Genomic DNA, 109,991 nt, shown 5'->3' with positions numbered 1-109,991 from the left:
GATTCGTCCTCGAGTGGCTGGAATTTGTTGAACAGCGGTGCGATGAAGGTGGGGTAGACCACCATCAGCAGCAGGTTGAACCCCATCCAGAAGCACCAGGCCCACAGCCACCACAGCGGGCCGGCAGCGCCCATGATCCACAGGATCAGCGCGGCGATCGGAAGGCCGATGGCCGCACCGACCAGCAAGCCCTTGGCGGCATCCGCAAGCCACAGGCGCCAGGTCAACTTGTTGAAACCGAAGCGCTCCTCCACCACGAAGGTCTGGTACAGCGACAGGGGCAGGTCGATCAGCCCGCTGATCGCCGCAAACGCCGTCAGCAGCACCAACTGCTGCCACATGCCGCCTCCGAGTGCGTCCAGCAGGAGCTGATTCAGGGCATCCAGGCCGCCCAGCAGCGTCCACCCCAGCAGCACGGCGGCGCCCAGCGCCATCTCCAGCAGGCCCAGGCGCCCCTTGGCGATGGTGTAGTCGGCGGCCTTCTGGTGGGCTGCCAGCGCAATGCGCTCGGCAAACGGCGCCGGCACCGCGCCACGGTGGCTGGCCACGTGCCGCATCTGGCGCGTGACCAGCCAGAGCTTGAGGGCCAAGCCCAGCAGGAGTGCCGCCGCGAAGGCGAACGTCAGCACCGAGGAAGGAGAGAGGGCGTCGGAGGAGGTGGGCATGGTGGTGGGGGGAGTTTAATGGGGAAGCCCCTGGGACTGTGGTTCAAGGGCTGCGGGCCATCGGCGACAATGCGCGCCATGCCAGAAGCCCACCATCCCACCCCCCAGGCGCTTGCCAAGTCCGACCAGAACCTCGTCTGGCTCGACTGCGAAATGACCGGCCTGGAGCCCGATACCGACCGTCTGCTCGAAATCGCCGTCATCGTGACCGGCCCCAGCCTGGAGCCACGCATCGAAGGCCCGGTGTTTGCGATCCACCAGCCTGACGAACTCCTCAACAAGATGGATGCCTGGAACAAGGGCACCCATGGCCGCAGCGGCCTGATCGACAAGGTCAAGGCCTCCACCGTGACCGAAGCGGAGGCCGAGCAGCAGATCATTGCCTTCCTGAGCCAGTATGTTCCCAAGGGCACGGCACCCATGTGCGGCAACAGCATCGGGCAGGACCGGCGCTTTCTGGTGCGCTACATGCCCAAGCTGGAGCGGTTCTTTCACTACCGCAATGTGGACGTGAGCACCCTCAAGGAGCTGGCCAAGCGCTGGAAACCCGAGGCCTACACGAGCTTCAAGAAGGCCCAGAAGCACACGGCCCTGGCCGACGTGCATGAGTCCATCGACGAGCTGGCGCACTACCGCAGGCATCTGCTGTCGGTGTGATCCGTTGCGCGCGGCCGGGCCGGGCTGCACCTGTGCGAGACCGGCTTGCGATCCCTTCGAGACCGTGGTCGCGCTGAGGCATGAAGCGTGCTGCAAGGTGAAGGGGCTTGCGGGGAAACCCCTATTCATGTCATAATCAGCGGCTGCGCAGGAAACGGTTCCTCGCAGATTGTGCATCTCCCCTCACACACCGGGCTTGCCAGCCGACTGCTTCGTGCAGTGCAGGACTAGCGAACAACGCCCACCAGCATCCGCCCAGAGCAATGCAGGTTTCGTTTGATGGTTGATGTTTTTTAACCATTGACGAAGCCACTCGCAGGCTGCGCCTGCGATCGTCTTCGTGAGAGAAAAATCATGACCGACACCTCTTTGGTGCAGGGCGAATTCGCGCCTGCAGAAACTTCCTTTGCTGCCGACCTTTCCGTGCAGCCTTCCCCTCTGGACGCCGTGGTGGCCGCCGCTGAAGGCGATGCCGCCGTCACCGCCGAACCCAATGGCTTCGTCGAACTGGGCCTGGCGCCCGAACTGGTGCAAGCCGTGGCTGACCTGGGCTACACCCAGCCCACCAGCGTGCAGCTCAAGGCCATTCCCCTGGCCATGGGCGGTGGCAACGACTCCACCAAGTTCATCGACCTGATGGTCTCGAGCCAGACCGGCTCCGGCAAGACCGCCGCCTTCCTGCTGCCCGTGCTGCACACGCTGATCAACCAGCAAGCCGCCGCCGAAGCCGAGGAACGCGCCGCTTTCGAGCGCGCCGTGGCCGAAGCCGCTGCGCGTGGCGAACCCGCTCCCAAGCGTGCCAAGCGCAAGGACCCCACCAGCTCGCGCAACTTCAAGGCCGCCACCCCGGGCGCCCTGATCCTGTGCCCCACGCGTGAACTGGCCCAGCAGGTGGCGCACGACGCCATCGACCTGGTCAAGCACTGCCGTGGCCTGCGCGTGGCCAACGTGGTGGGCGGCATGCCCTACCAGTTGCAGATCGCCAAGCTGCAGAACGCCGACCTCGTGGTCGCCACCCCCGGCCGCCTGCTGGACCTGCAGCGCTCGATGCAGATCAAGCTCGACAAGGTGCAGTTCCTGGTCGTCGACGAAGCCGACCGCATGCTGGACCTGGGCTTCTCGGACGACCTGGCCGAACTGAACCAGCTGACCGCCCAGCGCAAGCAGACCATGATGTTCAGCGCCACGTTCGCGCCGCGCATCCAGCAACTGGCGATGCGCGTGATGCACGACGGCGGTTCGTCGGTGCAGAAGGTGACCATCGATTCTCCGCAAGAGAAGCACGCCAACATCAAGCAGATGCTGTACTGGGCCGACAACGCCCAGCACAAGCGCAAGCTGCTGGACCACTGGCTGCGCGACACCACGATCAATCAGGCCATCGTTTTCGCCAGCACCCAGGTGGAGTGCGATGGTTTGGCCAACGACCTGCAGCAGGAAGGCTTCTCGGCCGTGGCGCTGCACGGCGCGCTGAGCCAGGGCCTGCGCAACCGCCGCTTGATGGCGTTGCGTGCCGGCCAGGTGCAGATCCTGGTGGCCACCGATGTGGCTGCGCGCGGCATCGACGTGCCCACGATCACCCACGTGTTCAACTTCGGCCTGCCCATGAAGGCCGAGGACTACACCCACCGCATCGGCCGCACCGGCCGTGCGGGCCGCGATGGCCTGGCCATCACGTTTGCCGAGTTCCGCGACCGCCGCAAGATCTACGACATTGAGTCGTACAGCCGCCAGCAGTTCAAGGCCGATGTGATTCCCGGCATGGAGCCTTCGCAACGTGCTCCCCAGGCACCGCGCGGTGGTGACTTTGGTGGCCGTGGCCGCCCCGGTGGCGGTTACGACCGCGACAGCCGTGACCGCAAGTTCGGCGGCCCCGCACGTGGCAACAACGACCGCGGCGGATTTGGTGGTGGCTTTGGCGGCGGATTCGCCGGCCGCGACAGCCAGCGTGCAGCCCCTGCCCGTGGCGGCGAGGGTGGTGGTTTTGGTGCCCGTGATGACCGGGGCTTCGCTCCCCGCCGCGACGGTGACGGCTATGGCCGCAAGCCCGGTTTCGGTGATGCAGGCCGGGGTGGTTTTGCCCCCCGAGGCGACGCTGGCGCGCCCCGTGGCGACTTCGCACCCCGCAAGCCCGGCTTCGCCAAGCCCGCAGGCGGTGGCGGCGGCAAGCCCTTCGTGGCCCATGATGCGCGCAAGCGCCCTGCGCGCCCCGCGCGCTGATTCGGCCGCCCCCGTCGTTTCGACGCGAGCCGTGAAAGGCTGGCACCGCAAGGTGCCAGCCTTTTTTTGTTGCCGCCACCTGCCGGGCGCGAGAATATCGAGAGCGGCTCGACAATAATCCTTCCGGGAGGAATCTGCAGTGTCGTCTTCGTTATCGTCGGGTGCGGACTTTGAGCACATGTTCGAGCTGGCCCCTGTGTCCCTCTGGCTGGAGGACTACAGCGCACTCAAGCAGATTCTGGACGGCTGGCGCGCCACCGGAGTCACGGATATCCGTGCCCACCTCGCGCGAGACCCGGCACGGGTGCGGCAATGCAGTGCCGCGCTCCAGGTTCTGAAGGTGAACCGCCGCACGCTGGAGCTGTTCGCTGCCCCGAGCCAGCAGGTGCTCGAGGCGAATCTGGACAAGGTCTTCAGGGATGACATGCACGATGCGGTCTCCCATGAGCTGGCGGCGCTTTGGTCGGGGCAGCTGGAGTTTTCGAACCAGACCGTGAACTACGCGCTCGACGGCCGGCGGCTCGATGTGCAGATCCGCGCGCGCATCCTGCCAGGGTATGAGGACGACTGGAGCCGCGTCCTGCTCTCGCTGGAAGACATCACGGCCCAGATGCGGGGCGCGCGCCAGCTGCGGCGCAGCGAACAATATGCCCGGGATCTGTTCGAGCATTCGCCCGTCTCGCTGTGGGTGGAGGATTTCAGCGCCGTGAAGAACCTGCTCGATGGCGTGCGCGCGCAAGGCATCGACGACTTCAAGACCTTCATCACGGTGCATCCCGAGTTCGTCACGCGCTGCATGCAGGAGATCCGGGTGGTGGATGTCAACCAGCAGACCTTGCGCATGTTCGGAGCATCCAGCAAGGAGATGCTGCTCAACAACATCGGCCGGGTGTTCCGGGGGGAAATGCACGAGTCTTTCGCCGACCAGTTGCTGGATCTGTGGGAGGGCAAGACCTTTCAGCAGCGCGAAGTCGTCAACTACGCCCTGTCGGGCGACGCGGTGCACATCCACATGCAGTTCTCGGTGCTGGCGGACCATTTGGCGGACTGGGGGCTGGTGCTGCTCTCGCTGGTGGACATCACCGCGCGCAAGAAGGCCGAGGCTTACCTGGAGTACCTGGGCAAACATGACGTGCTGACCCAGCTTCGCAACCGGGCCTTCTATGCCGAGGAGCTCAACCGGGTGACGCGCAAGGGGCCCTGGCCCTTGTCCATCATTGCGATCGATCTGAACGGGCTCAAGGCCGTGAACGATGAGCAAGGCCATGCCGCGGGCGATTCGATGCTGCGAAGGGTGGGTGAAGTGCTGGCCAAGGCGGTGGATCCGCCGGCATGCGCCGCGCGCATTGGCGGCGACGAGTTCACCGTGTTGCTGCCGGGCATGGATGAGCGCAGTGCCTTTGCGTTGCAGGACCGCATCCTCTCGATGCTGGACCTGAACAACCAGTTCTATCCGGGGCAGCCGATCAGCCTGGCCATGGGGGTCGCGTCGTGTCGATCCGGCGATCAGGTGGAGGCGACGATCAACCGCGCCGACCAGGCCATGTATGCCGAAAAGAACCGCTACTACCAGGACAATGGCCTGGACAGGCGGCACGCCAGCTAGCCGCACCGCGCAAACGCCCGCCCCTGGCTGGATTCAGCCCGTGTGCACCGCGTAGCCGTACAGCCGCTCGGGAGGCACTCTGGCCAGCAGGCTGCGATCCGTGGCCGGGCCCGTGATGGCGTAGGCGGCCTGTGACGTGTCGCGCTGCAGGGTGCTGGTCACGCTCTTGCCTTGTGAGTCCGTCACGGCGGCCACAAGCGGGGTGCGTGCTTCGGCCCCCCGCCGCATCACGACCCCCATTTCTCCGGATGCGAGTTTCACGAAGTCGCCAGGTGGATAGATGCCCAGCACCTTGATGGTCGCCGTGGAGAAGGGTCCCCCCTTGTCATCCCTGAACATCAGCCGGGCGGCATCCTGGATGGAGAGCGGCTGGCGCAGCTGCCGGGGGCTGATGCGTGCCATGAACAGGTCCGCCATGCGCAATACCTGCGCAGCGTCGCTCACCGATGAGATGCCGTGTGGATAGCCGCTGCCATCCGGCTGCTCGTGGTGTTGCATCACCGCGGCGATCCATTCGGCGTCGGTAACGCCGGCTTTCTCCAGCAGCGCGGCACTCAGGGCAGGGTGTGCGCGGATCTGGGTGCGTTGCCGGTCCAGGGCCGGATAGTCCTGCGCGGCCATCTGGCCCTGCAGCTCGGCGATGCTGGCGTTCATCGTCAGCGCCGCCAGTGCGATCTGCCGGATGCGCACGGCGGCCCAGCCGAGCTGCCGCGCCATCAATATGCCCAGCAGCGCTGTGTAGACCGCATGGCTGTATCCGTAGCGCAGATGCTTTGCATGGTCCTGCCGCACGGCCATGAACAGGCCGATGTCGGGGTCCGCGTCGGCAAGCTCCAGTATCTCGTCCGCCAGCGCTTGGATCGCATCCAGGCTGTCGGAGGTTTCACCCAGGTGCGGCAGCGCCGATTCCAGTGCGTCAATGGCCAGCGCCCAGCGGGTATAGATGCTTTCCGGTGGTTTTGCCGCAGGGGCCGCCAGCGCCTGCACCGCCTTGAATTCTTCGATATCGACAAACATGCCGCGCTCGAGCAGTGCTTCCAGCTGGCTGTCGTTGCGGATCACGTGCCCACGGGCGAGCAGCAGGGTGCAATCCTGGTTGCGCACATTCCAAGACAGCGGCACGCCCACCCGTACCTTGGATTCAACCAGTTTCAGCAGCTGCATGGTCGTCCTCCAGTGCCTGAGCCTCCTCGTCCGCTGCGCGAGCACACGGGTTCTGTCGAGAATGAAATTTCGCCCCATTGTTGCAGCATGCGTGGGGTTCCACAAACGGGCGGGTCAGCCTGGCGTGGCAGTCCGTCCAATATCGGGCCAGCGATGGTGCAGATAGATCCATGCGGCCATGCCCACGCACATCATCAACAGCGAGGCCAGTGCCAGCAAGACGGTGGAGTGCATCACCAGCGGCACCACGACCCCTGCCACCAGGCCATTGGCGGTGGAGCCTACAAACGCCTGCATGGACGAGGCCATGCCGCGGCGCTCGGGGTGAAGGTCCAGCACCAGCAAGGTGACCACGGGCACCATCAGGGCCCAGCCAAACGCGAAGACCGCGATCGGCGCGAGTGCCCACGCCGCATGCACCGGGAACAGCAGATTGGCCCCCAGGTTGAGGATGGCCACGGTGAACATGATCACGAAGCCATGGCGTATCTGCCGCTTCGGCGCGATCTTGCCGGCCAGGCGGCCGCTGAGCCAGGCGCCGCCCATGATGCCGGAGATGGTGAGGACGAAGAACCAGAAGAACTGCGTGGGCGCCAGCGCCAGGTGCTCGCCCAGGAAGGCCGGCGCCGCCAGCACATACAGGAACATGCCGTTGAAGGGCACGCCGCTGGCCAGCGCCAGCAGCACGAAGCGTGGGCTGGACCCCAGCTGCCAGTAGCCGCGCATCAGGTGGGGCACGTTGAAGGGCTGGCGCAGCTCGGGCTGCAGGGTTTCGGGCAGCAGGCGGAAGTTGGCGATCCACAGGACCACGCCGACCAGCGTCAGGAACCAGAAGATGCTGTGCCAGCCCGTGTGCACGAACAGCCAGCCGCCCACGATGGGGGCGATGGCCGGGGCCACGCCAAAGTAGATCGTCACCTGGCTCATCACCTGCTGCGCGCGTGCCGGGGGGAACATGTCGCGGATGACCGCGCGCGACACCACGATGCCGGCGCCCGTCGATAGCCCTTGCAGCGCCCTGAATGCAATGAGCTGGCCGATGCTTTGCGACAGCGCGCAGCCCGCGGAGGCCAGCGTGAACATCGCGATGCCGCACAGCACCACGGGGCGCCGGCCAAAGCTGTCCGCCAGTGCGCCATGGAAGAGGTTCATGAACGCAAAACCGAAGAGATAGGCCGACAGGGTCTGCTGCATCTCCACGGGGGTGGCGCCCAGCGCCTGCGCAATGCCGGTGAACGCGGGGATGTAGGTGTCGATGGAGAAAGGCCCCAGCATGCCCAGCACGGCGAGGAGGACGGCCAGGGCCCATTGGGGAGCGCGCCAGAGCGTGTGGGCGTTAGGGTTCATGGATGAATTTCGAAGGGCGGTGGAAGGGGCGTCGTGGGATGGCGGGCGGTGGAGCTGCCGCGGGATCGTCAGGGCCTGGGCCGCCTGGGCAGGAGCTGGCCCCCGGGCGAAAACCGGTACCAGCCCTCCATCCACCCCAGCCCGAAGAGTGAGAGGGTCTGCTCATAGTAGGCCGTGGTGCGCACGGGGCTTGCTGCCAGGCGGTTGCGTTGCGCTTGCAGCGCGGCGCTGTCTCCTTGCGCCTGCAGGAAGGGCAGCATCGCGGCAGAGAAGCCCGACGGGCCTGCCCCGGAGGCTTGTCCACTCCGTACATCGATGGATTCGGGGGGGTGCCCCTGTTCCCGCACGTAGCGGGCCATGGGGGCCAGTGCCGACAGCAGCGCCTTGCGGCCGCTGGCGGCCGGGTGCAGCATGCCGGCCCACAGGTAAACGCGGATCGCGTTGTAGGTGCCCTGGCCTTTTTCCTTGCCCTTTTCGTCGATGAGAAAGCCCTGCCGCGCGTCGTAAATGGCCCAGTCCGGGGCATAGCCTTGAGGGGATGCGCCCACGATGACCTTCTCGGAGCTTTGTACCAACTGCTTCCAGGCGGTCTGCGGGTACAGCGCGCCGAGCCGTTGCATTGCCTGCAAAGGCAGGTAGCTGGGGTTGAGCTTCCATCGGTCGCCGGCTTCCACAAAGCCCCGTGGCGCAGGCAGCAGGCACAGGCCCAGGCCTGGCAGGTCGGCGGTTTCTTCGGCAATGATGCGTGCGGCCAGCCGGGCTCCCAGTGCGTGGTAGCGCGGCACTTGCCACAAGCGGGCCGCCTCACCCAAGGCATAGGCAATCCAGAGGTCCGCGTCCGATGCGGCGTTGCTGTCGAGGATGCCCCAGGTACCGTCAGCCCGGCGGCCCCATAGCCACGCGGGCAAGCGGGCGCCGAGGTCGCCGCCGCTCAGGTTGTTTTCAGTCCAGCGCAGGAGGACATCGAACCCCTTGCGGTCATTGGCCACCAGGGCAAAGAAAAGCCCGTATGCCTGGCCTTCGGAGTAGGTCCGTCCGCCTTCGCCATCGTCGGAGATCACACGGCCTTCGTCGCTGACGAATTGCGCCTTGAAGCGGTCCCATGCGGGCCACTGGCCGCCGCTGGCCAGGCCCGCAGAGGGACGTGCCTGTCCGTTGGCGCCCAGGAACGCCGTGGGTGCGAGGAAACCCAGCCCCGTGAGCAGGGCCGTCCGCCGTAAGAGCAATGCAGCAGTCATGTCGGGAGAGTTTTCGTTTCGCATACTGTGGTGGAGCGCCTTCTTCTTTCCGCCGTCCTGTCAATGCAGCGCATTGGAGGCACCCGGGGAAAGCACGGGCTGCCACGGGCCTGGACAGCGTGGCGGGCGCAAGGGTTGCCTATACTAGCCAAGGAAATCCCGGGCGGGTTCTGGCGGCATTGTTTGCATGCAGGTGCCGTGCCCTTTGGGTGCAAGGCCTGAAGTGCTACAAAATGCAGAGTGCCCTGACCCCAGAAATATAGCCACAAGGCCTTTTCGTGGCCAATTCGCTCAAAGTCGTGGATCAAAATGGAACAACATCTATTGGGCCGGGTTGAAGACATCCTGGGAGTCCAGGTCAGGCGACTGCATCCCAGAAAAGACGAGCGCGGAACGCTGACGGAAGTCTTCCGCAACGAGTGGCACCCGGGCAGCCTGCCGTTGCAATGGAACCATGTCAAATCCCGGCCCAACGTCTTGCGGGGGGTTCATGTGCACGTGCGGCACACCGACCATTTGCTGGTGCTGACGGGCACCATGCTGCTGGGCCTGATCGACCTGCGCGAGGGCACCGACCATTTCCGGCAGAGCACGGTGATCGAGTTGACCGGTGCCGAACCCACCATGGTCAGCATTCCTACGGGGGTCGCGCACGGCTTTTACTTTCCGGAAGCTGCGGACATGCTGTACAGCGTCACCCACTACTGGGATCCCGTGACGGATGAGCTTGGCTGCCGCTGGGATGACCCTGGCCTGGGGCTGGACTGGCCGGTCAGTGCCCCGGTACTGTCCCCAAGGGATCAGGCCGCAACGTCCCTCGACGGATTACTGGAGGAGCTGCGCGGCAGCAAGGACAAATCATGGTGAGGATAGGACTTCTGGGGTGTGGCCGCTGGGGGCGATTGATTCTGCGTGATCTCAAGCAACTGGGGGCCTACGTGGCGGTGCTGGCGGTGGGAGAGGCCAGCCGGGCCCGTGCATGCGAAGGCAATGCCGACGTGGTGGCATCCTCCCTGGAAGATCTCCCTGAGGTCGACGGGTATGTGGTGGCCGTGCCCACCGCCCAGCACGCCGCCTTCCTTCGCCAACTGGTGCCCTCCGGCAAGCCGGTGTTCTGCGAAAAACCGTTCACGTCCAGCGCTGCGGAGGCAAAGGCCATCGCCCAGCTGGCGGGTGACCGGATCTTCATCATGGACAAGTGGCGCTATCACGGGGGCGTACTCGCACTGGCCGCGCTGGCGCGGTCCGGAGAACTGGGCCCGGTGCTGGGACTGAAGACCACCCGCCTCGGATGGGGCAATCCCCATGCAGATGTGAGCGCGGACTGGATTCTGCTTCCACATGATCTCAGTATCGCCATCGAAATCCTGGGCGACTTGCCCGAACCCGCCGCGGCCTGGGCGGAAACCAGCGCAGAGGGCCTGGTCGCGCTCTCGGGCGTGCTGGGTCTGAAGGATCGCAGTCAACCGTGGATGCAGTTTGAAATCGGCGTGCGCTCTCCTTCCCACCGGCGGACCATCGAACTGCGCTGTCGTGACGGCATTGCATCGCTCAGCGACGCCTACGACGCCCATGTCGCCGTGCAGCGCACTTCGAGTTGCCTCTCCGACGGACCCGTGCCCGGCACCGAGCTGCGTTCCGTGGACACCGCCATGCCCCTTTTGCGGGAACTGACGGCGTTCCTGGACTATCTTTGCCATCGTGGTCCCCCCCCCAAGAGCAGCGCGGCGGAGGGCTTGATGGTGGTGGAGCGCATCGCGTCGCTGCGGGCGCTGGCAGGACTGCCCGAATGAGCGACCCGCTTTTCACGGTCGTGATTCCAACCCACGACCACGCGGACACGCTGTGGCATTCGGTTGCCAGTGTGCAGTGGCAGACCTGCCAGAGCTTTGAAGTGTTCATTGTGGGCGACGGTGCGCCTGAGCGCACCCGCTCGATTGCCCAGTCCTTGGCGGAGCGCGATCCCCGGATTCGCTACTTTGACAACCCCAAGGGGGCGCGGCACGGCGAAGCGCACAGGCACCGGGCCTTGCAGGAGGCGCGAGGCCGTTTTGTCGCCTACCAATCCGATGACGACCTGTGGCTTCCAGACCATCTTGACATCCTGGCGGCGGCACTTGAAGACCATGACCTGGTCCACACCATGCAGATCGACGTATCGCCGGCAGGCGAGACCGCGACATGGCCTTTTGATGCTTTCGAGGATGATCTCCAAATCGACCGCATGCGGAAATCGGCTGGTGGCTTTGGCTTGGCGTCGGGCGCGCACACGCTTCGGGCCTACCGCGCTCTGCCGTTGGGGTGGAGCCCGGCACCCCTTGGCATCCACACAGATATTCACTTTTGGTTGCAGGTGCTTGAACAAGTGGGGGGGCGATACTCGTCGGTGAAGTGGCCGACCGTCCTTCATTTCTCATCGGTCACGCGCAAAACGCTGTCCAATGCTGAAAGAGTGGCCGAATTGGAAGAATGGTGGAAACGCATGCAAACTGCCGAGCAACGGTTGATGTTGCTGAAAAAGGTGTTGTTTCCGGTAAATTTCTATTGCTACGCACAACCCAAGCTACGAGCAGAAATCGAATCACTCAGGGCCAGCCTGTCCTGGCGGATCACGGCACCTTTGCGCGCGCTTGCGCGGCGAATGAAGTAGTACCGACGGAAAGTTGTTGGTTTTCTAACATGGCATGGTCAGCCAGGAAGCTATTTAAATTCGACATTCCACCGTATCTCTCGCCCCACGCGCCGGCTCGACTGGATGCAGTTTCCGGTCAATCGACAAAGAGCTTGCAGCACTGCCGGGTAATAAATGCGATGGTGGATAGGCTACTGCAAGCCTCGGTCGCCGTGCTCATGGAATCTGTGGAACTTCAAGGGGCTTCGTATCAATGCCTTGCACGGTGTCGGATTGCAGCCCAAGTCCCAATCTGAGATGAGCGCTAGAGCGGTGCTGTTCGAGATGGTCCGGTGATTCGAGCGCGACAATGACGGCTTCTTGAGGCAAGCCTCGATCTCCGGTGAGAGGTCAGTAGCCCATGGCGGGCCCTCGCCCCCATCCAAAGTACGACCCCGGCGCACTCGAATTCAAGAGGGGGCGCTGCATGTGCCGGACTATCGTTCCCCGGTGCCCAAAGTCGAGCCCCAAAGGCCATTATTTGCGAGCCCAAATCTTGGCGAGCCCGTGGAGATGCGAGAAACCCATCCACGGATGGCTCTTCGTTGGGCGCCACGGTTCCGTTCCGTTCGCCAGAGCCATCTCAGCCAAGAGCAAGCCGCGCGTAGCCGATGGACTGCACTCAGCCTTTTAAACCGTTGATAGGCATCAGGGTTTTGATTGATATATGCTGGGCGCCCCGGACATGTATGCAAGCAGGTCTGGGATTTGGCCGACAGTTGAGTGTATCGATATTCTTTTTCAATATAGGAGTTTTCAATGTGGTCTAAGAAAGCATTGGTCACGGCATTTGCTCTGTCCGGGGCTGTTGTGGGAGCATCCGCTGCTTCTGACAACGGGATCCTTTCCGCAACCGGGGGGACGGCGGGGTTCGATTTTTTCTATCCAAGTGGATTCACAAAGCCAATTCCAACTCCTGGAGCGGCACCTATAAAACTTCAAAGTCGCTTCACATGGGGATCGCCCACTAGCCCAATGAGCGATCATGCAATTGTGGCTTATGTGCAAGGCGCGAATCCCGCGTATATGAACTCTGCACCTATCGGTTTTAAGAGCCCCTTATGGACCTATGGAGCAGGAGCATTTGTCGCCGCGAACGGACTTAATCTGGAGTTATGGTTTAATCCAACGACTGCCACGAACGGCAGCGCGTATGTGTGGAATGCTGCTAATTTGTGTGGGCAGGCGGTGAATACGGCGCCAATAAGTGTATGTGTTGGAAGTACTTATTCGGCTGGCGGCGCGTATGTTGAGCCACTCCCCGCTGATTGGAGTTTCGTGCCTGGTGATCATTACTGGGTGAAAATATCTCTTGCGCCAACCACCGGAGACTGGTTGAATCTTTATGCGGAGTTGATCCACGAAAGTTCAACCTCGGTTAAGGTCGTGCAGCGAGCCCAAATTGGGCTTCAAAAATCTGCTTTCCTGCCTCTGAGCTCTTCCGCCTCCGGGACTTTTGCGCGGGCGCCCGGATCAGGCGCCAACATCACATGGTTTGGTTATGACTATTTCTAGGTGGCCTTTATTCGTACGGCTATCTGATCCTATTCGCTCCTGAAATCCTTGGAAAGGCTCGCACTGCTCGGGCCTCTTTGTTCAGGTTGTTGGTGCAGCTGGTCGTCTTCTGTTGGTGGATGGCGTGTTGCGGCGGTCCATGCGAGACGTATGAGCGACCAGAGTTTTGCAACAGGCGTCAACATCGAATGCTGCATCCTGGGTAATGTGCTCAATCGCGCCATGCAGGGAGGCGAGAGGTGGCGCTGTGTGCGGGTCAGGACATGTTGCGTCAGTTGAATTGCGACGGTGAGATTGACCTGGTCGTTGTGGATGGATGGGGTGGTTAGAAAAATGCCTTGGCTCTCATCGTGGATGGAGTGCTATTGGAAGTAAAAAGAAAGAGATTGTAAAAAATCCAGGATAGTGCATTTTTTTCACTACGATCACACTCGGTCTATAGGGATTGCTATTTTATTATCGAGAGGATTGAATATGAAGAGAATGTCTGGTGCATTTTTTGCGGTTAACTTTGCTATTGCTGCACTTTTGAGCTCAGGTAGTGCTTTTTCTTATGAACGCCAACAAGTTGGCAGTCCTGCTCAGTGCTCTATTGAGTTCAATGGGGATAGCATCTTGCATGGATTTGGGTATGATTCTGGAGGGACTCTATATACAACGCCTGCGACCTGGCTTAGAAATTATGGTTATACGGTGAATCCAAATAATGCTATAAATGGGCAGAGTACATTTCAGTTGGCTCGAAACGGCGGATTTTATGGTGTCCCGCATAGCTTAATCGTTGTAATTCAAACGGGCATAAATGATCTCAGAAAAGAGTATGAGGCTGGCCCTTTCGGTACGCCTACGGTGCAAGGGGTGAAACAGGATTATCGTCAAATGATTGACTATGTCAGGTCGATCAATAGAATTCCGGTCATTTCTGGAATTACTGACTTGCAATATCCGCAAGTTCTTCAGTATTTCACTCAAAGTCAATATGACACGGTAGTGGCGATTCAGCAGGCGGTTCGTGAGGTTGCTGTTGAAAAGAATGTTCACTATGCAAGCTTTGACACGAATCCTCTTGGGTGGACAGACACAGTTCACCTTGATCAGGCAAGTAGTAATGGCATTGCTGAAAATCTTCGGTATGTGGCGGCCTATATTTGCATGTTGCCTTACTAAGAATGCCGTACATAGTGCAGACGGCGAAGGGGGCCGAGCACGGAGTGCGATAGCACTCTGGCCAGTGCGTTTGGCTAAAACGGTACTCGCGGCACGATGACATCGGGGGTGGGCTTATCTCGTTGGGAAGATCGGAGGTTGGATTTAACGCGGTGGTGCCTGTTGCCGTACTCGCTGCCACAGCGGCGCTGCATCCTTGAAGTACAGTGCGCGGAGCCGCGATGGCTGGGGTGGGCTCGAGTTGGCCTTGTATTGGGAAGTCGCCAAATACCCAATCGACTCAGGATGTCCAACCGGATGAGCCTCCATAGGCACGCCCGACTTACCTTTGCCCGCCGAATCGAGATGCTCAAGCAGATGGCGCAGGGAGGCTGGGGTGCCGTGTGAGCGGCCACCATGTATGGCCTGACTGCACCAACAGCCAGGAAGTGGCTCGGTCACTACCGGGCCGGTGGCGAAGTCGCCTTGGCCGATGGGCGCAAAGCTCCTGGTGACTTGCTGCATTTCGACACCAAGGAGCTCGGGTGCATGGTGCGGCCCAGCCACCGCGTCACCGGCAATCGAAAAGACGCTATTGACGGTGCAGGCTGAGAGGCGCTGTTCGTGGCCATTGATGGTCACGCGAAGCTGGTGTTCACCGCCATTCACCCGCACGAAAAGCAGGTACATGCGGTACCGTTTCTGCGCAATGCGGTGACCTGCTACGTCCGATTGGGCATCACCGTGAAGCGCCTGCTGACGGACACAGGGTTGGCGTTCTGCTCGCGTGACTTCCGAGCGGCATGCGTCGACCTGGGTATCAAGCACGGCTTCACGCGGCCTTGCCGGCCACAGACCAATGGCAAAGCCATGGCTCCGGGTCGACCGCCTCAAGCCACAAAGTGGATGATGGAATCCGTTGATCTACCCGGCTCCCGTGTTGGGAATGAATGAAAAAAGCCGCTACAACTTGATAGCTGTAGCGGCTTTTTTAGTTTGGTGGGTCCTGAGTGACTCGAACACTCGACCTACGGATTAAGAGGCCCCCGGGTATTCAGGCCGCTATGCCGCGCCGTTCCTAGCTTTCTGGCTCAAGAGTGTCACATACTTTTCAATCTTGAGGCGGTGATTTATCTTTGGCAATCTGCCGGTAGAGTACTGTATATGTGAGGTTGCAGCTCTGGCCGCCGACCGTTCTCGGTCAAGAGCGGCCAGGGGGGCGGGTGAAAGCGGACGCTCAACGCAAACGTAATCGGCGACTTGCGAAAGGAGGGCGCGAAGCGGCCGGACGCCGCAAGGCGTCCGTGTTGATCGAAATGTTAGGGCGCATAGTCGTGCTCCTCCAGTAATGCCAGCTTCCCCACTCTGTCGAAGAGGTCCGCCATTCGCGTGGCATGGGTAGCCCCGCAGATGAAAAGGGTTGGCCAGACGTTCTCCGCAAGGATTCTCACCACCCAAGCGCATTCTCTTAGCTCGCCAACGAGCCTTTCGAGCGCCGCAAACTGCGGCTCCGTCAGCTTCGCATCTGTACGGATCTTGTGCAAGGACAGATGATCGGTATTCAAGCTTTGGCGCTGTTCCGCAGTGAGGTCGATGTAAGCGTGCCCGAGACCCTTGCGGCTCGCCACGCGCTTTGCAATGGTTTCGGTCACTCCGTAGTAGCCGAGCATCCCATCCGCCATTTCCTCAGCGATGAACTTGACGCGGTGCTTCTTAGCAGTTGCTTCCACCAGCCGCTGGAATGCCAGTTGCGCATCGGCTGAGTGTTCCTTGTGCCCAGCCTGGAGGCGATGACCAGTACCGATGATGATGACCTGTGGCCTCAAGGTGCGCCCTAACGTTTGACATGAGAAGCGGCCGACAGCTGGCGAAGCCAGATCTTGAACGTCCCCTCGACACGACGGTTGAGCCTAGGCTTGAGGAAGTACACCGGCGGCCTCAAGGTCTTTGCGAATGTCGATGATCTTCTCAGAGACGTTGCTCACAAAGCGCTTCTGGATGATGCCGCCGAAGTCAGAGAACATTGAGGTTCCTTCCTTGAGCAGCAGCATTACGTTGCCACGGCCCAATCTGCCGCAAAACCATCCCAGTTCGTAGATCACGTTAGGGCGCGCCTGAAGGTATGTTTCGGCTCCGGCAGTGACTTCGTCGTCGGGCGTGAAGACTGCAATGGCGTAGGCGCAAGTCTCGGCGTAGTGCTCGAACTTCTCGATGACAGTTTTGGCCCCCGCGTCCGGTTGTTGCATAAGGACAATTGGATTGAGGCGGAATTCCGATTGAACAATGTCCTTGAGTTCTCTCCACTTCGCTTCGTCGCGGCCATGAATGAGGAATACGTTCTCCTTCTTCCGAAGTGATTCTTGCGTCTTGGTTCGGGTGAGCAGGTTCGGATTTCTGCGCAACCGAGTTAAAGACGCGCGCACCACACCCAGAACGTTTTCGACCCCCTTCAACGATGGCATGCCAAGATAGCCGAGGCCGTCCTGATATTCGTGTGCGATCTGGGCAGTGTAGGAGTTCCTTCCAAGTGCGTCGTTGTAGAGATCAATGAGCTCTCGGGCGTACTGCCGATATAGTGGGTCGTCGCCCTCGCCAATGTATATGCCCTCTCGGGTGTGCTTGAACGATGCGTGAATGCGAGCCAACTCGGCCTCGTAGCGTTCCAACTCGCCGATGACTTGTTCGGGTGTCACAGTGGTACTCCTAGGCCTAACGTGATGTACCCCGCAAAACCTGCGGAATAAATTGGACAGTGCCGGATATTCTGAACACTGATTCCCCTTGGAATCGGCTTGCAGCTCGGGCTTGCCGTCAGTGCGGTGTTCAAAAGCACAGGTATAAATTTTCCGCTAACCTGGGGCAGGTGCAAGCCTGAACTGCGTGCATGATCTCGCCCCCTATGCAGCGATAGAAGGCAACCCGATTCGACCAAGGTAAGCAGCGAAGCGCTGAGAAAGGTCCTCTCGGAACAGGTCTGTTAACCGGCAGACGAAGTGCTTCTTCCTAATGCTTTCCAGATATGTGGTTTGAACCGAAAAGTAGTGCTTGAAATCGGCGATGGACGCTACAGCTGGTATATCGACGGGGAAGTCCATGTAGTGGTATCTTGGACGCTCGTTTTGCATCAAGGTTTTGCCTTCCGTTTTCTTACGGTTGATATTTGTTCCCTTGATATCGAGTTCACTCAAGTGCTCGCCTGTGAATACGTGCTCAGCGTTGTAAAGCGGTACAACAAGAACGGAAAGCAGCCTGTTGCCCTGTTTGTCGCCTCCTCTCCCATTGAAGTCCTGTTCAAGGTCACAGTCCTGAGTGAGCACCACGACGAGCGGGAAAATAATCTTGCTGACCTCGACAATGCCACGTTTTTCCACTGCGTACTCGATGCACTCCACATCGCGGAATATGTCGCCTTGAGAAATTCTCGGCAGTCTGCGCTTTTGAACCACGACGTTAGTCACGAGTCACCTTTCCTTTGATGACTACGCGTCTTGGTTTCCCGTTCACCATTGGAATCGGCGTCAGCTGGAATCCGGTCGTTATATCCAAGCTAACGGCTTGCACAGCGGCTGCCGTTGATGTATCGACAGTCTCGGCTGCCGGCAATGCGACGGCAGCCTGTGTCAATGGTGCCTCAGCATAGTCACTGCTGAACGGGTTGCTGGACATCCATTTTCTCCCGCAATTTCTTTTTTATGCTTCGTTCGAAAAGCGCTTGGATTCGTGCGTGAGCCTCATCCATGAAGGCTGTGGTCTGGTTCAGTTCGTGCGCCTCAGCGACGCTAGCGTCGATATCGATCACAAACAGAGGGCGCTTGATGGGCGCCGGGTGGTCTGGGTTAGGCATGCCGTACTGAAAGCGGATGCCAACTTGACCATACTTCAGCTCGCTAATGGACACGTGGCGTATCAACTGTTCGTCTCTCTCGAAGAAGGACCGAGCCGCTACAAGATCATCGTTGATCAAATCATTCCATCGAGTTGCATCACCAATTGGCTCATCGATTTGGTTGATGTAGCGCAGTCCAAATCGGGCAACTATTGTGCCCGGAAATACCGCCCGTAAAGCGTCAACCAACCCGCCAAAGTGGTCCTTCATTTCCTCGTAAGTTGTGTACTTGGTGTACTGAATAAATGCGGCCGTTGACGACAGCGTGAGCCGCCTTCCCCGATCCTTGCTGAAGTAGTTCCAATGGCGCTCGGTAACGTGTCTGTGATCGATACCATCTTTGTGGACAGCAACTTCTTGCGTGACGACCTCTTTCGGTTCAATGATCGGAAAATTTAAAGCGATAGGCGTGACGAGCCGAGTCGGCGGCCCCTTGTCCAACTTATCAAGCGGAGCAGCGAAGTCGATTCTGACCACTACCTGCTTAAGAAAGGACTTTCCATAGCAAACTTCTTCATACATTTCTGCTCCTCGGCCGACTCGTTGATGATCAGCAGCTCGCTAAGCTGCGTTTAGGCGATATCTTAATGGCACCGTCATAAGGCGGTGGTGGCGAGCCGTGGGCCGCTGGGAGGGGAAAAAGGATTGGTGTCTACAGGCACGGCATCATGGTCTGCATTGGACATACCGACATGCAGGCAGATGCTTGGCGTTTATGGATTAAATGGGGACATCATTAGGCAGCGCGGTTTCGCTCCACCGCGCCTTGATGTACTTTTCTGTGGTGGACTTGTCAGCATGGCCGCAAAGCAGCTGGATCCGCTCAATAGGAACACCAGTGAGCCACATGTCGGTTGCTCCCTTACCCTTGAGATCCCGAAAGCCGAACGGAGGCATCTTAGACAGACCCTTGGCCTCCCGCACCTTATTCACCTTCGCGATTGCGCGAGTCATCATCGACATGATGCCGCTGTACGTGTACTCGTCTCCTGTGCGGGTATGAACGAGCGGCTGGGTAGGTACAGGCTTCGACCCCATGGCCCGAAGCACCAGTAATTCCAGGCGCTCCGACATGGCGATCTTTACCCGCGTGCCCGTCTTACTCTGCACGAACTCAAGCACGCGCTGCTGACTGTGTGGGTCGCGACTCAGGATGGCCGGTGTCCAGCTAAGAATGTCGCTCTCGGGCCGTTGCAGCGTGCGGTAGGTCAACTCCATCAGCATCTGAACCTGCACGCCGGCTGCTGCATACACCTCACGGTATTCCTCGTGGGTCACATAGCGCTCGCGCTTCGATTCCGAGTTCTTCTTTGTGCCGCTGGCTTGCATGCACGGGTTGACCTGCAGGGCCGTCTGGCCCGTCCGCATCAACCAACTGAGACAGGAACTCAGGCAAGCCACCTCTCGATTGGCGCGGACCGCACGGCCCGCTTCGGCCCCCAGGTCGATGTAGCCTTGCACGTGCTGGGCTTGGATGTGCTCCGGCAGCATGGATGCGAAGTAGGCTTTCAGCGGTGGCAGGTTCTTTGTGTAGTCGCTCAGGGTGCGCGGCTTTAAGGTTTTCGCTTTCACGCGCTCTGCGCAGTGCACGATGAACCGATCAAGCCAATATCCCACGGTTCCAAAAACCCCGGCCGGCTCGTTGTACAGCGCCGCGCGCTCCTTTGCGGCCTTCACATCGGTGCCCACGCGTTCCCATCGTCCGCTACGGTGCCGGTAGTAGAACGCGCCGTGGCGGAAGGCGATCCGCGTTCCGGCCAAGCCCAGGGGGTCGCCATCTTTACGCTTTCGGCCCATGGTTCCTCCGTGTTTTCAAGTGGGCGCGCAGAGCGTCAGCGTTTGGGGCTGCGTGTGTAGATGCGGCCGATTGGCCGAAGCGGCCAGCGCCAAGCACGCGATCCAGTTCAGAGCGCAGCAGCAATGGACGGCCATTCGGTTTCGTCACCACCTTGAGCCCAAGGCCCACCAGATAGCGACACAGGGCCGCCGGTTGTTTGAGCGGCTCGCACATCGACAGCACCTCGCTGTCGGTAAGGTAGGGCGGCTGGATCATGCTGCAGCTTTCAGGGCGGTCAGAACATCGCAGGCCACCGGCGGGCACACCGCGTTGCCCAGCATGTGCAGCGCATCCTTGTGACGCGCGGGCAGCAGGTAGTCGGACGGGAAGCCCATGGCGGCGCGCGCTTCCTGACTGCTCAACATGCGCATGCGGGCCCCGCGCACAACGGCCCAGCGGTCCAGTGTGGTGATGGTGCCGATGGGACGGGCCAAGCTGCGGCCCGTGAGGCCGGACCCGCTGCCGTAGTAAGGCACAAGGAAGCGCCCGCATTGCAAATCACGGCGCCCCTGAATGATCCTGCGCAGGGTGGCTGGGCTGCGCCCAGGCTTGCGGATAGGGGACCACTTCCCGGCGTCGAATTCGATGAACTGCGAAGCGCTCACGTGTTCGCGCCGTGGCAGGGTCAGCACCAGGGGCGAGCGGCTGCGCGTGGCGATCAGGATCATCCGCACGCGGTGCTGGGGCACACCGTGGTCGGCAGCATCCAGAATGTGGGGCTGCAGCGCATAGCCCAGCGCCTGCAGGGCCTGCGCCCAGGCGGGGTACAGGGACCACTGCAGGAACTCTTTCACGTTCTCGATCACCGCCGCCTGCGGGCGGTGGAACTCCAACGCACTGACCACGGCCCAAGCCGTGGCGCGGCTTGCATCGTGCTGCGGGTTGCCGTTCCCCTTTCCTCGGGCCGGGCTGTGACCCTGGCAGCAGGGCGAGGCGAGCAGCACGTCATGGCGCGGCACCTGCGCCCAGTCGGCCTGCTGCAAGTCCTGGCAGGCGTGGATGGTGTCTGGGTGGTTGCGGGCGTGCACCTCGACGGCGGCCGGCCAGTGGTTCGCCGCCCACACCACGCGCACGCCGGCTTGGCGCGCGCCGGTCGAGAAGCCGCCGGCACCGGCGAAAAGATCCGCGGCCCTCACGCAGCCACCTCTAACACTTCGAGCAATTCCACACACTCGATAGCCGCATCGGCCAGCGCCTGCAACGACCCATCATTGAGGATGTCCGCATGCGCCGCGATGCGGTGGTGCTGCTCGCTGACATGCATTGCCGTGTCTGCGGTCAGTGCCGCCAGCTGGGGCCGGTGCACGCGCACCACACGCGCACCCAGGCGGGCGAGCATTGCCCATTCCACCGGGTTGCGCAGATCCGTCACCACGATGCGTTTCCAGCCGCAGCCCATCTGCCGGCCTATCCAGCGCTCAACGATGCGTGCGTAGTAGTCAGGGATGAAGCGGCGCTTGAAAGAGGCCCAGCGCTGCAGCACCCAGCGTGGGCTGCGCGGGTCGGTCAGGGTGTCGCCGCCATCGGCGATCCAGCGCATAAACGCCGGGTCGCTGCACATGCCCACGGCCAGCGCGGGGATGGGCCATTCCTTCGTCTGGCGGTCGGTCAGCATGCGCAGGTCGATGCGCCAGGCCTCGCACACCTCGCGGCGCAGCGCGTCAGCAAAGGCGATACGCGCGAAGCCCTGCTGGGGGGCCAACACATCGGCGATGGTGTCTTTTCCGACACCGGGGCGGCCTGTCAGGGCAATGATGAGAGGGTTTTTCATGGGTTTCCTTGGGTTCGGGTGAATCAGTCGTCGGTGTCGCCAGCTGCTGCCCGCTTGTGGTCAAAGCGAGGCGGGGGCGTGGCCATCGGTGGGGCAGGGGGAGGCGAACGGGCCGCCGCCTTCTCTGCGGCAACGCGCGTCAGGAACGTGGCCTGCAGCCGCACCAGGCGCATGCGCCACGGGTCGGCCATCACGGCGTCGTAGTCGGTGGGCCACTCGCGGCACGCAGGCAGGTGGACCAGAGAGCGCAGGGCCGCGCGCAGGGCTTCGGCGGTGGGCGCTGTCATGCCGTGGCGCTCCATGCGTCCATGTGCATGTGGGCGGCGCCGGGGCCGCACGCCTCCCCACAGCTGCGGGCGGTGGCCACTGGCTGCACGCCGAATACCTGGCGCACGGCCGGGGCGTAGCAGTGGCGCACCCCTTCACGGTCCATGCCGTGGGCGCACAGCGCGCAGCCGCGCAGCGGTGGCACCAGCTGGGCCAGGGCCTGCATGTTCATGCAGCGCCTCGCAAGCGCTTAGGCATGGCCACCACCACGGCGCAGGCCTCGGGCTCCAGCTCCAGCGCTTGCTGTGCGCTTTCCGTGTCGCGCTTTGCCTTGTTCATCGCACGGCGGGCGCGCTTGAACGTCTCGGTGATGTCCGTGCTGCTGGAATTGCGGTAGCGGAAGCGCGGATTGGTGAGGCCCAGCGTGGGCATAGTCAGTTTTGCGGGCACGGTCATACCTCCTGCAGTGGTTCAGGGTTGAAAAAACTCGGGGGAAGGGTGGGCAGCGGGCCGGCCTGGCTGCTGCTGCGGTTCGGGCTGTGGGGTCCAGTCCTCTTTTTCGTGACGGCCCCGGCCTAAAAATGCCCGGCGTAGTTCGCCGGTCAGGCGCGCTCTACAGTTATTGAAACAAGTCCAAGGCGCCGACTTCGCGGCGCGGGCCTCGGGGTCCTGGCGGCCATCGGCTACCCGGCTCCACGCCTGCCGGCGCGAGATCAGCCACCGGCCCGACTGCAGCGCCAGGCCCACGGCCACCTTCTTATCGACGGTCTCGCCGTAGCGGTTCGTGGTCTCGGTTTCGCGGTGCGCCACCGACATGGCCCACTCGCCGCGCTTGCGGCAGGGTCCGCCCATCAGCTCCATGAACCGGCGCCAGTCGGCCTTGATGGACCCCACCCGGTGCACGGCGCCATAGATGCGCCATGCGATGGTGTCACCCTCGATGCGGGCCTGCTCCACCTGATCGTGCGTTACCCGGCGCATCTCGCGCCAGGCCACCACACTGGGCTGGCCGATGGGCTGGAACTGGCGAATGCCCCATGTCGCGGCCCAGGCGTCCACGCGCACATAGCCGGGCACATCGCCCGTGTCCACGTCGAACAGCTGGCCCTGCGCGTGGCCCTCGCCCTGGCCGTCCAGATGGTTTATCTGATACGACCCGCCCACGTTCTTTGCCACATATTTGGCGATGTAGGCAGCGGCGCCGCCGGCATCAAGCCACTTCACGTTCACCCGGTTCTTACGGGCACCCGGCTGGCGCGTCTGCAGGTGCGCGCGGGTCTTCTTGCACTTCACCTCGGGGAACTCATCGTCCTCGGGCTTCAGCCAATGCTGGCGGATGATGACCGACGCGAGGCGCGCTTCTTCCTTGGACTGGAACCAGAACAGCGAATGCCAGTGCGGGCACCCATCGTGGTGCGGCTCGGCCACGCGGAAGCCATAGAACCGGATACCGGCCTTGTCCAGCGCCGTGCGTGCCTCGGCCCAGCGCTTGCATAGCCATGCCTGCCCCTCGCGCGGGCTGGAGCCGTCATATTTCGGGTTTTTGCGCGATGCCAGGCGCGTGCCCTTGGGCGGCGCCAGCATGGCGTGGAACCGGCTGGGGAGCGTCTGCGTGAAGAACAAGCCCACATGGCCCGCCGCGTCGGCGTATTCCTCGCAGCCGCGAATGCGCACCATCAGCTCGCCCCGGCGCACATCGCGGTCGGACACCCCCAGCTTTGCCAGCTCGCCCAGGCGGTACACCTGGCCGGCCTCATTGCGCACCAGGGTGTGCTCCATCATGGCCGCCGCGCGTGCCAACTGCTGCTGGCGGTTCTCTACCGCCGCATTGCTGCAGTAGCCGCCCTTCTGGTGGCTCACCACGCCCAACTTGATGGCGCCCAGCTCGCGCACGCGCGCCACCTTCTGGCGCAGGCGCTTACGCCAGAACGCAACGTCCTGGCCCTTGCCGATAACACCCTTGGGCGTGTCGGCCTCGGGCGGGTCCACATCCAGCTGGCGGCATGACGCCTTCACCAGCGCCAGCTGCTCGGCCTCGGTCAGCGGCTTGTGCCGCAGGTCTGCAATCAATGCCGCGTGTTCGTCGTCCGTCAGCGTCCTGGGCCGGTCATCGTCCAGCGCCACCGGCGCGGGCGGTGTGGCCGGTTCGTGCCACAGATCCATGAGGCGGGTTACACCCTCGGCCACCAGCTGCGCGCGTTCGCAAATGTCGGCATCGCTCATGCTCCAGTGCAGCGCGTCGCCGTGCTCGGCCTTGAACTGCTGCAGGCGCTCCAGCCATGCACTGTTGCGCTGCCATGCCGGGGTGTCAGGCTGCGAGCGCCGTAGCTCTGCCACGCCCTCGGCCCATTGCCTGGGCAAGGTGGCCGTGAGCTTGGCGGTAAGGGCATTGGCCTGCCACCGCTCGACAACGTGCCAATCCTGATATTGATTTTTCCGGGCCATTACCAGCGCCCCGTCAGTGCATGCAGCCGCGAGAACTCGCGCCGCGCAAACCGGGCCTCAGCCTTCAGCGCCACCCGCTCGGGCTCGGGCAGCTCGCGCCAGTGGCGTTGCGCCAGGGCGCCCAGGTCGCCATCCACACCGGCCAGCAGCATCAACGCCATGCGGTGCGTTTCCGCCAGCCGCGCCCACTCGCGGGACTCGGCATCCGACCACTGCATCTTTGTGGCGGTCTTCACAAACTCATCGCGCAGCGAGCCATTGCCCACCCCGAACAGCCGCGCGTAGTGCAGCTGTGCAACGGGTGAATGCAGCGGCTCGGGGTGCATCGCCTCGGACATGCTCAACGGCCCCCAAACTCGCGCACGGCCGCGATGTACCAGGCATCGCCGTACAGCTGCTCGACCCAGGCCACGGCCCTGAGGCGGTTCACGGCCTGCACGCGCATGCGCCGGCGGCGGTGGTGCACGTCGATGTGCGTCACACGGAAACAGGCTGTGACGTTCATAGATACACCGCCCCCCGCTCGCTGTAGACGACAGGCCGAATAGGAAGCGTCACCCGCAGGTGGCCCTTCACCAGCACCAGCAGATAGCGAGAGCCCTCCAGCTGTCGGCGCTCAAGCTCTCGCGCGCCCTGTTCCTGAAACACGCGCGCCAGGATTTCGTTTCTGCTTACGCCAGCGCGTCGACCACCATTTGCGGCGTACGACTCCTCGATCAGCAGGCCCCGGCCGTGCGCCCACAGGTCGCGCTCCACCTCGCCGCCATAGATATCCGCATCGGCGGCACGTGCTGCAGGCATCAGCCTTTCAAGCATGCGAAGCTGGCCCGCAAGGTCTTTCAGCTCCCGCATTCGCAGGAAGTGCTGATACCCCAGATGCGATAGCTGGCGGTAGTGCACGCTGTCCACCGCCACCACGGGCTGCACACGACGAACGCGGGTCAAGGGGCCACCCCCGCCAGCGTGGCCACGATGGCGGCAACAGCTACCAGCGACAAGGCGATGGACAACCAAACCAGGGGCTCGGCTTCAAACCACGCGCCCGATGTGGCCACCGCGAGGGCCAGCAGAGATACACGGAAGGCGATCAAGCGCATGCTTCACCACCCCTTGCTGGCACCTCGGATTCGCCGTCAACAAAGCACAGCCCTACGACCAACTCGCCGCGCTCAAGGGTCACGAGGCAGCTGCCACCGCTTGTGCCACTGCGCGCCGTCTCGCGCAGCCCTTCAGAAACCAGCACCCCGTAAAGGCGCCGCCTTTGTTCATCGGGACCAGTTGCCAGGTGAATTCCAGTGCGCCCACCCCGTGAGAACTCAAAAATGTCAGACGGGCGCACATCCAAACCCGCCGCCCCGATTGCGGCCATGCTCGGCTGCAGCAGCGCCAGAGGTCCCTTTATGCGTTTGGCCTCAAGCACGCGCAACGCACACCGGTTCTTTGCGTCTTCTACTACCGCGTCGTACAACTCGGACTGCGGGGCGGTCTTTTTGATGGTGTTCATAGGCACTCCAAAAACTCAAGGCGAACGAATCCCCGCAGTGCCCAAAAGGGGCACCGTCAGGCGTGTGGAAAAGGGGAGGGGGCGGGCGCTACCCGGCGGCGGGCATCGCTGCGAAAAGGTCGCCCGTCACAAAGCCGCCATGGCGCGGCTGGTAGTCGGCCGCTGGCATGGCCTGCAGCTGCTGCTGCAGCAAGGCCCGCTTGATGTGGGACGACAGGGGCAACACCACCGTGGGGTCGGGCGTCGCGCTGGGGGAAATCGTGCGGTTGATTTCCGTCACGGCGCTAAAGACATGGCCGCATTCGTAATTGCGGCAAAAGAAGATCGTCTCGCGGCTGGTGTTGGTCAGCTGCCCACTGTGGCGCGTGTAGGCGTTCTGTTTGCAGTGCGGGCACATCATTCGCATGGGTTGCTGTCCTCAATAGCTGCAGTGGGCGTGAAGTAGTGCGCACAAACGCCCGCGGGCTCTGCGCTGGCCGAAATCCACGCCAGCACAATGGCGTCAAAGAGGTCGCGCGGCTCGCCGGGTTGCTGCTGACGCTGCGGGGCCTTCGCCATGGGGGCGATGCCTGCACGGGCGTTCGACAGGCCCACGCGGCGCGATTTCAGAAAGATGTGAAGGCGTTGCACAGTGCGGCGGCCTTCAGGCGTTGCCAGCCAGGGCGGCGCGGCGGCGCTTGTGCTCGGCCACGCCCAGGCGGTAGGCGTGCAAGGCAAAGCTGCTGGCACTGCGGCTTTCTTCGCCGGCCAGCTGGAAGGCCTCATCGCGCTCGGTCTGGGTGAGGCGCAGCGCGATGGGCTTGTCGTGCACCAGACGGTCGGGCGTCAGGGCGGGGCCTGGGGCGGCCTGGCGGGCGGCGGGTGGGGTGGTCAAGGATGTGTACATAGTCATTTCGATCCGAAGAAAGGGACCAGATGCAAGCACCGAAGGTAGGGCGCGTTTTCGCCACGAATGACGGCAGACAGTGGTGTGTAGGCGAGGTCTTCGGCCCCGACCTTGACGACCCCGACGCCGACCCCCGCTTTTTTGTGGTGACCCTTGTTGAGGGGACCGACCCGGAAGCGCTCGACCGGGATAGCCAAGAGTTTGGAAGCGACGACTTTGAGGCGTGGTGCGAGATGCACCAGATCAGCCCGTGAGAACTCCAACGGCTCGCCGTGCCGACGCCATGCAAAGCCCGTGGCGCCCCTGCGGTCACATGCGTACCAAAGATCCTTTGACCCAAGAACGGGCCAAGCGAGCACGTAGCGCTGCGGCTTTGGCACATCAGCGCCCGCCCTCACCGCCACCCCAGCCTGCCCTGCCAACAGCACCGCACGCAGGGCGGGGTCCAGCTTGCCGATAGAGCCAGTGAACCCCTTCCAGGGGGCACCCACCGCAGGCTGGCATTCGGTGGATTTGGTTTGCAGCGTGGTGTTGCTGTGCATGTACTATCTGGAGTGAATTGGTTACAACGTATGTGCATTGTGGTGAACAAACGTTTACCTGTCAATGTATTGGAGAAAATATTTTGACTATTGGCGCCCGCCTTTTGGAAGAGCGCACCCGGATGGGTTTGAACCAAACGGAGTTCGCGGCACGTGGCGGCGTGGGTAAGGCCACGCAGATCAACTACGAGAAAGGCGAGCGCAGCCCAGATGCGAGTTATCTGCAGGCCATTGCCGACGAGGGCGCCGATGTGCTCTACATCGTCACGGGCAGGCGAAGCAGCGATTCCGAAGGGCGTTTGAGTGACGCGGAATCCACCCTGCTGACGCGCTGGCGCAGCGGTAGCCCCGTGCTGCGCGGCTACCTGCAGGAGGTGGGGCAGGGGCCTGCCCCGGGCGGCAATACCGTCACCATCGGCGGCGACGTGGGCCAGCAGGTGAACGGCGATCAGACCGTTTCCGGGCCCATGACCTTTAAGGTCGGCGGCAAGCAGAAAGGGAAATGACGATGAGCAGTTTTGATGGGAGTCCGCACACAGTCGCCGCGGTTGTGCTCGCCGGCGCTGTAGCTGCGCTTATTGAAGAACTCGCAAAGACCAAGGCCATCGACTCTGAGCGACTCCTTTCAAACTTACAAAGGATGCTCTCGCCGAAGGCCAGCTTTGCTCGGGAATGGTCCGCGACTGACAAAGAGATGTTGACTCAGATGCTGGAAGTGATCACCGGATCACTTGTGGACGCCGAAGGGAAGAAATGAGCGAGAACAACGTTCACCGGCTGGATCAATTCGCACGACGCTTGGAGGGTGATGGACAACCGCCGGATAATGGTGTGATGGAAGCCCGTATTGCCAAGCTTGAAGATTTCGCCGTAGACACGCGAGAGCGGCTCGCGCGTGTCGAAACAAAAATCGACACCGTTGCTCACGACGTGGGGCAGTTCAAGTGGTGGATAGCAGGCTCTGCCGTAGCGATCATCCTTTCAATGATCGCTGCAGTGATTGGCACGGGCATTGGTATCCAGCAGATGACCGTGGCAACCTTTCAGGGCGCTGCCCAGGTTGCGAAAGACGCCGCACCAGCCGCGCAACCCGCGCCCCAGCCCATCATCATCAACATTCCCCCAGCAGTTGCAGCACCTGCGGCGCCTGCGTCGGGAGCAAAGTAGATACAGAAATTTCCCTTGTCACGCCGTGCACGGCACATGTAAGAATTTGTTCCTGTACATCAACAACAAGGAACAACGTGCAGGGACAAGGGAAGGTAATGATTGGCCACGATGCGGGCCAGGTGGTAGCGGGTAACGCAGTGACCCACATCAACAAATACGTTTCAAAAACAAACCACGGCCCCACCGCCGTGGCTTTTTTTTTGGCGCTGTCAGCGTAGCGTTGGCATCAGCGTGTATTGCGGCCGTGCTCGATGCCGACACACCGCGCAACCCGGCCGCGCCCGATCCGCCCATGGCCTGCCACTACCAGGGCGGCACCTACTCGGCGGGCGCAGTGGTGCGTATGGGGCGGCTGGAGAAGGTGTGCACCATTGTGGATGCCACGCCCATCTGGGTGCGGGGGTAATAGACGCGCCAGAGAAAAAGCAGCCCTTTGGCACGCGCTCGCGGCAGGCCCTCAGTGAGTTGACTTTCAACCGATGGGCCGACCTGCGCTGCAGCAAGATGGATCGCTACCAGCGCCATGTGTGTTCAGTGTGGGTGAACCCAGTTTCTACATCTTCCGGGCCTCGCACCTTGGACGCTGGCCTGGCCATGGTGACCACCGGCATGGCTTGGTGGTATCGGGTTTACGCGAGCGAGCAATCGCCGCAAGAGCGCGGCCAGTATGAGTTTGCAGAATCAGATGCAAAGGTACGGGGCGCAGGTTTTGGACCGATACGCAGCCTGTGCCCCCATGGGACTGGCGGAAGGGCGCACGCTAGGCCGCCGGCCCGTTTGGACGCTTCCACAGCTATCGCTTCGGATGCTCTTGATGAAAGCGATGTTATTTGCGTAATGCTTCCACAATTTTCACCAATTGCTCAGTTCCATCAAAAACAGACGGTATCTCCGCCTCATTGGCCATGATGCTGCTAAACATCATGTTTTCGAATTTCGCAAGGCTGTTTTGTAGCTTGTCATTTTTCTTTACGAATTCGGAGTAGCTCTCGAAAAATTGGCATATTGATATTCGCAAATCAATTTGCAGTTGTTGCGCACGAAGTGATCTATGATTTGTAAGAATAATTCTAAAAAAATAAATCAGAAGCACTTGTATCGTGATCATTGGCACGGCAAGCGCTAATAGCGTAGGCAGGCTAATATCTTTGTCAATACCCTTCTCAATCGCGTAGAGTATTTCCAGAAAAGGCACAATCAGCAGTGCTGCACCAAAAAGAACTAAAAAGCTGAATGATGTTGCGGCTTGTGATCGTTTTTCATCGCGGAGCCTTTGGAAACCGTATTTAAGCGCAACAAAGCCATATTCCGTTCGCATGCTATCCAGGTAGCGTTTATTATCTTCAATGGCTTTGGTTTGAGCTTGAAATTCCGCATTCCACTTTTCTTTTTCAGAATGTGCTGCGGAGTGGCTGGTTAAAAGCTCCCGAATGGTTTCAAAGTCAGCATGATTGAAATAGTGCTTTACCACATCTACTCCAACCATCTGACGCATGCGAAATATTAGTATCCTAGTGGCATCGTCAAGTTTTTCTAAATTTCGATCTATTTCCGATATTGCGTTTGATTGGATTTTTAGATGAAACTCTCGCTCTGAAAAAAAATAGTAGAGTATGCCTAGAAGGCGACCTGCCATGTTATCATGAATGCCTAGTATTGGATCACTGAATAGTCTGTCTAGCTGCGATTTATACGCCGCTATAGCGTTGGGAAAAATTTCATTATCTGGTTCGTCGATGCTATATATTTCATGAATCGCAATAATCAGTAAGGTGAATAAGGGTCTATTTTCTTGTGGATGAGTGTCTTTTGATATGAATTGTTCAATATCATTCAATGCACGCAGTATCGTAGGTGATCGAAAATAGCTATGCTCGTTGCTCATCAAATTCCTCCCGTATCAGTAGAGTGTTTCAAATGATTCATTTTGCTACAGGCGGGAGTGCCCGAGTTTCAAGATCTATCCGCGTGGTCAACCCACTATCCCCCAGGCTGTGTGTCAGCTTCACCACCAGCCATGGCGTGTTGTCGATCACATCCTTGAACCCCTGCAGTACCACCGGGGTTTGCGGCATCAGCTCGGGGCGGCCCAGGGCCAGCGTTAGTTCCATCGTGGCCTTGCCGCGCTCGATGCGCCCGCGCTCGGCCCGCGCGGCGGCCATGGCGTCGGCCTCGCTGCCGTAGGTGTCTTTCAGGCGTTTTTCGTTGTCCTGATCGCCTATCAGCACGCTCTTTTTTTCGGCCGCGTTCGGGTCGTGCCAGTAAGCCCGCACGCCGCTGTATGCGTTGCGGTCTGCTGAGTGGTAGCGGTGCCGGTCGCCATCGGCGCGGGTGATGGTGATGGTTTCCAAGTCGTCGCCGTTGGCGGCCTTGGTGCTGCCTATGGGCTTGAACACCAGGCGGCCTTTCTTCACCGTGGCCACCGCGTCGTGCTTCTTTGCCAGGCGGGTGAGGAAGTGCAGGTCACTCTCGTGCGTCTGGTCGATGTGCTCCACCGGGGTGTTGGCCAGGCTGTCGTCTATGCGCACCTGCAGGCCGTTGCGCCGCGCAATGTCGCCCACGATCTCGCCCAGCTTCTTGCCGTGGTAGCTGCGCTCAGCGCGGGTGCGCAGCTCGCGCCGCATTTCGGCAGACCGGGCGCGAATGCAGATGGTGTCGGGCGATCCGCTGTGCTCCACCTCGTCCACGTCGAACGTGCCCTTGTCCTGCATGCCGCTGCCTTCCCAGCCCAGGGCCAGGGCCAGCTCTGCACCCTTGGCAGGGATTCCCATGCGGCCGTCGCTGTCGTCTATCACCAGGTCGAGCTGGTCGGCTTCGCCGCCTCGGGCTTCGGTGAGGGTGAGCGACACCAGGCGCGCTTCCACCTTCTTGGAAATATCCCGCCCGTCCACCACCAGTGTGAACGTGGGTGCGCGGTGTAGCTGGCTGGTTTTGAGGTAGTCGGGCGCGGCGATCACAGCCACCACTCCCAATAGTCATCCACCGGCCACGGGTCCACGCCGCCCGCTGGCTCGGCGCGTTCATCGTCCACGCGCATCAGCTGTAGGTCAAACTCGATGCGCCGAGCTGCGCCGGTGTCTATCAGCACAGAGCGTGTTTCCGTAAGGTTTTCGATCACGAAGGCGCCGAACACTTCGCATGGGTTTCCGCCCGACACCAATGCCCACGCCTTGCCGCTGTCGGCCATCTTGCGCAGTGCGTCGAGCGAACGCATGGACCCCGCGAACTCTGGCGCCAGCACGCCCGACAGGTTGATTGCTTCGTCGCCCTGGCCCACGAACTGGCGTGCGGGCCTGGCGCCTACGCGCGAGCTACTGGGGTGGCGCCATGCGGCCACTCTGCGTAACTGGTCGGTGGGCAGGGTCTGCAGCCCGAAGGCGAACTGCCCCAAAGAAAACAGCATGGGTGCTCCTAGTCGATTTCGCCGTACTGCGACAGCACGCGCGAGCGCTTTGCGCTCTCGCGCCGGTCCAGCTCGGCCGACACCGCACGCGCGATGGCCTGGGGGTCCGCTCCGGGGGCCGGGTTGATGGTGATGCTGATGTGCGTGCTGCCGCCCATGGGCGCGGCCACCCCGGCGCCCTGGGCCATCAGCGACGGCCGGTTGTCGATGCGCAGCGCCGCCGCGTCGGCCGCCATCGGCATGGTGGCGGTGGCCGCCGTGGCCATGGCCAGCGCCGCGGTACGCACGGCGCCCTGGCCACCGGCTATGCCCAGGGCCGCCCCCTCGGAAATCCAGCCGCCGTACTGCATGAACACGCGCGACGGGCTGGCAATGCCCAGCGTTTCGCGAAACCATCCGCCCACCGCCTCGGCCACGCCCACCACTGCATCGCGCAAGGCCGCCGCGCGCCGGGTGATGCCGTTCACCAGGCCGTCGATGATGTGGCCGCCGAACTCCGAGAACGTTGCGGGCAGCTGGATTCCAAGCCAGCTCAGGGCACCAGCGAACGCGCGGTACAGCAGGCCCAGCGGCGAGAAGTTCAGGAAGTGCGCGCCGATGGTGGCCAGCACCGCCGGGATGCTGCCGCCCAGGGCATCCCAGTTCTTCCAGATGAAGTACGCCGCCGCACCAATCGCCAGCAGCGCCGCCGCGATGGGATTCGCCATCAGGAACAGGCCCACCGCCCGGGCAACCGTCAACAGCGCGCTGAAGGCCGTGCCGATGCCCGGCAGCAAAATCCCGAGGCGGGCCAGGCCAAAGCGAAACAGCAGCATGGGCCCCATCACCGATGCGAACGCCAGGGCGATGGCACCCAGCGCGGTGGCACCAATGGCCAGCGCACCCACTATGCGCAGCACCCATTTCACGGCGCCCTGGTTCTCGCGCGTCCAGGCGCCCATGGCGTTGGCCATTTCGCCAAGCTTGTTCAGCAGCAGCACCAGATCAGGCGCGATGGTGGCGCCCATATCTTTGAGCATGTTGGTGAAGCTGCCCTGTGCCGCCTCGGCGGCCGCGCTCAATGTCTTGAGCTGGGAGTCCACGCGCTTGCGCAGGTCGGCCTGGGCTTCCATCCTGGCCACCACCTCGCGGTAGCCGGCAATGCCCTTTTTCATCAGGGTATTGAGCACTTCATGGGTTTCAGCGTCATCGCCAAACAGCTTCTTCATGGCCGCGATGCGCTTCACGTCGCTGTCCACGCCCTTGAGCTTGTCCAGCTGGGCGAACATGTTGTCAAAGCCCGCGAACTTGCCAGCCTTGTTATAGAACTCCAGCTGTACGCCCTCGCCCTTGAGCATCTTGTTTGCCTTGGCCAGCTTTTCGGCATCCATCGACAGCTGCACCACCTTGCGGATGGCGTTGCCTGCGGCTTCCCCTTTCATGCCGGCCTGATCCATCATCACCAGCATGGGGGCAAGCATGTTGCCCGCTTCGAGGCCCTCACGCCCGATGAGCGGCATCAACGCCCCCATCTTGGTAAAGCCCTGCAGCATGTTTGTTGGATCGACCCCCGAGTAGAACGCCCGCTGGATCATGTCCATCAGGCCCATCATGTCCTTTTCGCTGGTCTGCGTGGCGTCCTGCATCTTGGCTGCGAACTCGGCGGCAGCAGTCACGGGCATCTGCAGCTGAATGCCCAGGTACGCGGCAGACTCGCCCAGGCCGCCCAGGATGGATTGCGAGGTCATCCCCTGGCGCCGAAGCATGGTCATCATGTCGATGAACTGGGCCGTGGTGCCCGGCAGCTTGTCGCCCAGGCGCGTGGCCAGGTCCAGTATCTGCTGGAACTCCGGCCCCACGTCGCCGGCCTTGCCCATCATGGACGCGCGCAGCTGCGATTCCGACACTTCTGCCGGCATGAAGGCGCCCACCACGGAACGCAGGGGCCCCGCCAGTTTGTTCCCCCCGGCCATCATGGCCGCGCCGCTGGCGCCGATCATTCCGGCGTGCAGCATGTCCTGGCCGTGGCGCTTGCGCAGTTCGCCCAGCTTGCGCTGCTGCTCGCCGTTGGCCTTGAGCTTGGCGGTCTGCTGCTCGATGGTGGTATTGGCTGCGGCAATGTCGGTGCGCAGGCGCTGCGAGTGGTTCGCCAGGTCGCGCGTGCTGATGCCGGCGGCCGACAGCCTGGTGCGCAGGTTCTGCAGCTTCGCCTGCTGGCTGTCGTGCTGGTTTCCCAGCGCTGCCGCCTCTCGCTTGGCCTTCGCCAGTTCCTGTGTCATGGCCCGCGTGGGCTCGGCCGTCTGGCCGTAGGCGCGCGCCAGCTCCCCCACGCGCCCGCGGGCCTGGGCCAGCTTTGCGGCTGTGTCCTGCAGTTCGCTCTTGAGCGTGCGGAACTCGCCCACCTGGGCCTGCTGGGCGTTGAGTGCCTTGAGGCTTTCCTTCGCGGCCTTGAGCGCGCGGGCGGCCTCGCTGCTGCCGGCGCTGACGCGCCTCAAGGGGGCGATGATGCGATCTACAAAATCCATCACCACCCGCAAACGCAGGTTGTCAGCCATGGCGGCCCCCACGGCCGCCAGCGCGGGAAATCAGGCGGGAAAGTCGTTGCCCAGGATGCGCTTCGCTTCGGCGAAGTCGGCGGCGGATGCCCGGTCGCGCGCCTGCATCCACACATACACGGGCAGGAGCGCAACGCCCAGGCCGATGACGGCCAGGGCTGCGATCAGCAGAATCGTGAGGGCGGTAAAGATCATGGTTCATTCTTGCACATCCAATGGCGCAGGGTTCAGCGGGTCATTCCTGGCGCTCGTGGCGCTCGCGCGCCCGCTCCCGCCACTCCATCAGGTCGGCCACCGTCATGGAGTCCATGTCGACGGGCCGCCAATGGAACACCAGGGCCAGGTCGGCCATGGCGTCCTCTACTCGCTCTGGAATGCCTCCCGCTGCGCTTTCGGCACCAAAAAACCCACCACCTCCGTGCCCAGGCTGACAAGGTCGGCGGGGTCCATCAGGGCGACTTCCTGTTTCAGCAGCGGCGGTTCCGTCACGCGTGGCAGCAGGGTCTGCAGGGCCGTCACGTTCATCTGCAGCACCTCCACCAGCGACAGGCCGCGCAGCGCGCCCGCGTTGGGCTTGCGCACCTGCACGTGGGTGATGGTTTGGGCGCCGCGCTGAATAGGCGCATCCAGCGCGATGCCCACGGGGATGCCGGGGGCGGCGATGGCAACAGCGGGAGCGGCGGCGGTGGTGGTTTGGGTCGGTGTGTTCATGGCAAGGGGTCAGGAAAAGAAGGAAAGAAGGCGCGGCCCGCGTGGGGCCGCGCGTATGTGTCGGGCGTCAGACGCCCAGGGCGGCGCGCACTTCGGCCAGGCGGTCCACGCCGTTGACCATTTCCACCATGTTCACGGCGTCGATCTCGATGATGGTTTCGCCGTTGATCGTCAGCTTGTAGTAGCTCAGCGCGGCCTTGAACTTGATGGCCGTGGCTTCGCCGGCCTTGGCGCTGCCGGGGTCGATTTCAGAGAACCGGCCGCGCATGACGACTTCCAGCGCGTCCACGCTCTCGCTGTCGTCGCCTTGCAGGGCGCCGGCGAAACGCAGCAGCACGCCGTCATGGCGCAGCGTGCCCCAGCTGACGAACAGTTCCTTCATGTAGCCGGCGGCCGTCAGCTCGGCCTCCATGCCTTCCATGCCGAAATCCGCCTTCACGGGGGCGTTCATGCCACCGCTGCGGTAATCGTCCATCTTGCGGGCGAGCTTGGGCAGGCCCACTTCGGGCATTTCGCCCACGTAGTTGACGCCATCCACGAAGGTGGCGAAGCTCTTGATCTTGCGGGGTAGTCCCATGGTGTTCTCCTGTGGTCAATCGGTGGTGTGGTGCGGCCCTATTCGCCGGTGCCCACGCGCAGGGCGAAGTCGGCGAAATAGCGGTCGCCGATGCGCTGCTGAAAGGTGAGGTCTTCCAGGGGCGGCACGGGCGTGTAGTCGTAGTCCAGCGTCAACTTGCCGTTCTTGAGCGTGGCCGCTTCGTTCACCTCTTCGTCGAACCAGGCGCTGGCCCCGAGCACGTAGCCCAGGCGCTTCAATTCGCGGAACTTGGCGTTGATGCCTTCGAGGATGTCTTTCACCAGGCTGGGGTGCAGAGGCTTGTCCACCGCCCAGAAATGGCCCTCGGCCATGGTGTCGGCCAGGATTTGCGCGGTGCGCGTGGCGCTCTCGAAGGTGAACAGTTCGTCGGTGGCGCAGGTGCGCGAACCCCAGAAGCGAAAGCCCTGATTGCGGATCAGCGTCGTGATGCCCGCGCCGTTGAGCAGGCCCGCGTCCGTGTCGGGGTTCTGCAAGTCCCAAAACACGTCTTTGCTGATGCCCAGAACGCCATTCATGGGCACGTTGGAAATCGTCTTGTGCCAGCCCTGCTCGGCGTCGATCTTGGCGCGCAGGCCCATGGCGTAGGCCACGGGCGAAGCGTCCACCACCACGCCCGTGCCAGGCGTGGCCACCTTCACGCGGGGCCAGATCAGCATCAGCTCGCGGGCGTCGAAGTTCTGGCGGTAGTCCATCACCTCGCTGACGTCTTCGCCGTAGCCCTCGGCATAGACGAACGCGCGCAGCTTCTGCGCCACGGCCACCAGGGCGGTGGATACCGCCTGGGTGTCCAGGCCCGGCGCGCCCAGGATGCGCGGCTGCACGCCCAGCTTGGCCTTTGCGGCCAGCAGCGCCTGCATGCCGGTGTACTGCGAGCCCACGGCGGCGCCAATGACCTTGCCATTCTGGTCCGTCAGTTTGGCGGCGGCGTCCACGCCCTCGCCGTCTGCCACGCGCACCACCACGACGATGGGGCGGGCCTGGTCGCGGATGGCGGTCAGTGCGCCGGACAGGGTGCCCAGCGTGCCGGCCTTGGCAATGGCGGCGTCCACCTTGGTCACCAGCACTGGGGTGTTGAGCGGGAACGCGGCGGCGTCCGCGTCGCTGGCCGTGCAGATCAGGCCCATCACGGCCGTGGAAATGATGCGGATATTGCGCTGGCCTTCGTTGATTTCGACAACGCGCACGCCGTGGTGGTAGTTTGCTTGGGTAGCCATGGGTTCTCCTGTGGATGGGGGGGTTAGTTGCGAAGGTCGGCCGGTTGCTGCAGGCGCCGTTTCTCGGATGCATGGGCGCGGGCGCAGTGGTCGGGGTCGAAGAAGAACAGCGCGTCGATGGCGGCGGCGGTCCACCCCCACCAGCGGTGCCCCTTCGCGCGCATGCGGTGCGCGCGGCTCGAAAGGGTTTCGTCGGGCGCGCCGGCCAACAGCACGTTGGCCAGCTGGTCCAGGGCAATGGCCAGGTTCAGCAGCCAGGCTTTCATGGGGCGGCCTCCAAGGGCTCGGCGCCCAGGATTTCATCGGCGCGGCCTGCGGCCAGGATGCCGGCCAGCTCCAGCGCCTGCACGCCGGCGGCCGTGGCCGGGTCATCGAGGTTCACGAACGAGGCCAGCGTGAAACGGCGCATCCAGGCGTCCATGGCCGCATTCGCACGGGCGGCGGCCGTCATGGCCTCCCACTCGGCCGGGGTGAACCGCCGGATGAACTGTTCATGCGTGAGCAGGCGGGGCGCGGTCACGGCCACGTCATCGGCCGCCCAGGCGAAGGCCAGCACGGCCGCCACATCGGTGAGCGCCAGCACGGCCGCTTCGGCGGCGTCACTGCTGCGGCGCACGGCCTCGCGTTCGGCCAGCACGGTGGCAACGTCCGCCAGCTGCAGCCAGCCGGCTTTCTCGCGCTCGCTGGCGCGCTGCAGCTTCCATGCGCTGGCGGCCAGGTGGGTGGCGGCCTCGGCCTTGATGGCGGCGATGCGGCGGGCCTTCATCCCCGCGAGCGACAGGCGCGCCGCGCCGGCCTGGGCGTCGTATTCCAGGGCCGACAGGTCGCCGTCGAATCCCTCGGGCGCGTCCACCAGCGTGTAGCCGTTGGGGTCGCCCGGGGTGGTGGTTCCGGCAATAGCGCCGTCGATGATGATGAGTTGGGTTTTCATGGGCGGGCCTTACTGCATGACCACGTAGCGCACGTAGGTGCCAAATGAGACGTTTTCGATTCGGTGCGTCAGCCCCGTGACCCGCACGTAGCGGTCGATGAACGCGACGCTTGCCGTGGCATAGGTGTCGGCGCTGGCCCCGGCGAAGGACGGATAGCCCGACGAGGTGGTCCTTTGCTGGATGAAAGCCACCCGCACCCCTGCGGCAACCCCGGTGGGGTAGGTGTGCGTTGACGCGCTGGTGTTGTGTTGAACAGCAGCGTTGGACAGCGCAGCGCGGGCCGCCGGCGCCGCCGCGATGGCGTTCCACGCGACGGTGGAGTCGTAGACGGCCGCGCGCGCGGTGGCGCTGGCCAGGATGGCCACCATGGCATTGGCGCTGGCGGCGATCACATTCATCGCGGTGGCGCTGGCGGCCAGCGCGCGGATGCCGTCCACGCTGGCGGCCACGGCCGCCATGGTGTCGGCGTGCTCGGCCATCAAGGACACGGCGCCGGCATTCTCGGCCACCACCGCAAGCGCAAGCCGGTTGACCGACAAGGAATTGCGCGCCGCCGCGCTCTGGATGATTGCCGTCATGGCCGCGTTGCTGGGCGCCACCGCGCCCATGGCGGTGTTGGAAAACAGCATGGCGTTCAGGCCGGCGCTGCTGCCCAGGATGTACTGCATGGCCGTGGTGCTGCCGGCCACGGCCGCCATGGCCCCGCCGCTGGCGCACACGGCCGCCGCGCCGTTGGGCGCGGTAACCAGCTGCTGGAATGCCACCAGATTGGCGGGCGTGGCCAGCCAGGCCTGCAGCTGCGCGCCCGTGGGCGCGGGCGTGGCAAGCAGGTAGTCCAGTGCCAGCGGGTTGCCGTACAGCAGTTTGAAATGCCGGTGCATCTGGGCGACTTCGGCGTATGTGGGGGCGATGAGTGCTTCGGACATTTACGCCTCCACTGCCGCAAAGCCCGCCACGCGGCCGGAACCGTCGTAGGCGTAGGTGGTGGTGCGCGTCTTGCCCGCCAGGGCCTCGGCCACGGTGGCCACGCGGCCGGTGGCGTCGTAGGTCAGGGTGCTGATGCGCTCGCCCGCGGGCAGCGCCTCGGTGATGCCCGACACGCGGCCGGCCGCGTTGTAGGTGTAGGTGGCCGCGCTGGGCTTGGCCGTGGCCAGCGCAATGGCGGCAGTGCGGGCCGCGGCTTCGGCCACCAGGGCAGCTTCGCGCGCCGTGGCCTCGGCCTGCACGGCCAGCGCGATGGCCTCGTTTCGTGCCGTGGCCTCGGCCGCGATGGCCGCGCCCAGCTGCGTTCCCGTGGCCAGGTCGCCCACGTTGCCAATGGCCGCTTCCAGTTCGTCGCGCCGGTCGCGCAGCTGCTGGAGCATGACGGCCACTTCGGCCATGGCCGGCCCCACCAGCGTGTCGATACGCGCCAGGCCAAATTGCGTCAGCTCATCGACCACGCCCTGCAGGTCCGCGCGGCGCGCTTCCAGTTCTGCGATCCGCGCGTCGATATCGCCGAAAACCCCATTGAAGAAGTCCTCGGACAACGGCGTCACGCCATCGCGCATGCGGTATGCCTCGAATCGTTTTGGCATGTCGGCTCCGCTTACAGCGCGAGGTCGTAGCGCTCGGCCACGTGCCAGGGGTGGGCGCCCGTCACGCCGGCGCCGTCGATGCGGATGCGGTACGCGCCGGTATTGGCGCCCAGGGCAAAGCGGAACTCGCGCCACAGGCTGCGGCCGTCCACAACTTCATCGCGGAACGATGTGGCCGCCACAGTGTTGGCGCCCACGATCAGGCGGCAGTCCACGGTATGGCCAGCGGCGGCGCTGAAGTCTTCCAGCAGCAGACGCACCCGGATGGTTTGCGATGGAGTGCCCAACACGCGGTCGGTGCTGACGTGCACAAAGGCCGTGCCACGACGGCGCACCGTGACCTGGGCATTGCCAGGGCGAACGGCGGGCATCAGGTCTTGCGTGCCGATGAACACCGCGCGCAGCGGCACCAGGGCCGCCCCACCGAAGGCTGGCGGGGTGTCGGGAGTGACGGGGCGCCACAGGCCACCCGTCTGGTACTCCCACACCAGGCGGCAACCGGCCGGCACGGCGCTGTCATAGAGCAAGTCCAGCTCTTGCACACCGCCCGCCAGCTGCAGCGGCTGCATCTGCACCACGGCCCGGGGCGAGGTGAAGCGCGCGAAGTTCAGGCGCAGCATCAGATCGCGCTCGGCCGCCTGGGTGAAGTAGGCGCCATCCTGCGTGTACATCAGGATGCCCTGCGTGTATTCCGTGCCCTCGGTGAAGCCCACGCGGTGGCCCGCGCCGGTCACCAGCGCCACGGCGTAGCGCTTGCCCGCTTCCACCAGCAGCGGGTCGGGCAAGGCCACCTTGAGCCAGCCGGCCGTGACGGCGCCGGGCGCCAGGGTGGCGCGGGACAAGACCTTTTCCATGTCGGGCTGGCCCAGGGCGGCCTCGGTTACCAGCACGGTGAGGCCCCCGGCCGCGTCGGCGCTGGTCACAAAGATTTCCACACTGGTGAGCCAGCCCGTCTGGGCCATGAGCACGGTTTGCGCGAGCACGGAGCCCTGCACCACGTAGTTGGTGGTCACCATGTCCCAGTAGGGTTCCTCCCAGCGGTCGATCCAGACGCGCGTGACGCGCAGAAACTGGTGGTCGATGGCGGCCCGCGCCTGGTCGGCCGGGTCCACCGTCCACACTTCATCGCCCCTGCGCAGGATGCCGGTTACCGGGTCGTACACGCCGGATTTCCAGAAGGCGCTATTGGTGCAGTAGGTGAGCGTTTCGCCGGTGCGCACGCGCTCGCGGCTCAGGGTTTTCTGAACGGCGTTCAGGGTCTGGTACTGGTATTGGTTGATGGCCAGTTCGCCCGCCCGGTTCTCCATGCGCAGGCGGGTGACTTCATCGAACGCGGGCAGCATCAGCCCGGCGGCGCTGGTGCGGGCCTCGGGGTCCATGGGGTTGAGCAGCGACAGGGCGCCGGTCTGCTGGGCCGCGATGGCCGGGCGGATGCCCTCGAAAGTGTCGGCGTTGTAGCCCGCGTGGGCGGGGTCGCTTTCGCCGGCGTCAAGGAAGTGGTCGGACCCGTAGAACACGTAGTCATCCGGGATTTCCATCCGTTCCTTGAGCTTTGCCATGTCCACGCCCAACTGGGAGACATGCTCCAGGCTGGCGCGGGTGGCCAGGTCGGACGCGAGCCCGGCGATGTCGCTCATGATGTGGGCAATGCGCGGTTCGGCCGCCAGAATCCAGCCCTCCGCGGTGCGCACGCGGGCGTCGATGCGCTGCAGGTTCGGCAGGCGGCGCGTATCGGCCAGCACCACCTCTTGCACACCCGTGGGCGACAGGCGCACATGGGCGATCAGCGTGTAGCCCGTGGGCGGCTCGGGCCGCTCGGGCGTGGGGGACTCCAGGCCCTGGGCAATGTGCACGGTCGCCACACGGCGGCGCTGCATGGCCACGGCCTCGGGTTCGACCTCGCGGGTCTGCAGGTCCAGCAAGAAATCGCGCGGCTGGATATCGGTGTCTTCTTCGGCACCGAATGCGCTGACCGCCACCCATTTTTGATCCTGCAGGGGCAGCATGGCGAACACCGATTGCACCTGCGCGGCGTCCAGCGCGTACACCTTGCCTGTGGGGCCGTCATACAGCCGGCCCGTGGCGATCTCCAGCTCGGTGGCGCTGCGTGCCGACACGGTGAGGCCCGTGAACTGGCGTTCGGCCGTGATGGCGTCCGTCACGAGATGCCGGTGGGCTTCGTCGCCCCAGGCCTGGGAGTTGTTGAGGTCGGCGGCCTGCAGCTCTTGGCGGTCGCGGAATATGACGCTTTTTTCCATGGGGGTTTAGCTCCTGTTGATGGTTTGGCCGGCGAGCACGGCGCCGGCCTTGTGGATGCGGCTGGCGCGCGCGGTGGCATGCAGCCGGGTGCGCACCAGCACCTTGTCGTGTGCGGCCCGCGCCCAGTCCATGGCGTCCAGTACCGGGGCCATGCGCTCGCGGGCGCCACCGGCCGACAGCGCGGCATTCATGGCGCTGCCCGCCATGGCGAAGGGCTGGCGCCGCTCTGGCATGCGCACATGGGCCAGGGCGATGAATGGCGGGCTGGACAGGCGCGTGAAGCCCAGGTACGCGGGGCCGTGCTTGGGCACGTTGGCCACGGCCGGGTCGTGCAGCCGGATGCGGGCGTACATGCGCCGGGCGCTGTCGCTGCGCACGGTGAAGCCCGCGAGGGGCAGGCCGGCGCACAGCACATGCGGGCGCGGCGCGCGCTCGGCCACGGGCTCGGCATCGGGCGACAGGGGCGCCAGGGATGGCGCCATTTGCTTCAAGGTGAGCAGCTGCAGGCGCTCGCGGTAGGTAACGTTCTGCACGCGCCAGTAGCGGGTGGATGCGTCTGCGCGGCTCAACACACCGGCCAGCGGCTGGCCCAGGTGCTGGCCCCGGGCACCGGCGCGGCGGGCCAGGTCCACGGTGGCGGTGTGCTCTTGGTCCATGGCGCTCCAGCCGTGGGTGGTCAGTGGTTGCACCTGGCCGGATGGGTAGCGGATCTCTGTGCGCACGGCGCTGCGTGCCATGGCGCTGGTGCGGGCTGGTGGCTCGGCCTTTGCGGCCACGAACCCGTGGCCCAGCATCAGGCCTTCGCAGGGTGCACGCTCGCGCTGGCTGTAGATGCGCATCTCGGGATGGGCGGCCAGCCACTTTGCGCGGCTTTCACCGTCCCAGTAACCCAGGAAGGTTTTGGCGGGCGGCATTTCCAGGCGCTCGATGCGGGCACCTGCCAGGCGGGCCAGTTCGCGCAGGCCCCGGGGCGTGCCGATGAGGGCATGCAAACGCGGGCTGGCCTTGATGACGGCGCGGCGCTCGGCCTCGCCCTGGGGCCACACGGGCACATCCTCGGCCAGGGCCAGGTGGGGCAGCAGGTGCGCGGGTATGCGCAACGGATCTTGCAACGTCGAAAGCGCAGAGTCGCCCACGGTCCACGGCCCCATGGCGGACGATGCCGCGCGCTCCAGGGGCGTGGCGTTGGGCAGCAGCAGGTGGTGGCGGTCAGTCATGGCGCGCCTGTGGTGTGACGGTGATGGACGTGATGACGGGGATTTCCCCCCGCCCCGCGGCAATGTCGGCGGCAGGTGTGGCCAGCACCGCGTCGCGGATGCCGTCGCCCATGAGGGCGGCCATCAGGGCGGCGCGGGTCACATCGACCCGGAATGCCGCGCGGGCGCCCAGTGCCCGCACCCGGGCGGCAGCGCCAGCGGCCAGCAGGGCGCCGTCCGGGCCCGGCGGGTGCACCAGCGTGGCCGCCACGGCGAGGGGCAGCACGCGCGCTGCCGTCACGTCCACATCGACAGTGAGGGGGCGCACGTCCTCGGCCAGCAGCGCGGCTTCGGTCTGGCCCACGATGGCATCGCCGGGCACGGCCACGCGCCAGCACATGGAATTGGCCCCGGCCTGGGGGTGTTCGCCGAACAGCGCGCGGCCCACGGCCTGCTGGTCGGGCGTCACATCGTTGGCGTTTGCGGCCACGCGGGCCAGCAGGCAGACTTTCACGCGGCCGGGGCGGTCGGCCCACACATCCACCTGGCGCACGTCCACCGACACCGACATTGCGCGAAGGCGCCAACTGGTCGGACTGCCAGCGGCAGACAGCGCGTGATAGCCCATCAGCACCCGCGAGCGCAGGCGTTCGTCATCTTCACCGGGCAGGCGTGCCAGGTCATAGCGGGCCGCCAGGTTGTCCAGGTCCGTGCCAACGGCCCACGGGAGCATGACGGCGCGGGCGGCATCGTTGATGCGGGCGCGTATCACCAGTTCGCGGTAGGCGGCAACTTCCAGTAGCTTGTTGAGCGGTTCGCTCTCCAGGGCCAGCACCTCGGCAGCTGCGGGGTACAGGCGCAGCAGGTCGGCGCGCAGGTCGGCCAGCACGGTTTCGTAGTCGAGGGTTTCGACCACGGCAGGGCGGGGCAGGGCGGAAAGGTCGAGGGTGCTCATGCTGCGCGGCCCGTTACGGAAACACTCAGGGACAGCGGCCCGACGCGCCCGCGCTGGTCGTAGGTGCCGTGAAGGCGGAACAGCACCGCGCCCTTGCGTTCAGGGTCACGCAGGGATTCGATGCGCGACAGCCGGAAACGTGGCTCCCATCGCATCAGCGCGCTCGCCACGGCGCCGAAGACGCGCACCTGGGTGGCCAGGTTGTCGGGGTGGTCGATCAGCTCGGGCACCAGCGATCCGTAGTCGCGGCGCATGACGCGCGAGCCAATGGGCGTGGTGAGGATGTCGCCCAGCGACTGGCGCAGGTGGTCCAGTCCGGTGATGGCGTGACCGGTGTTGCGGTTCATACGGGCGGGTCCGTTTCTTCGCCGCCGCGTTTCACGCCGGGGTGCAGGTGGTTTAGCAGGCTGATGTTTTGCGCCAGCACGTCCGGCGTTCCCCTCACCCCTTCGGCGCTGATGGTCAGCCTGCTGCCGCCGGCCTCCAGCTCGATGGAGCCCTCTGTGATCGTGATGGAGGACGACATGACGGCCAGCACGATGCTTCCAACGGTCTCCATCTTGAGAAGGCCGCCCTCGGCGTCGTGCGACATGTAGCCGGACCCGCCGAAGTCCATGCGGAACAGCTTGGGGTTGTCGCTGCCCTGGGGGTTCTTGTCGCTGTAGGCACCGGGCAGCGCCACGGCGTTCATGAGGTCTCCCCCGGGCGCGAACATCAGCACCTGCTCGCCGATGACAGGCGGCCACCACACCGAACCCGCTTCGCCAGCGGCGCGGCCGGCTATCCAGGGAATCCAGTTGGTGAGCAGGCCGCCGCAGCGAATCCGGCAGCGCGCGGGCTTGCCGGTGCGCACCGCTTCGATGGTTCCTGCGCGCACCATGTTCTCCAGGCGGCGCAGGATTTCAAACGGAGATTCGGGTAAATCGACGGGGCTTTCCATGCGATTGATGGTGCCCGCGCGTGCGCGATAAAGCACGCGGTTTGCCCTGTGTGCGGGCCGCACACATGCAGCAGTTCAGCGGTCGGCGATGTGTGACAGCAAACGGTCCTGCAGCCGCTTGGTGAAGTCGTCGGAAATGCCCAGCAGCGGGCGCGCCGGGTAGTCGTATTCCGGGCCGCCGGGCCTCACGCTGTCGCGCAGGCCGAAGTGATGCACGCGCGCAATGCGCTCGGTGCGCCCGGCGAAGGCCACCACGGCGTCGCCGCCCTCCACCTGCGCGCGCAGGTGCTTGGCGCCGGCCAGCTTTGCGAACAGGCGTTGGGCGTTGCGTTTGCGCAGCTGCCCGCGTTGGTCGCGCAGTGGGTTCTTGCGCGGCGCCCAGGCTTCGCCGTCTGGCCCGTGCTGCGCGCGGATGGTGGCGGCGTTCTCGCGGCGAAGCTCGCGCGCAATCTCCAGGGCGAGCTTGCGGCGCTCGCCATCGGTGAGGCGGTCCAGCAGTGGCGCCAGCCAGCCTTCCAGCTGCATGAAGTTGTCGGCCATGGCTCAGTGGTCCCCACGCTGGCGGGCACGCACCCAGCGGCGCCAACGACCACGGATGCGCTGATAGCCCTCCCACAGCAGAAAGCAGACGGTGAACAGGTATTTCATCGGGGGTCGTAGTCCCACTCTGCCAGCTTCTCGTCGCGCAGGAACACCTCCCAGTGCTCGGCCTGCAGGATCGCCAGCGGTGGCGGTGGTTCCTTGGGGTGGATCAGGTCCAACGCACCGGCCGGGCCGCTGGCACGCGGGCGGGCGATAACGCGCTCTGTCAGCTCCAGTTCGATCTGCAGGTCGATGGCCTTGGCGTTCAGATACTCGGCCTCGAAACGGATGGCGCGGGCGCGCCGCTCGGGGTTGTCGAATACCTCGGGCTGATTGCGCTTCATCCACCCCACCAACGGGGCCATGACGGCATCGGCGTGGCCAGCGTAGTCCAGCAGCAGCGCGCGCAGGGTGTAGGCGTATTCCCAGGACAGCGCCTCGGTGCCGGTGTGCATGACCCGGCCGCCCGTGATGAAGATGGCGAGTTTCTGCGGGTCTTTCTTGAGCGCTGGCAATGCCTTGGTCAGCGTGTCGCGCAGGCTATTCGGTTTTTCCATTCTGGGCGGCCTCCATCATGGCGCGGGCGCTGTCATAGTCTCGCTCGCAGGTGAGGCCACGCGGGCGGGCATTGTCAGCAATGTGCGCCAGCTCTCCCGCTCTTTCATCAGCGCGTCTGAACAGGTCGGCGAGCAGATCGGCGGCAGAGGTGTCTGGCGCGCACTGGCCGGCAGCGGCGCGAGCCTGGGCGGCGGCACGGTGCTGGGTGAGGTAGTCGGCAAGGTCGCGCTGCAGCCGGTTGCGAGCATCAACAGCGCGAGCGCGGCCAGCATCAGCAGCAGCAAGGGCGGCTTGTGCCGCGGCGTCGTTTTGGGCGATTTCGTCACGGTGGTTTTCTCCTAGCTTGCGGTAGCGTTCCGAGGTTTTGAGGGCGGCCCGCGCGGCTGTGGTGCGCTCGGCCTGCAGGGTGTTTTCGGTGTGGGCGGTTTCCAGCCGGGCTTCGGCCAGGCGCAGGGTCTGCATCAGCAGCCCGAAGCCCAGGCCCAGCCCGAGGGCAAGGGCGGTGTATTTCCAGGCGTTGGCGCGTAGGGTGGTCAGCATGTCAGCACAGCCCGTGCGGGTGGCCACCGCAGAAGGTGAAGTAGAGGGCGGCGAGGCCCACGATTACCAGCACCACCAACACGGCCGCCGTGATGGCCATGACCTTGACGGCCTTTTTCAGAGCATCGACACACATTTGGCATGCCTCCTTTGTTGACGGGTCCACACGCCCCTGCAGCCTTGCGGCCCCCAGTTCCGCGGCAGGCTGCAGTCCCGGCCGGCCTGAAACCGCCAGGTCAGCAGGGCCTCACACGCCCCCGGGTAGTCGCCCCGCAGCAGCCAGGTGCGAGGGGAACCAGGCTTGCGCCAATTGCCGATGCCGTACTGGCCCACGAAGTCTTCGTAGAGGTCGTATTCGCCCTGATGGAGCAACACCCCCGGCAGGCTGGCTTTGAACCGCTTTTCATCCTGGGTGTGCAGGTTGCGGGCGAGCTGCTGGGCGCGCTGGCGCGGGATGGGCGGGTCGGTCAGGCGCACGGGCGTGCCGTCCTCGTACCGGGTGGAACCGTGGCCGATGGTGGGCACGTCACCTTTCGTGGGGATGTAGGGCAGATGCACCACAACGCCATCGGCCTGCACGCTGGTGGGGCCGTCGCCCTCGGAGGCGGTCCAGGCGGCAAAGCCGGCCGCTGACATGGTGAGGCAGGCCACTGCCACGCGGGCCAGGCCCTGGCGCAGGGTGGTGCTCATGGCTCCACCCCGTAGGCGGCGCGCTTGGCGTTGCGTTCGGCGCGTTCATTGCGCCACTTCCACAGCAGGTAGCCCAGCTGCACAGCCACATAGACGATGGTCAGAGCCTGCAGGGTGTGGCTCATGGTCCACCCGGTCGCGGCTTGATGGGCCACCACGGCAACGGGTGGCGATGCTTTGGCGACTTCAATGCCCAAGGCTTTAAGGATGCTTTCACGGTCCATGGTGTTTCAGTCCCACAGGTTGATGGTTTGTTTTTTTGGTTGCTTGGGCGGGACCACGATCTGCACCACGGTGCCGACAGGCAGGCGCGGCCCCAGCGCAGCGAGGCCCGGGTTTGCGGCCAGCGTGGCTTCCACCACGCCGGCCGTGGCGCCCGTGGTGCGCTGGCACAGTTCGTCCAGCATTTCGTGCTCTTGGGCAACGGCGCGCATCAGATGAGTTCCACGGTGTTTCGGGGCCGGCCCAACAGGTCGGAGATGGCCCAGCGCAGCCGGCGCTGGTGCTCTGCCACCTTCGCTTCGATGCGTTCGCGGATGCGTTCTGTTTTGCTGTCGTTATGCGGCGTGGTGTCGATTTCGCGATACACCTCGGCCAGGTCTGCCTGCACGTGCGCGTGGATGGCGCGCAGGTAGCGGCCTGCCTGCCGGCCGTCACCGGCCGCGCTCAGCGATGCCACTCCCTGGGCTAGCTGCGCGGTCTTGTAATCGCGCAGCTCGCCGTTCACGGTGTCGATAGCACTTTCGATGGCGTCAGCCAGGCGCACGGCCGTGACCGTGCCATCCAGCAGGCACGACGCGCGGACCTTGGATGCCTCGATGCTGGGAAACCACGGGTCATTGTTGACCTGTGCATCCTCTTCGGAGATGGGCGGATTGGCGGAGGCAATGAAGCTCATGGCGGGTGTTCAGGTGGCGGTGGTCCTGTGTCTGCCTTTCGTGCGTTGCTTGCGCATTGCAGTGAGGCAGACACAGGAGCCGCCAGGGTGCGGGGTACGCTCGGTTAGGAGGCGGGCGCGGCGTTCTTCAAACGCCGCTCCATGCGCTCCATGTCTTTTTTCACGCCGACTTGCGCAAACAACGTGTTCGCACGGGTGAAGTGCGCCATGGCCGCGCGGGCCTTGGTTTCGTCCACCGTGGTGTAGTCGGGCGTGTGGGTAGGGGTGCGGCCCACCAGGGCATAGCCGATAGCCTTATGCAGCTTGGCGCGGGCTTGGTCTGGTGCGTCGTGGCTCTCGGTGAGCTGCGCCACATCGGCGAGCACGCGCACGGCCTCATCGCCGAACAGGGTCCCGTCCAGCGTTGCCGTGGCGGCGTTGTCGATGAGGATCACGGCCGGGGTCCGCGTGTATTCCTCGGGCATGGCCAGGCCGTTGGCGATCACATAGCCGGCCAGCTCCAGGGCGCGCCGCCAGGAGCCGGTGTCCATGTGCCACACCATCAGCGTGGCCAGCACCATGTCGTGCCCACCCTGGCCGCCCGCGATGGCTCCGGTCAGGTATTCGTCGTACATGGGCAGCAGCTCGCGCTTTGCCTCGATCTTGCGTTCAACCGACTGGATGCCACGCAGCACGCGTTTGTGCTCTGCCAGCTGGCGCCGCATCAGTTCATAGGCGCTGCCCCGGACCTCCTGTCCATGGGGCGCGGCCCTGGCCGACAGCTCGGCCAGCACGCGCAGTTTGTGGGCTTTGGCGGGGGAAGTCATGGGGCGCCCGCTCAAACCAGCTCGATGTTTTCCAGCAGCACGGCCTTGCCCACGTTCTCCACCACGTAGGCTTCGTTCACGCTTTCGTAGTTCTCGAATCGGTCGCGTTTGGCGTTCTCGGTGAACATGCGGCGGCGGGTTTCTTCCTGCCAGTAGATGGACAGGTTGTCCCAGCTGGTGATGAGGATGGAGCCGCCCGGGAAGAAGGGCGCCGCAGCGGCCGGCACGTTGCCGATAGCCTTTTGCGCCATGATGATTTGCCCCGCCAGTTCTTCGGTGGGAGCCTGCTTCACGTTGACCATGGGGAAATACTTGTCGTGCAGCAGGTCGCGGCCCACCATAACTACCAGACTCGGGTCGTTATGGAACCAGGGGTCCATGAGGTTCAAGGCGTCAAACACCAGCGCATCGAGGTTCTTGTAGTGGGAACCGGCGGCGTCTCCCACCTTGATGGCGCCAGCACCTGCCGCCCCTTCGTCCATGACGCGCTCGGGCGCGGTTTCGCGCAGCTGCTGCAGCCAGCCCTTGTTGACATCCTGAAGCATGGGGTTTGCCGCAATGTCCGTTTCGACGGCGGCGGATGTGCCGTTGAACCCGATCATGATGCGGTCGAGGGCTTGGCGGATGACCAGGGCATCGCGCAGGCGCGGCTGAAAGTTCGGGAACTTCGCCCACAGGTCGATTTTTGCGTAGTCCAGGTGAGTGTCGAAGTTCGTCTGGAAGCAGTGGTACTGCGTGGAGTCGATGGCCGACAGATCGCGGGTGGCGCGATCCTTCAGCTTGGTGTTGGTGCGACCTGCCGCAGGTCCACCCACACCCAGACCCAGTTTCTGGCCCATCTGCTCGCGCACGGGCACGATGTTGACGCGCTTGAGCACTTCGGCAGATTCTTGGATTTTGGTTTCCAGCGTCTGGGCCACGGAGGGCACAACGGTGAACTTTTCGCCGATGCTTTCAACGCCGTTGAGGGCAGCAATCTGGCGGCAATAGGCGTTGACGGCCTTGCGGGTATTGGGGTGCATGTCGGTTCCTGTTGGGATGAATGGGGCGAATGGGAGCGTTTGGGAGCGTTTGGGGTGGATTGGGATCAGCAGTCGGTTTTCACGGCGCCGTCACCACCAGTGGCCGGCGGGCGAGCGGTAAAGCCAGATTCGGGCGTGGCTTCCAGGCGCTTCACCAGGGCGTCGTGCTTGCCCATCAGGTCGGCGAATTTCTTGTCCAGGGCGTCGTGCGCGGTCTTCAGGGCTTCATGCGCCGCCTCCTGTTCCTCGGCATAGGTGCCGAAGGCTTCAAAGCCCTTGAGCACTTCGTCAAAGCGGGCGTCGTCGTCTTTCGTCTTGCCGGTGAAGCGCTTCACCAGGCCATCCAGCACGGTGGAGAACTTGGACACCTTGGGCTCGGCCTCGGGTGTTTCGTCTTCCTCGAAAACCAGTTCGGTGTGCACCGCTTCACTGAACAGCGCTTCGGCATGGCTCTTGCGCTCGGCGAACGGGCTGGTTTCAGGCTTTTGCGCCGCGAAGGTCAGCACCTCGGTGCCCAAGCTCGCCGGGCTGTCGGTGACACCCAGGCCAGTGAGGTACGCCTCGTCCGTGTCGGCGAACTTGGGGTGAATCTCGATGCTGGTGTAAATCTTCTGGCGGGCCTTGTTCATGGCCACAAGCTCGGGAAGTGGCTTGATTTGCGCGAACAGCGCCAGCTTGCCTTCTTCCACGTCGCGGGCTTCCACGGCCAGCACATCGCCGTGTGCGCGGAAAGGGCTGTCCGCATACAGGCCGCGCATGTGTTCCACCCACACCCGCGCGCCATATTTCGCGGGGTCGAAGTTCTTCGCCATCTGCGTGATTTGCTCGCGGGTGATGGCGCGGCCGTCAGTGGTGGCGCCTTCGGTGGCCACGCGAAAGAAGCGCGACTTCAAGGGCTTTGCGTCGGTCTTTTCATTGGTTTTCTGTGCCATGGTGCTGGGGTTCCTCGGTTGCGTTGAGAGCGATGGTTTGCAGTAGTCGCCATCGTCTCGCCGTCGCGCGAACCCATCAATGAATGCCGCATGTGCAGCGTTCAGGCACATGCAGTAGGGCAGGGGAGCGTGTGCTTTTTCACAGCGTGGCGGCCCAAACTTGGCCCCATGCCCGCCGAAGCCATCACCAAAGCCTTGCCCTTTTCAATCCTGCCCGGCGACGGCCTGGCGGCCGACAGGCGCCGCGCGGCGCGGCACCTTTACTGGCAGGGGTGGAAGGTCACAACCATTGCGGCCTATATCGAGGAACCGCGCTCCACCGTGCAGGGGTGGAAGGATGCCGAAGAGTGGGACAAGGCGCAACCCGTGGACCGTGTGGAAGCGGTCATTGAAACGCGGATGGCGCAGCTTGTCATGAAGGACAACAAGACCGGCGGCGACTACAAGGAAATCGACCTGCTCGGCCGCCAGATGGAGCGTTTCGCCCGCGTGCACAAGTACGAAAAAACGGGCAAGGAAGCGGACCTAAACCCCGCTATCAATCGCCGTAACGACAAGCCCAAGAAACAGTCCGACCGCAACCACTTCAACGAGAACGAGCACCAGCAGCTGCTGGACTGTTTCGCGGGCTCCCTGTTCGGGTATCAAAAGACCTGGCGCGCGGCGCACGACCAGCGCACGCGGTTCATTCTCAAGTCGCGGCAGATTGGCGCGACGTGGTATTTCGCCCGGGAGGCCCTGGCCGATGCGTTGGAGACTGGGCGCAATCAGATTTTCTTGTCGGCATCAAAGGCCCAGGCGCACATTTTCAAACAGTACATCATCGCGTTCGCCAAGGAGGCTTGCGGGGTGGAGCTGTCGGGCGATCCCATTGTTTTGAGCAATGGCGCAACGCTGTATTTCCTGGGGACCAACGCGCTGACGGCGCAGGGCTACCACGGCAATTTTTACTTTGACGAGTGCTTTTGGACGCGCAAGTTTGAGGAACTCAACAAAGTGGCGTCTGGCATGGCCATGCACAAGCACTGGCGCAAGACCTATTTCTCTACGCCCAGCAGCATCCAGCACCCAGCCTACGCGCTGTGGAGTGGGGACCGCTACAACAGGAAGCGCGCAAAGGCCGACCGCATCAATCTGGACCTGTCGCACGCGCGCCTGGGCGGCGGCTTCACGGGCGAGGACAAGATTTGGCGCCAGATTGTCACGGTTATGGATGCGCTGCACGGCGGGTGCAACCTGTTCGACATCGAGGAACTGCGCACGGAATACAGCCCGGAGGAATTCGCGAACCTGCTGATGTGCGGGTTCATGGACGACACGTTCAGCATTTTCCCGCTGACTGAGCTGCAGACATGCATGGTCGACAGCTGGGAAGTGTGGAGCGATGTTCACCAGCTGGCTATGCGGCCGTTTGGTTATCGCCCGGTGTGGGTCGGGTATGACCCATCGCGGTCTGGCGACTCGGCCGGCCTGGTGGTGCTGGCACCGCCCGCCACGCCCGGCGGCAAATTCCGTGTGCTCGAAACGATGCAGTTTCGTGGGCTGGATTACGAGGCCCAGGCCGACGCCATCAAGAAGATCACGGAGCGTTACAACGTGGCGCACATTGGCATCGACACCACGGGCATGGGCCAAGGCGTGTACGAGCTGGTGAGCAAGTTCTTCCCGGCGGCGAAGTCCATCAAGTATTCGGTCGAGGTGAAAACCATGCTGGTGCTGAAAGCCAAAAACATCATCAGCAAAGGGCGCCTTGAATTCGATAACGGGCCCACGGGCATTGATCTGGCGCAGGCGTTCATGTCGATCAAGCGCACCTTGACCGCGAGCGGTAGCCAGGCCACCTACACCGCCGGCCGCACCGAACAGACGGGGCACGCTGATCTGGCATGGGCATGCATGCACGCCCTCGATAACGAGCCGCTGGAAGGCACGACCAGCACCAACCAATCAATGATGGAGATTTTCTAATGACAGCTGGCGACAGCCCGGCCGACCTGGCCACCGACCCATCGGCGGGCACGTCCTCGCGGATTGAGGCCTTCACGTTCGGCGAGCCCGCGCCCGTGATGCAGGGAGAGATTCTTGACTATGTGGAAAGCTGGAACAACGGCAAGTGGTACGAACCGCCCTTGAGCTGGGACGGCCTGGCGAAGTCGTTCCGCGCGAGCCCGCACCATGCGAGCGCGCTCTACGTGAAGCGCAATGTGCTGGCCAGCACTTTCATTCCGCACAAGCTGCTGGACCGGGCCACCTTCAGCAAATTCGCGCTGGACTTCCTCACGTTCGGCAATGCCTATCTGGAACGCCCCCGCAATCGCCTGGGCGGGACGCTGCACCTGCGGCACTCCCTGTCCAAGTTCATGCGGCGTGGTGGCGAGTTGGATAACTATTTTTTCGTGCACGGCTACAAGGACGAGCACGAATTCAAACGGGGGTCGGTGTTCCACCTGATGGAGCCGGACGTGAATCAGGAGGTGTACGGCCTGCCCGAGTACCTGGCCGCCTTGCAATCGGCGTGGCTCAATGAGAGCGCGACATTGTTCCGGCGAAAGTATTACAACAACGGCTCCCACGCGGGGTTCATCCTGTACCTGTCGGATGCAGCGCAGCAGCAGGGCGACGTGGACGCGCTGCGCGAGGCCCTGAAGAAAAGCAAGGGTCCGGGCAACTTCAAAAACCTGTTCATGCACGCGCCCAACGGGAAGAAGGATGGCATTCAGGTGATTCCGTTGTCCGAGGTGGCCGCGAAGGACGAGTTTTTCAACATCAAGAACGTGAGCCGCGACGACCTGCTGGCGGCCCACCGCATTCCGCCCCAGCTCATGGGGGTGGTGCCCAGCAATACGGGCGGGTTCGGTGCCGTGGCCCCAGCTGCCGAGGTGTTCGCACGCAACGAGATTGAGCCGTTGCAGGCCCGCTTCGCGGAATTGAACGACTGGATAGGAGAGCCTGTCATGCGCTTTACCGAATACGCCATCAAGTCGTCGGGCAGCGATGCCGGCAGCGGCAAGCAGTAGCCACATCCACCCCACCCACAGGCCACCCATGCGGTGGCCTTTTTTACGCCCATAGAGAGCCGCGCGCTAAAACCGCGCCCGACCCCTTCCGGTCGCGCTTCAGGCCCCTTGGCGGCCTCGCCATGGCCCGCCGTGGCCCCGGGCGGCGCCTGCCCGGCCGTGCCGCCCAGACGGGGCACCCAGGGGTTCCGGCGCGCAGAGTGCCCCGCGCCTCCCCTCTCTCTAAAGTGACCATTTTTGCTGTGCCGGCCGCCAACAGGAAAACTACAGCAGGCGCGGGCCGCAGCGGCATTTGCATACTTTCCGCATGACGGGATTTGACGGGTTTTGATGTTGGGTGGCGACGGGCGCGGGAATTGGTGGCTGTATATTTATACAGTTATCAAAGGATGCCCCATGGACCTACCAGGAATCACCCCGCCCAGTAGCGCTGCGCCAGGCAGTCAAGCCGACCAAGGGAACCGCCGAAATCATGGACTGCTCGCCTGTGTCGTGCCCCTTCGCTTCGCTGGTGTGTTCCTGCCGGCTCCACTGCTGCGGCGCCGGCCAATGCCCCTTGGGCTGCTGGTCAGCACCGAAGACGAAAGGGTTTGGACTACCGCGCTGTACGACTTGGAAGGCGACCGCCAACTGCAGGTCGGGCTGTGGCAACCGCGCATTGCCAAGCGGCGCGACGCATCCACGATGGTGCTTGCAGGGTCGCAATGGGACGATGGGTTTTTGCGGCGCTGGCCCCAGTCCTGGCTGTGCGCACCCTCGGTTGAACGCGCAAATGCAGTGATAGGCCACATGTCGCCTTGGCTGCGCCAGCGGTACATCGAGGGAGGCGGGCAACTGCCTATCCCTTAGCGCATGGCCTTTCACCGGTTCCAGAAACACTGTATATGTGACACGTCACATAAAACGTCACATATCGGGGCCAATGAAAAAAGCCGCTGCTACCATTTCGATAGCTGCGGCTTTTTTAGCCTTGCGGCTTAGTTTGGTGGGTCCTGAGTGACTCGAACACTCGACCTACGGATTAAGAGTCCGCTGCTCTACCAACTGAGCTAAGAACCCAAACTTGTTAATCTGTCTGCATTGCTGCAGAGCCTCGAATTATGCACCAATTTTCTGCGAGTTGGCAAGCGCCGCAAAAAATTATTGCATCGCATTGCGGCTTGCGAGTTCCACAAAAAGGCCGCTGTGGTCCAGTTCACCCAGGCCATGCTCGACGCCTTCGGCATAGAGGGTCTCGAAGAGGGCCGTGATGGGGGCATCGAAGCCGATCTCGCCGGCGGTGGCCAGGGCGTTGCGCATGTCCTTGAGCTGCACCGCCATGCGGCCGCGCGGGGCAAAGTCGCGCTCCACCATGCGCTGGCCGTGCAGTTGCAGGATGCGGCTGTCGGCGAAGCCTCCCTGGATGGCCTCGCGCACCTTGGCCATGTCGGCCCCGCCCTTGGCGGCGAACAGCAGCGCCTCCGCCACCGCGCCAATGGTGATGCCCACGATCATCTGGTTGGCCAGCTTGGTGAGCTGGCCAGCGCCATGCGGTCCGACGTGGGTGGCGCGGCCGCAGGCGGCGAAGAGAGGCTGGGCCCGCGCAAAATCCTCGGGGCGACCGCCGACCAGGATGGCGAGCGTGCCGTTTTCCGCACCCACGGTTCCGCCGGACACCGGCGCATCCAGGTGGGACAGCCCCATTTCGCCCAGGCGAGCGGCGTGGTCCCGGGCCTCGCGGGGCTGGATGGAGGCCATGTCGATGAACAGCGCGCCCTTGCGCATGGCGTTGGCCGCGCCGGCCTCGAACAGCACCTGGCCGACCACGGGGCCGTTTTCAAGCAGGCTGACCACCACGTCGGCGTTCTGGACGGCATCGGCGGCCAGGGAATGCACGGTGATGCCGGATGCAGCCAGGGGCTCCGCCTTGGCGCGGGTGCGGTTCCATGCGTGCACCTGATGTCCAGCGTCCTTCAGGCGCCGCGCGATGGGCAGGCCCATCATTCCGATGCCGAGGACTGCAATGCGAAGCGTTGTGGTGGTCATGGCGTCATTCACCCAGGAAGGTTGTCTCTCTGTGCATCATGTGCCTTTTTGGTGCGTCACCCTGTCACGGAGCTTGCAGCATGGTCGGATTGGAATGATGATGCCGCACCGCCACAGGAGACTTCATCCATGAGCCTGCCCCTGCACGACCCCGCCTGGCTCGAGCGCATGTACAACAACCGCGCGCTGGTGCCCGACCACATGGCCTATCTGCAGCGCTGGGCCGACGATTCCGCCCGGGTGCGGGCGAGCCACCCGTGCGTGCTGGACGTGGCGTACGGTACCGGGACGGGAGAGGCGCTGGATATTTTCCCGTCCGCACGTGCCTCGGATGACGGTGTTCCCGTGCTGGTGTTCGTGCACGGCGGGTACTGGCGCTCGCTGGACAAGTCCGATCATTCGTTCATTGCCCCGTCCTTCACGCAGGCCGGTTTCTGTGTGGTGGTGGTGAACTACGCGCTGTGTCCCGGCACGCCGGAGGCGCCGGTCACCATTCCCGATATCGTGCGGCAGATGGAGAAGGCACTGGAATGGGTGTGGCGCCACATCGCCAGCCACGGCGGGGACCCCCGGCGCATCACGGTGGCCGGGCACTCGGCGGGAGGGCAGCTGGCCGCCATGCTGCTTACCAGCGTGTGGCCCCTGGTCGGCCAGGGGCTGCCCGATGGGCTGGTGCGCAATGCGCTGTCGATTTCCGGGATCCACGATCTGGAGCCCATCATGTACACCCCCATGTACCAGTCGGTGCTGAACCTGACGGAGCAGCAGGTCCTTCAGTGCAGCCCCGCGCGGCTCCTGGAGCCGCCGGCGGGCACGCTCTACTGCGTGGTGGGGGCCGATGAAAGTACGGAGTTCCTGCGGCAGAACCAGCTCATGCAGGACGCCTGGGGTAGCCATTTCGTCCCCCGCAGCCAGGCACTGCCGGGCCTGCACCATTTCAGCATCGTGGATTGCCTGGCCAGGCCGGGGCATGACCTGCACCACATGGCGCAAAACCTGCTGCGCGCCTGAAGTGGGGGCAATCCCCTGCGGCGCTGCCCGTGTTTCCCGCCCCTCGGGCTTCGCGCTGGGGTGGCGCCCGCTGGCCTGGGCTGCGCCATCTGCATGTGCCGTGGCGGCGCAAGGGGCCGGCGCTGCCGTGCCGGCCGCCCGTGCTACATCAGCAGGTGCTCGCCTGCGTTGTCACCGCCCAGGATCACGTAGTTCACCTTGCGGATGTCCATCAGCTTCTTGCCGCCCGCGTAGCTGATGGAGCTTTGCACGTCCTGCTCCATTTCGATCAGGGTGCTGGCCAGCTTTCCCTTGACGGGCTCCAGGATGCGCTTGCCTTCGACGTGCTTGTACTCGCCCTTGTTGAAGTCGCTCGCGGAACCGTAGTATTCCTTGTACAGCGCGCCGTCCACCTCGACGGTCTGGCCCGGCGATTCCTCATGCCCCGCAAACAGCGAGCCGATCATCACCATGCTGGCGCCAAAGCGGATGCTCTTGGCGATGTCTCCGTGGCTGCGGATTCCCCCGTCGGCGATGATGGGCTTGGTGGCCACGCGCGCGCACCACTTGAGCGCCGAGAGCTGCCAGCCGCCCGTGCCAAAACCCGTTTTGAGCTTGGTGATGCACACCTTGCCCGGGCCCACGCCGACCTTGGTGGCATCGGCCCCCCAGTTTTCCAGGTCGATCACCGCTTCGGGCGTGGCCACGTTGCCGGCGATCACGAAGGCCTTGGGCAGGTGCTGCTTGAGGTAGCCGATCATGTTCCGCACGCTGTCGGCATGGCCGTGCGCGATGTCGATGGTGATGTATTCGGGGGTGAGCCCCAGTGCCACCAACTGGTCCACGGTGTCGTAGTCGGGCTGCTTCACGCCCAGCGAGATCGAGGCGTAGCAGCCCTGGGCGTGCATGTCCTTGACGAACTGGACATTGTCCAGATCGAAGCGGTGCATGACATAGAAGTAGCCGTTCTGTGCCATCCAGGTGCAGATCTTTTCATCCACCACCGTCTTCATGTTGGAGGGCACCACGGGCAGCCGGAACGAGCGTCCGCCCAGTTCCACGCTGGCGTCGCATTCCGAGCGGCTGTCCACCCGGCACTTGCGCGGCAGCAAGAGAACGTTGTCGTAGTCGAAGATTTCCATGAGATTCCAAGCTCCATAAAGGGACGCAGCCAAACAATTTCAGCGGCGGTGGGCGCTTGGCTTGGGACCGGCTTTGTGGGCGGGGCCGTTCAGGCCGCTCCGAACCCCCGCGGTGCGCGGGCACAAAAAAACCGGACGCCAAGAAACTTGGGCCCGGTGATTGATTCTACCCGCCTGTCCGTTCCACCCTATAACGATGGTGGTATTACCGGTATCACCGGCAGGTGGATTGCGCCGCGGCGATGACCGTCCCCCGGGCATCCTGCACCCAGCCCACCATGCGCAGCCGCTCGGCCTGCGCCCCTTCGGGGATGCGCATGGACCGTGTTTCCATCCATTTCGATGGCCCCAATCCCGACACCGGCCGCTGGCCGGGCTTGCCCCATGCGCCGTGGAGCATGTTCCTGACGATATTCCGGGGCACGGCCGTGCCATCGGTTCCCGCTGGCACGGCCTCCACGAGCAGCAGGTAGAACTCCAGGGGGCCAGGCGCGGCGGTCCGGCCTGGGGTGAACGCGATCGCCGTGCCCAGGTAGTCGTTGAACGGCATGCCGTGGGCCACCCGCAGTCCGGCAGGCCGGGCTGCCTGTACCGCAGCGGTGTGCACGTCGGTGGCCTGGGGCGGCTTGCGGCCCAGCGCCTCCAGCCGGACCAGGGCGTCGCGGGCGGCAGCGGCGGCCAGCGGTGCATCCTCGCCCGCCGCGCCGGGCACGATCCAGTCCAGCACCGCCGTGCCGGCGCCGGCGGTCGGCGCGGGGGTTGCGCGGTCCGTCCAGCAGGCCTCGCAGTCCGCGCTGAGGAAGCGCTCGAAGAGGGCGGTGGGCCGTGGGGTGCCGTCGCTGCTGCAGCTGGCCTGGGCCCAGGTGGCCGCGGGTGCATGGGCGAGTACAAGGGCCACGAGGCTGGCCAGGGTGCGGGCAGTGTTTTTCATAAAAGAATGGGAGGGCGGCGGGGCGCTTTCTACAATGGCTGGATGTTCCCACAAGACCCGTTCCCGGGGGGGCCAGATGTGCTGGCGCCCACCTCCCTTGATGCGCCCTCGGCTGCGTCGCCCCTCCTGGCCCATCTGAACCCCGAGCAGCTCGCCGCCGTCACCCTGCCGGCGGGGCATGCGCTCATCCTGGCGGGCGCTGGCTCGGGCAAGACGCGGGTGCTCACCACGCGCATCGCCTGGCTGCTGCAAAACGGCTACGCCACGCCTGGCGGCATCCTGGCCGTCACCTTCACCAACAAGGCCGCCAAGGAAATGGTGGCGCGCCTGTCGGCCATGCTGCCGGTGAACGTGCGCGGCATGTGGATCGGCACCTTCCACGGCCTGTGCAACCGGCTGCTGCGGGCGCACCACAAGGCGGCCGGCCTGCCGCAGTCGTTCCAGATCCTGGACACGCAGGACCAGCTTTCGGCCATCAAGCGCCTGTGCAAGCAGCACAACGTGGACGACGAGCGCTTTCCGCCCAAGCAGCTGTCGTACTTCATCGCCGGCTGCAAGGAAGAGGGCATGCGCCCCGGCGACGTGCCCACGCACGACAGCGATGCCCGCAAGAAGGTCGAGATTTACCAACTGTACGAAGAACAATGCCAGCGCGAAGGCGTGGTGGACTTTGGCGAGCTGATGCTGCGCAGCTACGAGCTGCTGCGCGACAACGACCCGATCCGCGAGCACTACCAGCGCCGCTTCGCGCACATCCTGGTGGACGAATTCCAGGACACCAACAAGCTGCAGTACGCCTGGCTCAAGCAGCTGGCGGGCAACGACACTGGCGGGCGCTTCGAGGCGCGCGGCAGCGTGATCGCCGTGGGCGACGACGACCAGAGCATCTACGCCTTTCGCGGGGCGCGGGTGGGCAACATGGCCGACTTCGTGCGCGAGTTCGATGTCCAGCAGCAGATCAAGCTCGAACAGAACTACCGCAGCTACAGCAACATCCTCGACTCGGCCAATACGCTCATCAGCCACAACAGCCGGCGCCTGGGCAAGAACCTGCGCACCACGCAGGGGCCCGGCGAGCCCGTGCGCGTGTACGAGGCCAGCACCGACCTGGCCGAGGCGCAGTGGATGGTCGACGAGATCAAGCAGCTGGTGCGCAGCGACGGCTTCGAGCGCAAGGAGATCGCCGTGCTCTACCGCAGCAATGCGCAAAGCCGGGTGATCGAATCGGCGCTGTTCAACGCCAGCGTGCCCTACCGCGTGTACGGCGGCCTGCGCTTCTTCGAGCGCGCCGAAATCAAGCACGCGCTGGCCTACCTGCGCCTCTTGGAGAACCCGCACGACGACACGAGCTTCCTGCGCGTGGTCAACTTTCCGCCGCGCGGCATCGGGGCGCGCAGCATCGAGGTGCTGCAGGACGCGGCGCGCGCCGCCGGCTGCTCGCTGCACGATGGCGTGAGCGCCGTGCCCGGCAAGGCGGGCGCCAACCTCGGCGCCTTCGTCGCCATGGTGGACGTGCTGCGCGAGCAGACGCAGGGCCTGAACCTGCGCGGCATCATCGAGCAGGTGCTCGAATCCTCGGGGCTGGTGGAGCACTACCGCACCGAGAAGGAAGGCGCCGACCGCATCGAGAACCTGGAAGAACTGGTCAACGCGGCCGAGAGCTTCGTCACGCAGGAGGGGTTTGGCCGCGATGCCGTGGCCCTGCCGCTGGACGAGCATGGCACGCCGCTCACGCAGAGCGCGGTCAGCCAGGGGCTGGATCCCGATGCCCCGGTCGTCGACGAACCGCTCAAGCCCGTGCCGGGCATCGTGGACGCGGACACGGGCGAAACCCTCTCGCCCCTGGCCGCCTTCCTCACGCACGCCGCGCTGGAAGCGGGCGACAACCAGGCCCAGGCCGGGCAGGACGCGGTACAGCTGATGACCGTGCACGCCAGCAAGGGCCTGGAGTTCGACGGCGTGTTCATCGGCGGCATGGAAGAGGGCCTGTTCCCGCACGAAAACTCCGCCAGCGAGCGCGACGGACTGGAGGAAGAGCGCCGCCTGATGTACGTGGCCATCACCCGTGCGAGGAAGCGCCTGTACCTGAGCCATTCGCAGACGCGCATGCTGCACGGCCAGACGCGCTACAACATCAAGAGCCGCTTCTTTGACGAACTGCCCGAGGGCGCGCTCAAGTGGATCACGCCCAAGCAGCAGGGGTTTGGCTCATTTGCTCCTAATTCAGGAGCTTCTGGCGCTTATGGGTCAAGCGCTAGAGGCTCATTTGGCTTCAAGTCCGAGACCTTCGCCAGCCCGCCGGTGCCCGTGCAGAAGACCGCGCCCGCCCACGGCTTGCGGGTGGGCATCGCGGTGTTCCACACCAAGTTCGGCGAAGGCAAGGTGCTGGCCATCGAAGGCACGGGCGACGACGCGCGCGCGCAGGTCAATTTTCCGCGCCATGGCACCAAGTGGCTGGCGCTGTCGGTGGCCAAGCTCACGGTGGTGGACTGATTGAAATCATCGCCCGCCGCTCCCGCGCTGGTGGTGCTCTGCGGGCTGCCGGGCGTGGGCAAGAGCACGATCGCCCGCGCGCTGCTGGGGCAGTGGCCGGCGGTGTACCTGCGCATCGACACCATCGAGCAGGCGCTGCGGGATTGCGGCGCGCTGGGGGGCAGTGGCGTGGGGGCCGCGGGCTATGTGGTGGCATATGCCCTGGCGCGTACCCATCTTTCGCAAGGACTGTCCGTTCTGGCGGACTGCGTGAACCCCTGGGCCGAGACGCGCGCGTCCTGGCACCGCGTGGCCCTGGACGCGCAGGCGCCGATGCTGGCCGTGGAGGTGGTCTGCGGCGATCCCGCCGAGCACCGCCGGCGGGTCGAGCAGCGGGTGAGCGACGTACCCGGTCTCGTGCCGCCCCTCTGGGAGGCCGTGTGCCGGCACGACTACGTGCCCTGGGCGGCGGACAACAACCAGCTGGTGGTCGACACCGCCCACCGCAGCCCGGGCGAAGCGGCCAGGCACATCCTGGCCGCGCTGCGCGAACGCACGGCCGGCTAGGCGGGGAGGCAGCGCGCCGTGGTGTCCGGCAGCGCCAGCTTTTCAGCGTATAGCCCGCTGCGCTCGGGCGAGATCAGCGCCCCCAGGCCCTGCATCACCGTGACCTCGGCCCCGGCCTGCTGGTCCCGGTAGCACTTGCCCAGCAGTTCCAGGGTCGCCTCCAGCGCACCCGCCTGCTGTGCCGAGGTTTTCCGGAGGGTTTCGGCCTGCTGCCTGAGCCAGCCTTCATAGGCCTCCAGGCTGGCCTGCGGCAGCTTGGCGCGCTCGGCCTCGGGGATCATGCTGCCGTACAGCCCCAGGAGGCTTTGGGTCCCCGGCTGCCCCATCACCAGCACCGCGTCGTAGCGGGCCTCATACGAGCCCTGGCGGTAGATCACCTGGTGGATCTGATAGCGCAGCTTGCCCTTCTCGCCCCCGAGCGTGCGGATCAGGTCGCGCGCAGCGGCGCTGTGGCGGTCGCTGGCGAACTGCGTCTCCAGGGCCGCCGAAATCTGCGCATCGCTGGGATAGGTGATGGCCGCGGGCGAGCAGGCCGCCAGGGCGCCCACGGCCCCCATATACAAAAAGCCACGAAAGATAATTGATTTCATATTTGTGACAATAAAACAGGAGATTCCATTCATTTTCTTGAAAGTATGGATTTCTGAATGTTATTGCGGGTTTCATGATGATTTGAAGTGTAAAGACTTGTTTGTTTTTACGGTGGATTATGGAAGTGCGGCGGCATCGTTCAAATGTGGGAATGCACCCGCTGGCGGAGTAAGTGCTTGTCCTACATGCCAAAACCCCGTGCGGCTCAGAGCGCGGATCCTGGGAGGTACGACCTGTGGATAACTCGGAAAATGCCAGCCCGGGCCGGGCCTACATTTCTTTACGGTGTGGACGGGTGCGCGCCTCAAGAATTCGTTCGCAGGCCGCAAGCGGCTGCTTCGTCAATTAATTTCAACCCTTCGAAGGATTATTGATATGCGCAAACTTGCCATTACCACCGTCGCAGCACTCGCATTTACCTGCAGCGCAGCTTTCGCCCAGAGCGGCAACGTCGCGATTCCCGGCCTGATCTCGGGCAAGGGCTCCGCCGGCTCCGAAGTGACCAACAGCCGCATCACCGTCACCAACAACAAGGCCACCAACGTCATCGCTGGCGGCGGCAAGGCCGGCATCAAGGTGGCCGAGATCTCGATGGAAGGCGTGGCCAACGTCAATAGCGTCAACATCACCGGCTCCAAGATCCGCAACTCGGACATCACCGTGAGCGGCAACGAAGCCACCGACATCAAGGCCATCGGCGGCACGGCCAACGTGAACAGCGTCAACATCAACTGACCGGCGTGCCGCGGGTCCGTCCGGCAGCCGCCGGCCGGACCGCAAGCCGTCCGACCATCCTGTCCATCCAGAAAAGGGGCTGTGAGTGCACACAACGCGCAAGACGCAACGCCATGAAGCCGCGGCGCTCTGGCTGCTCGGTCTTTCCGTGGCCCTGGCGCCGCTGCGCGGTCAGGCGCAGGAGTCCATGCTCGCCGGGGTGGGCTGGCACAAGAACAGTGCCGGCACGCAGGTGGACGCGGGCAGCCAGATCCAGGTGCTCGGCAACCGCTCCACGGGACCGGTGATCTCCACCGGCGGCAAGGGCTCCGCCCTGGCCAATGTCGGCATGCGCGTGGACCTGGCGGGCACCGCGCAGGCCAACGGCATCGGCCTGGCAGCGATGGATGTGCGCCAGTCCCAGGTGCAGGTGCTGGGCAACCAGGTGACGGGCTTCGTGCACGCCCTGGGCGGTGCCGCCACCGCCAACATGGTGCTGGCGGCCAGCGCCACGGGTACGAAGCAGCTCACGGCGAGCCGCCTGATCGTGCAGGGCAACCGCGCGGCCGACGTCGCGGCCTTCGGCGCCAAGTCCGAGGTGCTGCTGGGTACCGGTTCGCTGCAGATGCCCGGCCGCGCCACGGCCAACAGCGTGCTGCTGGATGCGACCGACGTGCGCAATTCCGAGGTGGCGCTGGTCGGCAACGAGGCCCGTGGCGTCACCTCCATCGGCGGATCAGCGCTCGCCAATGCGCTCACCGCGGCCCGGTCCACCCTGGAGGACACCCGCATCCTGCACACCGGCAACCGCGCGCAGGACGTGCGCGCAGGCGGCGGCAGCGCCGGCGTGGGGCGCGGCACCATTGCCCAGGTGGATCTGACGGGGGTGGCGGCGGCCAACGCGGTCACCCTGGCGTCGAGCGAGCTCAAGGGCGCGCAACTGGTCCTGGCGGGCAATGAAGCGGCCCAGGTCATCGCGACGGGCGGCAGCGCCCTGGCCAACAGCATCAGCTTTTCCGACCACAAGCTCGCCGGTTCGGCTGGCTACCAGGCGGGCGTTTCGGGCAATACCGCACGCAACGTGCAGGCCTGGGGCGGTGAAGGATCCATTCTCGGCGGGGCGCTGGCCGACGTGCGAGTGTCCGCCTCGGCCCTGGCCAACACCATCTCCGTGACCCGGGGCGAACTGGCCGAGGGGCCCGTGCACCGCCTCAGCGGCAACCAGGCGCGCGATGTGGTCGCGACCGGGGGCGGGGCGGCGGCCAACAGCCTGTGGCTGGACAACGCGACCGTGCGGGCTGGCACCGTGCTGCTGGCGGGCAACGTGGCCGACCAGGTGCGCACGGCCGCAGGCTCGGGCACCATTGGCGGTGGCCTCGTCGGCGCCCTGGAGCGCAATGGCCGCGCACTGGCCAACACCGTGGTGGCGGACCACCAGTCCACGCTGGAGCGCGCCGCCGTCACGGTCAGCGGGAACCACGGCCAGTCCATCACGGGCTCGGGCGGGCTGGCCGCGGCCAACACGCTGATGGTGAGCGAGGGCCGCGTGCAGGACACCGCCCTGACCCTGGCGGGCAACCGCGCCGACGGGGTGCGGTCCACCGGCTATGCGGCGCAGGCGGGCGGGGGGCTTCTGTTTTCGGCCAGCCAGCAGTCGGCCGCGCTGGCGAACACGCTGGCGGTCACGGGGTCGCAGCTTGATGCGCAGACGCTGACGCTGGCGGGCAACACCGCATCGCGGCTGACGGCACGCGGAGGCGCGCTGCTGGCCAACAGCATTGCATTGGAAAACGGCGCGGGCGCGCCCTCGCGCCTGTCGGCGGCGGGTGTGCTGAGTGGCAACACGGCCAGCGACATGAGCACCGCAGCGGATTCGGTCTCCGGCGCGGGGGGGCTGGCCGGGCGCGAGAGCCGCGCGCGGGCCGCCGCCAATGCCCTGGTGCTGCACGACGATGCGCTGGTGGATGCATCGTCGCCCTGGCTGATCGCCGGGAACTCCGCGCGCGGCGTGCACGCGCCCGGAGGCACCGCCCTGGTCAATGTGCTGGCGGCCTACCGTGGCGCGCGGGTGCAGGGCAGCCCGGTGGTCATCGCGGGCAACACGGGCGAGGACATCCGCGCCGCCGGCAGTGGCGCGCAGGCACTGGGCGTGGGCACCAAGTCCAATGGCGTGCTGGCGGCCAACGGGCTGTACATGGATGGCTCGGGCGCCACGGCGCTGGCCCGCAGCACCCTGCAGGTGGTGGGCAATACGGCCCGGCAGCTGAACGCGGACGGTGGCCGCATCAACGCCAATGCGCTGTCGGTCAACGCCCAGGGCCGCGTGGAGGCCAGCACGCTGACGCTCGCGGGCAACACGGCGGCCGACGTGCGCAGCGAAGGGCGCGAGGGCACGGTGGGCGGCTTTGCCGCGTTTGGCAGGGGCGTGGGGCAGGCCAATGCCAACGCCATCCAGGTGCTGGGGGGCATGCGCGCGGCCAGCCTGCAGCTGATGGGCAACACGGCGGGGCGTGTGTTCGCCACCGAGGGCCTGGCGGCGGCCAACAGTTTTTCGCAGGGCTCCGGTGGCCGCGTGGACGGGGTCCAGGCGCTGGTGGCCGCCAACACGGCGGTGTCCACCCAGGCCGAGCAGGGCAGCACGGCGCTGGCCAACAGCGTGCAGGCCGACGGGACGCTGCAGGGCAGCGCGGTGCAGGTGGTGGCCAACCAGGGCAGCGCCCGCGCCGCCAGCCGGGACGGGCTGGCCAACAGCGTGCGCGCGCAGGGCCGTGGGCGCGTGGCCGGCTCGTCGGTCACCGTGACCGCCAACCAGGGCTCGGGCGAGCAGGGGGTGGCCAACAGCGTGGACATCGCGGGCACGCTGCAGGGCGGCAGCATCACCATCCTGGGCAACCAGGGCTCGGCGCGGGATGGCGGGGCGATCAACAGCGTGGTGGGCGATGGCCGCATCTCGGGCAGCCAGATCACCATCATCGGCAACGCGGGGTCGGCCAGCGGCGGGCTGGCCAACAGCGTGCGCGGCGGGGGGAGCATCACGGCGTCGAGCATCACCATCCTGGGCAACCAGGCCAGTGCGCAGGGTGTCAGCAGCAAGGTCAACAGCGTCACGGGATCGGGCTCCATCAAGGGCAGCCAGATCCTGATCGCGGGCAACACGGGCCGGGCCAGCGGCGGCGGCCTTGTCAACGGTGTGAACAACAGCGGCAGCATGGCGGGCGCGCAGGTCGTGGTGACCGGCAATCAGGGCAATGCCACGGGCGGCGGCACCGTCAACAGCGTGGACAACCGGGGCCAGCTCTCGGGCCGGGTGCTGATCGCGGGCAACCGGGGCAGCGCCACGCTGGGCGGCACGGTCAACTCGCTGGTGAACCACGGCGTGATGGCGGGCACGGTCGTGATCGCCGGCAACCAGGGCCATGCGGCCGTGGGCGGCGTGTCCAACTCGGTGGTCAACCAGGGGGTGATCACGGGCGCGGTGACCATCGTCGGAAACATGTCGGCCGCCGCGGCGGGCATGACCTCTGGCAGCGTGCGCAATGTGGGCGGGGCCATCACCGGCGTGGTCGGCGTGGCGGGCAACACCCCGTTTGCCGCCAATCCCGGCTACACGTACGCCATCCCTTCCACGGGCGTGGTGAACCAGTCCGTCACGGTGCTGCCGGCCGTGAACCTGCTCAGCATGTAGGGCGGCGCTGCCTGGCGGGTGCGCAGCGGCGCGTTTTTGGTTTTCAGTGGATGAAGGAGTCGCAATGAAAAATCTGGACGAAAACTCCCATCGGCGCACGCTGCGCGCCCTGGGCCTTTGGTGCGGGGCAGGGGCACTGGCGCTGATGGGCGCCGGCGCGCAGGCCCAGCTGGTGAACTACGGCGAACAGCTGGGCGCCTACAAGGACATGGCGCAAAGCGGTGTGCGGCTCAACGACGGGGTCTATCCGTCGGTGAGTGCCAAGGCCCGCGTGAACCGCGCCATCTCGCAGAACACGCTGGTGGACCAGAGCGCGCTGGTACAGCCCGACGGCACGCTGAAGCTGCCCGACGGGCAAAAGAACATCGTGATCCGTTCCACGTATTCCGATGTGCAGCGCGCGCCCGACGGCACCCTGCGCATCGCCAGCCCCGTGATCCAGGGCAACGTGAACGGCAACGTGACGCTGTACGTGGAAGGCAAGGGCGTGGAAAACATCACCGTCCTCAATTCCGGCCGCTGACGGCCGCGGGCCTTCTGCCTTGCAGCCCCGGGAGAGCGGGGCTTTTGATACCACCACCACAACAAAGAACCATGACGAAAAGAACATTGCGATGGGGAGCGCTGGCGCTGGCAGTGGCCACGCTCGCTGGCTGTGCATCCACGGAAAACGCCCTCAAGGACGCCAATACGCTGCTGCAGGAGCGCGAGGCCGACAAGCTGCTGCCGGTCACCAACCTGAGCCCCTACGCGCTGGCGCTCGGCCGCTTCGGGCGCATGCTCGATGTCTACAAGGAAGGCGATCCCGTCATCTACATGCAGACGCGCAGCATCCTGGATGCCACCAACCTCTCCAGCCCGCTCGTGGGGGCGGAGATTCCCGGCGACATCACCGAGATGGTGCGCACGGCCGTCAACCGCATCGGTGCGCGCGTGGTCTATGTGCCCTACCACCCGGACTACCTGGTGTCGCAGGCCCAGCTGGGCGCCAAGTTTGGCGTGACCATGCCGGACTTCCTGATCACGGGGGCGCTCACGGAGTTCGACCGTGCCATCGCGGGCGCGGGGCGCGTGAATTCGGCGGGCATCGAGTTCGGCAAGGGCAACGGCAAGACCACGCTGGGAGGCGACATCAAGCGCACGGCCATTTATTCGGCACTGGCGCTGGACCTGAACCTCGTGAGTTTCTCCACGCAGCAGATGGTGCCCCAGGTGCAGGCCTCCAACGTGGTCAAGGTGCTCAACTTCAGCTCCGAGGACAACGCCAGCCTGGGCTTTTACGGCGATGCCTTCGGCTTCAAGCTGGAAGGCAAGTACCTGCAGGGGCGCCATTCGGCCATCCGCACGCTGGTGGACCTGAGCGTGCTGGAGCTGATCGGCAAGGCCACCAACACGCCGTACTGGCGCTGCATTCCCAACGGCACGCCGGACCCCGTGGTGGTGGAGAACATGCGCGCGGCCTACAACGGGCTGACGCCCGAGCTCAAGCTGGGGCTGATCCAGGTGACGCTGCGCAAGTACGGCGAGCCGCTGCAGGTGACGCAGAAATACGACGACGAGACCCGACAGGCGCTGGAGAAGGTGTATGCGCAGCGGTACCCCTCCCTGGGCGCCGTGGACGTGATGACCTGGCAGGGTTTTGAGCCCCTGTTCTTTGGTGTGCCCATGGCCTGGGACACGGCGCAGGCACCCGCGTTGGCCGGTGCGGCGCCAGCGCCCGGCGGCACCCCGGCGGGCACGAAGGCTGGCACATGATGCGTGGCGCCCGCATGTTCTACCGCTGCGCGCCCTGGGTGGTGGGGGCTGCCCTGCATGCGCCCGCCTTCGCGCAGCTGCCGCCGGCCGCTCCGCCGCCGCCTGCACCCGCGCCGGCACAGCAGGCGGCGGCCCCCGGGGCCACGGCGGGTGCGCGTTTCCTCGAAGCGTGCAACGAGGCGCTGGAGCGCGGCGTGGCCGAGCTGGGCTGCCAGGGGCCGATCTACCGCAACGAGCTCGAGCGCCTGAAGCGCGAAGCCCTGAACACGCAGAACCCGCAGCTGCTTTCGTTCGTGGGCGATGCGTACCAGAACCCCCGGTCCGGCCTGGGCGACATGGGCCAGGCCTACCGCTGGTACCTGCTGGCCGCCGTGCGCGGCGATCCGCGCGCGATGCAGCGCCTGACGGAGATGAACCGCAAGGGCCAAGGCGTCCCCAAGGACAACGTGCGGGCCCTGGGCTATGCACGCCTGCTGGAGCGCATGAGCCAGCCCGACACCGGCACCCACCGCAATGTGGTGTCGGTGATCAACGAACTGGGCGCGGAAATGGCCGTGGAAGAAGTGGCCCTGGCCGAGCGCTTCGCATCGGAACTGGAGGCGCGCATCCAGCGCCAGGCTGCGGGGGAGGGCTCCGACAAAGGCGGTGACCCGCGGCCCGCGGCGGCGGGGGCCGTTCGGCCGGGTTCGGTCCTGCCGGGCATGTCGGCCGTGCCCCGCCCGGCCTCGGGTGCGCCGGCGCCGGCTGCGGTGCCTGGGGGCAGCTTGCCTGGAACGCCCGGAAAGGCACCGCCCTGATGCGAGGTTTTCCCACCATGAACGGCACATCATTGTTCGCGCTGCTGTTGCTGCTGGCGTGTGCCACGGTCCGGGCCGCAGGCCCGGTGGGGCCCGTGGGTCCGGTCGGCCCCGTGGGGCCCATCGGGCCCGAGCGCGCCGGGCCGCTGGACCCGCCTCGCCAGGGCCGCGCGAACCCCGTGCCACGGCCTGCCGCGCCAGTGCAGCCTGCCACCAGCGCTGCCAGCGGCGCGGGCGCGGGCAACCGCATTGAGGTCTCGGGCAATACCGCGTCCGGCACACGTTGCGCCGCGGATGGCTCGGCCTCTGTCAACAGCGTGGACGTATCGGGCGCGCGCCTGGAGGGCCGCACGGTCATCGTGCAGGGCCGCAATGCGAATGACGTGCGCACCGGCGATTGCCCGCAGCCCCCGAAGGCAGGGGGGGCGGCGGGCCAGACCAACAGCATCCGCATTCGCTGATGCGTGGCGCCCGACCCGCCGTTCCGCAGCCCCCCCTCGCAAACCGCGCCACGGCAACCACCATGGACAGTGATTGATGAACCAGGAGCACCAGACACCATGAATTCAACGACTCCCGTGTGGACGCCATCGCGCAGGGGGGCGGCCCTGGCCGTGGCCGCTGCCGCCGTCGTGCTGGCAGCGTGCAAGGAGCGCGCGCCGGAGCCGCAGGTGGCTGCGGCGACCGCGCCCGTGCCCGCCGCGGGCCCCGCACCCACTGCACCTGCAACCCAGGCAGCGCCAGCACCGGCACCGGCGGCCGCGCCAGCCGCCGCCACGCCCAAGAAGGTCCCCATGTCCATCCAGGGCGTGGCCGCCGCGGGCGTCACGGTGCGCGTCAAGGCGGTCGAGATCGGCGCGGACGCGACGGTGCTCGACGTGAGCATCTCGTTCGCCAACCGCATCACCGACACCACCATGCTGGCCCTGGCCGACACCTACCTGCAGGATGAGAGCGGTGCCCGCCTGCACATCAAGCGGCCCGACAACAACCGTGACATCACCATCCGCGAGGGCGAGACGCTGGACGGCCAGCTCGTGTTCATGGGCGCCGTGGCGCCGTCGGCGCGCAAGCTCAAGCTCGTGTTCAACGATGGCAACCAGGGCGACAACATCGTGGCGCCGGGGCTGGTCGTCGACCTGCCGCTGCAGGGCGGCTGATGCGGGATCCGGGCTTGGCGGCCGCCGGGGCGCACGCCGTCGCGCCGGCCTGCGCCCTGCTGATAGCGCTGGCGGCTTGCGGGCCGGCACATGCGCTGGAGGTCGTGCGCAGCGGCCGGGCGCTGGGCGCCGTGCCCACGCGGCTGGTGCCCGCATCGGGCGCGCCATCGACCACGCTGCGCGCGCAGGAGCCCGCGGGCGGGCTGGTGGGACGGCGCCAGGACACCACGCTGCAGCGCAGCGCAGGGCCGCAAACGATCCTGCGCGAGGCCGAGGTGCCCAGGGAGCGGCTGGAGCAGACGCGCGCCCTGCTGGCGGAGCTCAAGGCCCGGCCCACGCCCGAGCAGGCCATCTCCATCGACCTGCCGGCGGACGTGCTGTTCGATTTCGACAAATCCGACCTGCGCGCGGACGCGGCGTCCTCGCTGGACAAGGCGGCGGAACTCATCAAGAGCTATGCGGCGGCGCCGCTCACGGTGGTGGGCCACACCGATGGCAAAGGCACCGACGCCTACAACGACAGCCTGTCGCTGCGCCGCGCCGAGGCCGTGGCGCGTGCACTGCACCGCCAGACAGGCCGGCAGGCCGCTGTGCAGGGCCAGGGCAAGCGCCAGCCCGTGGCGCCCAACACCACGCCGGACGGCCGGGACGACCCGCAGGGCCGGCAGCTCAACCGGCGCGTTCAGATCCTCATCGGCGTGCCGCTCCGGGAAGGCAGGTAGACCATGGCCCTTGTGCGTTGCCCGGAATGCGGGCGTGAAGTCTCGTCGAAGGCGCCCGCCTGCCCGTCCTGCGGCTACCCCCTGCAGGCCCAGGGCGCTTCGCCCGCGGAACCCCAAAACGCGCTGCAGTCGCCGCATGTGTGGGGCCGTGTGGCCTTGGCCCTGGGCGCGTGGCTGGTCACCCCCTGGATTGCCAGGCTCATCGTGGCGCTGGCGGTGTGCGTGCTGGCGTATTTCATGTTCACCGGGCGGTGACCTTGCGCGTCCCGGAGGGTTCGCGCTTGCGAGTCCACAGAGCGCATCAATGCGCCAAGGTGCCTGCGCCATGGGCGCCCGCCAGCGCCACCGCATCCGCGCCCGCCGCATAGCGCAGCCGCGCTGACGCATCGTTCACCGCCGCCCACACGGCCTCGGCCACATCCTGCTCGGTCGTCACGGCCGCGGGCTGGCCCAGGGCGGCGAAGACGGACTGGGCGCAGGGCGCATAGGCGGGAGGGATCAGCCCCTGCATGCGCTCGGCGCCATTGGCGGTGAACTGCGTGGTGGGCGCATAGCCGGGCTCCACGAGTTTCACGCGGACGCCAAAGGCCTCCAGCTCGAAGGCCAGCGAGGCGGTGAACCCCTCGATGGCGGTCTTGCTGGCGGTGTAGGCGGCCACGAGCGGCATGGGTGCCAGGGTGGCGCTGGACGTGACGTTGACCACCAGGCCCGCGCGCCGGCCGCGCATCTGCGGCAGCACGGCCTGGGTAACCGCCATGGTGCCGAAGGTGTTGGTGTCGAAGATGTCGCGCACCGTGGCCATGGGCGTGGCCTCGAAGGCGCCGAACAGGCCCAGGCCCGCGTTGTTCACCAGCACGTCGATGGGGCCTGCGGCCTGCAGCGCCTGGGCGATGCTGTCGGACCGGGTCACGTCCAGCGGCAGGATGCGCAGGCGGTCCGATGGCGGCAGCAGGTCAGTGCGCGGGGTGCGCATGCTGGCGATCACGTTCCAGCCCTGGGCGTGGAAGTGGCGGGCGGTGGCAAGGCCGTAGCCGGACGAGCAGCCGGTGATCAGGATGGTCTTCATGGTGAAACTCCGTGGATGGGTTGCGATAGAAAGTGGTGCAACGATATCGAGCCGGAGCCGGATTAACTACAATCAAAAGTCTGATTTTCTTTTGCAGGAGTCCGACCGTGGTCGATCCCCTCGCGCAGGTCATCGCTCTGCTGCGGCCGCGCGCCGTGTTCTCCAAGCTGATCAGCGGCGCGGGGCCCTGGGCCGTGCGCTATGGCGAGTTCGGCAGCCCGAGCTTTTGCACCATGCTGGAGGGACAGTGCGTGCTCGCCCTCGCGGGGCAAGAGCCCGTGGCGCTGGAAGCGGGCGACTTCGTGCTTCTGCCCGCGACACCGGGGTTCACCTTGTCGGGCATGGAGCAACCGGCGGCGCCGGTGTTCATGGACCCCCACCGCATGCCCGCGCCAGACGGCGAGCATGGGCTGCGCCATGGCACGCCCGATAGCCCGCCGGACATGCGCATGCTGGGCGGCTACTTCGAGTTCGACTCCCCCGACGCCGCGTTGCTGGTGTCGCTGCTGCCGGACATGCTGCACGTGCGCGGCGTGGAGCGGCTGCCGACCCTGGTGCAACTGGTGCGGCAAGAGTGCCTGGCCGCGCTGCCGGGCCGTGAACTGGTGCTGGACCGCCTGGTGGAGGTGCTGCTGATCGAGGCCCTGCGATCGAGCAACCGCGATGGTGCGCCCCCCGGGCTGCTGCGTGGGCTGGCGGACGCCCGCGTGGCGGTGGGCCTGCGCCTGATGCACAGCGCCCCGGAGCGGTCATGGACGGTGGACGCGCTGGCCCGGGAGGCGGCGTTGTCACGGTCCACTTTTTTCGAGCGCTTCCTGCGCGCCGTGGGGGTGCCGCCCATGGAATACCTGCTCGCCTGGCGCATGGCGCTGGCCAAGAACCTGCTGCGCAGCGGTGGCGGCGTGGGGCTTCATGAGGTCGCGGAACGCGTGGGCTACAGCTCGGCCAGCACGTTCAGCACGGCGTTCAGCCGCCATGTCGGGCTGGCGCCCGGCCGCTACGCGCGCCAGCAGCAGTAGCAGGCCTGCGGGTTGGTTGCTATGTTTTATATAGCTGGTTGCGCTTGTCCATCAAGCGCTGGGGGCACTTTTCATTCCAATTTTCTGCGCCAGCACCCAGTGGTTGTCCAGCCGCACATCCTGCAAGCCCCGGCCATGCGGGTGGCGCAGGGGCGCGGCGGCCTGCGCGCCCTGCAGGCTGGCGCCCAGGCCGCCTGCCCACAGCGCTCCGCCTTGCACCGCCAGGGGGCAGGCCTCGGGCAGGGGCACCAGGCCCTGCCACTCGCCCTGCAATGAAAACGTGGCAATGCCGTGGGCGCGGGGGCAGCTCACGGCCCAGCCGGCGGGCGTGGCGGCCATGCTGCCGCCGTAGCCGTGGATGCCCTGGGCGATGGCCTGGGGTGCAGCCACCACGCGCAGCGCCGTGCCGTCGAACAGGGCCAGCACCGGGGCGGCGTCCTTGGCGGCTGCGTCGTCGTGCTCGGCCTGCAGCGCGATGCCCAGCGTGGTTCCATCGGGGCTCCATGCCAGGTGGCGCAGGCTCAGGCGGGGGTCCTGCAGGCGCCATTGGCCCAGCAGCCGGCCCGTGCGGGCGTCGAGCCGCACGAGCGATGAGTCCATGGTGCCCAGGTCGCGCTTGACGCGGCCTGTTTCTGGCGCGGTGGGCACGCCGCCGTTGGCGACGATCAGCGTGGGGGCGGCGCTGCCTTGGCCCTTGCTCTTGCCGCCCTGCGTGTCCCAGAGCAATTCATGCGCGTCGATGCCGTGGGTAGGCCATTCGGCGGTTTTCGCGAGCGTGTGGGCGTCGCGCGCCACGATCAAGCTCGCGCCGGTCTCGGCGTCGGTCTCGGTGGTGTACAGCCGCTGGCCATCGGCGCTGGCGAGCACGTGGCCGTTGAAGGAGCGCTCGCCGTCTTGCCACAGCCACTGGGGCTCGCTGTCTTTGTCCGGCTGCCAGCGCACCAGCCAGTCGCCGGGCCGGCGGGCGGTGGCCAGCACGGAGCCGTCAGGCAGCACGCACAGGCCGTGGGCGCGCGTGGGCACTTCCAGCGATGCGTGGACCTGCAGCGCCTGCCCGGCACCCTCCTGCGTGGACAGCACGCCGATGTGGAAGCTGCCCTGGTGTTCCCATGCGGCAGCCAGGTGCACGCGGTCACCGGTTTTGGCGAAGACAGCTCCTGGCGCAAGCACGCAGGCGCCCAGGCCCCCGAGCAGGGCCAGCGCGTGGCGGCGGTGCAGAAGATCAGTCACCGTCCGCGTCCGAAAACCCGATGCTCACCTGCAGCGCGAGCGCCACTTCGGACTCGGCCAGGAACTTCAGCGCCGCCAGGTCCCTGGCAGCCTGCTGGATGGCCGCCTTGTTCTGCAGGCCGGACTTCTGCACCTGGGCCATCGACGCATCGACCTTGCCGGTGGCCTGGCGCAGCTTGTCGGCCAGCGGGTTCAGGCCCTTGCCGCGCAGGTACATCTCGAGCGGCACCAGCGCCTCGCCGGCGGCGGGGATGTCGGCATTGGCGTGCAGGGTGGTCAGGCTGCGCAGGCCGCCCCAGGTGGCCGCCCAGGCCGCCAGCGTGGTGCCGCTGGCGGTGCGGGGGTAGTCGGGCGTGCGGGCGCCGGATCCCGATCCAGCGGCGCGCAGCGGCTTGTCCATCTGCGCCCAGCGCAGGCGCTCGATGCCGCCCACCCACTGGTTCACGAATTCGCCGATGGCCTGGGTGGACGCCTCCTGCTCGTCCTCGGCGCCCCAGTCGGTGGCCGCCGCATCGGCATAGGCCTTGGCGAGCGCGGCGGATTCCCGCGCCACATCCTGGGCCACTTCGTGCGCGTAGCCGCAGGCGGGGCTGCCGGGCTGGGCCGGGCGCGTCCACAGCAGCCATTCCAGCGCGGGCAGGCCCTTGGCGGGCGTGCCGATGCGCTCGAAGGCCTTGGCGCCCTGGGGCTGGGCAGCGATGGCTTTGTCGATCAGCGCGGGGCGCGTGGGCGTGAAGTCGATGGCGCGCTGGCTGCGGCGTGCGATGACGGGGCCCACGGACACGGCGGCGAGTTGCTCCCACGCGCGGGCCGTGGCCTGCCAGGCGGCGCGTGCGGAGTCGAGCGCGGCCTTGCCGTCTGCCGCCGGCGCCTGGCACAGCGCCGCCACGGCGGGCACCAGGGCGCGGGCATCGCGGTCAAAGTCCTGTGCGCGTGGCAGGGCCCAGTGGCCGTAGATGCCTTGCAGGGCGTGCACCGTGTCGTAGAACGGCACGGCGTTGCGCTGCCAGGCTGGGATGGGGGGGGCAGTGGGCGCCGCAGACTGTGCCTGCGCTGTGAGAGGGGGCAGGGTGGCCAGCAGCAGGGCGGCTGCAAGGAGGGATGTTTTCATTGCCGGGCCGCCCCAAGATGAAAACGCGGCACCCTCGGGGGGCAGCGACCACACGGAGTGGGGAGCGTGGGGGTAAATTCTCATAACGACTCCACGAACTTCACGAGCGCGTCACGGTCGGCTTTCTTCATCCTGAGCACTTGGTTCTTGGCCTCCTCGGCCTCGCCGCCGTGCCACAGCACGGCTTCGAGCACGCCGCGCGCACGGCCGTCGTGCAGCAGGCGGGTGTGGCCGTTCACGTCCTTGATCAGGCCCGTGCCCCACAGCGGCGGGGTCTTCCACTGCCGGCCGTTGGCGCCAAAGTCGGGCCGGCCGTCGGCCAGGCGCTCGCCCATGTCGTGCAGCAGCAGGTCGGTGTAGGGCGCTATGCGCTGGCCGTTCAGGGCCTTGCTGGTCAGCTGCGGGAAGGGGCCTTCCTTGGTGACGTAGCTCGGGCGGTGGCAGGTGGCGCACTGGGCCTGCGCAAACAGCGCCTGGCCGCGCAGCACCTGCGCGTCGTTGATGTTGCGACGCGCGGGCGGGGCCAGCGTGGCCTGGTAGAAGATCACGTCGGCGAGGGTCTTGTCGTCGATCTCGACGCCGGGCTGGCCTTGGTCGCCACCGCTCTTGCCGCTGGGTGCGTCCAGGCAGTCCTTCTGCGTGGGCGTGCAGGCCTCTTGCGCGAAGTGGCGCGAGGTGATGCCCATGTCGCCCAGGAAGGCGCCGCCCGTCTGGTGCGCGATGGTGGCCACGTTGGCCTTCCAGCCGAAGCGCCCGACCATCATGCGGCCGGCGGGGCCGTCCCACACCTTGTTGGGCACGCCCTTGATGGGGCCGGGGGCAGCAGCCTGGTCTGCGGCGTTGGCCAGGATGTCGGCCTCGGCGATGGCTTCGAGCAGGCCCACGCCGATGATCTGGGGCGCGATACGCGGGCTCGTCATCACGTCCTTGTGCAGGGGGCCGTAGCCCAGGTCGGCAAAGCCGTACGTGGGCTTTTGCAGCGTGTAGGGCGTGCCGTCGGCAAACTTGCCCTTGATGGTGTCGTAGCGCAGGGTCACGCGGCCTTCGGGCTTGACGCCCTGGATGGCCGCGTTGTTGAACTGGTCGCCGTACACCGGGTCGTGCACCGGCCCGCCGTGCACGTCGGTGCCGGGGATGGACAGGCGGATCAGCAGGGCCACCGTCGGGTCCTTCGTTTCGCCCAGGCGGTTGAAGATCGCTGGCGGTTCGCCCCGCCCGTCCTGCACATGGCAGCCGCCGCACGAGCGCGCGATGAAGTGCGGGCCGAGGCCGTCGCGCGCCTTGGTGGAGGCGGGCGCTTCCACCCAGTTGCGCCGGAAGAACGAGTTGCCGATGACAAAGCGCGTGCGCTCCTCATCGGTCAGGTTGGCGGCCGGGAACGAGAAGGCATTGCGCCCGGTGGCGAACACCGTGGTCTCGCCACCGGTTTTTTCGCCCAGCGGGTCGGGCTGGGGCGCCGCCGTCAACGACTGCAGGCCCAGGCCGCCGAAGCCGGCGAGTGCGACGATGACGGCGGTGCTGGCTGCCGCCAGGCGCAGGGTGCGCCGGCGGGCAATGGCTTGCGCAGGCTTCATGCTCAGGGCTGGACCAGGGTCAGTTTGGTGATGCCGATCGCGTTGGCCGCGGCGACGAGGTCCTTGCTTTGCTGCGTGAGGCTGTCGATGGTCTTCTGGATGCGCTGACGGCCCGGTGCGTCCTTGCCGCCGATGATCTCGCGGTCGAACGGTGCCTGGATGCCTTCGGCGGCAGCCACCGAGGCCGCGATCTGCTTCGTGGTCTTGTCGGCCAGCGCCGCGTCCTTGGCGGCCACCAGGTCGCGCAGCGATGCGCCCTTGACCACGCTGCCGTCGGCGCGCTGGTACTCGCCCAGCCACACGTTCTGGATGCCCTTGGCGTTGGTCACCGCGTCGCGGTGGGTGTTGTCCGAGAAGCACGAGTGCTCGTCTTCCTGGTCCTGGCTGTTCAGGGCCACTTCCAGGCGTTCGCCGGCCAGCTCGCCGCGCGAGAGCGAGCCCAGGCCCACCAGCATCTTGCGCACGGACTCCTGGCCGCCGCGCGCGAAGCGGGCGCGGTAGTTGTTCCTGGCGTCGGGCGCCCAGGCCTTCACCAGCGAGGTGAGGTCGTCGATGAGCAGGTCGGTCACCACGGTCAGGTACTGGCGGCGGCGGTCGGCGTTGGGGGCCTTGCCGTCCACGAAGTCCTCGAAGCTGCGGTCGCCCGGGCCGGTCTCGGACAGGTCCTGGCCCCACAGGAAGAACTCGATGGCATGCCAGCCGGTGGCGATGTTCTCCTCGCCGCCGCGCTCGTTCTGCGCGGACAGGTTCTTCTTGCTGATGGCGAACTTGCGGTTGTTCACGAGGCCCGCGTTGGGCTTGCCCTGGACGCTGTCGACGAACGATTCGTCCATGGGCCAGGCGTTGATGCGGCCCTCAGGTCCGTTGTCGTTGTCGATGGGCCCGCCGTAGAAGCGGAAGGCCTCGGTCTGGCCGTAGAACTCGCGCGCGGCCAGCCACTTCTTGCGGGCGTCTGCCAGGGTCTCGGCCGAGGGCTTGGCGGTGAAGGCCTGCACGGCCTCGCGCAATGCCTGCGCGCTGGCCAGGGTGTCGCTGTAGTTGGCATGCACCAGCTGGGCGTAGTGCGCCGCCACGGCCTGGGCCGTCACCGCCTGTTTCGCCTGGGCCTGCGGGGCCGCCGCCGGTGCCGTCTGGGCGGCAGCGCCGGTGCTGAAGGCGCAGGCGAAGCTACCCGCGAAAAACGCAGCCCCCAGCAGGGACGTCTTCAGGGAGGGGAATGTCATGCAGTGGTCTCCAGGGAATCACGCGGGCTGCCGCACGGGGCCATGGGCCGGTGGTGGCACCGCGAAGGATGGGTGTGGATGGCGGGGCCGCACTGGCTGGAAGGGGCCTGCGCGCGAGCGTGGGCACAGACGACTGGCTGGGTGGGCGGGAGTGAGAAGGGATTATACAAATGGTAGTGATTCGTATTTGCTGAATTCCCTGGGTCCTGGCCGGGAACGCCTGTCATCAAACCGACGCAAAACCTTCACGGGGATGTCACCCGCGGTTTCTACGCTCCAGGGGTTTTGTAACCAACAACCCGAGGAACCCCCATGACCCACCGCGTGGATACGCCCGAGCAGGCCATCGACTTCAACAACGAAAACGCCAACACCTCCGCCAACCCCACGTTCGACGCGGTGCTGGGCGCCCGCCTGTCGCGCCGTGGCCTGCTGCGCGGCGGCGTGGGCTCCGTCGGCACCACCGTGCTGGCCGGGTTCGGCGTGAGTGCCTGTGGCGGCAGCGACGACCCCGTGGTGACGCCTCCCCCCGCCGGCCCCAAGCTGCTGGGCTTCGGCGCCGTGTCCAAGAGCCTGGCCGACGTGGTGGCCGTGCCCGCGGGCTACACCGCCAGCGTGATCTTCGCGCTGGGGGACCCCATTGCCGCGGGCGTGTCCGCGTACAAGAACGACGGCACCGACGGCGACTTCGACAAGCGCGCCGGCGACCACCATGACGGCATGGAATGGTTCGGCCTGGGCGCCGACGGCAAGCGCAGCGACAACGCCACCGAGCGCGGCCTGCTGGCCATCAACCACGAAGCCACCACCGACGAGAAGCTGTCTTCGTACTTCCTGCACGCCAACGGCGGCACCACCACCTTGCCCCGTCCCGCAGCGGAAATCGACAAGGAAACGGCCATCCACGGCATCGCCGTGATCGAAGTGGCCAAGTCCGGCGGCAAGTGGGCCTACGCGCAGAACTCCGCGCTGAACTTCCGCCTCACGTCGCTCAGCCCCATCGAGATCTCGGGCCCGGCCCGCGGCAGCGCGCAGCTGTTCACCAAGTTCTCGCCCACCGGCACCACCACGCGCGGCACGCTGAACAATTGCGGCACGGGCAAGACGCCCTGGGGCACCTTCCTGACCGGTGAGGAAAACTGGTTCGGCTACTTCACGCGTGGCTCCGCCGACGATGCCGCGCGCGGCAACGACAAGAGCGTGACGGCCCTCAAGCGCTATGGCCGCAACCAGGGCGCCGCATCGCGCCACGGCTGGGAAAGCGGCGGCACCGACGACAAGTACCAGCGCTGGAACAACAGCAAGACCGGCACGTCGGTGGACGGCACGGACGACTACCGCAACGAGATGAACGGCATGGGCTACATCGTCGAGATCGACGCCTACGACAAGACCCGCATGGCCAAGAAGCGCACCGGCCTGGGCCGCTTCGCGCACGAGAGCGCGGCCTTCGGCAAGGTGGTGGCCGGCCAGCCGCTGTCCATCTACATGGGCGACGACTCGCGCGGCGAGTACATCTACAAGTTCGTGTCCACCGCCACGTGGAACCCGGCCGACGCCAACGCCAGCGACCGCCTGGCCATCGGCGACAAGTACCTGGACAGCGGCAAGCTGTACGCCGCCAAGTTCAACGCCGACGGCACCGGCGGCTGGGTGGAGCTGTCGCTCACCAACACCGCCATCAGCGGCTATGCCACGTACAAGTTCGCCGACGCGGCCGACATCGTCATCAACACCCGCCTGGCCGCCGACGCCGTGGGTGCCACGAAGATGGACCGCCCCGAGTGGAACGCCGTGAACCCCGCCAACGGCGAGGTGTACTTCACGCTGACCAACAACAGCGCCCGCAGCGCCAACCCTGGCAGCGGCCAGTACCTGCCCGACGCGGCCAACCCCCGCGCCTACACCGACATGAAGGGCACGACCAAGCAGGAAGGCAACCCCAACGGCCACATGGTGCGCCTGAAGGAAGGTGCGTCCGTGTCGGCCTTCACCTGGGACGTGTACCTGTTCGGCGCGGAAGCCAGTGCCGACAAGACGCTGATCAACATCTCGGCCCTGACGGACGACCAGGACTTCTCCAGCCCCGATGGCCTGGCCTTCAGCAAGGCCACGGGCATCTGCTGGATCCAGACCGATGACGGCGCCTACACCGATGCGAGCAACTGCATGATGCTGGCGGCGGTGCCCGGCCAGGTGGGCGACGGCGGCAAGAAGACGCTGACCTACACCAAGGCGGATGGCAGCAAGTTCGACATCGTCTCGCCCGTGGGCAAGGCCGCCACGGCCGACACGCTCAAGCGTTTCCTGGTCGGCCCCAAGGGCTGCGAGATCACGGGCCTGGCCGAAACGCCGGACGGCAAGACGATCTTCGTGAACATCCAGCACCCGGGCGAGTCCACCGGCATGGCCAACCTGGGCGACCCCGCCAAGTTCCAGAGCCAGTGGCCCGCCAACGCCGGCTACGGCGCGGGCAAGCGCCCTCGCTCGGCCACCATCGTGATCACGAAGAACGACGGCGGCAACGTGGGCACCTGACGGGGCGGTGTGAGAGGGAATGGGCCTCTCACCTTCCTTGATGGATTGGTTGCTTGCAGGCCGGCCCAGGGGGGCCGGCCTTTTTGTTTGGGGGCAGGGGCTCAGTAGTCCGAACCCGGCGGCGGTGGGGGCGGCGCGGGGGGCGAGGGGCGTGCCGGCGTGGCGGCGGGTGTGCCGCCCGCGCCGGGCGTCGCGGTGTAACCCATCTGCCCGCTGCCGTCCTTGGTGCCCTTGCGCCCGGCGATCTGCCAGGCCGTGCGCTGGTGGATGAGGCTGGCCAGGAACTCCAGTTCCTCGTCGGTGTGGTTGATGGCGCCGGCCGGGGTGAGCAGGCGGCCATTGCGCGGCGCGCTCTCGACCCAGAACGACTGGTGGTATGACGCCTCGCTGACCAGGCTTTCGGTGCCCGCCGCCAGGTCCACCGTGCCGTAGCAATTGCAGAAGTAGCCCCGGTTGTCCTGATCGGCGAAGACCTCGGCGTACACCCCCGTGCCCCGGATGCCGGCGGTGGCGGTGGGCAGGATCACCTGGCGCTCCGCGCCCCGGCCCCACACGCTGGCCACGGCGCCGCTGACCAGGCGCAGTACCCTGACGGCGGTGGGCGTCTCGCCCTCCAGCGCCACGCGCGAGTTCTGGCGCACCAGGAAGGCGCCGTCGCCCACCGCAAAGACCACGGTGGCGCCGGGCCCGGTTTCAAGGCGGTCTCCCGCGGCGATGCTGTGCTGCGGGGTCAGCGCCTCGCCGTTGCGCAGCACCTGGCCGCGCAGCTCCACGATGTTGCTGCGCGACTGGGCGTGCGCGGCCACCCAGCCGCCCGTGGCCATCCACAGCGCTGCGGCCTGCAGCAGGCCGCGCCGCTGGTACCAGGCCAGCTCGTCCTCAGTGCGGCCCAGGAGCTGGTGCGGGTGGGGGCGGTGCGTCGTCATGGGGTGGTGCCTCGGAGGCTGGATGGGACGGGGGCTCGAAGCAGTCGCGGAAGGTGAAAACCACCGATGTGAAGAACATGGCCGCCATCACCATCGCGGCCCCCACCATGATGCCGCCCGCGGTCGATCCGGCCAGCCCCGCCGCGGCCAGCAGCGCGGACGCCAGCGTGACCACCACACCCCCCAGCAGGAACACGCCCAGCCAGCCCAGCCCGTAGACCAGGAACGCGCCAAAGTTGCGCACGCAGGCCACGATGCTGAAGAACAGCGCCTTGACCGGCGGCACGCCGTGCCAGTGCACGAGCCCCGGGGCATGCCAGAACAGCAGCGACAGCGGCAGGTACAGCATCATGGACAGCCACATGGCGCCCTGGAAGGCGGGGTCTTCCGCCACTTCCTTGGTCAGGGCGGCGCCGCCCAGGTACACCCGCGCGAACTGGCCGCCGTCCAGCAGCGCCGACAGGCCCATCACCGCCAGGAAGCCCGCCGCATAGAGGGCGCCGAGCACCAGCATGTCGCGCAGCCGCTGCTGGCCGGTGCGAAACGCCACCAGCAGCACGGCGGGGGTGGGAAACCGCCCCTGCGTGGCTTCCGCCGAGGCCACCATCATGGCCAGGGTGGCCGAGGGCAGCAGCACCAGCGCGATGGCCGGGCCCACCAGCGGAATCAGCGTGGCCAGCGACATGGACGCCATGGTCATGAAGAACAGCGCCGCCAGCGCCATGGGTTGCCGCCAGAACGTCCGGATGCCGAGCTTGACCCAGGCCATGCCGGTGCGGGCGGGGACGATGTGGAGTTTCATGGATGCTTAGGAGGAGAAAAGAGGGTGGGGCCTGCGCCCGGGCACTGCTGGCAGCCGAGAGGCTTCCGCTGGCAGTGCAATGCATAGCTTGGAATTTACCCCAGCGGCCCATTCCGGCCGCGGTGCAAGGGATCCCCCCTGCCGCGAAGGCCCGAACGCGGATTTTCCGCCGGGCCGGTCAAGAAAGGCGCTTCGCGTCTTCGTGCCCCGGTGATCCAGGGCGCTCCGCGCCCGCCGTGGCCCCTGCGGCGGGGTCGGCCCCGGCGCGGAACATGCCGCACGGGCCGCGCCGCCGCGAGCGCGACATCCCCGTGGTGGGGGCGGGCCCCACGGGCGGCTCCAGGGGCTTCATCTCAGGCGTGCACGGGCTGCGCAATGCGGGCGCGCAGCACCCGCTCGAAGTGCGTGGGGTCGTGGGGCGTCAGCATCGAGGCTTCGCGAGGCAGGTGGAAGTCCCACAGGCGCGAGATCCAGAACCGCAGGGCGCCCGCGCGCAGCATGGCGGGGAGCAGTTCGCGCTCGGCCGCCGTGAGCGGGCGCACGGCCTGGTAGGCGTCGAGCATGCGGGTGGCGCGCCCGGCATCGTGCTGGCCCGTGGCGAGGTCGATGCACCAGTCGTTCAGGCACACGGCCAGGTCGAACAGCCAGGTGTCCACGCCCGCGAAGTAGAAGTCGAAGAAGCCGGTGAGCTCTTCGCCCTCGAACATCACGTTGTCGCGGAACAGGTCGGCGTGCACGGGGCCGCGCGGCAGGGCCGCGTAGGCGGCGCCGGCGGCCACATGGTTCTGGTAGGCCAGTTCGGAGCGCAGCAGGGCGGCCTGGGTTGCGCCGACGTGCGGCAACACCACCGGCACCGTTTCGTTCCACCAGGGCAGGCCGCGCAGGTTGGGCTGATGGCGGTCGAAGTCGCGGCCCGCCAGGTGCATGCGGGCGAGCATCGTGCCCACGGCGGCGCAATGCGCGGCCTGCGGCGCCAGCTGGCTCTTGCCGCGCAGCTTGTTCACCACGGCGGCGGGCTTGCCACACACGGTGTGCAGGATGTCGCCGTCCTGGTCGGCGCGCGGATCGGGCACGGGCACGCCACCGTGCGCCAGGTGCTTCATCAGGTACAGGTAGAACGGCAGCTGCGCGGCGGTGAGGCGCTCGAACAGCGTCAGCACGAACTCGCCCTGGTCGCTGGTGAGAAAGTAGTTGGTGTTCTCGATGCCACCCTCGATGCCGCGCAGCTCCACCAGCTCACCCAGTTGCAAACGGCGCAGCAGCTCGCGCGCCTCGGTGTTGGAGACTTCGGTAAAGACGGCCATCGCTCAGGGGGGTTACAAAGAAATGAAAAACTGACAGCAAAAGGGCAGGGCGTGCAGCGGCTTCATGGGGGGCAGCGCGGTGGCGCTGCCCGGCGCCGCAGGGGCCTCAGAACTTCAGCACGTTCCAGACGCGCGGGGCGGTGGTGGTCTCCGCGCCGCTGTTGCTGCCCGCGCGGCTGCGGGCGCCGTCGGGCGACTGCACTTCATAGCCGGGCAGGTTGCCGGTCTTGGGCTGCACGGAAATGATCTGGGTCTGGCCGCCCACGCGCAGCTCATCCACGCGGTTGCCCGCGTCTTCGACATGGATGCGCTCGGTGCGCTGGTTGGAACGGCCTGCAGGTTGCTCCTGGTTTGAGAGCGCCTCGCGCGTGTCTGCCGTGCCCTGGGGGGCATTTGGGCTTGAACTCTGGGCCAGGGCGGTGCCGGAGGCAATGCCCAGCAGCAAAAGGAGGTGAAGAGCGCGCATGGGGCGATTGTAGGGCGCGGGCTGGGCGGGGCTCGGCCGTGCACAATTGCCGCATGAGCAACAAAAAGACCCTGGTGCTGGTGGACGGTTCCAGCTACCTCTACCGCGCCTTCCACGCCATGCCCGACCTGCGGGCCGTGCCGGGCGACCCGACCAGTGCCGCCACGGGCGCCATCCGGGGCATGATCAACATGATGCAGGCCCTGCGCAAGGAGGTGACGGCCGACTATGCCGTGTGCGTGTTCGACGCCTCGGGCCCCACCTTCCGCGATGCCCTTTACACCGAATACAAGGCCACGCGCTCGCCCATGCCAGACGACCTGCGCAGCCAGATCGAGCCCATCCACGAGGTGGTGGACCTGCTGGGCTGGAAGGTGGTGGCCGTGCCCGGCGTAGAGGCCGACGACGTGATCGCCACCTTGGCCAACGCAGCAGCCGCACAGGGCATTGAGGTCATTGTGTCCAGTGGCGACAAAGATTTGAGCCAACTGGTCAACGAGCACATCACCATCATCGACACCATGAGCGGCAAGCGCCGCGACGTGGCGGGCGTGACGGCAGAGTTTGGCGTGCCACCCACGCTGATGGTGGACTACCAGGCCCTGGTGGGCGACACCGTGGACAACGTGCCCGGCGTGACCAAGGTAGGCCCCAAGACCGCCGCCAAGTGGCTGGAAGAATACGGCTCGCTCGATAACCTGATTGCCAACGCCGACGCCATCAAGGGCGCGGCGGGCAACAATCTGCGCGAGGCGATTGCCAGCGGTCAGCTGGCATTGAGCCGTCAGCTTGTCACCATGAAGACCGATTGCGCGCTGGCCGACTACATCCCCGGCCTGCCTGCGTTTGACGACATCACGCTGGACGCGCCAGACAACACCGGCTTGCTGCCGTTTTACGAAAAGTATGGCTTCAAGGGCCTGGCCAGCGCGATCAAGGGCGCAGCGGCCCCCGCCACCACAGCTCCCACCGTTGCCATGCCCGGTCAAAGTGGTGATCTGTTTGCCGACCACTCGGCCAGCACCGTGGCCGAAGAAGCCCAGCACCGCACCGTGGTGTACGACACCATCCTCAACTGGGCCGACTTTGACCAGTGGCTGGAACGCCTGCACAAGGCCCCGCTGGCGGCGATCGACACTGAAACCGATTCGCTCGACGAGATGCGTGCGCAGATCGTGGGCATTTCCTTCAGTGTGCAGCCCGGCGAGGCCGCCTACATACCGCTGCGGCATGAAGGCCCCGACGCACCCGCGCAGCTGCCGATGGACGAGGTGCTGGCCCGACTCAAGCCCTGGCTGGAGAACGCCAGGCACCACAAGCTGGGCCAGCACATCAAGTACGACCGCCATGTGTTCGCCAACCACGGCATCGAGGTGCAGGGCTACGCACACGACACCATGCTGCAAAGCTACGTGCTCGAAGTGCACAAGCCCCACAACCTGACCAGCCTGGCCGAGCGCCACACCGGCCGCAAGGGCATCACCTATGAAGACCTGTGCGGCAAGGGCGCGCACCAGATCCCGTTTGCCCAGGTGCCCGTGGACAAGGCCGCCGCCTACTCGTGCGAAGACTCGGACCAGACCCTGGACGTGCACAACGCGCTGTGGCCGCTGCTGCAGGCGGACGACAAGCTGCGCTTCATCTACGAGCTGGAGATGCAGAGCAGCGAGGCGCTGTACCGCATCGAGCGCAACGGCGTGCTGATCGATGCGCCCACCCTGGCCACGCAGAGCCACGAGCTGGGCCAGCGCATCCTGCAGCTCGAAACCGAGGCCTATGAGATCGCAGGCCAGCCCTTCAACCTGAGCAGCCCCAAGCAACTGGGCGAAATCTTCTTCGACAAGCTGGGCATGCCCGTGGTCAAGAAAACCGCCACCGGCGCGCGCAGCACCGACGAAGAGGTGCTGGAAAAACTGGCCGAGGACTACCCCCTGCCCGCCAAGCTGCTGGAGCACCGATCCTTGAGCAAGCTCAAAGGCACCTACACCGACAAGCTGGCCCAGCTGGCGCTGCCGCGAACGGGCCGCGTGCACACCCACTACGCGCAGGCCGTGGCGGTGACGGGCCGCCTGTCGAGCAACGACCCCAACCTGCAGAACATCCCCATCCGCACCCCCGAAGGCCGCCGCGTGCGCGAGGCCTTCGTCGCTCCCGCAGGCCGCGTGATCGCCAGCGCCGACTACTCGCAGATCGAGCTGCGCATCATGGCCCACCTCAGCGGCGACCACTCGCTGCTGCACGCCTTCCACGCGGGCCTGGACGTGCACCGCGCCACGGCGGCCGAGGTGTTTGGCGTCGAGGTGGAGCAGGTCAGCAGCGAACAGCGCCGCTACGCCAAGGTCATCAACTTCGGCCTGATCTACGGCATGAGCAGCTTCGGCCTGGCCAAGAACTTAGGGATAGAAACCAAGGCCGCAGCCGCCTACATCGACAAATACTTCCAGCGCTACCCCGGCGTGAAGCAGTACATGGACGACACCAAGGCCGCCGCCAAGTCCATGGGCTATGTCGAAACCGTGTTTGGCCGTCGCCTGTACCTGCCCGAGATCAACTCCCCCAACGGCCCCCGCCGCGCAGGCGCCGAGCGCGCGGCCATCAACGCGCCCATGCAGGGCACTGCGGCGGATTTGATCAAGCTGGCCATGGTGGCCGTACAGAAGGAACTGGACGCGCACAAGCCCAGCATCCAGATGATCATGCAGGTGCACGACGAACTGGTGTTCGAGCTGCCCGAGGGCGAGGTGGACTGGCTCAAGAGCCACATCCCGCGCCTGATGGCGGAGGTGGCTGCGCTGAAGGTGCCGCTGCTGGCCGAGGTGGGGGTGGGGGCGAATTGGGACAAGGCCCACTGAGGCCCAGGAGAGAACCGACGCGGGGAGGCAGAAATTTCGGTATTTTTGCCCCGGCGCTCATCCAGCAATCGCTGGCAGCTATCAAATTTTATGTCGTTGCCTTCGTCGCCGTCTCGCGGGAGAGACAAGCGGCTAGTTAGCTGCTCGCAAGACCCGTTTACGCCCTGGGTGAGAACACGAACAGCCGACCTTCGAAGTGAAGTGGTACTCCAAAGACAAGCCTCTCCAGGTTCGGAAGGTGCAGCCAGCATCAAGCCCGCATCGCTGGTGCGCCGTGTGACGGTGAATTGCCCGTGGGTAAGCCACACCAGAGTACGCATTGCGGCTGCCGGGTCTTCCTCAACCCGCGCCGTGCAACTGCTTCACCCGTGCCCTCAACGCGTCAGCCGCGGGTGACAGCACACGGTCGCGCCGCTGCAGCAGACCCAGGGTGCGCCACAAGTCGGGTGCGCTGAGGGGCACGCCGCAGACCTCGGCGTGAGCAGGCGGCAGTGCCAGCTGGGGCAGAACGGCCAGCCCCAGGCCACCTTCCACCAGGGCCAGCGCGCCCGCCACGTGATTGCATTCGTACCAAGCCACCGGTTGCTCGGGCAGGTCGGCCGTGGCCTGGTCCAGCAGCAGGCGGTTGGCGCTGTCGCGCGATACCGACACCAGCCGCATCCCGGCCAGTTCGGCCCAGGGCACTTCCTTGCGCTTGGCCCAGCGGTGGCTGCGCGGCATGGCCAGCATGTAGCGCTCTTTGGTCAGGGCTTCAAAGCGAACGGCAGACTCCTGACTTCCCGTGAAGCTGAGCCCGAAATCGGCCGCGCCGCTGAGCACGGCGTCCAGGACCTGGCTTGCGCTTTCGTCCATGACATGCACCTGCACTTCAGGTTGCGCGACTGCAAAGCCGCGCAGCACACGGGGCAGGAGATGGCTTGCCACCGACGGGATGCAAGCAATCGTGACCCGCCCCCGGCGCAGGTGTACCTGGTCGCTCACGCGCTGCACGGCCGCATCCAGCCCGGCCAGCGCGGTGCGAGCCTCGTGCAGAAACTCCTGGCCGATGGCGGTCAGTTCCACGCTGCGGGTGGTGCGCTCCAGCAGTCGCACGCCCAGGGCCAGCTCCAGCCGCTCCACGCGCCGGCTCAAGGCGGGTGCCGACAGGCACAGCGCTTCGGCGGCAAGCCGGAAGCTCGCCTTCTCCGCGGTGGCCACGAATGCCTGCAGTTCACCCATATCGAATTTGATGCGTGCCATGCAACAGTCGCTCCTTAAATTGCAATTCACAGACCATTGTGCCCTGCCTAGACTTGCGCTCCTAGCAAGGCCGACCGTGCTTCGGCCGCTTCTGGAAATCACCGACATGCAACGACGTTCACTGATCGCGGCGGCCACCCTGGCGGTCAGCCTTGCGCTGGCCCACACCACAGCCCAGGCTCAAGACTTCCCTCCCAAAAAGCCGGTCACCCTGGTCGTGGGCTTTGCCGCCGGCGGTTCGGCGGATATCGCTGCGCGGCTGATTGCCAAGAAGCTGGGCGAAAACATTGGCCAGAGCGTGGTGGTGGACAACAAGCCAGGCGCGGGCGGCAATCTGGCGCACACGCAGGTCGCCACCGGTCCATCGGATGGTTCGGTGCTGCTGTTTGGGTCGATCGGGCCGCTCACCATCGCGCCCCATTTCATGGCCGTGCGCTACGACCCGCTCAAGGATCTGTCGCCCATCACCATGGGCGTGAGCTTCCCCAATGTGCTGGTGGTGCCGGCCAGCACCGGCATCAAAACCCTGGGCGAATTCGTGGCCAAGGCCAAGCGTGAGCCTGGCAAGCTCGACTTTGCCTCGACCGGCCCTGGGTCTGCCTCCCACCTGGCGGGCGAGCTGCTTAACGATGTGGCCAAGATCGATACCGTGCATGTGCCCTACAAGGGCGGCGCCCCGGCGCTGCAGGACGTGCTGGGCGAACGGGTCACGTCGTTCTATGCAGCGCCTCCAACGGCGCTGCCCCACATCGAATCGGGCAAGCTGGTGCCGCTGGCCACCACCGGGCTGACCCGCCCCGCCTACCTGCCCAATGTGCCCACGGTGGCCGAGACGTTCCCGGGCTTCAATGCCACCAACTGGTATGCGTTCGTGGCTTCGGCCAAAACGCCCAAGCCGTTGCTCGACCGCTGGAATGTCGAGCTGGTGAAGGTGCTCAACACCCCCGAGGTACGCGAAAACCTCCTCAAGCACGGCCAGACGGCTGCGCCCGGCACGCGGGAAGAACTGGGCAAGTTCATCGCGGCAGAGCACGGCAAGTGGGGCCGCATCGTGCGCGAGCGAAAGATCACTGCGGACTGAGGCGCAGCGCCCCGCATTCCAACAAGACATCAGGAGACAAGACATGCAATCCGTCCATTCGACGACTACCCGGCCCCCGCGGGCGCCGCGCCGACGATTCCTGAACGCCATGCTGGGCACCGCGCTGGCGGTGGGCCTGGGCATGGCGGGCGCCGTGCCGGCCAGCGTCCAGGCCGCAGAGATCCGCGTGGTCACATCGGGCGGCTTCTCGGCTGCGTACGACCAGTTGATCCCGCTGTACGAGCAGGCCACCGGCCACAAGGTGGTCACGGAGCGGGGTGCATCCATGGGCAACGCGCCCGATTCGATCCCGAGCCGTTTTGCCCGCAACGAGCAGTTCGATATCGTCATCCTGGCCGATTCGGGCCTGGAGGCACTCATTGCCCAGGGCAAGGTGCAGCAGGGCAGCCGCGTGGATCTCGCGCGTTCGATGATCGGCATGAGCGTGCGCAAGGGCACGCCCAAGCCCGACATCAGCACGGTCGATGCGCTCAAGAAGACGCTGCTCGATGCCAAATCCATCGCCTACTCGGCCAGCGCGAGCGGCGTCTATCTGTCGACCGAATTGTTCCCGCGTCTGGGTGTCGCGGAGCAGATCAAGGACAAGGCCACCAAGATATTCAGCGAACGCGTGGGCGCGGTGGTGCTGCGCGGCGATGCCGAGATCGGCTTTCAGCAGGTGAGTGAGCTGTTGCCGTTCAAGGAGCTGGAGTTTGTCGGCCCGTTGCCGGACGAAGTGCAGCAGCGCGTGTTTTTCTCGGCCGGGGTGGCGGCTGGGTCGGCCAATCCGGAAGCGGCCCGCCATCTGATCCGCTTCCTTTCGGCGTCGGCTGCAGCACCCATCATCCGCAGTACCGGCATGGAGCCCGCCACCGCTCGCTGACGCGGCGACTCCCGGCACCGCCCAGGCACGCCCCCTGCGCCCGGGGCGCATGCCCCTTCCTGCGCGCACCTCAGACACGACAGGCACCGGCTTTGCACGGTGCGGCTGGCGGCTGCGCGCACATCACTACAACGACAAAAGAGTCCTATGACCCGCTTGATTCCTGTCCTCGTCGCCGCACTGAGTGTGCCGGCCTTCGCATTTGCCCAGCAGGGTGGCCCCACCGTGTATGGCATCGTCGACGCCAGCGTGCGGCACACCTCGGGCATGACCTCCGCCAACGCACCGGCCGCCGCGTCGGCCACCGGCCTGGCCAGCGGGGTCGACAACACCAGCCGCATCGGGTTCCGCAGCCGCGAGGACCTGGGCGATGGCATGTACGCGCTCTTCAACCTGGAGACGGGCCTGAACGTGGACACGGGCAGCACGGCCAACGTCACCAAGTTCTTTGATCGAGCCGCCATCGTTGGCGTCGGTGGTTCGTGGGGGCAGGTCACCCTTGGGCGTCAGACCAATCTGCTGGCCGATGCCGTCAGCCCGGTGGATGCCGTGGGTATGCGCTTTGCGGCCTTCAATCCCAACATCGTCACTGCGGCCTTGAGCAACCACGGCCTCGGGGTGGAGTACGGTGCCACCGGGTCTTCCAGCGGGTCGTACCGGCTGGACAACTCCTTCAAATACACCGGTTTCTTCGGTCCGGTCACGGCCCGGGCGATGTACAGCGTGGGTGAAAACGCCGGGTCCACCGCTGCCCAGCACTCGGCCGGTGCCGGCCTGGCGTACACGGCCGGGGGCTGGGTCATCTCGGGGGCTTTCCAGCGGTTCACCACGGCGGCAGACCTGCCGCTGCGTGCCGCCACGCTGGGCGCTGCCTACCAGTCCGGCAGCGTGCGCCTGGCGGTCAACACCGCGCGCAGCCATGCGCAGACGTCAGCAGCGGCCCGCACCGGGCAGCGCACCCATTCGGCCGGCGCCACCTGGTCGGCGACGAACACGATCGACCTCACAGCGGCGTGGTATCGCGTGGAGCGCGAGCGCACCGGGGCCAGGGAGGACGGGTACCGCCGGACCATGCTGTTTGCAGAATATAAATTCTCACGCCGCACCAAGCTCTACGCCGAGCTGGACCGTACCCGCTGGCGCGCGGGCTACCAGGGCGCGGCCGCCAAGAGCCGAGCCACCGGGATCAGCAGCGGCATCGCGCATACGTTCTGAGCCGCGCCGCAGTCCTCCGGTGCGGGCCACCGAGGCTGCCTGGTCGACCCCGCTCTGCGGTGCCCCCGGCATGCCCTGCTCCATGAAAGAGTCTGGAAGCGGACGCCGGAAAGGGCATGGGTGGTAGCCATGCAGGCGCGCAGGGTCGCCGCTAAACTCGTGAGGCAACCCGTGGCCGCGTGGCCGCCTCTCCCACATTTGCCTGGAGCCCCTGCATGCCCGATCCCACCCCCTACACCCCACCCGCCATCTGGCAATGGAACAAGGAAAACGGCGGCCAGTTCGCCAGCATCAACCGGCCCATCGCCGGTGCCACGCACGACAAGGAATTGCCCGTGGGGAGGCATCCGCTGCAGCTGTATTCGCTGGGCACGCCCAATGGCGTGAAGGTGACTGTCATGCTGGAAGAGCTGCTCGCGCTGGGTCACAGCGGCGCGGAGTACGACGCGTGGCTGATCCGCATCAACGAGGGTGAGCAGTTCGGTAGCGGGTTTGTTTCCGTGAACCCCAACTCCAAGATCCCCGCGCTGCTGGACCGCACCGACGCCGCCAACCCGGTGCGGGTGTTCGAGTCCGGCGCCATCCTGATGTACCTGGCCGAGAAGTTCGGCAGCGCCTTCTTGCCCAAGGATGGCGCGGCGCGGGCCGAGTGCCTGTCGTGGCTGTTCTGGCAGATGGGCAGTGCGCCGTTTGTGGGCGGCGGATTTGGGCATTTCTATGCCTATGCGCCGGTCAAGATCGAATATGCGATTGACCGCTATGCGATGGAGGCCAAGCGCCAGCTCGATGTGCTGAACCAGCGCCTGGCCGTGACCGAGTATGTGGCGGGGGATGAGTACACGGTGGCGGACATCGCGATCTGGCCCTGGTATGGCTTGCTGGTGAAAGGGCAGGCCTACAACGCAGGCGAGTTCTTGCAGGTGCACGAGTACACGCATGTGGTGCGCTGGGCCGAGCAAGTTGCCAAGCGCCCGGCGGTGCAGCGCGGGCGCAAGGTCAACCGCGTCAATGGCGACCCGGCCAGCCAGTTGCGCGAGCGGCATGACGCCAGCGACTTTGACACCAAGACGCAGGACAAGATCGAGGCGGCGGCAGCAGCTTCTTCACCCGCACGCTGAGTTTTCTTGCAAGGCGTCACCATGATCACTTTGTACGACTGCGCCACCGCGCCCAGCCCGCGCCGTGCGCGCATCCTGCTGGCAGAAAAGGGCGTTGCCCACGACACCGTGCAGGTGGACCTGCGCAATGGCGAGCAACTGGGCGAGGCCTACCGGCGCATCAACCCGCAGTGCACGGTGCCCGCGTTGCGCACCGAAGAGGGTTTGCTGCTGACCGACAACGCGGCGATCACCGCGTATCTCGAAGCGCGCTACCCGCAGCCTGCACTGCTGGGCGAGACGCCTGCAGAGAAGGCCGAGATCGCCAGCTGGAACTGGCGCATGGAGTTCGAGGGCCTGCAGGCCATTGCCGAGGCGCTGCGCAACAGCGCGCCCGCCATGGCCAACCGGGCGCTGCCGGGCGCGGTGGACTATCCGCAGATCCCGGCCCTGGCCGAGCGTGGGCTGGTGCGGGTGGGGCAGTTCTTTCAGCTGCTCAACGAGCGCCTGGCGGGGCGCGACTTCATGGCCACCGACCGCTTCAGCGTGGCCGACATCACGGCCGTGGTGGCGGTGGATTTTGCGCGCGTGGTCAAGCACAAGCCGGGCGAGCAGCACCCGCACCTGCTGCGCTGGCGCGCGGCCATGGCGGCGCGGCCGTCGATGTCGTTGTAGCTGTAGCTGAGAGAACCGTTACGGCCGCCAGCTAGCCGCCCGACCGGGCTGCCGCAGCCCGTTTCCGCAATGGGGAGATTCAAGGATTGCGTGCCCGGCGCGTTCCTTGCATCGTTGCCCCATGCGCCTTCGCCACATAGAAGTTTTCAACGCCGTCATGCTCACCGGCAGTGTGAGCGCGGCGGCCCGCCTCATCAACGTCACCCAGCCCGCCGTGAGCCGCATCCTCGCCCACGCGGAGCTGCAGCTCGGTTTTCCGCTGTTCAACCGCCTCAAGGGCCGGCTGGTGCCCACCACCGAGGCGCAGACCCTCTACCCCCACATCGAGCGCCTGTTCACCCAGCTCGACGACGTGCAGCGTCTGGCCAACAGCCTGAAGAGCGACCGGCGCGAAGGCGAGCTGCACATCCTGAGCGTGCTGGCGCTGAGCTACGAAGTGCTGCCGCGCGCGCTGCGGTTCTTTCGCCAGGCGCACCCGGACGTGGTGATCACCATCGATGCGCTGCATTCGCCCCAGATCGTCTCGGCCCTCGTGCTGCAGGAAGCCGACGTGGGCTTCGTGTTCAGCGCCGTGGCGCACCCCTCGCTCACGCAGGAGCACCTGGCCGATGGGCGCATGCTCTGCGTGGCGCCCAAGGGCATGCTCGATGCGGCGCTGGTGCGCTCGGGCACCGTGCACCTGGCCGATCTGGTGGAGACGCCCGTGGTGCGCCTGGACGTGCGCGACCCCATCGGCACCGTGGTCAACCATGCATGCCGCGAAGCGGGCGTGGGCCTGAAGACGGCGATCACCGTGCAGACCTACCACGCGGCGCTGGCGCTGGCGCACCACGGGCATGCGGTGGCGGTGGTGGATGCGTGCACCGCCGCATCGGCGGACCGCGGCAAGGTCGATGTGCTGGCGCTCGCGCCCCATATCGCCGTGCCCATCAAGTCGCTGCGCACCGTGAACCGGCCCAGCTCGCTGCTGGCCAGCGCCATGACGCGTTGCATGCGCCAGGCGGTGGCCGAGACCATGGAATCCGTGGGCCTGCCCGTGGCCGATTGAGCTGGCGGCGCGCTCCCGCAGCCCGCCGTGGCGGGCACGGGCAGCGCCATACGCTCAGGCCGGCGCGAGCAGCTGCGCCACCTGGGCCGCGGTGCCGAACGCGAGGGTGAAACCCAGGGCGCCGTGCCCCGTGTTCAGCAGCAGGTTGGCGGGCGCACGGACATGGCGGCCCACCACGGGCACGCCGGTGGGCGTGGCCGGGCGCATGCCCGTCCAGGGGCGCAGCTCGCCAAAGTCGCTGCAGCGTGGAAAGACCGCGCTCGTGGCCTGGCACAGGCTGCGGATGCGCGCGGGAGGAATCTGCGCATCGTGCCCCACCAGTTCCGCCATGCCCGCCACGCGCAGGCGCTGGCCGATGCGCGCGAACACCACCTTGCGCGCCGCATCGGTCACGTTGACGCGTGGCGCGGCGCCCGCGTCGCCCGTGGCATCGAGCGTGATGCTGTAGCCCTTGAGCGGGTAGACCGGGAGGCGAACGCCCAGTGTCCGCGCCACGGCATGGCTGGCACTGCCCAAGGCCAGCACGAACTGCCGCGCCTCGATGGACCCCTGGCTGGTGTGGACGGCCTGGATGTGCTGCCCCTCGCGCACGAAGGCCTCCACCCGGGCGCCGAGCACGAAGCGCACGCCGCGCGCAGCAAGCAGGTCCTGCAGGCCCTGGCAGACCTTGAGGCAATCGGCCGCGCATTCGCTGGGCGTGTGGATGGCGCCCGCGATGTGGCGCTCGTAATGGGCGAGGGCGGGTTCCAGCTCCACGCACCGCGCGGCGGACACGGCCTCCTGCGGGCGGCCCCAGGGGCGCTGCAGTTCCATCTGCCGGCGCGCGCCCGCGAGGCCCGCGGGCGTGTCGTACAGCACCAGCTTGCCGGTGGTCGAAAAGTCGCAGTCGAGCTGCTCGGCCCGCAGCATGGCCTCGAACCGGCGGCGGCTCAGCGCGGCCAGATCGAGCAGTTGCCGGGTGCTCTGCTCCGACGTGCGCCGGTTGCAGGCGCGCAGGAACGCCACGCCCCAGCGCCACTGGTGGGGGTCCCACTGCGGGCGCAGCTTGAGCGGGGACTGGGGCGACAGCAGCAGCCGGGGCAGCTGGGCCCAGATGCCCGCGTCCGCGAGCGGCTGCACGTAGCTGTAGCTCAGCTGCGCACCGTTGCCGCCGCTGGCGCCGGCGCCGGGCTGGGCCTGGTCGACCACGGTCACCTGCATGCCGCGCTGGTGGAGTTCATACGCGGTGGCCAGGCCGACGATGCCTGCGCCGAGGACACATACCTGCATCTTGTGGGCTTTTTGGTGGATGGAAGCGCAATGTAGGGCGCGGGCCGGCGCCTGAACAATGCCAATGCGCGGGGCAGCCATGCCGGGAAGTTATGTGGATGCGCGCACGGGAAGGGGGCGCGCGGGTGCGGAAGTTGCGAGGGCCTCGTGGAAAGAGGCCCGCGGATGGTGCGATGGCGTGCACCAGTCTGGCGGCATAACTTTTCGTCATGGCCTACCCGTGCAAATGAATTGTTCAAGGGCGGCGCAAATTCCTACAGTGCCCCTGCGTCCGGATTTTCCGCATTCATTCCATGATTCACGTTCGTTCGCTTGCTCCCCCTCCATCCATCTGCTTTTGCACAAAGGGATTTCCATGAAGCTCTCTGCCCTCACCACCGCCGCCATCGTGGCCACCGGACTGCTGGCCAGCACCGTGGCCAGTGCCGACACCCTCAAGAAGGTTGCCGAGTCGGGCAAGATCACCGTGGCCTACCGCGAGTCGTCGGTGCCCTTCAGCTACCTGGCCGGCCCGGGCGCGCCGGTGGGCTTCGCGGTGGACATCACCAACGCGGTGGTCGACGCGGTGAAGAAGCGCGTGAACAACCCTGCGCTCAAGGTGGAGCTGCAGGCGGTCACCTCGCAGAACCGCATCCCGCTGCTGCAGAACGGCACCATCGACCTGGAATGCGGCTCCACCACCAACAACAGCACGCGCGGCAAGGACGTGCAGTTCGCCATCAACTACTTCTACACCGGCACGCGCCTGCTGACCAAGAAGTCGTCGGGCGTGAAGAACTACGCCGACCTGGCCAAGAAGAAGGTGGCGAGCACCTCCGGCACCACCAATGCGCAGGTGCTGCGCAAGTACAGCCGGGACAACAACCTCGATCTGGACATCGTGCTGGGCAAGGACCACGACGATGCCGTGCTGCTGGTCGACAGCGGCCGCGCCGAGGCGTTCGCCATGGACGACATCCTGCTCTTCGGCCTGATGGGCAATGTGCGCAATCCGGCCGACTGGGCGGTGGTGGGCGACTCGCTGCAGGTCGAGCCCTACGCCTGCATGCTGCGCAAGGACGACCCGCAGTTCCAGGCGCTCGTCAACGGCGTGATCGGCACGATGATGAAGTCCGGCGAATTCGAGAAGCTCTACACCAAGTGGTTCAGCTCGCCCGTGCCGCCACGCAACCAGAACCTCAACCTGCCCATGAGCACCGAGCTGCGCGAGAACCTGGTGGCGCAGAGCGACAAGCCGGCCCTTTGAGGCGCGAGCCGCAGAGCACATGCCAGTGTCCGCAAGCCACGGCCCGCTGCCGCAGGTGGTGGGAATCCTCGGGGGCATGGGCCCCGCCGCGGGGGCTGATTTCGTGCGCCTGTTCGTGCAGGCCTGTACCGAGCGCATGGGCGCGCTGGGCATTCCCGTGCACGACCAGGCCTATCCCGAGCACTGGCTGGCGCAGGTGCCGATCCCGGACCGCACGGCGGCGCTGAGCGACACCCGTGCGGGCGCGCACCAGCCGGCCGAGCCCATGCTGCAGGCCACGGGGCGGCTCGCGGCGCTGGGGGCCCGCGTGGTGGCCATTGCCTGCAACACGGCCCATGCCTGGCATGGCCTGCTGCAGCAGCGGTTCCCGCAGATGGTGGTGCTGCACGGCATGCAGGAGGTGGTGGGCGGCCTGGCCGCCGCCGGGGTGCAGGGCGTGGGCCTGCTGGCCACCCGGGGCGCCTACGACGCGGGCCTGTACCAGCGCGAGCTGGCGTACAGCCGCATCGAGTGCTTCGTGCCCACGCTCGCGGAGCAGGACGCGCTGATGCAGGGCATCTACGGCGGCGTGAAGGCCGGCGACTATGCCCTGGCGCGGGACCGGTTCGAGTCCGTCTCGCGGGCGCTGCAGCGGCGCCACGGCGTGTCCACGCTCATCATGGGCTGCACCGAGATCCCGCTGGCGCTGAGCGAAAGCCCGCGCTTGGACGGGGTGGCGTTGGTGAACCCCTCGCTGGTGCTGGCCAGCGCATTGGCTCGGCATGCGTACCGCGACGCGACCCTGCCACCCGCCCGGCCTGCGGCCCACCCGGCCTGAATCCCGGGGATGGCCTGGTTCAGCACGCACACCGCGTGTACGACAAATGCTTCACCGCGCCCATTGCACCCAGGGTGGGTGAAACCGGGCATGCGGATGCCTCACCTGCTGCTGGTGGATTCGCTCACGTACCCGCCGGACTTCATGCCGCGGTGAGCGTGGAGGGCGGCGGGGAGAACACCTCGAACCGGTTGCGTCCGCCATGCTTGGCGCGGTACAGCGCGGCATCGGCCGCCTGCACCAGGGTGTCCGATCCGGTATCGGGGCGGGGCACCAGGCTGGCCACGCCGATGCTCAGGGTGAGCATGGGGGCCGTGGGCGAGCGCGGGTGGGGCAGGGCGGCCTCGCGCAGTCCGTCCATGCAGCGCTGGGCCACGGTCACGGCATCGGGCAGCAGGGTGTCGGGCAGCAGCAGCACGAACTCTTCACCGCCGTAGCGGGCGGCCACCTCGTCCGCGCGGCGGATGGTGGCCTGCAGCAGTTGCGCCACGTGGCGCAGGCAGGCGTCGCCGGCGATGTGGCCGTAGTGGTCGTTGTAGAGCTTGAAGTGGTCGATGTCGATCAGCACCACCGCCAGCGGCGCCTGGTGGCGGCCGCAGCGCAGCCATTCGGTGGCCAGCCGCTCGTCGAAGCGGCGCCGGTTGCCGATGCCCGTCACGCCATCGGTGGTGGACAGCAGGGCCAGCTTCTCGTTGGCGGCCGCCAGTTCCTGCTCCTTGCGCACGAGCAGCGTCACGTCGGTGCGCACGCCGGCGATGCCGCCCTGCGGGGTGCGCCGCTCGTCGGCCTGCAGCCACCGGCCGTGGGGCAGGCGCTGCAGAACGGCCTGGCTGGCGGAGCGGTGGTCGGCCACGCGCTGCGCGATCCAGTCTTCCTCGTTGCCCACCGCGTCGAGGTATTGGCCACGCTCGACACCGTAGCGCGCGATCTGCTCGAAGGTGCTGCCGGGCACGATCATGGGCGCGGAAATGGGGTACAGCTTGCGGTACTGGGCGTTGCACACCACGAGCCTGTCGTCGGCATCGAAGAGGGCAAAGCCCTCGGGCAGCGATTCCACGGCGTCCTGCAGCAGCTCGCGGGCCTTGTGCGCGGCCTCCTGCGCGGCCTCCAGTGCCTGGCGCTGCTCGATCAGGTCGGTGATGTCCAGGCGCACCGCCACCACGTAGTTCTCGGGCGTGCGGGTCTCGTAGATGTTGATCCAGCGCCCGTCGGCCAGCCGCTGCACCAGGGTGGAGGTGCGGCTGCCATGCTCGGACAGGCGCTCGGCGATCCAGGCCTCCTCGCGGCCGTGGGCGGACGGAATCAGTCCCCGGTCCACCGAATGCCGCAGGATGTCGGCAAAGCTCCTGCCCAGGTGCTCCGCGTAGTTCATGTGCGGGTACATGCGCGACAGCTGCTGGTTGTAGAGCACCAGCCGGTCCTGCTCGTCGAAGATCTCGATGCTCACGGGCAGCGCCTCGACGGCGCGCTCGAGCAGCTGGCGGGTGTGCTGGCTTTCCTGGCGGGCCGCCTCGGCCGCCTGCCGCTGTTCGATGAGGTCGGTGATGTCCAGGCGCACGCACACCGTCATGCCCGACGGCGTGCGGCTTTCGTGCATGTGGATCCACGCGCCGCCCCCTTCATGGCGCACCTCGGGGCCTGGGCGGTGGCCCCGCAGCGCCATCTCGTGCGCCAGCCACAGCTCTTCCTGGCCCTGCGCCGCTTCGGGGATGCCCTGGCGAAGGCCCTCGCGCAGCAGTTCCTCATACGTCTTGCCCAGGGAGGTCTCCGAGCGCAGGTGGGGCCGCAGGCGCTCCATGTGGCTGTTGCACAGCACCAGGCGGTCGGTCTCGTCGTAGATTTCGAGTCCCGCCGGCATGGCGTCGACCGCCTCGCGCAGGCTGCGCTCGGCGCGCTCGGCGTCGTGCAGGGCCCGCTTGAGCGCGCGCTCGCTGTGCACGGCCTCGGTGATGTCGGTGCGCAGCACCACCACGCCCCCGCCGTCCAGGCCACGTTCCGTGATCCGCAGCCAGCGGTCGCCCTGCATCTCCTGCACCTCGGGGCCCGCCGGAGAGCGGTGGCGCGCCATGCGCTCGCGCAGCCAGGCCTCGGTGTCGGGCAGGGCGGCGGTGATCCTGCCCGATTGCGCGGCACGGCGCAGCACGTCCTCGAAGCGGGTGCCGTACTCCAGCGGCATCACGGAGTCCGCGGCCACCTGGCGGTACTGCGCGTTGCACAGCACGAGCCGGTCTTCGGCGTCGTAGATCGCGAGCCCGTCGGGCAGGATGTCGAGGGTGGCGGACAGCTGCATGCTGGCGCGCCCGGCCGCCTGGCGCAACGCGGCGGCGTCGCGGCGCAGGCGCCGGGCCCGCAGCGCCAGCCGCCCGTGCAGCAGGGCCAGCGCCGCCAGTGCCACGCCCGCGGCGGCCAGCATGGCGCGCGCGGTGCCGTTGCCGGCATCCTGGCCCGCCAGGGCCCAGCCCAGCAGCGCCAGCCCGCCCACGCCGCAGAGCCCCGCCACCGGCAGCGCCAGCGGGTCTTCGCGGGGTGGGGGCGGGCTCATCGTGCAGGGTTTCCCAAGGTGGCGGTCACGGGTCTCTCTGGTGAAGGGATCGACCGCCCCAGGGCGCGCCGTGGTGGCGCACAACCAGGGGGCCAGCGGCTGGGTGCGGTGCCGGTCTGCGGAAAGTCTAGCAGCGGTCCCTGTTTTTCGGTACCCAGGGAAGCGGGGATGCGGCAAACCCCCTAGACTGCGGTTCCCATCCCTTGCCCATCCTTCTTTTCCTGGAGAAACCCGATGTTCAATGACGACCTCCATTCCGACGCCCGGGCCCTGCTGCCCGGCCGCAGCACCGACGCCGGCGCCACGCGGCGCACCGCGCTGCAGGCTGCCCTGGGGCTGGGTTATGCGGCCGCGGCCGCGCCCATCATGGCGCAGACGGCCATCGCCACGCCGGCGGACGGGCTCACGGCGGGCGAGGTGAGCTTTACCGTGAACGGCTTCAAGGTGCCCGCCTACCGCGCCGCGCCCGCCGGCAAGACCGGCCTGCCCGTGGTGCTGGTGATCCAGGAAATCTTTGGCGTGCACGAATACATCGCCGACACCTGCCGCCGCTTCGCCAAGGCCGGGTACCTGGCCATCGCGCCGCAACTGTATGCGCGCCAGGGCGACCCGTCCCAGTACACCGAAGTGGCCAAGCTCATGGCCGAAGTGGTGTCCAAGGTGCCCGATGCGCAGGTGATGGCCGACCTGGACGGCGCGGTGCAATGGGCCACCGCCAATGGCGGCGACGCCGCGCGCGTGGGCATCACGGGTTTTTGCTGGGGCGGCCGCATCACCTGGCTGTACGCCGCGCATGGCCCCGTGAAGGCGGGCGTGGCCTGGTATGGCCGCCTCGTGGGGCAGCCGGGCGAACTCACGCCCAAGCACCCGGTGGACATCGCGCCCATCCTCAAGGCGCCGGTGCTGGGCCTGTACGGCGAGAAGGACACGGGCATCGCCCTTGACACGATTGATAAGATGAAAGCCGCGCTGGCCAGCGGTTCGCCGCAGGCCAAGGCGTCGGAATTCGTGGTGTACCCGGACGCGCCCCATGCCTTTCATGCCGACTACCGCCCGAGCTACCGCAAGGAAGCGGCCGAGGACGGCTGGAAGCGGGCCCTGGCCTGGTTCAAGACACACGGCGTGGCCTGAGGCAGCGTGGGCCCACGCGGGCCCGGCAGGGGAAGTCCCTGGCCACCGCAGCCGCCCCCACCCGGGGCGGCTTTTTTAATCTCGCATCCGGGATGCGGTATTTGAACGAAAATAGGCTCCAGGGCATATCTATAAAGCGCAAGAAGCTATGACTTTGGTAGCAATCATCCTGGCCACACTGGCCGCGGGCATTGGCAGCGTGTGGCTGGCCGCGCTGCTGATGCGGCTGGGCCTGGGCGGGCGCCCGGACAGCGTCGGCCCCCAGCACCTGCTCAGCCTGGCCGCGGGCGCCTTGCTGGCCACGGCCTTCATGCACCTGCTGCCCGAGGCATTCGAGAGCCAGGCGGGCGCGCACGACCTGTTCGCCACGCTGCTCGTGGGCGTGGTGTTCTTCTTCCTGCTGGACAAGGCGGAACTCTGGCACCACGGGCACGAGCACAGCCATGTGGCGCAGGCGCCGGCACATCCGCTCGGCGCTGAACACGGCGGCAGGCACGACCATCATCACCATCACCATGCCCCGCGATCCGGCGGCTGGGCCGTGCTGACGGGCGACAGCGTGCATTGTTTTGGCGACGGCATCCTGATCGCCTCCGCCTTCCTGGCCGACATCCGGCTGGGCGTGATCGCCGCCGTGTCGGTGCTGGCGCACGAGGTGCCCCACCACATGGGCGACCTGGTGGTGCTGCGCCAGACCAGCCCCAACCGCCGCATGGCGCTGGTCAAGGTGTCCCTGGCGGGCGCCGTGACGGCGCTGGGCGGCGTGGTGGGCTACTTCCTGGTGGGGCAGCTGCAGGACCTGCTGCCCTACTTCTTGGCCGTGGCGTCCAGCAGCTTTGTGTATGTGGCGCTGGCCGACCTGATCCCGCAACTGCAAAAGCGCCTCACGGCACGCGAGACGGTGCTGCAGATCGCCTGGCTCGTCGCGGGCATGGTCATCGTCACGCTGGTGAGCGGGGCGGCGCATGGGCACTGATGGCGTAAAAAAGCCCGGCGCAAAGGCCGGGCACAAGTGGAGACCTCGCAAGATTCCCGAGCTCAGCCGCCGCGCCGCCGGCGCAGCGCGCCCAGGCCCGCCACCACGGCCGACAGCAGCGCCAGCGCCGCGTGCCCCAGCGTGGGCACGGCCACCGCGCTGCCGGGGCCGCCCGCGCCCGTGACTGTCAGCGTGAACACGGCGCTGGCGGTGCCGTCCTTGTCGGTGGCCGACAGCAGCAGCGGGTAGATGCCGGGCGCGGTGGGCGTGCCGGAGAGCTGGCCGGTGGCGGCATCGAATGCCACGCCCGGCGGCAGCGTGCCGAGCAGCGCGTAGGGCTGCAGCGCATCGCCGTCGGTGGCCGTCACGTATTGCGCCAGGGGGTGGCTGAAGGGCTGGCCCGCTGGCCCGCTGGCACTGCCCGGCGCCACGGTGGGCGGGGTGGCCGCGCCGGGTCCGCCGCCTGGCCCATCGCCCTGCATCTGCACCACCACGCAGCGCGAGAACTCCGAGCTGGCCGCATAGCCGTCCTGGCCGATGACGGTGGCCGTCAGCGCCACGTGGGTGTAGCCGGCGGGCAGGGCGGCAAAGGCCAGCGTGCCGGCCCAGCCGCCGCTGGGATAGGTTTGCACATCGGCGGCGCCCAGGAAGACCTGACCCTCGCCATAGCCGCTGGCGTCGCAGGCGGTGTTGGCGAAGGCTTCCACGCGGTAGGTGCTGCTGGGCCGCAGGCTGTCCATCAGCGTGGTGTTCACCTGCGTGCCGGCGGCGCTGCCGGTGGCGCTGGCGATCATGGGCATGTGCACGGCCCAGATGGGTGGGGGCTGCGCGGGGTCGGCCCCCATGGCGGGGGGGGTGGCAGGATCGATTAGCTCCAGCCCCAAGGCGCCGTTGCTGTGGATGCGGTTGCCCAGCCATCGGTTGCTTTCCGGCGCGTCCACGGCGAGCTCGTCGCGCTGCACGCGGATGCCGTTGCCGCCCCAGTGGGCGATGGTGTTGCCCTGGCCCGCGCTGGCGCCGCCCACGCGGGTGCGCAAGGGGAAGGCGCCGTTCGCGTTCTGGGTGTGGCGGATGAGTACGCCGTGGCCGCTGCCGCCGATGGGCGAGGTGCCGTCGACGCCCACGCCGATCAGATTGGAGACGATGGCGTTCCCGTGGCTTTCGTTCGCTATCTCGATGCCCGTCTCCCGCGCGCCGATCACGTTGCCCTGGATGGTGATGCCGCTGGTGCCAATCACCCTGATGGCGATGGGCGCGCCGCCGCGCGGCTGGTTGCCGCTGTGGTCGGTGCCGATGAGGTTGTCGGTGATGTGGGTGTCCACCACCTGGTCTTCGAGGTAAAAGCTCTGGCCATCGGCGCGGGCCACGACCAGGTTGCGCCCGGCGGGCGTGCCGTCGCCCACGAGCGTGGCCTGGGCATAGAGCATGACGGAGATGCCCCGCCGGTTGGCCAGCAGGCCCGTCGCGTCGTCGGCCGACCCGCTGCCGTCGGTGCCGATGAAGTTGCCCAGTACCCGCACCATGTTCAGGTTGTAGATCTGCTGGGCGTTCACCATCACGCCCGCGCCGCCGAAGCGCGTGACGGCCACGCCGCGCAGCACCGAATCGGAGGCGCCGTTCAAGAAGAGGATGCCGTTCGCCCCCGCTCCGGCGTTCGCGCCGTCGATGCGCACGGTAATGACCGCGTTGGTGCCCGTGGCCGCGCTGTTGGGCGTGCCGCCGTTGGTATAGCCGTCGATGGTGGCCGGGTAGGTGATCGGCGGCAGCGGCGTGGCGAGGCTGATGGTGGTGGGCACGCCGCCGAAGTTGAAGGCGATGGTGTCCGCGCTGATGTGGGCGTTGGCCTGCTCGATGGCCGCGCGCAGCGTGCAGGTGCCGCCGGCTGTGGCGCACAGGCCGTCGCCCGGGTTCGCGTCGGCGGCGTCGCCCGCGTCGTTGACGGTGTAGGTGGCCGCCTGCGCGGCGCTGGCGCACAGCAGGGCGGGTAGCAGTATTTTTTTGATCATTTTGGCCTCTAGCGCCCGCACATCAAGCGCGAGCAGCTCTCTTTTTAAGAGCGCCCAGGCTCGCCAGCAGGGCCGCGAGCAGCGCCAGTGCCGCGTGGCCCAGTGTCGGAATGGCGCTGGGGTTGCCCGCGGGGCCGCCCGGCACTTGCGCGCAGGCCGAAAACTCCGAGGTTTCCTGGTTGTTGCCGCCGCCGCCGCTGAAATAGCGCGTCGCGGTCATGCTCAGGTAGGTGCCTGCGGGCTGGGGCGGCAGATTGATGCTGCCGTTCACCTGGCCGCTGCCGTCGGTGCCCGTTTGCAGCGAACCGAGGAAGACGCGCCCTTGCGGCGTGCCGCAACTGGTATTGCCAAACACCTCGAAGCGCTGCGTGGTGTTTGCCACGCTGCTGAAGCTGAAATTCACCACCGTGCTGGTGGCGCCGGTGATGGCGGGTGCGGGCTGGCCGCTGTTCACCGTGGCCGGGTCGCTGCCGGCGGTGTCCACCAGCGCGATGCCCCGGCCCGCGTTGCCGTGGATGCTGTTGTTCGTGAAGCTGTGGTAGCGCAGGGCGGGAGCGGGCGCGGAGCTGTGCTCCACGCGGATGCCGTTGCCCCCCCAATGGCCGACGGTGTTGCCCTCGCCGGGGTCGGTGCCGCCGATGTGGATGAACCACGGGCTGAGGGGCAGTCCGCCGTCGGTGATGTACACGCCGTTGCCGCTGCCCGCCACGCTGGCCGTGCCGTCGGCGCCCACGCCGATGGCGTTGCCCTGCAGCGTTGCATTGCGGGCGCCGCCATGGAGGATCACCCCCGTATCGGCGGCGCCGATCACGTTGCCGCGCACCATGCTGCCGGCGCCTTGGGGGCTGGCCACGGCAATGCCCGTATGGGTGCTGACGCGTGCCGTGCCCGCGCGGTTCGTGCCGATGTAGTTGCCCTGCACCAGCGTGCCTGGAGAGGCGCCCAGCGAAACGGCCCGCCCGCTGCTGCTGGCCACGATGAGGTTGCGGTCGGCCGGGTTGGCGCCACCCACCGTGGTGTTGCTGGCGCTGTTGTCGATATAGATGCCCGAGAACAGGTTGACCAGCGCGCCGGTCTGGTCGCCGCCCGTGCCGCTGCCATTGGTGCCGATGAAGTTGCCCGCGATGGCCACGCCCACCAAGCCGTTCGCGGAGCCTTGCCCGTCCAGCACGACGCCGTGGCCCCCGAAACCGGTGATGGCGAGCCCGCGCAGCACCGAGCCGGATGCGCCCGGCACGAACCGCAGGCCGTGCGTGCCCGCGCCCGCGTTGGCACCGTCGATGCGGGTGCTGATGTAGGCGTCATTGCCCACGGGCAAGGTGTTTGGGATGCCTGCGCCGAGGGCGTAGCCGTCGATGGTGGTCACGCCGGCGATGGCGGGCAGCGGGCTTTGGGGCTCGATGGTGACGGAGCCGCTCGAGAAGTTGAAATTGATGGTGTCGGCCGATGCGGGATTGTTGTTGGCCGCCTCGATGGCGGCGCGCAGCGTGCAGGGGGTGATCCCGCCGTTGCAGGGCACGGAGACGCTCAAGGGGGCGTCGCCTGTGTCGTTCACCGTGAACGTGGCGGCCGATGCAGCAGCGGGTAGGAGCAGGGCGGCCGCCAGGGCCGGCGCGGTGTAAGCGGGTGTGAACAGCATCGCGGCGATTCTTCAAAAGAACCGCCCGGCCGTCTGCGCACGGCGCGACAAAAGCGCCATGCACCAGGCGACATGCCCCAGTCCGACAGGCTCCTAGCGCAGATCGGACGGCGCCAGCCCGAAGCGCCGGCGGAAGGCCCGGTTGAAAGTGGAGATGTCGGCGAAGCCACAGTCGAGCGCGATGTCGAGCACGCGGCGCTGGCGTTGCGCGGGGGCCTGCAGCAGCGCGCGGGCGCGGTCCAGGCGTGCCTCGCGCAGCGCGTCGGAAAAGCAGGTGCCCTCTTGCGCGAACAGGCGCTGCACCTGGCGCGGCGTGAGGTGGTGGCGCCGCGCCACCTCTTCCAGCGAAAGGCTGGCTTGCCCCAGCCGCGCCTGCATGTCGTGGCGGATCAGCGCCAGACGCGGGGTGGCCTGTGCCGCACGCCCTGGCGGCAGGTGGGCTTGAAGGGCCGGGGCGATGGCGCCCGCCAGCAGCTCGCGCAGGTGGGCCACGGCCAGATCCTGCTGCGGCGGCGCCAGCGGTGCGCTTTCGGCCAGCAGCTGGGCGTAGGCCAGGGCCAGCGCGCCGCTGGGCGCACCGGGCTGCAGCACGAGCAGCGGAGCCTCTTCCAGGCGCGGCACCAGGGGCGCGATGCTGGCGTGCGGCATCAGCACGCAGGCCGTGGGGCCGCCACAGGGCGTGATGACCTCGTACTCGCGCGCCTTTGACACCACGACCATGCTGTTCGCAGGCAAGTGCTGCTCACCGTGCGGGGTCCGCAGCACCATGGGGGCGCGGCTGGTGGCCAGAAAAATGTCGTCGCAGCCGTCCTGCATCAGCGCGCGCGAGCGCGCTTGGTGGGCGGGCGTGCACAGCGTCCTTGCATGGACCACGTCCTGGCCCAAGGTCGTCACGCTGGTGGAAAACTCGAAAGAGCCCTGGGCATTGGCATGGCTCCAGAGATCGACGCGCATCAGCTCGCGCCCATACAGTTCGCGCAACGCGGCGGCCTTGTCAGGCCCGGCGAAGTCGCTGGAGGCCAGGCGGATGGACGATGGCGGCGTGGGATGGCTGGCGGGCATGGCGGGGCGATGGACGTTTCGCGCCTTTGTACATCAGGCACGGGCAACCCGGCAATCCATCGCGTCGCATGGTAGATACAGGCAGGAGGCAAGCGCCGCTTGCGCCCGCTACCCGCTCCTTCCATTTGTGCCAAAGCGGCCGCTGCCGGCAGTTCTGGTGCGCCTTGCGTGCCTTTGCCGCAGCGCGCCCGCACCCACCACCATGGCCGACGGCCGCGCCAGCCCAGCGCGGGGGATGGCCGCAGGGCCGCGCACGGGCCCGCCACCCGACCCGGCCGCCACCACCACCACGCACAGCGAGGGTTCCGAAGTGCCGAACCCCGCCCCAAGTCCAACGAGGCTGTCATCGTCAACACCGTGCCCGCGGGCAGATGGGTTAGCGTGAGGCTGCCGCTGTACTGACCGCCGTTGCCCGGGTACGTGCGACCCACGCCCCTGCCGTCGGCGTGGCATTCGGTGTTGCCAAAGATGAGCGGGGCGGCGCACGGGCACTGAGCCCGGTGCGACTGGTTGCCAGGGCTGTCTCCGCCCAGGCGGCTTACCCCGTGCGCAGCGCCTGAGTGAGGAACTCCAGGCAATCCTGCACCAGCGGGGGCCGCGCCCCCATGGGGGCGTGCGCCATGAGCGCCACCCGGCGCGAGATCACCGGTGCGTGCAGCGGGCTCACCCGTACGGCGGCCGCGTCCAGGTTGTGGGTGTACAGCCGGGAAATCACCCCCACCGCCAGCCCGCAGCGCACCAGGCTGTAGAGAGATTCGCTGTAGAGCAACCGGTCTGCCGCTGCCAGGTCCACCCCGTGCTGGCGCAAGGTGGCCACTGCGAGGTCGTAGGTGCTGCCCCTCGCGAACAGGGCCAGGCGTTCGCCGGCCAGGTCTTGCCATGCCAGCCGCTTGCGCCGGGCCAGCCGGTGGCGGATGGGCAGTACCGCCACCAGGTCGTCGTGGGCCACGGGGAAGGTCTCGATATGGGGCGGAAGATCGAGCGCGACGCCCAAGGCCAGGTCCACCTCGCCGCGCTGCAGCGCGGCCACCAGATCGTCGTTGAGGGGGTCCTGCAGGCGCAGGTCCACGTCCGGGTGCTGCGCCAGCCATTGCCGCAGCGGCTCGGCCAGCAGGTGCATGGCCGAGGGCAGCGCGGCCACGCGCAGGGTGCGCTTGCCATCGTCTAGCGTGCGGTACAGCCCATCCACTCCCTGCTCGTAGCCATTGATGAGCCGTTCCACCTGCGGCAGCAGCAGGGCGCCCTGGGGCGTGAGGCGCACGTGGTGCGTGCTGCGCTCCAGCACGGGCGCGCCCAGCACGGCCTCCAGCTCGCGGATGGAGGCGGACAGCGCGGGCTGCGTGAGCGACAGGGCCTCAGCCGCCTGCCGAAAACTCAGGGCCCGGGCCACGGCCTGAAAGCTGCGCAACTGGCGCAGCGTGGGCGTGCGGTGCGCGGGTGGGCGCTCGGCCGCGGGCCGTGTGGCGGGGTGTTTGCTCATAAGTTGCTTTTATTGCAACATCAAATTAAATCACTTCCGCTATCACACCGCGCTGCATAGCATGCGGCCATGCCCACCTTTGCCGCACCCGCAGATCCGCTGTACGCCTTTCTCCACGCCCTGCCCAAGGTGGAGCTGCACTGTCACCTGCTCGGCACCGTTCGGCGCGATACGTTTACCAGCCTCGTTCGCCGGGCGGGCGCCCACATCGGCGATGCCGAGATCGAGGCCTTCTACACCCGGGGCGAAAAACCCGTGGGCGTGCTGCGGGTGCTGCGCGCGCTGGATGCCGAACTGATCCGCAGCCCGGATGACCTGCACCGCCTGACCTACGAATACCTGCAGGATGCCGCCGCGCACCACGTGCGCTATGCCGAGTTCTTCTGGAACCCCACGGGTACCGCACGGCAATCGGGGCTGGCCTATCCGCAGGCGCTGGAAGGCATCGTGCGCGCCATTGCAGATGCCGAGGCTGACTTCGGCATCACGGGCCGCCTGGTTGCCGCCATCGACCGCGAGGCCCCGCCCGAGGCCGCCACCGAAATGGTCGAATGGGTGCTGGCCCACCGGCGCGACGAGGTGATTGGCATCGGCATCGACTACCGCGAGGTGGATCACCCGCCTGAATGGTTCGCCCCGGCCTATGCGCTGGCGCGCCGGGGCGGGCTCAGGACCACGGCCCATGCGGGCGAGTTCGGCATGCCCTGGAACAACGTGCGCACGGCCCTCGACGTGCTGCAGGTGGACCGCATCGACCACGGCTACACGGTGCTCGACAACCCGGCCCTGGTGCGCGAATGCGCTGACCGGGGCATCGTCTTCACCGTGGTCCCCACCAATTCGTATTACCTGCGCACCCTGGCCCCCGAACGCTGGGCGCTGGACCACCCCATCCGCCACATGCCGGCGGCGGGCCTGCGCATTCACCCCAACACCGATGACCCCACGCTGCACCACGTGAACCCCACCCAGGCCTGGGCCATGATGGTGCGCGACTTCGGCTTTGGTGCCGGGGACCTGCG

The 109,991-nt window shown here is 66.4% G+C and carries 115 protein-coding genes, 1 tRNA gene and 1 pseudogene (2 of these 117 cut by a window edge); 42 read left to right on the top strand and 75 right to left on the bottom strand.

Features of this window, described 5'->3' with window-relative positions; genetic code table 11:
* Nucleotides 1–665: the 5' portion of a M48 family metallopeptidase gene (locus tag AC07PV_RS15945; RefSeq protein WP_494630752.1), read on the bottom strand. 646 nt of this gene lie to the left of the window's left edge; the window shows 665 of its 1,311 coding nt (coding positions 1–665); its start codon is at nucleotides 663–665; the stop codon falls past the left edge of the window.
* Nucleotides 666–743: 78 nt separating this feature from the next.
* On the opposite strand from AC07PV_RS15945, the gene orn reads away from it, so the two are divergent.
* From orn to AC07PV_RS15930, 3 genes are all read left to right on the top strand, one after another.
* The gene (orn, locus tag AC07PV_RS15940) at nucleotides 744–1,322 is read left to right on the top strand and encodes an oligoribonuclease (RefSeq protein ID WP_494630750.1); all 579 of its coding nucleotides are present in this window, start codon (nucleotides 744–746) and stop codon (nucleotides 1,320–1,322) included.
* Nucleotides 1,323–1,676: 354 nt separating this feature from the next.
* Entirely contained in the window at nucleotides 1,677–3,542 is a 1,866-nt protein-coding gene (locus tag AC07PV_RS15935; RefSeq protein WP_218295707.1) for a DEAD/DEAH box helicase, read from the top strand.
* 178 nt (nucleotides 3,543–3,720) lie between these two features.
* On the top strand, nucleotides 3,721–5,148 hold the full coding sequence (locus tag AC07PV_RS15930; RefSeq protein WP_494630794.1) for a sensor domain-containing diguanylate cyclase: 1,428 nt from the start codon (nucleotides 3,721–3,723) through the stop codon (nucleotides 5,146–5,148).
* A gap of 33 nt (nucleotides 5,149–5,181) precedes the next feature.
* Here the strand turns inward: AC07PV_RS15930 and AC07PV_RS15925 are convergent, their stop codons facing one another.
* The 3 genes from AC07PV_RS15925 to bcsZ all read right to left on the bottom strand — a co-directional run bounded on the left by AC07PV_RS15925 (nucleotide 5,182) and on the right by bcsZ (nucleotide 8,897).
* Nucleotides 5,182–6,312, bottom strand: a complete 1,131-nt coding sequence (locus tag AC07PV_RS15925; protein ID WP_494630749.1) for an HD-GYP domain-containing protein — start codon at nucleotides 6,310–6,312, stop codon at nucleotides 5,182–5,184.
* Between the two features lie 114 nt (nucleotides 6,313–6,426).
* The gene (locus AC07PV_RS15920) at nucleotides 6,427–7,659 is read right to left on the bottom strand and encodes a multidrug effflux MFS transporter (RefSeq protein ID WP_218295705.1); all 1,233 of its coding nucleotides are present in this window, start codon (nucleotides 7,657–7,659) and stop codon (nucleotides 6,427–6,429) included.
* A 68-nt stretch (nucleotides 7,660–7,727) separates the two neighbouring features.
* Nucleotides 7,728–8,897, bottom strand: a complete 1,170-nt coding sequence (gene bcsZ / locus AC07PV_RS15915) for a cellulose synthase complex periplasmic endoglucanase BcsZ (protein WP_494630748.1) — start codon at nucleotides 8,895–8,897, stop codon at nucleotides 7,728–7,730.
* Nucleotides 8,898–9,206: 309 nt separating this feature from the next.
* Between bcsZ and AC07PV_RS15910 the strand changes: the two genes are divergently transcribed.
* The 6 genes and pseudogenes from AC07PV_RS15910 to AC07PV_RS15885 all read left to right on the top strand — a co-directional run.
* Entirely contained in the window at nucleotides 9,207–9,764 is a 558-nt protein-coding gene (locus AC07PV_RS15910; protein WP_494630746.1) for a dTDP-4-dehydrorhamnose 3,5-epimerase family protein, read from the top strand.
* Nucleotides 9,758–10,690 carry a Gfo/Idh/MocA family protein gene (locus AC07PV_RS15905; RefSeq protein ID WP_494601555.1) on the top strand — a complete coding sequence of 311 codons (933 nt, stop codon included), beginning with the start codon at nucleotides 9,758–9,760 and terminating at the stop codon, nucleotides 10,688–10,690. The genes AC07PV_RS15910 and AC07PV_RS15905 overlap by 7 nt, the downstream gene beginning before the upstream one ends.
* The gene (locus tag AC07PV_RS15900) at nucleotides 10,687–11,547 is read left to right on the top strand and encodes a glycosyltransferase family 2 protein (protein ID WP_218295701.1); all 861 of its coding nucleotides are present in this window, start codon (nucleotides 10,687–10,689) and stop codon (nucleotides 11,545–11,547) included. The genes AC07PV_RS15905 and AC07PV_RS15900 overlap by 4 nt, the downstream gene beginning before the upstream one ends.
* A 780-nt stretch (nucleotides 11,548–12,327) precedes the next feature.
* Nucleotides 12,328–13,083 (top strand): hypothetical protein, encoded by a 756-nt coding sequence (locus tag AC07PV_RS15895; RefSeq protein WP_494595502.1) that lies wholly within the window; start codon nucleotides 12,328–12,330, stop codon nucleotides 13,081–13,083.
* Nucleotides 13,084–13,557: 474 nt separating this feature from the next.
* Nucleotides 13,558–14,250: an SGNH/GDSL hydrolase family protein gene (locus AC07PV_RS15890; protein WP_494630745.1), complete on the top strand. Its 693-nt coding sequence runs from the start codon at nucleotides 13,558–13,560 to the stop codon at nucleotides 14,248–14,250.
* Nucleotides 14,251–14,547: 297 nt separating this feature from the next.
* A pseudogene (locus tag AC07PV_RS15885) lies at nucleotides 14,548–15,099 on the top strand (DDE-type integrase/transposase/recombinase); the annotation flags it as partial.
* A 449-nt stretch (nucleotides 15,100–15,548) separates the two neighbouring features.
* On the opposite strand, the gene AC07PV_RS15880 reads toward AC07PV_RS15885, so the two are convergent.
* The 21 genes from AC07PV_RS15880 to AC07PV_RS15780 all read right to left on the bottom strand — a co-directional run bounded on the left by AC07PV_RS15880 (nucleotide 15,549) and on the right by AC07PV_RS15780 (nucleotide 27,367).
* Nucleotides 15,549–16,055 (bottom strand): hypothetical protein, encoded by a 507-nt coding sequence (locus tag AC07PV_RS15880; protein WP_494630744.1) that lies wholly within the window; start codon nucleotides 16,053–16,055, stop codon nucleotides 15,549–15,551.
* 84 nt (nucleotides 16,056–16,139) lie between these two features.
* Nucleotides 16,140–16,922 (bottom strand): TIR domain-containing protein, encoded by a 783-nt coding sequence (locus AC07PV_RS15875; protein ID WP_494630742.1) that lies wholly within the window; start codon nucleotides 16,920–16,922, stop codon nucleotides 16,140–16,142.
* A 204-nt stretch (nucleotides 16,923–17,126) separates the two neighbouring features.
* Nucleotides 17,127–17,687 (bottom strand): hypothetical protein, encoded by a 561-nt coding sequence (locus tag AC07PV_RS15870; protein ID WP_494630740.1) that lies wholly within the window; start codon nucleotides 17,685–17,687, stop codon nucleotides 17,127–17,129.
* A gap of 182 nt (nucleotides 17,688–17,869) precedes the next feature.
* Nucleotides 17,870–18,637 (bottom strand): TIGR04255 family protein, encoded by a 768-nt coding sequence (locus tag AC07PV_RS15865; protein ID WP_494630739.1) that lies wholly within the window; start codon nucleotides 18,635–18,637, stop codon nucleotides 17,870–17,872.
* 198 nt (nucleotides 18,638–18,835) lie between these two features.
* A complete protein-coding gene (locus AC07PV_RS15860) occupies nucleotides 18,836–19,912 on the bottom strand; it encodes a tyrosine-type recombinase/integrase (protein ID WP_494630738.1) in 1,077 nt (358 codons plus the stop codon).
* Nucleotides 19,896–20,168, bottom strand: a complete 273-nt coding sequence (locus AC07PV_RS15855; protein WP_494630736.1) for a hypothetical protein — start codon at nucleotides 20,166–20,168, stop codon at nucleotides 19,896–19,898. Before AC07PV_RS15855 ends, AC07PV_RS15860 begins: the two co-directional genes overlap by 17 nt.
* Nucleotides 20,165–21,088 (bottom strand): DNA cytosine methyltransferase, encoded by a 924-nt coding sequence (locus tag AC07PV_RS15850; protein ID WP_494630734.1) that lies wholly within the window; start codon nucleotides 21,086–21,088, stop codon nucleotides 20,165–20,167. Before AC07PV_RS15850 ends, AC07PV_RS15855 begins: the two co-directional genes overlap by 4 nt.
* Complete coding sequence (locus AC07PV_RS15845; RefSeq protein ID WP_494630732.1) at nucleotides 21,085–21,723, bottom strand: nucleoside/nucleotide kinase family protein; 639 nt, start codon at nucleotides 21,721–21,723, stop codon at nucleotides 21,085–21,087. The genes AC07PV_RS15850 and AC07PV_RS15845 overlap by 4 nt, the downstream gene beginning before the upstream one ends.
* A 23-nt stretch (nucleotides 21,724–21,746) precedes the next feature.
* Nucleotides 21,747–22,010, bottom strand: a complete 264-nt coding sequence (locus AC07PV_RS15840; RefSeq protein ID WP_494630731.1) for a hypothetical protein — start codon at nucleotides 22,008–22,010, stop codon at nucleotides 21,747–21,749.
* Nucleotides 22,007–22,222, bottom strand: coding sequence for a hypothetical protein (locus tag AC07PV_RS15835; RefSeq protein ID WP_494630730.1), 216 nt, complete (start codon nucleotides 22,220–22,222; stop codon nucleotides 22,007–22,009). The genes AC07PV_RS15840 and AC07PV_RS15835 overlap by 4 nt, the downstream gene beginning before the upstream one ends.
* Nucleotides 22,219–22,440, bottom strand: coding sequence for a hypothetical protein (locus tag AC07PV_RS15830; RefSeq protein ID WP_494630729.1), 222 nt, complete (start codon nucleotides 22,438–22,440; stop codon nucleotides 22,219–22,221). The genes AC07PV_RS15835 and AC07PV_RS15830 overlap by 4 nt, the downstream gene beginning before the upstream one ends.
* Nucleotides 22,441–22,461: 21 nt before the next feature.
* Complete coding sequence (locus tag AC07PV_RS15825; protein WP_494630727.1) at nucleotides 22,462–24,435, bottom strand: replication endonuclease; 1,974 nt, start codon at nucleotides 24,433–24,435, stop codon at nucleotides 22,462–22,464.
* A complete protein-coding gene (locus AC07PV_RS15820) occupies nucleotides 24,435–24,773 on the bottom strand; it encodes a hypothetical protein (RefSeq protein ID WP_494630725.1) in 339 nt (112 codons plus the stop codon). Before AC07PV_RS15820 ends, AC07PV_RS15825 begins: the two co-directional genes overlap by 1 nt.
* A gap of 2 nt (nucleotides 24,774–24,775) precedes the next feature.
* Nucleotides 24,776–24,940 (bottom strand): hypothetical protein, encoded by a 165-nt coding sequence (locus tag AC07PV_RS15815; protein WP_494630724.1) that lies wholly within the window; start codon nucleotides 24,938–24,940, stop codon nucleotides 24,776–24,778.
* Nucleotides 24,937–25,380, bottom strand: coding sequence for a hypothetical protein (locus AC07PV_RS15810; RefSeq protein ID WP_494630723.1), 444 nt, complete (start codon nucleotides 25,378–25,380; stop codon nucleotides 24,937–24,939). The genes AC07PV_RS15815 and AC07PV_RS15810 overlap by 4 nt, the downstream gene beginning before the upstream one ends.
* On the bottom strand, nucleotides 25,377–25,532 hold the full coding sequence (locus AC07PV_RS15805) for a hypothetical protein (protein ID WP_494630722.1): 156 nt from the start codon (nucleotides 25,530–25,532) through the stop codon (nucleotides 25,377–25,379). The genes AC07PV_RS15810 and AC07PV_RS15805 overlap by 4 nt, the downstream gene beginning before the upstream one ends.
* The gene (locus tag AC07PV_RS15800) at nucleotides 25,523–25,939 is read right to left on the bottom strand and encodes a hypothetical protein (protein WP_494630721.1); all 417 of its coding nucleotides are present in this window, start codon (nucleotides 25,937–25,939) and stop codon (nucleotides 25,523–25,525) included. The genes AC07PV_RS15805 and AC07PV_RS15800 overlap by 10 nt, the downstream gene beginning before the upstream one ends.
* 88 nt (nucleotides 25,940–26,027) lie before the next feature.
* The gene (locus AC07PV_RS15795) at nucleotides 26,028–26,345 is read right to left on the bottom strand and encodes an Ogr/Delta-like zinc finger protein (RefSeq protein ID WP_494630720.1); all 318 of its coding nucleotides are present in this window, start codon (nucleotides 26,343–26,345) and stop codon (nucleotides 26,028–26,030) included.
* Nucleotides 26,336–26,569 (bottom strand): hypothetical protein, encoded by a 234-nt coding sequence (locus AC07PV_RS15790; protein WP_494630718.1) that lies wholly within the window; start codon nucleotides 26,567–26,569, stop codon nucleotides 26,336–26,338. Before AC07PV_RS15790 ends, AC07PV_RS15795 begins: the two co-directional genes overlap by 10 nt.
* 13 nt (nucleotides 26,570–26,582) lie before the next feature.
* Complete coding sequence (locus tag AC07PV_RS15785) at nucleotides 26,583–26,813, bottom strand: hypothetical protein (RefSeq protein WP_494630717.1); 231 nt, start codon at nucleotides 26,811–26,813, stop codon at nucleotides 26,583–26,585.
* Nucleotides 26,814–26,827: 14 nt separating this feature from the next.
* A complete protein-coding gene (locus tag AC07PV_RS15780) occupies nucleotides 26,828–27,367 on the bottom strand; it encodes a hypothetical protein (RefSeq protein ID WP_494630716.1) in 540 nt (179 codons plus the stop codon).
* Nucleotides 27,368–27,399: 32 nt separating this feature from the next.
* On the opposite strand from AC07PV_RS15780, the gene AC07PV_RS15775 reads away from it, so the two are divergent.
* From AC07PV_RS15775 to AC07PV_RS15755, 5 genes are all read left to right on the top strand, one after another.
* Entirely contained in the window at nucleotides 27,400–27,873 is a 474-nt protein-coding gene (locus AC07PV_RS15775) for a helix-turn-helix domain-containing protein (RefSeq protein ID WP_494630792.1), read from the top strand.
* A complete protein-coding gene (locus AC07PV_RS15770; RefSeq protein WP_494630715.1) occupies nucleotides 27,870–28,124 on the top strand; it encodes a hypothetical protein in 255 nt (84 codons plus the stop codon). The genes AC07PV_RS15775 and AC07PV_RS15770 overlap by 4 nt, the downstream gene beginning before the upstream one ends.
* Nucleotides 28,121–28,534: a hypothetical protein gene (locus tag AC07PV_RS15765; protein WP_494630714.1), complete on the top strand. Its 414-nt coding sequence runs from the start codon at nucleotides 28,121–28,123 to the stop codon at nucleotides 28,532–28,534. Before AC07PV_RS15770 ends, AC07PV_RS15765 begins: the two co-directional genes overlap by 4 nt.
* Before the next feature lie 247 nt (nucleotides 28,535–28,781).
* On the top strand, nucleotides 28,782–28,943 hold the full coding sequence (locus AC07PV_RS15760; RefSeq protein ID WP_494630713.1) for a hypothetical protein: 162 nt from the start codon (nucleotides 28,782–28,784) through the stop codon (nucleotides 28,941–28,943).
* Nucleotides 28,901–29,446 carry a thermonuclease family protein gene (locus tag AC07PV_RS15755; RefSeq protein ID WP_494630711.1) on the top strand — a complete coding sequence of 182 codons (546 nt, stop codon included), beginning with the start codon at nucleotides 28,901–28,903 and terminating at the stop codon, nucleotides 29,444–29,446. Before AC07PV_RS15760 ends, AC07PV_RS15755 begins: the two co-directional genes overlap by 43 nt.
* Here AC07PV_RS15755 and AC07PV_RS15750 read toward each other — a convergent pair.
* The 29 genes from AC07PV_RS15750 to AC07PV_RS15610 all read right to left on the bottom strand — a co-directional run bounded on the left by AC07PV_RS15750 (nucleotide 29,364) and on the right by AC07PV_RS15610 (nucleotide 50,884).
* Complete coding sequence (locus AC07PV_RS15750; RefSeq protein ID WP_494630710.1) at nucleotides 29,364–30,422, bottom strand: hypothetical protein; 1,059 nt, start codon at nucleotides 30,420–30,422, stop codon at nucleotides 29,364–29,366. The two genes, AC07PV_RS15755 and AC07PV_RS15750, sit on opposite strands and share 83 nt — an antisense overlap.
* A 37-nt stretch (nucleotides 30,423–30,459) precedes the next feature.
* Nucleotides 30,460–31,500: a contractile injection system protein, VgrG/Pvc8 family gene (locus AC07PV_RS15745; protein WP_494630708.1), complete on the bottom strand. Its 1,041-nt coding sequence runs from the start codon at nucleotides 31,498–31,500 to the stop codon at nucleotides 30,460–30,462.
* Nucleotides 31,491–31,940 (bottom strand): phage tail protein, encoded by a 450-nt coding sequence (locus AC07PV_RS15740; protein WP_494630707.1) that lies wholly within the window; start codon nucleotides 31,938–31,940, stop codon nucleotides 31,491–31,493. Before AC07PV_RS15740 ends, AC07PV_RS15745 begins: the two co-directional genes overlap by 10 nt.
* 8 nt (nucleotides 31,941–31,948) lie before the next feature.
* Nucleotides 31,949–34,474: a phage tail tape measure protein gene (locus AC07PV_RS15735; RefSeq protein ID WP_494630705.1), complete on the bottom strand. Its 2,526-nt coding sequence runs from the start codon at nucleotides 34,472–34,474 to the stop codon at nucleotides 31,949–31,951.
* Between the two features lie 30 nt (nucleotides 34,475–34,504).
* The gene (locus AC07PV_RS15730; RefSeq protein WP_369642001.1) at nucleotides 34,505–34,669 is read right to left on the bottom strand and encodes a hypothetical protein; all 165 of its coding nucleotides are present in this window, start codon (nucleotides 34,667–34,669) and stop codon (nucleotides 34,505–34,507) included.
* 40 nt (nucleotides 34,670–34,709) lie between these two features.
* Nucleotides 34,710–34,826, bottom strand: coding sequence for a GpE family phage tail protein (locus tag AC07PV_RS15725; RefSeq protein ID WP_369642002.1), 117 nt, complete (start codon nucleotides 34,824–34,826; stop codon nucleotides 34,710–34,712).
* Nucleotides 34,827–34,834: 8 nt separating this feature from the next.
* Complete coding sequence (locus AC07PV_RS15720; RefSeq protein ID WP_369642003.1) at nucleotides 34,835–35,185, bottom strand: phage tail assembly protein; 351 nt, start codon at nucleotides 35,183–35,185, stop codon at nucleotides 34,835–34,837.
* A gap of 67 nt (nucleotides 35,186–35,252) precedes the next feature.
* On the bottom strand, nucleotides 35,253–35,762 hold the full coding sequence (locus tag AC07PV_RS15715) for a phage major tail tube protein (RefSeq protein ID WP_494630704.1): 510 nt from the start codon (nucleotides 35,760–35,762) through the stop codon (nucleotides 35,253–35,255).
* A 38-nt stretch (nucleotides 35,763–35,800) separates the two neighbouring features.
* A complete protein-coding gene (locus AC07PV_RS15710) occupies nucleotides 35,801–36,997 on the bottom strand; it encodes a phage tail sheath protein (RefSeq protein WP_494630703.1) in 1,197 nt (398 codons plus the stop codon).
* Between the two features lie 23 nt (nucleotides 36,998–37,020).
* Nucleotides 37,021–37,263, bottom strand: coding sequence for a hypothetical protein (locus AC07PV_RS15705; protein WP_494630702.1), 243 nt, complete (start codon nucleotides 37,261–37,263; stop codon nucleotides 37,021–37,023).
* Complete coding sequence (locus tag AC07PV_RS15700) at nucleotides 37,260–37,928, bottom strand: hypothetical protein (RefSeq protein WP_494630701.1); 669 nt, start codon at nucleotides 37,926–37,928, stop codon at nucleotides 37,260–37,262. Before AC07PV_RS15700 ends, AC07PV_RS15705 begins: the two co-directional genes overlap by 4 nt.
* A 9-nt stretch (nucleotides 37,929–37,937) precedes the next feature.
* On the bottom strand, nucleotides 37,938–38,855 hold the full coding sequence (locus AC07PV_RS15695) for a hypothetical protein (RefSeq protein ID WP_494630700.1): 918 nt from the start codon (nucleotides 38,853–38,855) through the stop codon (nucleotides 37,938–37,940).
* Nucleotides 38,856–39,506 (bottom strand): hypothetical protein, encoded by a 651-nt coding sequence (locus tag AC07PV_RS15690; RefSeq protein WP_494630699.1) that lies wholly within the window; start codon nucleotides 39,504–39,506, stop codon nucleotides 38,856–38,858.
* An 11-nt stretch (nucleotides 39,507–39,517) separates the two neighbouring features.
* Nucleotides 39,518–41,764, bottom strand: a complete 2,247-nt coding sequence (locus AC07PV_RS15685) for a hypothetical protein (protein ID WP_494630698.1) — start codon at nucleotides 41,762–41,764, stop codon at nucleotides 39,518–39,520.
* Nucleotides 41,765–41,770: 6 nt separating this feature from the next.
* Nucleotides 41,771–42,982 carry a phage tail protein gene (locus AC07PV_RS15680; RefSeq protein WP_494630697.1) on the bottom strand — a complete coding sequence of 404 codons (1,212 nt, stop codon included), beginning with the start codon at nucleotides 42,980–42,982 and terminating at the stop codon, nucleotides 41,771–41,773.
* Nucleotides 42,975–43,916: a baseplate assembly protein gene (locus AC07PV_RS15675; RefSeq protein WP_494630696.1), complete on the bottom strand. Its 942-nt coding sequence runs from the start codon at nucleotides 43,914–43,916 to the stop codon at nucleotides 42,975–42,977. The genes AC07PV_RS15680 and AC07PV_RS15675 overlap by 8 nt, the downstream gene beginning before the upstream one ends.
* Nucleotides 43,913–44,263 carry a GPW/gp25 family protein gene (locus tag AC07PV_RS15670; protein ID WP_369642013.1) on the bottom strand — a complete coding sequence of 117 codons (351 nt, stop codon included), beginning with the start codon at nucleotides 44,261–44,263 and terminating at the stop codon, nucleotides 43,913–43,915. Before AC07PV_RS15670 ends, AC07PV_RS15675 begins: the two co-directional genes overlap by 4 nt.
* Nucleotides 44,260–44,892: a phage baseplate assembly protein V gene (locus AC07PV_RS15665; protein WP_494630694.1), complete on the bottom strand. Its 633-nt coding sequence runs from the start codon at nucleotides 44,890–44,892 to the stop codon at nucleotides 44,260–44,262. Before AC07PV_RS15665 ends, AC07PV_RS15670 begins: the two co-directional genes overlap by 4 nt.
* Before the next feature lie 39 nt (nucleotides 44,893–44,931).
* Nucleotides 44,932–45,396, bottom strand: coding sequence for a phage virion morphogenesis protein (locus AC07PV_RS15660; RefSeq protein ID WP_494630693.1), 465 nt, complete (start codon nucleotides 45,394–45,396; stop codon nucleotides 44,932–44,934).
* Nucleotides 45,397–45,500: 104 nt separating this feature from the next.
* Nucleotides 45,501–45,995 carry a phage tail protein gene (locus AC07PV_RS15655; protein WP_494630692.1) on the bottom strand — a complete coding sequence of 165 codons (495 nt, stop codon included), beginning with the start codon at nucleotides 45,993–45,995 and terminating at the stop codon, nucleotides 45,501–45,503.
* Nucleotides 45,979–46,536, bottom strand: coding sequence for a DUF2514 family protein (locus tag AC07PV_RS15650; RefSeq protein WP_494630690.1), 558 nt, complete (start codon nucleotides 46,534–46,536; stop codon nucleotides 45,979–45,981). Before AC07PV_RS15650 ends, AC07PV_RS15655 begins: the two co-directional genes overlap by 17 nt.
* A 1-nt stretch (nucleotide 46,537) precedes the next feature.
* Complete coding sequence (locus AC07PV_RS15645; RefSeq protein WP_494630689.1) at nucleotides 46,538–46,672, bottom strand: hypothetical protein; 135 nt, start codon at nucleotides 46,670–46,672, stop codon at nucleotides 46,538–46,540.
* Entirely contained in the window at nucleotides 46,654–47,226 is a 573-nt protein-coding gene (locus tag AC07PV_RS15640) for a glycoside hydrolase family protein (protein ID WP_494630688.1), read from the bottom strand. Before AC07PV_RS15640 ends, AC07PV_RS15645 begins: the two co-directional genes overlap by 19 nt.
* Nucleotides 47,223–47,450: a hypothetical protein gene (locus AC07PV_RS15635; RefSeq protein WP_494630687.1), complete on the bottom strand. Its 228-nt coding sequence runs from the start codon at nucleotides 47,448–47,450 to the stop codon at nucleotides 47,223–47,225. Before AC07PV_RS15635 ends, AC07PV_RS15640 begins: the two co-directional genes overlap by 4 nt.
* A gap of 6 nt (nucleotides 47,451–47,456) precedes the next feature.
* Nucleotides 47,457–47,660, bottom strand: coding sequence for a tail protein X (locus AC07PV_RS15630; RefSeq protein WP_494630685.1), 204 nt, complete (start codon nucleotides 47,658–47,660; stop codon nucleotides 47,457–47,459).
* Complete coding sequence (locus tag AC07PV_RS15625) at nucleotides 47,660–48,124, bottom strand: head completion/stabilization protein (RefSeq protein ID WP_494630684.1); 465 nt, start codon at nucleotides 48,122–48,124, stop codon at nucleotides 47,660–47,662. The genes AC07PV_RS15630 and AC07PV_RS15625 overlap by 1 nt, the downstream gene beginning before the upstream one ends.
* A gap of 104 nt (nucleotides 48,125–48,228) precedes the next feature.
* On the bottom strand, nucleotides 48,229–48,930 hold the full coding sequence (gene gpM, locus AC07PV_RS15620; RefSeq protein WP_494630683.1) for a phage terminase small subunit: 702 nt from the start codon (nucleotides 48,928–48,930) through the stop codon (nucleotides 48,229–48,231).
* Between the two features lie 11 nt (nucleotides 48,931–48,941).
* Nucleotides 48,942–49,952, bottom strand: coding sequence for a phage major capsid protein, P2 family (locus AC07PV_RS15615; protein WP_494630682.1), 1,011 nt, complete (start codon nucleotides 49,950–49,952; stop codon nucleotides 48,942–48,944).
* A 65-nt stretch (nucleotides 49,953–50,017) separates the two neighbouring features.
* Nucleotides 50,018–50,884: a GPO family capsid scaffolding protein gene (locus AC07PV_RS15610; RefSeq protein ID WP_494630680.1), complete on the bottom strand. Its 867-nt coding sequence runs from the start codon at nucleotides 50,882–50,884 to the stop codon at nucleotides 50,018–50,020.
* A gap of 168 nt (nucleotides 50,885–51,052) precedes the next feature.
* Between AC07PV_RS15610 and AC07PV_RS15605 the strand changes: the two genes are divergently transcribed.
* Both AC07PV_RS15605 and AC07PV_RS15600 read left to right on the top strand, forming a co-directional pair.
* Nucleotides 51,053–52,852, top strand: coding sequence for a terminase large subunit domain-containing protein (locus tag AC07PV_RS15605; protein WP_494630679.1), 1,800 nt, complete (start codon nucleotides 51,053–51,055; stop codon nucleotides 52,850–52,852).
* Nucleotides 52,852–53,901 carry a phage portal protein gene (locus AC07PV_RS15600; protein WP_494630678.1) on the top strand — a complete coding sequence of 350 codons (1,050 nt, stop codon included), beginning with the start codon at nucleotides 52,852–52,854 and terminating at the stop codon, nucleotides 53,899–53,901. The genes AC07PV_RS15605 and AC07PV_RS15600 overlap by 1 nt, the downstream gene beginning before the upstream one ends.
* Before the next feature lie 983 nt (nucleotides 53,902–54,884).
* Here the strand turns inward: AC07PV_RS15600 and AC07PV_RS15595 are convergent.
* Nucleotides 54,885–54,960: transfer RNA gene (locus AC07PV_RS15595), tRNA-Lys, on the bottom strand.
* 81 nt (nucleotides 54,961–55,041) lie between these two features.
* Nucleotides 55,042–55,926, bottom strand: coding sequence for an NAD(P)-dependent oxidoreductase (locus tag AC07PV_RS15590; RefSeq protein WP_494630677.1), 885 nt, complete (start codon nucleotides 55,924–55,926; stop codon nucleotides 55,042–55,044).
* 129 nt (nucleotides 55,927–56,055) lie between these two features.
* Between AC07PV_RS15590 and AC07PV_RS15585 the strand changes: the two genes are divergently transcribed.
* Nucleotides 56,056–56,937 (top strand): alpha/beta hydrolase, encoded by an 882-nt coding sequence (locus tag AC07PV_RS15585; protein ID WP_494630675.1) that lies wholly within the window; start codon nucleotides 56,056–56,058, stop codon nucleotides 56,935–56,937.
* A 143-nt stretch (nucleotides 56,938–57,080) separates the two neighbouring features.
* On the opposite strand, the gene AC07PV_RS15580 is transcribed toward AC07PV_RS15585, so the two are convergent.
* Nucleotides 57,081–58,058, bottom strand: a complete 978-nt coding sequence (locus tag AC07PV_RS15580; protein WP_218340031.1) for a GMP reductase — start codon at nucleotides 58,056–58,058, stop codon at nucleotides 57,081–57,083.
* Nucleotides 58,059–58,272: 214 nt separating this feature from the next.
* The gene (locus tag AC07PV_RS15575) at nucleotides 58,273–58,989 is read right to left on the bottom strand and encodes a hypothetical protein (RefSeq protein ID WP_494630674.1); all 717 of its coding nucleotides are present in this window, start codon (nucleotides 58,987–58,989) and stop codon (nucleotides 58,273–58,275) included.
* 42 nt (nucleotides 58,990–59,031) lie between these two features.
* On the opposite strand from AC07PV_RS15575, the gene AC07PV_RS15570 reads away from it, so the two are divergent.
* The gene (locus AC07PV_RS15570) at nucleotides 59,032–61,482 is read left to right on the top strand and encodes a UvrD-helicase domain-containing protein (protein WP_492253687.1); all 2,451 of its coding nucleotides are present in this window, start codon (nucleotides 59,032–59,034) and stop codon (nucleotides 61,480–61,482) included.
* Nucleotides 61,483–62,028: a P-loop nucleotide/nucleoside kinase family protein gene (locus AC07PV_RS15565; protein WP_494630673.1), complete on the top strand. Its 546-nt coding sequence runs from the start codon at nucleotides 61,483–61,485 to the stop codon at nucleotides 62,026–62,028.
* On the opposite strand, the gene AC07PV_RS15560 is transcribed toward AC07PV_RS15565, so the two are convergent.
* Nucleotides 62,025–62,618: a hypothetical protein gene (locus tag AC07PV_RS15560; protein ID WP_255594735.1), complete on the bottom strand. Its 594-nt coding sequence runs from the start codon at nucleotides 62,616–62,618 to the stop codon at nucleotides 62,025–62,027. The genes AC07PV_RS15565 and AC07PV_RS15560 overlap by 4 nt on opposite strands.
* 376 nt (nucleotides 62,619–62,994) lie before the next feature.
* Here AC07PV_RS15560 and AC07PV_RS15555 point away from each other — a divergent pair, with 376 nt between their 5' ends.
* From AC07PV_RS15555 to AC07PV_RS15515, 9 genes are all read left to right on the top strand, one after another.
* Nucleotides 62,995–63,354, top strand: coding sequence for a hypothetical protein (locus tag AC07PV_RS15555; RefSeq protein ID WP_218295692.1), 360 nt, complete (start codon nucleotides 62,995–62,997; stop codon nucleotides 63,352–63,354).
* Between the two features lie 85 nt (nucleotides 63,355–63,439).
* Nucleotides 63,440–67,018, top strand: coding sequence for a beta strand repeat-containing protein (locus AC07PV_RS15550; protein WP_494630671.1), 3,579 nt, complete (start codon nucleotides 63,440–63,442; stop codon nucleotides 67,016–67,018).
* A gap of 64 nt (nucleotides 67,019–67,082) precedes the next feature.
* Nucleotides 67,083–67,541 carry a hypothetical protein gene (locus tag AC07PV_RS15545; RefSeq protein WP_218295691.1) on the top strand — a complete coding sequence of 153 codons (459 nt, stop codon included), beginning with the start codon at nucleotides 67,083–67,085 and terminating at the stop codon, nucleotides 67,539–67,541.
* 71 nt (nucleotides 67,542–67,612) lie between these two features.
* The gene (locus tag AC07PV_RS15540) at nucleotides 67,613–68,773 is read left to right on the top strand and encodes a CsgG/HfaB family protein (RefSeq protein WP_255591088.1); all 1,161 of its coding nucleotides are present in this window, start codon (nucleotides 67,613–67,615) and stop codon (nucleotides 68,771–68,773) included.
* Nucleotides 68,770–69,570 (top strand): SEL1-like repeat protein, encoded by an 801-nt coding sequence (locus AC07PV_RS15535; protein WP_255591089.1) that lies wholly within the window; start codon nucleotides 68,770–68,772, stop codon nucleotides 69,568–69,570. The genes AC07PV_RS15540 and AC07PV_RS15535 overlap by 4 nt, the downstream gene beginning before the upstream one ends.
* 17 nt (nucleotides 69,571–69,587) lie before the next feature.
* Nucleotides 69,588–70,031, top strand: a complete 444-nt coding sequence (locus AC07PV_RS15530) for a hypothetical protein (protein WP_494630670.1) — start codon at nucleotides 69,588–69,590, stop codon at nucleotides 70,029–70,031.
* Between the two features lie 99 nt (nucleotides 70,032–70,130).
* Entirely contained in the window at nucleotides 70,131–70,730 is a 600-nt protein-coding gene (locus AC07PV_RS15525) for a DUF4352 domain-containing protein (protein WP_218340036.1), read from the top strand.
* Nucleotides 70,730–71,452, top strand: coding sequence for an OmpA family protein (locus AC07PV_RS15520; protein ID WP_494630668.1), 723 nt, complete (start codon nucleotides 70,730–70,732; stop codon nucleotides 71,450–71,452). The genes AC07PV_RS15525 and AC07PV_RS15520 overlap by 1 nt, the downstream gene beginning before the upstream one ends.
* A 3-nt stretch (nucleotides 71,453–71,455) precedes the next feature.
* Nucleotides 71,456–71,707, top strand: coding sequence for a zinc ribbon domain-containing protein (locus tag AC07PV_RS15515; RefSeq protein ID WP_218295687.1), 252 nt, complete (start codon nucleotides 71,456–71,458; stop codon nucleotides 71,705–71,707).
* Nucleotides 71,708–71,753: 46 nt separating this feature from the next.
* Here AC07PV_RS15515 and AC07PV_RS15510 read toward each other — a convergent pair whose 3' ends face one another.
* A complete protein-coding gene (locus tag AC07PV_RS15510; RefSeq protein WP_494630667.1) occupies nucleotides 71,754–72,518 on the bottom strand; it encodes an SDR family oxidoreductase in 765 nt (254 codons plus the stop codon).
* A 107-nt stretch (nucleotides 72,519–72,625) separates the two neighbouring features.
* On the opposite strand from AC07PV_RS15510, the gene AC07PV_RS15505 reads away from it, so the two are divergent.
* Nucleotides 72,626–73,537, top strand: coding sequence for an AraC family transcriptional regulator (locus AC07PV_RS15505; RefSeq protein WP_218340038.1), 912 nt, complete (start codon nucleotides 72,626–72,628; stop codon nucleotides 73,535–73,537).
* A 51-nt stretch (nucleotides 73,538–73,588) separates the two neighbouring features.
* On the opposite strand, the gene AC07PV_RS15500 is transcribed toward AC07PV_RS15505, so the two are convergent.
* The 4 genes from AC07PV_RS15500 to AC07PV_RS15485 form a co-directional block, all read right to left on the bottom strand.
* A complete protein-coding gene (locus AC07PV_RS15500; RefSeq protein ID WP_494630666.1) occupies nucleotides 73,589–74,767 on the bottom strand; it encodes a DUF1513 domain-containing protein in 1,179 nt (392 codons plus the stop codon).
* Nucleotides 74,760–75,878 (bottom strand): imelysin family protein, encoded by a 1,119-nt coding sequence (locus AC07PV_RS15495; protein WP_494630665.1) that lies wholly within the window; start codon nucleotides 75,876–75,878, stop codon nucleotides 74,760–74,762. Before AC07PV_RS15495 ends, AC07PV_RS15500 begins: the two co-directional genes overlap by 8 nt.
* 80 nt (nucleotides 75,879–75,958) lie before the next feature.
* Entirely contained in the window at nucleotides 75,959–77,452 is a 1,494-nt protein-coding gene (locus AC07PV_RS15490; RefSeq protein WP_494630664.1) for a di-heme oxidoreductase family protein, read from the bottom strand.
* 2 nt (nucleotides 77,453–77,454) lie between these two features.
* A complete protein-coding gene (locus tag AC07PV_RS15485; RefSeq protein WP_494630662.1) occupies nucleotides 77,455–78,675 on the bottom strand; it encodes an imelysin family protein in 1,221 nt (406 codons plus the stop codon).
* A 312-nt stretch (nucleotides 78,676–78,987) separates the two neighbouring features.
* On the opposite strand from AC07PV_RS15485, the gene AC07PV_RS15480 reads away from it, so the two are divergent.
* Nucleotides 78,988–81,213, top strand: coding sequence for a PhoX family protein (locus AC07PV_RS15480; RefSeq protein ID WP_494630661.1), 2,226 nt, complete (start codon nucleotides 78,988–78,990; stop codon nucleotides 81,211–81,213).
* A 101-nt stretch (nucleotides 81,214–81,314) separates the two neighbouring features.
* Here AC07PV_RS15480 and AC07PV_RS15475 read toward each other — a convergent pair whose 3' ends face one another.
* From AC07PV_RS15475 to AC07PV_RS15460, 4 genes are all read right to left on the bottom strand, one after another.
* Entirely contained in the window at nucleotides 81,315–82,139 is an 825-nt protein-coding gene (locus tag AC07PV_RS15475; RefSeq protein WP_494630660.1) for a FecR family protein, read from the bottom strand.
* Nucleotides 82,093–82,941 (bottom strand): BPSS1780 family membrane protein, encoded by an 849-nt coding sequence (locus tag AC07PV_RS15470; RefSeq protein ID WP_218295679.1) that lies wholly within the window; start codon nucleotides 82,939–82,941, stop codon nucleotides 82,093–82,095. Before AC07PV_RS15470 ends, AC07PV_RS15475 begins: the two co-directional genes overlap by 47 nt.
* 353 nt (nucleotides 82,942–83,294) lie before the next feature.
* Entirely contained in the window at nucleotides 83,295–84,245 is a 951-nt protein-coding gene (locus tag AC07PV_RS15465) for a homoserine kinase (protein WP_218340043.1), read from the bottom strand.
* Between the two features lie 106 nt (nucleotides 84,246–84,351).
* Nucleotides 84,352–84,711, bottom strand: a complete 360-nt coding sequence (locus AC07PV_RS15460) for a hypothetical protein (protein WP_492245864.1) — start codon at nucleotides 84,709–84,711, stop codon at nucleotides 84,352–84,354.
* Nucleotides 84,712–84,764: 53 nt separating this feature from the next.
* On the opposite strand from AC07PV_RS15460, the gene polA reads away from it, so the two are divergent.
* Nucleotides 84,765–87,563, top strand: a complete 2,799-nt coding sequence (gene polA / locus AC07PV_RS15455) for a DNA polymerase I (protein WP_494630659.1) — start codon at nucleotides 84,765–84,767, stop codon at nucleotides 87,561–87,563.
* A gap of 339 nt (nucleotides 87,564–87,902) precedes the next feature.
* Here the strand turns inward: polA and AC07PV_RS15450 are convergent, their stop codons facing one another.
* Nucleotides 87,903–88,802, bottom strand: a complete 900-nt coding sequence (locus tag AC07PV_RS15450; protein ID WP_218295675.1) for a LysR family transcriptional regulator — start codon at nucleotides 88,800–88,802, stop codon at nucleotides 87,903–87,905.
* A 106-nt stretch (nucleotides 88,803–88,908) separates the two neighbouring features.
* Here AC07PV_RS15450 and AC07PV_RS15445 point away from each other — a divergent pair, with 106 nt between their 5' ends.
* The 6 genes from AC07PV_RS15445 (at nucleotide 88,909) to AC07PV_RS15420 (ending at nucleotide 94,801) form a co-directional block, all read left to right on the top strand.
* On the top strand, nucleotides 88,909–89,883 hold the full coding sequence (locus tag AC07PV_RS15445) for a Bug family tripartite tricarboxylate transporter substrate binding protein (protein ID WP_369643051.1): 975 nt from the start codon (nucleotides 88,909–88,911) through the stop codon (nucleotides 89,881–89,883).
* Nucleotides 89,884–89,926: 43 nt separating this feature from the next.
* Complete coding sequence (locus AC07PV_RS15440) at nucleotides 89,927–90,766, top strand: substrate-binding domain-containing protein (protein WP_494630658.1); 840 nt, start codon at nucleotides 89,927–89,929, stop codon at nucleotides 90,764–90,766.
* Between the two features lie 147 nt (nucleotides 90,767–90,913).
* On the top strand, nucleotides 90,914–91,981 hold the full coding sequence (locus tag AC07PV_RS15435; RefSeq protein ID WP_494630657.1) for a porin: 1,068 nt from the start codon (nucleotides 90,914–90,916) through the stop codon (nucleotides 91,979–91,981).
* A gap of 215 nt (nucleotides 91,982–92,196) precedes the next feature.
* The gene (gene yghU / locus AC07PV_RS15430; RefSeq protein WP_494630656.1) at nucleotides 92,197–93,099 is read left to right on the top strand and encodes a glutathione-dependent disulfide-bond oxidoreductase; all 903 of its coding nucleotides are present in this window, start codon (nucleotides 92,197–92,199) and stop codon (nucleotides 93,097–93,099) included.
* A 21-nt stretch (nucleotides 93,100–93,120) separates the two neighbouring features.
* Nucleotides 93,121–93,753, top strand: a complete 633-nt coding sequence (locus AC07PV_RS15425; RefSeq protein ID WP_492807462.1) for a glutathione S-transferase family protein — start codon at nucleotides 93,121–93,123, stop codon at nucleotides 93,751–93,753.
* 121 nt (nucleotides 93,754–93,874) lie between these two features.
* Complete coding sequence (locus AC07PV_RS15420; protein WP_494595457.1) at nucleotides 93,875–94,801, top strand: LysR family transcriptional regulator; 927 nt, start codon at nucleotides 93,875–93,877, stop codon at nucleotides 94,799–94,801.
* A 54-nt stretch (nucleotides 94,802–94,855) separates the two neighbouring features.
* Here AC07PV_RS15420 and AC07PV_RS15415 read toward each other — a convergent pair whose 3' ends face one another.
* On the bottom strand, nucleotides 94,856–96,070 hold the full coding sequence (locus tag AC07PV_RS15415) for a D-amino acid dehydrogenase (RefSeq protein WP_494630655.1): 1,215 nt from the start codon (nucleotides 96,068–96,070) through the stop codon (nucleotides 94,856–94,858).
* Between the two features lie 355 nt (nucleotides 96,071–96,425).
* Between AC07PV_RS15415 and AC07PV_RS15410 the strand changes: the two genes are divergently transcribed.
* Nucleotides 96,426–97,316, top strand: a complete 891-nt coding sequence (locus AC07PV_RS15410; RefSeq protein WP_369643046.1) for a transporter substrate-binding domain-containing protein — start codon at nucleotides 96,426–96,428, stop codon at nucleotides 97,314–97,316.
* Nucleotides 97,317–97,335: 19 nt separating this feature from the next.
* Nucleotides 97,336–98,133, top strand: coding sequence for an aspartate/glutamate racemase family protein (locus AC07PV_RS15405; RefSeq protein ID WP_370627790.1), 798 nt, complete (start codon nucleotides 97,336–97,338; stop codon nucleotides 98,131–98,133).
* Nucleotides 98,134–98,275: 142 nt separating this feature from the next.
* Here the strand turns inward: AC07PV_RS15405 and AC07PV_RS15400 are convergent, their stop codons facing one another.
* Nucleotides 98,276–100,675 carry a sensor domain-containing diguanylate cyclase gene (locus AC07PV_RS15400; protein WP_492807456.1) on the bottom strand — a complete coding sequence of 800 codons (2,400 nt, stop codon included), beginning with the start codon at nucleotides 100,673–100,675 and terminating at the stop codon, nucleotides 98,276–98,278.
* 234 nt (nucleotides 100,676–100,909) lie between these two features.
* On the opposite strand from AC07PV_RS15400, the gene AC07PV_RS15395 reads away from it, so the two are divergent.
* Nucleotides 100,910–101,806 (top strand): dienelactone hydrolase family protein, encoded by an 897-nt coding sequence (locus AC07PV_RS15395; RefSeq protein WP_218340053.1) that lies wholly within the window; start codon nucleotides 100,910–100,912, stop codon nucleotides 101,804–101,806.
* A 148-nt stretch (nucleotides 101,807–101,954) separates the two neighbouring features.
* On the top strand, nucleotides 101,955–102,782 hold the full coding sequence (locus tag AC07PV_RS15390) for a ZIP family metal transporter (protein WP_494630654.1): 828 nt from the start codon (nucleotides 101,955–101,957) through the stop codon (nucleotides 102,780–102,782).
* Nucleotides 102,783–102,844: 62 nt separating this feature from the next.
* Here the strand turns inward: AC07PV_RS15390 and AC07PV_RS15385 are convergent, their stop codons facing one another.
* The 4 genes from AC07PV_RS15385 to AC07PV_RS15370 all read right to left on the bottom strand — a co-directional run bounded on the left by AC07PV_RS15385 (nucleotide 102,845) and on the right by AC07PV_RS15370 (nucleotide 108,969).
* Complete coding sequence (locus tag AC07PV_RS15385; protein ID WP_494630652.1) at nucleotides 102,845–104,788, bottom strand: IPTL-CTERM sorting domain-containing protein; 1,944 nt, start codon at nucleotides 104,786–104,788, stop codon at nucleotides 102,845–102,847.
* Nucleotides 104,789–104,810: 22 nt separating this feature from the next.
* Nucleotides 104,811–106,427, bottom strand: a complete 1,617-nt coding sequence (locus tag AC07PV_RS15380) for an IPTL-CTERM sorting domain-containing protein (RefSeq protein WP_494630651.1) — start codon at nucleotides 106,425–106,427, stop codon at nucleotides 104,811–104,813.
* Nucleotides 106,428–106,520: 93 nt separating this feature from the next.
* The gene (locus AC07PV_RS15375; RefSeq protein WP_494630650.1) at nucleotides 106,521–107,489 is read right to left on the bottom strand and encodes a helix-turn-helix transcriptional regulator; all 969 of its coding nucleotides are present in this window, start codon (nucleotides 107,487–107,489) and stop codon (nucleotides 106,521–106,523) included.
* Nucleotides 107,490–108,027: 538 nt separating this feature from the next.
* On the bottom strand, nucleotides 108,028–108,969 hold the full coding sequence (locus tag AC07PV_RS15370; RefSeq protein ID WP_494630648.1) for a LysR family transcriptional regulator: 942 nt from the start codon (nucleotides 108,967–108,969) through the stop codon (nucleotides 108,028–108,030).
* A 69-nt stretch (nucleotides 108,970–109,038) separates the two neighbouring features.
* On the opposite strand from AC07PV_RS15370, the gene add reads away from it, so the two are divergent.
* Nucleotides 109,039–109,991 carry the 5' portion of an adenosine deaminase gene (gene add / locus AC07PV_RS15365; protein WP_494630647.1) on the top strand. Its footprint extends 133 nt past the window's final position, so the window shows 953 of its 1,086 coding nt (coding positions 1–953); its start codon is at nucleotides 109,039–109,041; the stop codon falls past the right edge of the window.

The organism is Acidovorax sp. GW821-FHT09A11 (assembly GCF_059418365.1).
Note: the sequence above shows the minus strand (reverse complement) of the source record. Positions and strands in the feature narration are given on the sequence as shown.

Bases quoted from the DNA above. Each gene is read 5' to 3' on its own strand.
- AC07PV_RS15605 (WP_494630679.1), top strand. From the start codon at position 51,053: ATGCCCGCCGAAGCCATCACCAAAGCCTTGCCCTTTTCAATCCTGCCC.
- AC07PV_RS15815 (WP_494630724.1), bottom strand. From the start codon at position 24,940: ATGAACGTCACAGCCTGTTTCCGTGTGACGCACATCGACGTGCACCAC.
- AC07PV_RS15490 (WP_494630664.1), bottom strand. From the start codon at position 77,452: ATGAAGCCTGCGCAAGCCATTGCCCGCCGGCGCACCCTGCGCCTGGCG.
- AC07PV_RS15485 (WP_494630662.1), bottom strand. From the start codon at position 78,675: ATGACATTCCCCTCCCTGAAGACGTCCCTGCTGGGGGCTGCGTTTTTC.
- AC07PV_RS15440 (WP_494630658.1), top strand. From the start codon at position 89,927: ATGCAATCCGTCCATTCGACGACTACCCGGCCCCCGCGGGCGCCGCGC.
- AC07PV_RS15575 (WP_494630674.1), bottom strand. From the start codon at position 58,989: ATGAAAAACACTGCCCGCACCCTGGCCAGCCTCGTGGCCCTTGTACTC.
- AC07PV_RS15835 (WP_494630730.1), bottom strand. From the start codon at position 22,222: ATGAACATGCAGGCCCTGGCCCAGCTGGTGCCACCGCTGCGCGGCTGC.
- AC07PV_RS15705 (WP_494630702.1), bottom strand. From the start codon at position 37,263: ATGAAAGCCTGGCTGCTGAACCTGGCCATTGCCCTGGACCAGCTGGCC.
- AC07PV_RS15900 (WP_218295701.1), top strand. From the start codon at position 10,687: ATGAGCGACCCGCTTTTCACGGTCGTGATTCCAACCCACGACCACGCG.
- AC07PV_RS15725 (WP_369642002.1), bottom strand. From the start codon at position 34,826: ATGGCCGACCTGGCCCTGGTGTTCCATTGGCGGCCCGTCGACATGGAC.
- AC07PV_RS15535 (WP_255591089.1), top strand. From the start codon at position 68,770: ATGATGCGTGGCGCCCGCATGTTCTACCGCTGCGCGCCCTGGGTGGTG.
- AC07PV_RS15710 (WP_494630703.1), bottom strand. From the start codon at position 36,997: ATGGCTACCCAAGCAAACTACCACCACGGCGTGCGCGTTGTCGAAATC.
- AC07PV_RS15555 (WP_218295692.1), top strand. From the start codon at position 62,995: ATGCGCAAACTTGCCATTACCACCGTCGCAGCACTCGCATTTACCTGC.
- AC07PV_RS15635 (WP_494630687.1), bottom strand. From the start codon at position 47,450: ATGGACCGTGAAAGCATCCTTAAAGCCTTGGGCATTGAAGTCGCCAAA.
- AC07PV_RS15640 (WP_494630688.1), bottom strand. From the start codon at position 47,226: ATGAGCACCACCCTGCGCCAGGGCCTGGCCCGCGTGGCAGTGGCCTGC.
- AC07PV_RS15735 (WP_494630705.1), bottom strand. From the start codon at position 34,474: ATGGCTGACAACCTGCGTTTGCGGGTGGTGATGGATTTTGTAGATCGC.
- AC07PV_RS15670 (WP_369642013.1), bottom strand. From the start codon at position 44,263: ATGAACCGCAACACCGGTCACGCCATCACCGGACTGGACCACCTGCGC.
- AC07PV_RS15650 (WP_494630690.1), bottom strand. From the start codon at position 46,536: ATGCTGACCACCCTACGCGCCAACGCCTGGAAATACACCGCCCTTGCC.
- AC07PV_RS15860 (WP_494630738.1), bottom strand. From the start codon at position 19,912: ATGGGCCGAAAGCGTAAAGATGGCGACCCCCTGGGCTTGGCCGGAACG.
- AC07PV_RS15470 (WP_218295679.1), bottom strand. From the start codon at position 82,941: ATGAAACTCCACATCGTCCCCGCCCGCACCGGCATGGCCTGGGTCAAG.
- AC07PV_RS15890 (WP_494630745.1), top strand. From the start codon at position 13,558: ATGAAGAGAATGTCTGGTGCATTTTTTGCGGTTAACTTTGCTATTGCT.
- AC07PV_RS15465 (WP_218340043.1), bottom strand. From the start codon at position 84,245: ATGGCCGTCTTTACCGAAGTCTCCAACACCGAGGCGCGCGAGCTGCTG.
- AC07PV_RS15405 (WP_370627790.1), top strand. From the start codon at position 97,336: ATGCCAGTGTCCGCAAGCCACGGCCCGCTGCCGCAGGTGGTGGGAATC.
- AC07PV_RS15520 (WP_494630668.1), top strand. From the start codon at position 70,730: ATGCGGGATCCGGGCTTGGCGGCCGCCGGGGCGCACGCCGTCGCGCCG.
- AC07PV_RS15795 (WP_494630720.1), bottom strand. From the start codon at position 26,345: ATGCGAATGATGTGCCCGCACTGCAAACAGAACGCCTACACGCGCCAC.
- AC07PV_RS15905 (WP_494601555.1), top strand. From the start codon at position 9,758: ATGGTGAGGATAGGACTTCTGGGGTGTGGCCGCTGGGGGCGATTGATT.
- AC07PV_RS15645 (WP_494630689.1), bottom strand. From the start codon at position 46,672: ATGTGTGTCGATGCTCTGAAAAAGGCCGTCAAGGTCATGGCCATCACG.
- AC07PV_RS15685 (WP_494630698.1), bottom strand. From the start codon at position 41,764: ATGGAAAAAAGCGTCATATTCCGCGACCGCCAAGAGCTGCAGGCCGCC.
- AC07PV_RS15660 (WP_494630693.1), bottom strand. From the start codon at position 45,396: ATGGCCGACAACTTCATGCAGCTGGAAGGCTGGCTGGCGCCACTGCTG.
- AC07PV_RS15400 (WP_492807456.1), bottom strand. From the start codon at position 100,675: ATGAGCCCGCCCCCACCCCGCGAAGACCCGCTGGCGCTGCCGGTGGCG.
- AC07PV_RS15700 (WP_494630701.1), bottom strand. From the start codon at position 37,928: ATGAAAACCCAACTCATCATCATCGACGGCGCTATTGCCGGAACCACC.
- AC07PV_RS15415 (WP_494630655.1), bottom strand. From the start codon at position 96,070: ATGCAGGTATGTGTCCTCGGCGCAGGCATCGTCGGCCTGGCCACCGCG.
- AC07PV_RS15460 (WP_492245864.1), bottom strand. From the start codon at position 84,711: ATGCGCGCTCTTCACCTCCTTTTGCTGCTGGGCATTGCCTCCGGCACC.
- AC07PV_RS15825 (WP_494630727.1), bottom strand. From the start codon at position 24,435: ATGGCCCGGAAAAATCAATATCAGGATTGGCACGTTGTCGAGCGGTGG.
- AC07PV_RS15675 (WP_494630696.1), bottom strand. From the start codon at position 43,916: ATGAGCACCCTCGACCTTTCCGCCCTGCCCCGCCCTGCCGTGGTCGAA.
- AC07PV_RS15385 (WP_494630652.1), bottom strand. From the start codon at position 104,788: ATGATCAAAAAAATACTGCTACCCGCCCTGCTGTGCGCCAGCGCCGCG.
- AC07PV_RS15370 (WP_494630648.1), bottom strand. From the start codon at position 108,969: ATGAGCAAACACCCCGCCACACGGCCCGCGGCCGAGCGCCCACCCGCG.
- AC07PV_RS15715 (WP_494630704.1), bottom strand. From the start codon at position 35,762: ATGGGACTACCCCGCAAGATCAAGAGCTTCGCCACCTTCGTGGATGGC.
- AC07PV_RS15925 (WP_494630749.1), bottom strand. From the start codon at position 6,312: ATGCAGCTGCTGAAACTGGTTGAATCCAAGGTACGGGTGGGCGTGCCG.
- AC07PV_RS15450 (WP_218295675.1), bottom strand. From the start codon at position 88,802: ATGGCACGCATCAAATTCGATATGGGTGAACTGCAGGCATTCGTGGCC.
- AC07PV_RS15655 (WP_494630692.1), bottom strand. From the start codon at position 45,995: ATGGAAAAACCGAATAGCCTGCGCGACACGCTGACCAAGGCATTGCCA.
- AC07PV_RS15625 (WP_494630684.1), bottom strand. From the start codon at position 48,124: ATGAGCTTCATTGCCTCCGCCAATCCGCCCATCTCCGAAGAGGATGCA.
- bcsZ (WP_494630748.1), bottom strand. From the start codon at position 8,897: ATGACTGCTGCATTGCTCTTACGGCGGACGGCCCTGCTCACGGGGCTG.
- AC07PV_RS15610 (WP_494630680.1), bottom strand. From the start codon at position 50,884: ATGGCACAGAAAACCAATGAAAAGACCGACGCAAAGCCCTTGAAGTCG.
- AC07PV_RS15895 (WP_494595502.1), top strand. From the start codon at position 12,328: ATGTGGTCTAAGAAAGCATTGGTCACGGCATTTGCTCTGTCCGGGGCT.
- AC07PV_RS15910 (WP_494630746.1), top strand. From the start codon at position 9,207: ATGGAACAACATCTATTGGGCCGGGTTGAAGACATCCTGGGAGTCCAG.
- AC07PV_RS15720 (WP_369642003.1), bottom strand. From the start codon at position 35,185: ATGAACACACCGACCCAAACCACCACCGCCGCCGCTCCCGCTGTTGCC.
- AC07PV_RS15800 (WP_494630721.1), bottom strand. From the start codon at position 25,939: ATGAACACCATCAAAAAGACCGCCCCGCAGTCCGAGTTGTACGACGCG.
- AC07PV_RS15845 (WP_494630732.1), bottom strand. From the start codon at position 21,723: ATGAAAAACCCTCTCATCATTGCCCTGACAGGCCGCCCCGGTGTCGGA.
- AC07PV_RS15390 (WP_494630654.1), top strand. From the start codon at position 101,955: ATGACTTTGGTAGCAATCATCCTGGCCACACTGGCCGCGGGCATTGGC.
- AC07PV_RS15445 (WP_369643051.1), top strand. From the start codon at position 88,909: ATGCAACGACGTTCACTGATCGCGGCGGCCACCCTGGCGGTCAGCCTT.
- AC07PV_RS15580 (WP_218340031.1), bottom strand. From the start codon at position 58,058: ATGGAAATCTTCGACTACGACAACGTTCTCTTGCTGCCGCGCAAGTGC.
- AC07PV_RS15935 (WP_218295707.1), top strand. From the start codon at position 1,677: ATGACCGACACCTCTTTGGTGCAGGGCGAATTCGCGCCTGCAGAAACT.
- AC07PV_RS15525 (WP_218340036.1), top strand. From the start codon at position 70,131: ATGAATTCAACGACTCCCGTGTGGACGCCATCGCGCAGGGGGGCGGCC.
- orn (WP_494630750.1), top strand. From the start codon at position 744: ATGCCAGAAGCCCACCATCCCACCCCCCAGGCGCTTGCCAAGTCCGAC.
- AC07PV_RS15600 (WP_494630678.1), top strand. From the start codon at position 52,852: ATGACAGCTGGCGACAGCCCGGCCGACCTGGCCACCGACCCATCGGCG.
- AC07PV_RS15840 (WP_494630731.1), bottom strand. From the start codon at position 22,010: ATGACAGCGCCCACCGCCGAAGCCCTGCGCGCGGCCCTGCGCTCTCTG.
- AC07PV_RS15820 (WP_494630725.1), bottom strand. From the start codon at position 24,773: ATGTCCGAGGCGATGCACCCCGAGCCGCTGCATTCACCCGTTGCACAG.
- AC07PV_RS15380 (WP_494630651.1), bottom strand. From the start codon at position 106,427: ATGCTGTTCACACCCGCTTACACCGCGCCGGCCCTGGCGGCCGCCCTG.
- AC07PV_RS15770 (WP_494630715.1), top strand. From the start codon at position 27,870: ATGACGATGAGCAGTTTTGATGGGAGTCCGCACACAGTCGCCGCGGTT.
- AC07PV_RS15475 (WP_494630660.1), bottom strand. From the start codon at position 82,139: ATGACGACGCACCGCCCCCACCCGCACCAGCTCCTGGGCCGCACTGAG.
- AC07PV_RS15930 (WP_494630794.1), top strand. From the start codon at position 3,721: ATGTTCGAGCTGGCCCCTGTGTCCCTCTGGCTGGAGGACTACAGCGCA.
- AC07PV_RS15855 (WP_494630736.1), bottom strand. From the start codon at position 20,168: ATGATCCAGCCGCCCTACCTTACCGACAGCGAGGTGCTGTCGATGTGC.
- AC07PV_RS15585 (WP_494630675.1), top strand. From the start codon at position 56,056: ATGAGCCTGCCCCTGCACGACCCCGCCTGGCTCGAGCGCATGTACAAC.
- AC07PV_RS15765 (WP_494630714.1), top strand. From the start codon at position 28,121: ATGAGCGAGAACAACGTTCACCGGCTGGATCAATTCGCACGACGCTTG.
- AC07PV_RS15375 (WP_494630650.1), bottom strand. From the start codon at position 107,489: ATGCCCGCCAGCCATCCCACGCCGCCATCGTCCATCCGCCTGGCCTCC.
- AC07PV_RS15750 (WP_494630710.1), bottom strand. From the start codon at position 30,422: ATGAGCAACGAGCATAGCTATTTTCGATCACCTACGATACTGCGTGCA.
- AC07PV_RS15480 (WP_494630661.1), top strand. From the start codon at position 78,988: ATGACCCACCGCGTGGATACGCCCGAGCAGGCCATCGACTTCAACAAC.
- AC07PV_RS15395 (WP_218340053.1), top strand. From the start codon at position 100,910: ATGTTCAATGACGACCTCCATTCCGACGCCCGGGCCCTGCTGCCCGGC.
- AC07PV_RS15630 (WP_494630685.1), bottom strand. From the start codon at position 47,660: ATGCGCGCCGTTGCCCAAGAGCACGAAATGCTGGACGAACTGTGCCAG.
- AC07PV_RS15420 (WP_494595457.1), top strand. From the start codon at position 93,875: ATGCGCCTTCGCCACATAGAAGTTTTCAACGCCGTCATGCTCACCGGC.
- AC07PV_RS15545 (WP_218295691.1), top strand. From the start codon at position 67,083: ATGAAAAATCTGGACGAAAACTCCCATCGGCGCACGCTGCGCGCCCTG.
- AC07PV_RS15530 (WP_494630670.1), top strand. From the start codon at position 69,588: ATGAACGGCACATCATTGTTCGCGCTGCTGTTGCTGCTGGCGTGTGCC.
- AC07PV_RS15495 (WP_494630665.1), bottom strand. From the start codon at position 75,878: ATGAAAACATCCCTCCTTGCAGCCGCCCTGCTGCTGGCCACCCTGCCC.
- AC07PV_RS15865 (WP_494630739.1), bottom strand. From the start codon at position 18,637: ATGTATGAAGAAGTTTGCTATGGAAAGTCCTTTCTTAAGCAGGTAGTG.
- AC07PV_RS15920 (WP_218295705.1), bottom strand. From the start codon at position 7,659: ATGAACCCTAACGCCCACACGCTCTGGCGCGCTCCCCAATGGGCCCTG.
- AC07PV_RS15560 (WP_255594735.1), bottom strand. From the start codon at position 62,618: ATGAAATCAATTATCTTTCGTGGCTTTTTGTATATGGGGGCCGTGGGC.
- AC07PV_RS15435 (WP_494630657.1), top strand. From the start codon at position 90,914: ATGACCCGCTTGATTCCTGTCCTCGTCGCCGCACTGAGTGTGCCGGCC.
- AC07PV_RS15425 (WP_492807462.1), top strand. From the start codon at position 93,121: ATGATCACTTTGTACGACTGCGCCACCGCGCCCAGCCCGCGCCGTGCG.
- AC07PV_RS15510 (WP_494630667.1), bottom strand. From the start codon at position 72,518: ATGAAGACCATCCTGATCACCGGCTGCTCGTCCGGCTACGGCCTTGCC.
- AC07PV_RS15730 (WP_369642001.1), bottom strand. From the start codon at position 34,669: ATGATCTTTACCGCCCTCACGATTCTGCTGATCGCAGCCCTGGCCGTC.
- polA (WP_494630659.1), top strand. From the start codon at position 84,765: ATGAGCAACAAAAAGACCCTGGTGCTGGTGGACGGTTCCAGCTACCTC.
- AC07PV_RS15515 (WP_218295687.1), top strand. From the start codon at position 71,456: ATGGCCCTTGTGCGTTGCCCGGAATGCGGGCGTGAAGTCTCGTCGAAG.
- AC07PV_RS15540 (WP_255591088.1), top strand. From the start codon at position 67,613: ATGACGAAAAGAACATTGCGATGGGGAGCGCTGGCGCTGGCAGTGGCC.
- AC07PV_RS15590 (WP_494630677.1), bottom strand. From the start codon at position 55,926: ATGACCACCACAACGCTTCGCATTGCAGTCCTCGGCATCGGAATGATG.
- AC07PV_RS15410 (WP_369643046.1), top strand. From the start codon at position 96,426: ATGAAGCTCTCTGCCCTCACCACCGCCGCCATCGTGGCCACCGGACTG.
- AC07PV_RS15780 (WP_494630716.1), bottom strand. From the start codon at position 27,367: ATGCACAGCAACACCACGCTGCAAACCAAATCCACCGAATGCCAGCCT.
- AC07PV_RS15615 (WP_494630682.1), bottom strand. From the start codon at position 49,952: ATGCACCCCAATACCCGCAAGGCCGTCAACGCCTATTGCCGCCAGATT.
- AC07PV_RS15680 (WP_494630697.1), bottom strand. From the start codon at position 42,982: ATGACTGACCGCCACCACCTGCTGCTGCCCAACGCCACGCCCCTGGAG.
- gpM (WP_494630683.1), bottom strand. From the start codon at position 48,930: ATGACTTCCCCCGCCAAAGCCCACAAACTGCGCGTGCTGGCCGAGCTG.
- AC07PV_RS15695 (WP_494630700.1), bottom strand. From the start codon at position 38,855: ATGTCCGAAGCACTCATCGCCCCCACATACGCCGAAGTCGCCCAGATG.
- AC07PV_RS15570 (WP_492253687.1), top strand. From the start codon at position 59,032: ATGTTCCCACAAGACCCGTTCCCGGGGGGGCCAGATGTGCTGGCGCCC.
- yghU (WP_494630656.1), top strand. From the start codon at position 92,197: ATGCCCGATCCCACCCCCTACACCCCACCCGCCATCTGGCAATGGAAC.
- AC07PV_RS15805 (WP_494630722.1), bottom strand. From the start codon at position 25,532: ATGCGCTTGATCGCCTTCCGTGTATCTCTGCTGGCCCTCGCGGTGGCC.
- AC07PV_RS15740 (WP_494630707.1), bottom strand. From the start codon at position 31,940: ATGCTGTTTTCTTTGGGGCAGTTCGCCTTCGGGCTGCAGACCCTGCCC.
- AC07PV_RS15690 (WP_494630699.1), bottom strand. From the start codon at position 39,506: ATGCCAAAACGATTCGAGGCATACCGCATGCGCGATGGCGTGACGCCG.